The sequence below is a fragment of the Nostoc sp. CALU 546 genome, assembly GCF_048836525.1.
The window spans coordinates 1-83,165 of record NZ_JAWJTF010000031.1; the positions used below are offsets into that span (position 1 = coordinate 1).

72 protein-coding genes, 2 tRNA genes and 2 pseudogenes are annotated in these 83,165 nt (G+C 40.4%); 46 read left to right on the forward strand and 30 right to left on the reverse strand.

Annotated elements, in window-relative coordinates; translation table 11 throughout:
- From RRG12_RS17090 to nifD, 5 genes are all read left to right on the forward strand, one after another.
- Positions 1–411 (forward strand): aminotransferase class V-fold PLP-dependent enzyme (locus tag RRG12_RS17090; protein ID WP_420760104.1); only part of this gene is annotated, 411 nt, incomplete at its 5' end.
- 133 nt (positions 412–544) lie between these two features.
- A complete protein-coding gene (gene nifU / locus RRG12_RS17095; protein WP_069073113.1) occupies positions 545–1,444 on the forward strand; it encodes a Fe-S cluster assembly protein NifU in 900 nt (299 codons plus the stop codon).
- 282 nt (positions 1,445–1,726) lie between these two features.
- Positions 1,727–2,083, forward strand: a complete 357-nt coding sequence (locus RRG12_RS17100; protein ID WP_420760105.1) for a group 1 truncated hemoglobin — start codon at positions 1,727–1,729, stop codon at positions 2,081–2,083.
- 349 nt (positions 2,084–2,432) lie between these two features.
- Positions 2,433–3,317, forward strand: coding sequence for a nitrogenase iron protein (gene nifH / locus RRG12_RS17105; RefSeq protein WP_069073115.1), 885 nt, complete (start codon positions 2,433–2,435; stop codon positions 3,315–3,317).
- Positions 3,318–3,472: 155 nt separating this feature from the next.
- Positions 3,473–4,915, forward strand: a complete 1,443-nt coding sequence (gene nifD, locus RRG12_RS17110; RefSeq protein WP_420760106.1) for a nitrogenase molybdenum-iron protein alpha chain — start codon at positions 3,473–3,475, stop codon at positions 4,913–4,915.
- Positions 4,916–5,152: 237 nt separating this feature from the next.
- Here nifD and RRG12_RS17115 read toward each other — a convergent pair whose 3' ends face one another.
- The 9 genes from RRG12_RS17115 to RRG12_RS17155 form a co-directional block, all read right to left on the reverse strand.
- Positions 5,153–5,680, reverse strand: coding sequence for a HEPN domain-containing protein (locus tag RRG12_RS17115; protein ID WP_420760107.1), 528 nt, complete (start codon positions 5,678–5,680; stop codon positions 5,153–5,155).
- A 3-nt stretch (positions 5,681–5,683) separates the two neighbouring features.
- Positions 5,684–6,916 (reverse strand): DUF262 domain-containing protein, encoded by a 1,233-nt coding sequence (locus RRG12_RS17120; RefSeq protein ID WP_420760108.1) that lies wholly within the window; start codon positions 6,914–6,916, stop codon positions 5,684–5,686.
- A 783-nt stretch (positions 6,917–7,699) separates the two neighbouring features.
- Complete coding sequence (locus tag RRG12_RS17125) at positions 7,700–7,900, reverse strand: hypothetical protein (protein ID WP_289794944.1); 201 nt, start codon at positions 7,898–7,900, stop codon at positions 7,700–7,702.
- The gene (locus tag RRG12_RS17130) at positions 7,887–8,159 is read right to left on the reverse strand and encodes a hypothetical protein (protein WP_420760109.1); all 273 of its coding nucleotides are present in this window, start codon (positions 8,157–8,159) and stop codon (positions 7,887–7,889) included. The genes RRG12_RS17125 and RRG12_RS17130 overlap by 14 nt, the downstream gene beginning before the upstream one ends.
- A gap of 77 nt (positions 8,160–8,236) precedes the next feature.
- Entirely contained in the window at positions 8,237–8,371 is a 135-nt protein-coding gene (locus RRG12_RS17135; RefSeq protein ID WP_420760110.1) for a hypothetical protein, read from the reverse strand.
- 337 nt (positions 8,372–8,708) lie between these two features.
- Entirely contained in the window at positions 8,709–9,131 is a 423-nt protein-coding gene (locus tag RRG12_RS17140; protein WP_289794946.1) for a hypothetical protein, read from the reverse strand.
- Positions 9,132–9,282: 151 nt separating this feature from the next.
- Positions 9,283–10,206, reverse strand: a complete 924-nt coding sequence (gene ppk2 / locus RRG12_RS17145) for a polyphosphate kinase 2 (RefSeq protein ID WP_420760111.1) — start codon at positions 10,204–10,206, stop codon at positions 9,283–9,285.
- A 213-nt stretch (positions 10,207–10,419) separates the two neighbouring features.
- Positions 10,420–14,367 carry a DUF4011 domain-containing protein gene (locus RRG12_RS17150; RefSeq protein ID WP_420760112.1) on the reverse strand — a complete coding sequence of 1,316 codons (3,948 nt, stop codon included), beginning with the start codon at positions 14,365–14,367 and terminating at the stop codon, positions 10,420–10,422.
- Positions 14,368–14,439: 72 nt separating this feature from the next.
- Entirely contained in the window at positions 14,440–15,963 is a 1,524-nt protein-coding gene (locus RRG12_RS17155; protein WP_420760145.1) for a slipin family protein, read from the reverse strand.
- Positions 15,964–16,010: 47 nt separating this feature from the next.
- On the opposite strand from RRG12_RS17155, the gene RRG12_RS17160 reads away from it, so the two are divergent.
- A complete protein-coding gene (locus RRG12_RS17160) occupies positions 16,011–16,163 on the forward strand; it encodes a hypothetical protein (protein ID WP_176727130.1) in 153 nt (50 codons plus the stop codon).
- A gap of 586 nt (positions 16,164–16,749) precedes the next feature.
- On the opposite strand, the gene RRG12_RS17165 is transcribed toward RRG12_RS17160, so the two are convergent.
- The 3 genes from RRG12_RS17165 to RRG12_RS17175 form a co-directional block, all read right to left on the reverse strand.
- Positions 16,750–16,824 (reverse strand) — tRNA-Met (locus RRG12_RS17165).
- A tRNA-Met gene (locus RRG12_RS17170) sits at positions 16,824–16,899 on the reverse strand. The genes RRG12_RS17165 and RRG12_RS17170 overlap by 1 nt, the downstream gene beginning before the upstream one ends.
- Positions 16,900–17,086: 187 nt before the next feature.
- The gene (locus tag RRG12_RS17175; protein WP_289794951.1) at positions 17,087–17,665 is read right to left on the reverse strand and encodes a hypothetical protein; all 579 of its coding nucleotides are present in this window, start codon (positions 17,663–17,665) and stop codon (positions 17,087–17,089) included.
- Positions 17,666–17,834: 169 nt separating this feature from the next.
- Between RRG12_RS17175 and RRG12_RS17180 the strand changes: the two genes are divergently transcribed.
- Both RRG12_RS17180 and RRG12_RS17185 read left to right on the forward strand, forming a co-directional pair.
- Positions 17,835–18,488: a TraX family protein gene (locus tag RRG12_RS17180; protein ID WP_141699827.1), complete on the forward strand. Its 654-nt coding sequence runs from the start codon at positions 17,835–17,837 to the stop codon at positions 18,486–18,488.
- 645 nt (positions 18,489–19,133) lie between these two features.
- On the forward strand, positions 19,134–20,093 hold the full coding sequence (locus RRG12_RS17185; RefSeq protein ID WP_420760113.1) for an orange carotenoid protein N-terminal domain-containing protein: 960 nt from the start codon (positions 19,134–19,136) through the stop codon (positions 20,091–20,093).
- A gap of 530 nt (positions 20,094–20,623) precedes the next feature.
- Here the strand turns inward: RRG12_RS17185 and RRG12_RS17190 are convergent.
- Complete coding sequence (locus tag RRG12_RS17190; protein ID WP_420760114.1) at positions 20,624–22,207, reverse strand: DUF2357 domain-containing protein; 1,584 nt, start codon at positions 22,205–22,207, stop codon at positions 20,624–20,626.
- Positions 22,185–24,419 (reverse strand): tetratricopeptide repeat protein, encoded by a 2,235-nt coding sequence (locus tag RRG12_RS17195; RefSeq protein ID WP_420760115.1) that lies wholly within the window; start codon positions 24,417–24,419, stop codon positions 22,185–22,187. The genes RRG12_RS17190 and RRG12_RS17195 overlap by 23 nt, the downstream gene beginning before the upstream one ends.
- Before the next feature lie 719 nt (positions 24,420–25,138).
- On the opposite strand from RRG12_RS17195, the gene RRG12_RS17200 reads away from it, so the two are divergent.
- On the forward strand, positions 25,139–25,564 hold the full coding sequence (locus RRG12_RS17200; protein ID WP_420760116.1) for a hypothetical protein: 426 nt from the start codon (positions 25,139–25,141) through the stop codon (positions 25,562–25,564).
- Positions 25,565–25,761: 197 nt separating this feature from the next.
- Here the strand turns inward: RRG12_RS17200 and RRG12_RS17205 are convergent, their stop codons facing one another.
- Positions 25,762–26,952, reverse strand: a complete 1,191-nt coding sequence (locus RRG12_RS17205; protein ID WP_420760117.1) for a calcium-binding protein — start codon at positions 26,950–26,952, stop codon at positions 25,762–25,764.
- 488 nt (positions 26,953–27,440) lie between these two features.
- Here RRG12_RS17205 and RRG12_RS17210 point away from each other — a divergent pair, with 488 nt between their 5' ends.
- A complete protein-coding gene (locus RRG12_RS17210; RefSeq protein ID WP_420760118.1) occupies positions 27,441–29,639 on the forward strand; it encodes an ATP-binding protein in 2,199 nt (732 codons plus the stop codon).
- A 123-nt stretch (positions 29,640–29,762) separates the two neighbouring features.
- Positions 29,763–30,410 (forward strand): class I SAM-dependent methyltransferase, encoded by a 648-nt coding sequence (locus RRG12_RS17215; protein WP_069073133.1) that lies wholly within the window; start codon positions 29,763–29,765, stop codon positions 30,408–30,410.
- A gap of 473 nt (positions 30,411–30,883) precedes the next feature.
- Here the strand turns inward: RRG12_RS17215 and RRG12_RS17220 are convergent, their stop codons facing one another.
- Together RRG12_RS17220 and RRG12_RS17225 are read right to left on the reverse strand one after the other, a co-directional pair.
- Complete coding sequence (locus RRG12_RS17220) at positions 30,884–31,681, reverse strand: dienelactone hydrolase family protein (protein WP_420760119.1); 798 nt, start codon at positions 31,679–31,681, stop codon at positions 30,884–30,886.
- 166 nt (positions 31,682–31,847) lie between these two features.
- Positions 31,848–33,191, reverse strand: a pseudogene (locus tag RRG12_RS17225) (site-specific integrase); the annotation flags it as partial.
- A 490-nt stretch (positions 33,192–33,681) separates the two neighbouring features.
- Between RRG12_RS17225 and RRG12_RS17230 the strand changes: the two are divergent.
- The 12 genes and pseudogenes from RRG12_RS17230 to RRG12_RS17285 all read left to right on the forward strand — a co-directional run.
- Positions 33,682–33,849: pseudogene (locus tag RRG12_RS17230) on the forward strand (nitrogenase molybdenum-iron protein alpha chain); the annotation flags it as partial.
- Positions 33,850–34,071: 222 nt separating this feature from the next.
- Positions 34,072–35,607 (forward strand): nitrogenase molybdenum-iron protein subunit beta, encoded by a 1,536-nt coding sequence (gene nifK, locus RRG12_RS17235; RefSeq protein ID WP_420760120.1) that lies wholly within the window; start codon positions 34,072–34,074, stop codon positions 35,605–35,607.
- A gap of 195 nt (positions 35,608–35,802) precedes the next feature.
- The gene (locus RRG12_RS17240) at positions 35,803–36,150 is read left to right on the forward strand and encodes a Mo-dependent nitrogenase C-terminal domain-containing protein (RefSeq protein ID WP_289794961.1); all 348 of its coding nucleotides are present in this window, start codon (positions 35,803–35,805) and stop codon (positions 36,148–36,150) included.
- Positions 36,151–36,260: 110 nt separating this feature from the next.
- Positions 36,261–37,643 (forward strand): nitrogenase iron-molybdenum cofactor biosynthesis protein NifE, encoded by a 1,383-nt coding sequence (gene nifE, locus RRG12_RS17245; protein WP_069069806.1) that lies wholly within the window; start codon positions 36,261–36,263, stop codon positions 37,641–37,643.
- Complete coding sequence (locus tag RRG12_RS17250) at positions 37,643–37,801, forward strand: hypothetical protein (protein WP_420760121.1); 159 nt, start codon at positions 37,643–37,645, stop codon at positions 37,799–37,801. The genes nifE and RRG12_RS17250 overlap by 1 nt, the downstream gene beginning before the upstream one ends.
- On the forward strand, positions 37,801–39,138 hold the full coding sequence (gene nifN, locus RRG12_RS17255; RefSeq protein ID WP_420760122.1) for a nitrogenase iron-molybdenum cofactor biosynthesis protein NifN: 1,338 nt from the start codon (positions 37,801–37,803) through the stop codon (positions 39,136–39,138). The genes RRG12_RS17250 and nifN overlap by 1 nt, the downstream gene beginning before the upstream one ends.
- A 303-nt stretch (positions 39,139–39,441) precedes the next feature.
- Positions 39,442–39,855: a nitrogen fixation protein NifX gene (nifX, locus tag RRG12_RS17260; protein WP_069069804.1), complete on the forward strand. Its 414-nt coding sequence runs from the start codon at positions 39,442–39,444 to the stop codon at positions 39,853–39,855.
- Positions 39,852–40,328, forward strand: coding sequence for a NifX-associated nitrogen fixation protein (locus RRG12_RS17265; RefSeq protein WP_069069803.1), 477 nt, complete (start codon positions 39,852–39,854; stop codon positions 40,326–40,328). The genes nifX and RRG12_RS17265 overlap by 4 nt, the downstream gene beginning before the upstream one ends.
- A gap of 158 nt (positions 40,329–40,486) precedes the next feature.
- Positions 40,487–40,702 (forward strand): CCE_0567 family metalloprotein, encoded by a 216-nt coding sequence (locus RRG12_RS17270; RefSeq protein ID WP_069069812.1) that lies wholly within the window; start codon positions 40,487–40,489, stop codon positions 40,700–40,702.
- Positions 40,699–41,016: a nitrogenase-stabilizing/protective protein NifW gene (gene nifW / locus RRG12_RS17275; RefSeq protein WP_069069802.1), complete on the forward strand. Its 318-nt coding sequence runs from the start codon at positions 40,699–40,701 to the stop codon at positions 41,014–41,016. Before RRG12_RS17270 ends, nifW begins: the two co-directional genes overlap by 4 nt.
- 10 nt (positions 41,017–41,026) lie before the next feature.
- Positions 41,027–41,833 (forward strand): HesA/MoeB/ThiF family protein, encoded by an 807-nt coding sequence (locus RRG12_RS17280; protein ID WP_289794964.1) that lies wholly within the window; start codon positions 41,027–41,029, stop codon positions 41,831–41,833.
- A 162-nt stretch (positions 41,834–41,995) separates the two neighbouring features.
- Positions 41,996–42,367 carry a HesB/IscA family protein gene (locus RRG12_RS17285; RefSeq protein WP_069069800.1) on the forward strand — a complete coding sequence of 124 codons (372 nt, stop codon included), beginning with the start codon at positions 41,996–41,998 and terminating at the stop codon, positions 42,365–42,367.
- A gap of 10 nt (positions 42,368–42,377) precedes the next feature.
- Here RRG12_RS17285 and RRG12_RS17290 read toward each other — a convergent pair whose 3' ends face one another.
- Positions 42,378–42,503: a hypothetical protein gene (locus RRG12_RS17290; protein WP_420760123.1), complete on the reverse strand. Its 126-nt coding sequence runs from the start codon at positions 42,501–42,503 to the stop codon at positions 42,378–42,380.
- Between the two features lie 130 nt (positions 42,504–42,633).
- Between RRG12_RS17290 and RRG12_RS17295 the strand changes: the two genes are divergently transcribed.
- Together RRG12_RS17295 and RRG12_RS17300 are read left to right on the forward strand one after the other, a co-directional pair.
- A complete protein-coding gene (locus RRG12_RS17295) occupies positions 42,634–42,933 on the forward strand; it encodes a 2Fe-2S iron-sulfur cluster-binding protein (protein WP_335195528.1) in 300 nt (99 codons plus the stop codon).
- Positions 42,934–43,036: 103 nt separating this feature from the next.
- Positions 43,037–43,297 carry a FeoA family protein gene (locus RRG12_RS17300; protein WP_420760124.1) on the forward strand — a complete coding sequence of 87 codons (261 nt, stop codon included), beginning with the start codon at positions 43,037–43,039 and terminating at the stop codon, positions 43,295–43,297.
- Positions 43,298–43,347: 50 nt separating this feature from the next.
- On the opposite strand, the gene RRG12_RS17305 is transcribed toward RRG12_RS17300, so the two are convergent.
- Positions 43,348–43,557 carry a TOBE domain-containing protein gene (locus tag RRG12_RS17305; RefSeq protein ID WP_069069797.1) on the reverse strand — a complete coding sequence of 70 codons (210 nt, stop codon included), beginning with the start codon at positions 43,555–43,557 and terminating at the stop codon, positions 43,348–43,350.
- Between the two features lie 428 nt (positions 43,558–43,985).
- Here RRG12_RS17305 and lysS point away from each other — a divergent pair, with 428 nt between their 5' ends.
- From lysS to RRG12_RS17325, 4 genes are all read left to right on the forward strand, one after another.
- Positions 43,986–45,125 carry a homocitrate synthase gene (gene lysS, locus RRG12_RS17310; protein WP_420760125.1) on the forward strand — a complete coding sequence of 380 codons (1,140 nt, stop codon included), beginning with the start codon at positions 43,986–43,988 and terminating at the stop codon, positions 45,123–45,125.
- Between the two features lie 327 nt (positions 45,126–45,452).
- Positions 45,453–45,941 (forward strand): ankyrin repeat domain-containing protein, encoded by a 489-nt coding sequence (locus tag RRG12_RS17315; RefSeq protein ID WP_420760126.1) that lies wholly within the window; start codon positions 45,453–45,455, stop codon positions 45,939–45,941.
- A complete protein-coding gene (locus RRG12_RS17320; protein ID WP_420760127.1) occupies positions 45,904–47,190 on the forward strand; it encodes a SagB/ThcOx family dehydrogenase in 1,287 nt (428 codons plus the stop codon). The genes RRG12_RS17315 and RRG12_RS17320 overlap by 38 nt, the downstream gene beginning before the upstream one ends.
- 18 nt (positions 47,191–47,208) lie before the next feature.
- A complete protein-coding gene (locus RRG12_RS17325; protein WP_069069793.1) occupies positions 47,209–47,583 on the forward strand; it encodes a hypothetical protein in 375 nt (124 codons plus the stop codon).
- Positions 47,584–47,616: 33 nt separating this feature from the next.
- On the opposite strand, the gene RRG12_RS17330 is transcribed toward RRG12_RS17325, so the two are convergent.
- The gene (locus RRG12_RS17330; RefSeq protein WP_420760128.1) at positions 47,617–48,087 is read right to left on the reverse strand and encodes a hydrogenase maturation protease; all 471 of its coding nucleotides are present in this window, start codon (positions 48,085–48,087) and stop codon (positions 47,617–47,619) included.
- Positions 48,088–48,140: 53 nt separating this feature from the next.
- Here RRG12_RS17330 and RRG12_RS17335 point away from each other — a divergent pair, with 53 nt between their 5' ends.
- Entirely contained in the window at positions 48,141–48,542 is a 402-nt protein-coding gene (locus RRG12_RS17335) for a hypothetical protein (protein WP_420760129.1), read from the forward strand.
- 189 nt (positions 48,543–48,731) lie between these two features.
- On the opposite strand, the gene RRG12_RS17340 is transcribed toward RRG12_RS17335, so the two are convergent.
- The 3 genes from RRG12_RS17340 to RRG12_RS17350 form a co-directional block, all read right to left on the reverse strand.
- Positions 48,732–49,967, reverse strand: coding sequence for a DUF445 domain-containing protein (locus tag RRG12_RS17340; protein ID WP_069069791.1), 1,236 nt, complete (start codon positions 49,965–49,967; stop codon positions 48,732–48,734).
- 164 nt (positions 49,968–50,131) lie between these two features.
- Positions 50,132–50,824 carry a bifunctional demethylmenaquinone methyltransferase/2-methoxy-6-polyprenyl-1,4-benzoquinol methylase UbiE gene (ubiE, locus tag RRG12_RS17345; protein WP_420760130.1) on the reverse strand — a complete coding sequence of 231 codons (693 nt, stop codon included), beginning with the start codon at positions 50,822–50,824 and terminating at the stop codon, positions 50,132–50,134.
- A gap of 88 nt (positions 50,825–50,912) precedes the next feature.
- Complete coding sequence (locus RRG12_RS17350; protein ID WP_069069789.1) at positions 50,913–51,857, reverse strand: response regulator; 945 nt, start codon at positions 51,855–51,857, stop codon at positions 50,913–50,915.
- A 342-nt stretch (positions 51,858–52,199) separates the two neighbouring features.
- On the opposite strand from RRG12_RS17350, the gene RRG12_RS17355 reads away from it, so the two are divergent.
- The 12 genes from RRG12_RS17355 to RRG12_RS17410 all read left to right on the forward strand — a co-directional run bounded on the left by RRG12_RS17355 (position 52,200) and on the right by RRG12_RS17410 (position 66,183).
- Positions 52,200–53,288: a RuBisCO accumulation factor 1 gene (locus tag RRG12_RS17355; protein WP_420760131.1), complete on the forward strand. Its 1,089-nt coding sequence runs from the start codon at positions 52,200–52,202 to the stop codon at positions 53,286–53,288.
- Between the two features lie 460 nt (positions 53,289–53,748).
- Entirely contained in the window at positions 53,749–54,522 is a 774-nt protein-coding gene (gene aqpZ, locus RRG12_RS17360; protein ID WP_069069787.1) for an aquaporin Z, read from the forward strand.
- A gap of 718 nt (positions 54,523–55,240) precedes the next feature.
- The gene (locus RRG12_RS17365) at positions 55,241–55,699 is read left to right on the forward strand and encodes a MarR family winged helix-turn-helix transcriptional regulator (RefSeq protein ID WP_289795547.1); all 459 of its coding nucleotides are present in this window, start codon (positions 55,241–55,243) and stop codon (positions 55,697–55,699) included.
- Positions 55,700–55,752: 53 nt separating this feature from the next.
- Positions 55,753–57,090: an SCP2 sterol-binding domain-containing protein gene (locus tag RRG12_RS17370; RefSeq protein WP_420760132.1), complete on the forward strand. Its 1,338-nt coding sequence runs from the start codon at positions 55,753–55,755 to the stop codon at positions 57,088–57,090.
- Between the two features lie 484 nt (positions 57,091–57,574).
- Positions 57,575–60,028, forward strand: a complete 2,454-nt coding sequence (locus RRG12_RS17375; RefSeq protein ID WP_420760133.1) for an ATP-dependent helicase — start codon at positions 57,575–57,577, stop codon at positions 60,026–60,028.
- Between the two features lie 151 nt (positions 60,029–60,179).
- Entirely contained in the window at positions 60,180–60,914 is a 735-nt protein-coding gene (locus tag RRG12_RS17380) for a hypothetical protein (protein ID WP_420760134.1), read from the forward strand.
- 388 nt (positions 60,915–61,302) lie between these two features.
- Positions 61,303–61,500 (forward strand): 50S ribosomal protein L35, encoded by a 198-nt coding sequence (gene rpmI / locus RRG12_RS17385; RefSeq protein ID WP_069069782.1) that lies wholly within the window; start codon positions 61,303–61,305, stop codon positions 61,498–61,500.
- A gap of 20 nt (positions 61,501–61,520) precedes the next feature.
- Positions 61,521–61,877: a 50S ribosomal protein L20 gene (rplT, locus tag RRG12_RS17390; RefSeq protein ID WP_069069781.1), complete on the forward strand. Its 357-nt coding sequence runs from the start codon at positions 61,521–61,523 to the stop codon at positions 61,875–61,877.
- Positions 61,878–61,889: 12 nt separating this feature from the next.
- Complete coding sequence (locus RRG12_RS17395) at positions 61,890–62,705, forward strand: transporter substrate-binding domain-containing protein (protein WP_069069780.1); 816 nt, start codon at positions 61,890–61,892, stop codon at positions 62,703–62,705.
- 111 nt (positions 62,706–62,816) lie between these two features.
- Complete coding sequence (locus RRG12_RS17400) at positions 62,817–63,341, forward strand: tetratricopeptide repeat protein (RefSeq protein ID WP_420760135.1); 525 nt, start codon at positions 62,817–62,819, stop codon at positions 63,339–63,341.
- A 169-nt stretch (positions 63,342–63,510) separates the two neighbouring features.
- Positions 63,511–65,493, forward strand: coding sequence for a primary-amine oxidase (locus tag RRG12_RS17405; protein WP_420760136.1), 1,983 nt, complete (start codon positions 63,511–63,513; stop codon positions 65,491–65,493).
- Between the two features lie 120 nt (positions 65,494–65,613).
- Positions 65,614–66,183, forward strand: a complete 570-nt coding sequence (locus tag RRG12_RS17410; protein ID WP_181928176.1) for a peptidylprolyl isomerase — start codon at positions 65,614–65,616, stop codon at positions 66,181–66,183.
- Between the two features lie 72 nt (positions 66,184–66,255).
- On the opposite strand, the gene mutS is transcribed toward RRG12_RS17410, so the two are convergent.
- Positions 66,256–68,874, reverse strand: coding sequence for a DNA mismatch repair protein MutS (gene mutS, locus RRG12_RS17415; RefSeq protein ID WP_420760146.1), 2,619 nt, complete (start codon positions 68,872–68,874; stop codon positions 66,256–66,258).
- Positions 68,875–69,564: 690 nt separating this feature from the next.
- On the opposite strand from mutS, the gene RRG12_RS17420 reads away from it, so the two are divergent.
- Together RRG12_RS17420 and RRG12_RS17425 are read left to right on the forward strand one after the other, a co-directional pair.
- Complete coding sequence (locus tag RRG12_RS17420) at positions 69,565–70,788, forward strand: sensor histidine kinase (RefSeq protein ID WP_420760137.1); 1,224 nt, start codon at positions 69,565–69,567, stop codon at positions 70,786–70,788.
- Positions 70,789–71,136: 348 nt separating this feature from the next.
- A complete protein-coding gene (locus tag RRG12_RS17425; protein WP_420760138.1) occupies positions 71,137–72,537 on the forward strand; it encodes an ATP-binding protein in 1,401 nt (466 codons plus the stop codon).
- A gap of 45 nt (positions 72,538–72,582) precedes the next feature.
- Here RRG12_RS17425 and RRG12_RS17430 read toward each other — a convergent pair whose 3' ends face one another.
- The 4 genes from RRG12_RS17430 to RRG12_RS17445 all read right to left on the reverse strand — a co-directional run bounded on the left by RRG12_RS17430 (position 72,583) and on the right by RRG12_RS17445 (position 77,610).
- Positions 72,583–73,107 carry a hypothetical protein gene (locus RRG12_RS17430; RefSeq protein ID WP_420760139.1) on the reverse strand — a complete coding sequence of 175 codons (525 nt, stop codon included), beginning with the start codon at positions 73,105–73,107 and terminating at the stop codon, positions 72,583–72,585.
- Positions 73,108–73,115: 8 nt separating this feature from the next.
- A complete protein-coding gene (locus tag RRG12_RS17435; RefSeq protein WP_420760140.1) occupies positions 73,116–74,303 on the reverse strand; it encodes an AAA family ATPase in 1,188 nt (395 codons plus the stop codon).
- Positions 74,304–74,494: 191 nt separating this feature from the next.
- Positions 74,495–76,096: an alkaline phosphatase D family protein gene (locus RRG12_RS17440; protein WP_420760141.1), complete on the reverse strand. Its 1,602-nt coding sequence runs from the start codon at positions 76,094–76,096 to the stop codon at positions 74,495–74,497.
- Positions 76,097–76,428: 332 nt separating this feature from the next.
- The gene (locus RRG12_RS17445) at positions 76,429–77,610 is read right to left on the reverse strand and encodes an aldo/keto reductase (RefSeq protein ID WP_420760142.1); all 1,182 of its coding nucleotides are present in this window, start codon (positions 77,608–77,610) and stop codon (positions 76,429–76,431) included.
- Between the two features lie 809 nt (positions 77,611–78,419).
- On the opposite strand from RRG12_RS17445, the gene RRG12_RS17450 reads away from it, so the two are divergent.
- On the forward strand, positions 78,420–79,190 hold the full coding sequence (locus tag RRG12_RS17450; protein ID WP_069069769.1) for a hypothetical protein: 771 nt from the start codon (positions 78,420–78,422) through the stop codon (positions 79,188–79,190).
- A 105-nt stretch (positions 79,191–79,295) separates the two neighbouring features.
- On the opposite strand, the gene RRG12_RS17455 is transcribed toward RRG12_RS17450, so the two are convergent.
- Positions 79,296–80,150 carry a phosphate/phosphite/phosphonate ABC transporter substrate-binding protein gene (locus RRG12_RS17455; RefSeq protein ID WP_069069768.1) on the reverse strand — a complete coding sequence of 285 codons (855 nt, stop codon included), beginning with the start codon at positions 80,148–80,150 and terminating at the stop codon, positions 79,296–79,298.
- 180 nt (positions 80,151–80,330) lie between these two features.
- Here RRG12_RS17455 and RRG12_RS17460 point away from each other — a divergent pair, with 180 nt between their 5' ends.
- Complete coding sequence (locus tag RRG12_RS17460; RefSeq protein ID WP_420760143.1) at positions 80,331–81,245, forward strand: c-type heme family protein; 915 nt, start codon at positions 80,331–80,333, stop codon at positions 81,243–81,245.
- Positions 81,246–81,325: 80 nt separating this feature from the next.
- Here the strand turns inward: RRG12_RS17460 and RRG12_RS17465 are convergent, their stop codons facing one another.
- On the reverse strand, positions 81,326–82,705 hold the full coding sequence (locus RRG12_RS17465; RefSeq protein WP_420760144.1) for a protein kinase domain-containing protein: 1,380 nt from the start codon (positions 82,703–82,705) through the stop codon (positions 81,326–81,328).
- Positions 82,706–83,165 lie beyond the last annotated feature (460 nt).

Here is an 83,165-nt window from a genome sequence, read left to right on the forward strand (position 1 = left end):
GGGGGGGGGGGGGGGGGGGAACAAACTTTACTTGCTAAAATTCCCGATTGTGTAGTCAACGGTGACGTTACGCAGAGATTGCCAAACACAACCAATATCGGCTTCAAGTACATCGAAGGTGAAGCAATCCTACTGTTATTGAACAAATACGGTATCTGTGCATCATCCGGTTCTGCTTGCACCTCCGGTTCACTAGAACCTTCCCACGTCCTGCGGGCAATGGGCTTACCCTACACAACTTTGCACGGTTCAATTCGCTTCAGTCTTTGTCGCTACACAACCGTTGCCGAAATCGATCAAGTAATAGAGGTAATGCCCGGTATTGTAGAACGTTTACGCGCCCTCTCACCCTTCAAAAATGATGATTCAAGTTGGTTGCAAGGACAAGAACAAGCACTAGCGCATCGCTAGGGACTGGGAAAAAATGGGAAAAGGTTAAAGGGTAAAGGGTAAAGGAATGATTTTTCCCCTTCCCCCTTCCCCATTACCCCTTCCCCAATCCCCCCACTCATAACTCATAACTCAGCACTCAGCACTTAATAATATGTGGGACTACACCGATAAAGTATTAGAACTGTTTTACGATCCCAAAAATCAGGGAGAAATTGAAGAAACGGGCGAAGCTGGAGTTAAGGTTGCAACGGGTGAAATTGGCAGCATTGCTTGCGGCGATGCTCTGAGATTGCACCTGAAAGTGGAAGTAGAATCTGATAAGATTCTAGATGCTCGCTTTCAAACCTTTGGTTGTACTAGTGCGATCGCATCTTCTAGTGCATTAACCGAAATGGTCAAAGGTTTAACCTTAGACGAAGCTTTGAAAGTGTCCAATAAAGACATTGCAGATTACCTGGGTGGTTTGCCAGAAGCAAAGATGCATTGCTCTGTGATGGGACAAGAAGCCCTAGAAGCCGCTATCTACAATTATCGTGGCATTCCTCTAGCTACCCACGATGATGACGATGAAGGTGCATTAGTTTGCAGTTGCTTTGGCATCAGCGAATCTAAGATTCGTCGCGTGATTCTAGAAAATCATCTCACGGATGCCGAGCAAGTAACAAATTATGTAAAAGCTGGTGGCGGATGCGGTTCCTGTCTGGCGAACATTGATGATATTATTAGATCAGTTCAACAGGAATACGCCTCACCTGCTCTCAACAATTACGGCGTACAAGTTGCCACAGAAATTGTTACATCTAAGGAACGAGCGCTAACAAACGTCCAAAAGATTGCTCTAATTCAAAAGGTTCTTGATGAAGAAGTCAGACCCGTACTCATTGCAGACGGGGGAGATGTAGAACTCTATGATGTAGAAGGCGATCGCGTTAAAGTTGTATTGCAAGGTGCTTGCGGTTCCTGTTCAAGTAGTACAGCAACTCTGAAAATTGCGATCGAAGCCAGATTACAAGATCGTGTCAGCAAGAGCCTTGTAGTCGAAGCAGTTTAGGAATTGCTGTAGGACTTAACGTATTCTACAAATACGCCCTAATATGCATTCAGCCAGGAACATAAAGTAGGATTTGAACCATATAATTGTCTCCACATCAATGCTTCATACCAATTCTCTCTTAATTACGAATTACGTTAGCGCAGCGTTAGCGACGCAGGAGCGTCATTACGAATTACGAATTGGTACTCCTACCACTATGACGGCTAACAGCATATAGGCAAAAAGATTAAGCGCCTACTTGCAAATTTCATCATCCAACTCGCTTCAAAGGAACAGGATATGAGTACATTGTACGACAACATTGGTGGACAACCAGCTATTGAACAAGTAGTAGATGAACTCCACAAACGCATTGCTACTGACAGCCTCCTCAGTCCCGTTTTTGCTGGTACAGACATGGCGAAGCAACGCAATCATCTAGTTGCTTTCTTAGCTCAAATATTTGAAGGGCCAAAGCAATACGGCGGTCGTCCAATGGATAAAACCCACGCAGGATTGAATTTACAGCAACCACACTTCGATGCGATCGCCAAGCATCTCGGTGAAGCAATGGCTGTGCGTGGAGTGTCAGCAGATGACACCAAAGCTGCACTAGATCGCGTCACAAAAATGAAGGGCGCTATCTTGAACAAGTAATAGGACTTATGCATTGATTGTTGACAAATAACAACATCAAGTCCTATTGAATCTTGCAAGCTGAAACACATTATGACGTATTTGTAAATTGCGTATTTTTCTTTGTTCTTTGTCAAAACAAATGACAAAGGACAAAGGACAAAAAACCAAAAGAAAAAAATTTTAACGAGGAAGATCGATGAACTTACTGTCAATAATTTTGGCTGTGGAGCGATCGCCCCCAGCAGGCATTTATGCCAACGCTACCAACGATGCTCTACACGCGCTCACTACTGTCGCTCAACTGGCGTGAACGCAACTGACAAACGCAAAGACCCACCAACCAACCAATTGCAGGGAAACACGAACAATGACAGAAGAAAACATAAGACAGATAGCTTTCTACGGTAAAGGCGGTATCGGTAAATCTACCACCTCCCAAAACACCTTGGCAGCTATGGCAGAAATGGGTCAACGCATCCTCATCGTCGGTTGCGACCCTAAAGCTGACTCCACCCGTTTGATGCTGCACAGCAAAGCTCAAACAACCGTTCTTCACCTCGCCGCAGAACGTGGTGCAGTAGAAGATATCGAACTAGAAGAAGTAATGTTAACCGGTTTCCGTAACGTTCGTTGCGTAGAATCTGGTGGTCCAGAACCCGGTGTAGGTTGCGCCGGTCGTGGTATTATCACCGCCATCAACTTCTTAGAAGAAAACGGTGCTTACCAAGACCTAGACTTCGTATCTTACGACGTGTTAGGTGACGTTGTGTGCGGTGGTTTCGCTATGCCAATCCGTGAAGGCAAGGCACAAGAAATCTACATCGTAACATCAGGTGAAATGATGGCGATGTACGCTGCTAACAACATCGCTCGTGGTGTTCTTAAGTATGCTCACACCGGTGGCGTGCGTTTGGGTGGTTTGATTTGTAACAGCCGTAACACTGACCGAGAAATCGAATTGATCGAAACCTTGGCAAAACGGTTGAACACCCAAATGATTCACTACGTACCCCGTGACAACATTGTTCAACACGCTGAATTGCGCCGCATGACCGTTAACGAGTACGCACCAGAAAGCAACCAAGCTAACGAATATCGGACATTGGCTACCAAGATCATCAACAACAAAAACCTGGCTATTCCTACACCCATCGAAATGGAAGAACTAGAAGAATTGTTGATTGAATTCGGTATTCTCGAAAGCGAAGAAAATACTGCTAAGTTGGTTGCTCAGACTGCTACTCAAGCTTAGTCTAAGTAGGCGCTAAGAAATAACGATTTAGCACAAGGAAAAAGGAAGAGTTTCATATCTTCCCTTTTATCCTCTCCCTTGCATCTCCCCCCTAACCCTAGAGGGGACTCCTAGTCCCCCTATGCCCCGATCCTTACGAGTCACAGAGGCTAAATATGACACCTCCAGAAAATCAAAACATCATCGAAGAAAGAAAAGAACTAATTAAAGAAGTTCTAGACGCTTACCCCGATAAAGCTAAGAAAAAACGGGAAAAGCACTTAAGTGTATACGAAGAAGGTAAGTCCGACTGCGGCGTTAAGTCTAACATCAAATCCCTTCCTGGGGTAATGACCGCTCGTGGTTGTGCTTACGCCGGTTCTAAAGGTGTGGTTTGGGGTCCTATTAAGGACATGATCCACATCAGCCACGGGCCTGTAGGTTGCGGTTACTGGTCTTGGTCTGGTCGTCGTAACTACTACATCGGTACCACAGGTATTGATACCTTTGGTACAATGCACTTCACCTCTGACTTCCAAGAAAGAGATATCGTGTTTGGTGGTGACAAGAAACTTGTCAAGCTAATCCAAGAACTTGATGTACTTTTCCCCCTCAACCGTGGTGTTTCCATTCAATCTGAATGCCCCATCGGTCTAATTGGGGATGACATCGAAGCTGTTGCTCGTAAGACATCCAAAGAAATTGGCAAGCCAGTTGTACCCGTTCGTTGCGAAGGCTTCCGTGGTGTTTCCCAATCTTTGGGACACCACATTGCTAACGACATGGTTCGTGACTGGGTTTTCACCAGAGCAGACCAAGCGAAAAAAGACGGTACACTCAAGTTTGAAGGTACTCCTTATGATGTAGCCATCATTGGTGACTACAACATCGGTGGAGATGCTTGGGCTAGCCGCATCCTGTTAGAAGAAATCGGCTTGCGCGTAGTCGCTCAGTGGTCAGGTGATGGCACAATCAACGAAATGTTGATGACCCCCAATGTGAAGATGAACCTCATCCACTGTTACCGGTCGATGAACTACATCAGCCGTCACATGGAAGAAGCTTACGGTATACCCTGGTTGGAATACAACTTCTTCGGCCCCACCAAGATTGCTGAATCTTTACGGGAAATAGCTTCCAAGTTTGACGAAACAATCCAAGCAAACGCTGAGAAAGTTATCGCCAAGTATCAGCCCACAATGGATGCGGTAGTTGCTAAGTACCGCCCCCGTTTGGATGGTAAGACTGTTGCCATCATGGTTGGTGGTCTACGTCCTCGCCACGTTGTCCCAGCTTTCCAAGACTTGGGCATGAAGATGATTGGTACAGGTTATGAGTTCGCTCATAATGACGACTACAAACGTACCACTCACTACATCGAAAACGGCACCATCGTTTATGACGACGTTACCGCTTACGAATTCGAGGAATTTATCAAAGCGCTGAAGCCTGATTTGGTAGCTTCTGGTGTGAAAGAGAAGTACGTCTTCCAAAAGATGGGTCTTCCTTTCCGTCAAATGCACTCTTGGGATTACTCCGAACCTAGCGATCGCACTTCAACATCATATAATGTAAGGTTTTTTAGCGGTGGGAGAAAAAAGAGCCTATTTCTAGTCTAAATGCAAGTTGCAGGGTTATCTAAGAATAATCTGTTTTTATGCTTTAGATAGTATAACTCTTATAGAGTCTGGTTTTTAGATTTTGCTTGCATTTTGCTTTAAGAAAAACTGTAAAATAATAGACTGTTTTCAATAGCGATTTTTTAGATTAAATGGTGCGTAACGCCTAAATTGAGCAGCAGATAACAAACCTCATTCGCTGATTCTTATAACGCTACTTGAATTGGCAACTTTAAGCTATAAACTATTAAATTGCTGATCTAGAAAATCTATAAATAGTGTTGCTTGCTGATAAAGCTTATAAACTTCTTCCGCTGTCTTTTCGATAGTGCAATCTGCAAAGTTTTGATGTACTAACTTATTGCGCTCATTGCCTAGCTCTAGAAATGACTTAATTGCAGAATCTAAATTAGTATCTTTTTTTACATCTTTCAGTCTATTTTCTTTAAATGTCTTACCGAATAAAGAAAAAAATTTGTTAGCATTTCTTCCTTCCCAATCGAAATATGTGTGATATTGTCTTTCGATCGCCTTCTGTTTAACTATTGAAACAATGCATTCATCATTCTGAGTTTTATACTCAATAAATGTTTGAACCATTCTACAAATCTCATGTTCAAAGTAGCTGGCTGCTGAGAGTAGTAAAGTTTTGGTAAAAACAGTATTAAATTGAACCATAAAAGATGGCTCGTTTTTCTCCTCTAGGAATTTGAGAAGGTCTAGATTATCTTGATAAATTCGGTCAACAATACTTTGTCTTATCATAAATCACAATTCTTTACGCAGAATAATTGCCGCTTTTTGTAATCTTTTGTTGACATTTTCCTTACTGGTAGTTTGAGATTGTATGGCTTCTACAAACTCTGTATCACTTTTTAGTTCTTCGAGCTTTTCAGTATCTATCTTTCCTTCAACAAGCTGACGTGTTTCAAAAAAATGTCCACATTGAGCGACAAATACCGCTTCAAAAATAGAAATATTAAACTTATTAGTTGTCTTTCGATAAAATGCTTTTTCTGGCAATTCTGAGCAAGCCTCTAAAAAAGAGTGGAATAGCCTTTCAAGGTAATCTATCTGTTCAGTTCTCAATTTTTTACAGTTCTTAGAAAAGCTATTGAGAAACTTCACCATAGACGACTGATATTCTTGGCGCTCAACTAACATTGCAAATCCTCTTAAGAGAATTTCAATGTCTTTCATATTCAGATCCGGTTCGTCAACTCCAATTATTCGTCGCCAGGCAGGTAGAGTATTGAGCCGATACAACATATTGTAGAAATCAGAATAATATAAGCTTGTCCTAATCTCTTGAGGTTTTAAATTTATACCGCCAGAATTTAGGCGATTAAAAATTTCATATATACAAGAATCATCTTCTTCTGGAAAATTCTGCTTGATTATGATATTTCTTATAGTTCGCAAATCGAATGCGATCTTATATTCATCTAGGGTTGAGTAGTTGATTTTATTTAACTTATTGGGATGATTTGGTAAACTTGAGGGCAATTGCAAGTTGAATTTGGTGAAATAGGCATCATCTCCCAGAATTTCATCTGGAATCTTGCCATTCTCTTCAAAAATTCGCCTCAAAATAGTTCTCTTCTCGTCTTTTGGAAAGCGTTGCTCAATGAAATAGTAGAGAGACATTAAGCGTTGTTGCCCATCTATTACCAAAAATTTGTTTCTTGATTCCTGATAAAGAAATATCTGTGGAATAGGTAAGCCAACTATGATAGATTCAATTAGTTTTGAAGCTCTTTTAATATCCCAGACATAATTACGTTGGAAACCTGGAATATTGATAGCGCCAGATTTTATAAAGTCATACATCGTCTTAATATTAAAATCATTAGGCGATGTAGTTATTTCATACTCATTGATTGAATATGTCTCATCAGGCTGAGAATCGCTATCAAACCATTTGACTGGTTCATTTTTTTCAAACTGCGCTTCGGACAATTCGGTATCCTCATTAGTTTGAGGATTTGATGAGTTAGTCATTCTAAATTACCTAAGATACAAAGTGCCAATTGCTTTACTCCCAATGTTGAAACTATACTAACCGTTAACTTCATCGCAACTAGGTGCTGAACATTAACACATAACCTCTAACCATTGACCTCAGTCAGAAATGAAGCTGGTTAACTACATATTATACATATTTTCCGTATAACAATCCTTACCTAGAGTATTCGTAAATTTCCTTAATAAAATTCGATCAAACAAAGCCTAAGTAAATCAGCAAACTTCTACCTCTGATCTTTTGACTTTGTTGGTTACTCATCACTGGGATCGCCCCAACTTGACAACACGCTACTGTATATTTAAAGATTGTGTGTGAGATGCACGAGAAGTAGAGTGTTGTAGCGATGTCTGCGACGGGCTATTCTGTATCGCTCTCACTCGACAATAAACTAGGCGATCGCATTAAACCGTCCAATCCTCTATTAACAATCCGGGTACTCTGCTGAAATCCCGATGATTGCGCGTTAATAAAACTAATTTACGAGATAGTGCGATGCCGAACAGCCCGTCGTAGACATCGTAGTAAAAGAAGTAGAATGTTGTTGCGATCGCCCTCACTCGGCAATAAACTAGGTGATCGCATTAAACCGTCCAATCCTCAATTAACAATCCGGGTACTTTGCCCAAATCCTGATGATTGCGCGTTAATAAAACTAATTTATGGGATAGTGCGATGCCGAATAGCTCGTTGTAGACATCGCACTAACATTCTCCATCGTCCTACGTAGATAAATTTGCGAACTTGATTGATGATCGCTTCTATGCTTCGGCTTCAACACCTTGTTGTACTGCGGATTCTAAAACTTTTGTATGCTGCTCTTTGTAATGAATAAGATGGGGATATTGCTTCTGAAGTTCAATGTAGTAATCCACCAATTTATCAGGGTTATGTCCATTTTCCTGAGATATTATGTGGCGAATTTTACGTATTTGGTTGATTGCTTCATCATTCTTCGTCATTTTGCGCTCCTATTAACTCTAATGGCGTAACTAGTGTTGGAACGTATAACCCCAGCATAACGTTTAGCCGTCGAATATGCCCAAACTTGTTAGCATTTGCCAAGTGGCGACAATTCCAAGTCAATAGAAAATCACATTTATGATACGAAGCCAGGGCAAGATGTAGTGCATCTCCAAGCGGATCGCTGGGCATCAGGTGTTGCTGAATATACACTTCAACGATTTCAGCAATCGCAGATTCAATCGAGATAAATAACAAGCTACTAATCAGTTCTATTGCCTAGCTTTTTCCAGGAAAGTTACCTCGATTAAGTTCATCCAGCACCGCAAGACTAGTTACAAGCACATAGTTATCACTTGCATTGCTCCACCATTCTCGTGTCCACTGCCGCCGCGCCACCATATCAGTTCAGTACGTGCTTCGTAATAAAAACTGGGAATGGATGTTTCAATGTAAACTTTTGGCTTCATTGCAGTAAGGAGCTACATAAATAAACGGCTTGACTATCTTTGGTAATCCCTGATACTCCAATATTACCGTCTTTAATTTAGCACCTAAGCGACACCGAATTGCCCGTCGTAGACATCGCCTTCACTCGATAACATTTAGAGATTGTGTGTGAGATGGATAAGAAGTAGACTGTTGGTGCGACTACATTCTTCGACAACCAGCTTGCGATGGCGTACCCGCCTTTTCCGGTAGCGATCGCGTGATTAGGGGATGCGATGTCTACGACGGGCTGCGCCTACGCATTAAATCGTTCAATCCTCTATTAACAATCCCGGTACTTTGCCAAAATCCCTTTAATCAACAATGACAATCAATCGCAACCACTATATTGTCTTGATATTGGCGTAAAAGACTTCGGAACTTTTCTAGCCATTCTTCATTGGATTTTCCTTCACGATCATGCCACTTTCCATCAGGCGTAACGATAGCGTATGAAACTAAGTCAGACATTAGGGCAGAGATAGGACGAATATTGTCTTCTGATTGCACAATATCTAGCCCGTATCGAAGTTGAAATTCTTCTGGGTTGAGATTGTAATGCTGCTCCTTACCCCAAATTAAGCCATCATACTGACCACCAATAGCAAATCCGTCACATTTTGCTTGCAAAGATGGATTATCTTCATCGGTTTCAAAATATGGCAGCATCAATTCTTTAGCCTTTTTGCTTGGGTTTGCTTCTGTGCGATCAACAATCACAAGTGTTAGAAAATGGCTCATCTTTCAGTACGTTAAATTGTGGTTATCATTGTTCCAAAAAATACGTTATGAATCATTAGATTTAGCTTCTTGGGTAGTGATTCCCAAAATAGCCGAAACTTTTTCTAGAGTAAAGTCGCTGTACTCCATAGTTTCGACTCAGGAATGTTGTTCAATACACTTGAGGGACAAAGAACTGCTCATTACGTGGGGCGCGAACATAATCCTCAGCCACAGGTCTAGATGGAAGGTCTAAGGGAGGAGGTGTCATGTCTTCGTAAGGAACTTTGCTCAACAAATGATGAATGCAGTTGAGCCGCGCTCGTCTTTTATCATCTGCTTCAATGGTAAACCAGGGAGCTTCGGGAATATTCGTGTAAGCAAACATGGTATCTTTTGCTTTGGAGTATTCTACCCAGCGATCGCGTGATTCCAAATCCATTGGGCTGAGTTTCCAGCGTCTTGCGGGATCGTGACTGCGAGAAAGAAAGCGTTTTTCTTGTTCTTCATCGCTGACGGAGAACCAGTACTTGATTAAAACAATGCCCGATCGCACCAGCATTCGTTCAAATTCTGGGCAAGATTGCATGAATTCTAGATATTCTGCTTCAGTACAAAAGCCCATTACTTTTTCAACTCCGGCTCGGTTGTACCAACTGCGATCGAAAAGGACTATTTCGCCGGCTGTGGGAAGATGTTGGACGTAACGTTGAAAATACCACTGAGTTTTCTCGCGATCGGAGGGTGTTCCCAGAGCGACTACACGACAGCCACGAGGATTGAGTGGATCGGCAATGCGTTTAATTACTCCTCCTTTGCCGGCAGCATCGCGCCCTTCAAAGATGACGACAACCCGATAGCCAGTGTGCTTAATCCAGTATTGCATTTTGACTAGCTCAATCTGGAGTTTCTCTAGTTCCGTTTCAAAAGTCTTTTTGGGAATTTTCTTGGCAAAAGCTTCAGTACTACCATCAAAAATCCGTTTTGATTTTTTAGATTTGTTCTTGTCTTTTGCCTTCATTAGGTTTTCTATTAAGTCTGTAGAGGGTTGAACTAGACCATTATTTTGCTGGTTTTTTACTTCATCAATTGACATTGTAGGGACTCCATGCTATCCAATCGGCATAATTAAAGCTTATCTATCAAGTATATGTTTTATTAATGCAGACTGAGTGTAAACATACACCTTCGCAAGTATTACTACACAAAGATGTAAATTTTTATTTATCCCCGTTATAGTCAATTTCAATTTTTAGTTTAATGGCACAATTGAGCAAAATACATTGAAAAGCGATCGCGGACAAACCTTTTAGCTATTTATTTGTTGTAGTTGTTTAATTTTTTCTATCAACAGACGAACTTGAACAGGTTTGTTACGAAACCAGTCTGTTGACCAAATGCGGTGAATTTTCCAACCAAGCCTTTCAAGTACCTGTTGTCTGAGACGATCGCGATCTCTGGCAGTAGGTGAACTATGGTAAGATGCACCATCACACTCAATACCCAGTAAAAACTCACCAGGGCGATCGCTATTGACTACACCAAGGTCAATCCGGTATCCTGAGCATCCAACTTGGGTGCGGATAGTGTATCCCTGCTGGACTAAAGCATGGTAAACATCTTCTTCAAATGGCGAGTCAAAATCGAGCGTATCTGTGTAAGAGTTACCTTGTAGTCGTTCTCCACCACTTGCTGCGTATTCCAGGTAATCATGTAGTAATTTTACACCTTTGCTTTGGGCGCGTGTTTTGTCGATGTCACCAGCCACAATGGAAGAAACAAGTGTAATTTTACTTTTTGCCCGTGTCACAGCGACGTTGAGCCGTCGTTCTCCACCTTGCCGATTCAAGGGGCCAAAGTTGAGATAAAGCTTACCTTGAGAATCACGAGCATACCCAACGCTGAGTATAATGGCATCTCGCTCATCACCCTGAACGTTTTCTAATGCTTTCAGAAAAAACTGAGGTGAGTTATCAGTGCAAAATGTCTCCAGATTGGGGTGATCTTTCCCCAAAATTTCAATTTGCTCCCGAATCGCGTCGGCTTGGTTTTCGCTAAAGGCAATAATACCAAGGGATTGTTCGGGAAACCGTTGAAAATGCTCCAATGCCAACTGAGCAACTACTTGAGCTTCGCGTCGATTATCTGTGCGTCCACTGCGATCGTAAACGCCATCAGGAACGTGTCGGAACGATACTCCCAAATCTGAATTTTGAACTGGGTTTGGAAATGTAACTAAATTGTCGTCATAAAAATGATGGTTGGAGAAAGCTATCAAACGCTCATCTTGACTGCGGTAATGCCATTTTAGTGTGCGTCCAAACATAAACCTGGAACATTCATCTAAAACGCTTTCATAGCTTGCATCATCCTCATCACCGATATCTTCTTGGCTGTCTCCCGTTGAAAAAAATGATGTGGGAGGAAGCTGTTTATTATCCCCAATCACAATAACTTGATTAGAACGGATAATTGAAGGGACAACATCCTCAGTCCGAAGCTGAGATGCTTCATCAAAGATGAGAACATCGAAATGAACTACATCTGGATTTATATATTGACTAACAGAAAGTGGACTCATCATCCAGCAAGGCTTTAAGGCTTTGACGAGATTCGGTATCCCTTTTTGTGTGTCACTGAGGAGTTTACGAATGGGTAAATGTCGGCTCTTTTTAGTCGCTTCTCTTTTCAAATTTGGCAATTCAGCTAGAGCAAGTGAAGTCTTTTCCCAGTTTTGCCAGCGTCGGACATGAAGCTGCTTTAAACGTTCTCTAGCAGTATCTAGTTGCTTAAAATCGAGTTTAGAAAACTCCTTTATTTGTCGTTCATGTACTTCTGGGTTAAAATTCTTTAACTCAGGTTTTTTGGCAAGGATAGCATCAAGGCATATTTGATAAATTCGCTTTTCTAAAACGGGGAACCATTGCTCTGGTTTGATTTGATTTTCACGTAAAGCATCTAAAAACTTATTATTACCCAGATTTTCGAGTTTCTGATAAGTTTCTTTATAAGTCAGCCATTCTTGAAAATAAGGCAGTTCCGATTGAGCCAAGTTTAAGAATCTTTCTAGTTCGACAAAAGTAATTTGATTGCGAGGTAAGTAAGAATCTGTGATGTCACTTTCATCAAAGTGTGATAGCAGGAAATCTAATCCTTGCCTAATACGGTGATGGGCTGACTCATATTTCTTAACTAATTCAGCCAGTTCGCGCCGTTTAGAAGGAGAATTTAGAATGCACTGGACTGAATCAGTAGAAAACGACGAATACTTTTGTAAGCCAGTCAACCAACTTAAAGCTTGTTCAATTTCTTTTAACTCTGCCTCAGTAGAAACTTCCGGGTTAAATAAAGATCCAAAAACCTGACGAGCGGGGTAATCAATTTGACGCAGCTTATTTTGCAAAGACTCAATAGAATTAGGTTTACTCCTACGAAAAATGTTAAATAATTTTAAAAGCTTGCTTAGTAGGTTTTGGGTTTCTTGTAATCGCTTATTTTTTTCAATTTCTAGAACATCTTTTTTCAGACTAGTAAAAACATCTTGAGCAAGTGCAATATCTACTCCTACCCAATTCTCTGGTAAATTTAATGGAGCTTTTAGTATATGCAGCAGGGCTGGATAGCACTTATCTAGTGACTCTAAACTCAACAAAGGTTGAACTTGTAGAATCCCCTGTAATTCTTGATTAATCTTTTTGACTGACAAAATTGCTTCCTGAAATTCCTCTATTTGCTCTGTAATTTGTAATTCCATCTCATAGGAATAAGAATCTAGAGAACTTTTTGCCCAAATAGTTGTTTTGTCTCCATTAAATAAAGGCAGAAATTGTGCTAGTTGAGTTAATAAATCTTTTGCTTGTTGTAATCTAATATAATTCCATTGTTTGAAGTTGGAAAATATAACATTAATATTGGGAACTGCTTCGCGTTCTTTTTTCAAAAGCTCACCAAATATCTCAAAAGGCGATTTATCTAGAGGTTGTTCTTTAGCATGTAAACTTGTCAAATATAATTTTAGCGAATGACGAGTAGAAATAAGCTGTTCAAAGAAAGCGTGATGATTTTCTGTACTGTAAATTTGTCTAACATATTCAATAGTTTTTGATAAATTATTTACAAGCTCCCGCTTATCTGTTGTTCCACTATGGTGGAGATTAAGACATATATGAGCTAAACCACATTCAACCATGCGCTTATAAACCACACTTAGCGCTGTTTCTTTTTCTGCAACTAATAAAACTGATTTGCCATTGCCAACCAGTTCTGCAATTATATTTACAATAGTTTGACTTTTGCCTGTTCCTGGTGGCCCTTGGACAACAAAGCTAGAACCAGATTTTGCTGCTTCAATCACGACTTGCTGGCTAGAGTCAGCATCAAGAATTTGAAATATTCGCTCAGGTTTAACTTGTGAATCTAGAGCAGATGCCGGTAGGGGTTCTCTATAATTTGACTGATAAGTAGTTAAATCGCCACTAATCGCTTGCAAAATTGGGTGAGCAAAAATTAGAGCTTCATTTTCGATAATGTCCCGAACCATTGCAGCTTTAGCATAAGAGAACAGCGAGAGAAATACATTCTCTTTAATTTCCCATGTCTTCTGTTCTGCTAATAGCTCCTCAATTTCAGCAATAATTTCGTCATAAGTTAGTGTTTGTATAGCTTCTCCCTCTGGAAGCTCAATTCCAAAAGTTTGCTTTAACTTTTGTGTCAGCGTTGGATTTAATACAACATCTTCATCTAATAGAGATATTTTATAGACATCTCGTCTAGGTTCTTTAATTAACTCTACAGGAACTAAAATTAGTGGTGATACCAAAACATCCTCTGGCTTATCCTTGTCTTTGTCATACCAAGTCAACGTTCCAAGCGCCAAGAATAAGCTATTTACCCCTCGTTCTTCAAATGAGCGTCGTGATTCAAGACGCAATTTATTCAGTCGTTTCAGTTGCTCACTGCCTCTTTGACGAGTAATTAATTCAAGAGGATTTTTTTGTGCTGATAATGCCTTGGTATTTCTGGACTGGGTAATATTTTGATGTTCGCTATCAAGTATTTGAAAATAAAGCGATTTCTTATCTTCTGTCAGATTTTGGAAGAGAAAATCTGGTTCTTCTGTGATAATTTCTAATATTCGAGGACTATCTTGCCGAAACTTGATGAGAGGATTTCGTCGTCCTAAGTCAGCCAGCCCAGCTTTCCACTTTTCAATTTTTTGAGCAAGGTTTTGTTGAGAGTCTGAAGCTGACTGTCGCATACTCGCTTTTCTCGTAAATAGACCTAGTGTTATTATACTGGCCTTTTACTGCGTGAGTATTTGCCGCGATCGCTATGGATTCATCCGAATCAAGTCTGTTAAAATACTATCCAAGCTGCCGTTAACTTGAATGCGATCGATCTTCTCTGCAATCCGCTCTAATACTTCGAGTTCCTTCAGACGCAATGCCACGGGGTTATCCTCCATCACTTTGGCAGTGTTTAGCATACTACGAGTAGCAGCAGTTTCTTCTCTACGTCTGACTACGTTTGCTTGAGCGGTTTTTTCTGCCTCGACTACTTTGCTCAAGATAGCCTTAATCTCACCAGGTAAAATAATATCTTTTACACCTACAGAATCTACTTCAATCCCATAGTCTGCGGCTTTTTGGCGAATGTATTCAGAGATGCTTCTATCAATTGCACCTTTATCTTCTAACAAAGCATCTAAGTTGCGTTCACCAACTGCACCACGCAAAGCAAATTGTAATTCTTTGTATAAATAACCAGAAATATCTGATAACCCGTTTTTTGCCCTCAATGGGTCGAGTATGCGAAAGCCAGCCGTCAAATTTAACCGCAGAGGTACTTTATCTTTAGAGAGGATGTCTTGACCGGATACTTCCATATTTTGGAGTCGCAGGTCAATGGTTTCGGTTTGAAAAGAGCGACCAAATAACCACCAAGCATGTACTCCTGGCGATCGCAATCCTTGAAACTCTTGATTAATGTATACTAGTCCCACGTGCTGCGCGGGAACTTGGCAAATATGCAAACAGTTGCGACTGAGCAATTTCGCTTCTGCTGAACCCTCAACCAACTCAGCCACTAAGGAAGGCTGTAACTGAGCATCAGCGCTGATGTCGAGAATTTCCACTGCAACACCTTGCCAAAATAGTTTGCGGCTTGTGGGCGGCAAAATAGAAATCACTTTACCTCGATAGCGCACAATTGCAACTTGCGAAGTCTGTAATTGCACGGTTTGACAGTAGGCAGCAATAAAATCGGGATGTTTTTCAATGAGTACATCTTCCAGGGGAAAATCTGGGTTAGGGATAATTCGGCTGAGAGTTCGGACTGTAACATCTCTATCTACTGACCAAAAAGCATACTCTCCTGGTTTTAGAGGTCGCACAAAATTGTTTTGCAGATATAGTAAACCAATCTCATACTCGGAGATTTGGAACTTTTTCAGTCCATTCAACGCAACTGAGCGCAATTGCTGTACAAAGGAACTAGGTAATTCTAAGCTTTCTTCTAAATTGAATATATGAGACTCTACCTCAATAAAACCACGCCAAAAAGCAATCAATTTATTTGGTGCAACGCTTACCCAATTCTGACCGTAGCGGACTAACGCAACTTGGTTGAATGCAGTTCTGATAATCAATAAATGTTGTTGTAGTTCGGCTTCGTGATTTCGCAACAACAGTTCTAGATTTTCAATCTGAGCTAGTGGCTGATTGAGATCATAAATTTTTACTTGCCAATGCCGACCTAAATATGTATGCGTACCAGGTTGCAAAATTTTCTTAAAGTCACTGCGGTGATATAAGATGCCGATTTCGTTAGGTTTGATATAAAACGTTTGCCACATAGTAATTTGCATAGAGAATTTGCACGATATTTTAGATAAGCTAGGCGATGCTTGCGACTGGCGTAGCGATGTCTACGACGGGCTACGCCAACGCAACTAGCCAAGAATATTTAGTCAAGACATTTATAACCTTCTTTAAACTTAAATACCACCTGCAAGAAAACTTGTCATCTTCTACCATGTCTGGATTAATCAAATAGAATAAAAATGTTAGTTCGTAGTAAGGAATTTAGTCCTCAAAGCTAGGACTAAATTCCTTACTACAAACTGCTTATTATGGGTGATTTGACAGATACCATATTACAGCTTGAATATAGGAATTATTGAAGTTTGCAACCTTGTAGAAAAAGGCTCAAGGATTTGTTTTAGCTATTTGTACTACTATAATACTACAAAATATTTTTTAACTCTGCTAGTGCAAGTGTTTACAGTTCAGGTGTGGGCAAAAGCTTCTCCAAAGCTGGATTAAGATTGCTGTTATTTTTCCCCGACTACTCAATGGCAATCTAGAAAAAAATAACCGCGCTCAAATATGCCGTTCGTTTGCCAATCTAGAATCCCGAAAGAAAACTAGATGTAGGAAAGGAAGGAACATACTCAAGTTAGGGAGAAATGCAGTTGCGCTTACTCCTCAACTGTGGCTACCGAACATCACCCTTACGAGTGATGACCGACAGCAAAACACTTGCACGCAGAGTTGAGAAAATGAGGGGTCTCGAATCTGTTAAGATCCGTACCATATTGGCTACCTTAAAAGGGTAGTGTCTTTTGACCCGGACAGGGTTTTGGGTGAAAGTATAGGAATCGAACCTACAACACATCGATTATGAGTCGATTGCTCTACCAGTGAGCTAACTTCCTGGAGTTTGATACAGGACTCGAACCTGTGACCCATCGATTATGAGTCGATCGCTCTGCCAACTGAGCTAATCAAACGATGGTATAGTTTAAAGCACTCTGCGGTATACGCTTATGCAAAAGCTTGGCGCACCAGTTAGGCATATAGAACCTAAACCATAGCTTTGTAACTTTGTTACTATCCCGCTCCAAATTTAGCATATAGAAATTTTGAGGTGCTACAACTACGCCCATCGTCAATATCGCCTCAATTCCTTGTTGTAGCTCAGTCTGGGAAAGCTAAACCAGTCATGGGGTCACGAATATATAACCCTAGCGTCAGGCTACGCATCGCTTCATCCCAAACGGGTATTAATTGTTCTGCTTGATCTGCCCAATAATCGAATGTAATCAAGCACTGAACATTCGACCCCAAACCAATGCAAGTCCGCGAAAAAGCTTCCCGTGGTTCTTCTTGAACATCAATGAACTTCATCTCTGTCCAGACAATTCTGGCGGTTTGACGCTTGACGGTAATAATTTCTCCCCTCTCAATGATGTTGCGGCTGTCGTCTTCCAAGACTTTCTTCAAGGTGGATTTTAGCGGAAACTGGCTCCAGTCATTGGGTGGCAGACGATTAAAAGATACTTCCAGACAGCAATCATCGTTGGGCGGTTTTTTATCCATGAACTTGAAAGATTTCTCTTGTGGCTCAAAAACCCAATCCTGAGGAACATTGAAGCGAACAGCGCCTCTATCTGCGACAAATATTTTGTAGCCTGATGGAGATTCCCAGCGATGGTCAGGTTTTAGTTCAAGCGTTTCTTTAATCCACTGGAGATTGCTTTTCTTACGCTTTGCCATAGTGTTTTTGTTATCTCTGCTAAAGAGGGTGTCACTAAACAGCCCTTCGTAGACATTGCCCTTTTTGTTAATGTTATCAAATTGCTAGGATTTTGAATAACTCTTATATTAAATAAATAAAGTTTTAGATATTTTATATTAACGAATCTAATAAGGTAATTGTAACGTTGTGATTAAAGTTTCAGCTTTTAACATTAAAATCTTAGCAGTAGTATTCATGGTTATGGATCATGTATGCTATTTGCTAATGCCAGAGTTTCTAATCTTGCACTTTTTTGGGCGATTGAGCTTTCCCCTTTTTGCATGGCTCTTGGCAAAAGGCGAAAAACACACCAAAAATGTTTACCGCTATGGAAGTAGGCTATTAATTACAGCAATTATATCTCAGCCAATCTATAGTTTTATTTTCCAGAGGTTATCATTTAATATTCTTTACACGCTTGTTCTTGGACTTGTGATGTTGCGCTTAGTAAAGCGTTATCCGCAATTATGGCAGCAATCAATAATTATTGGATTGTGTGCAGTAGTTGCCGAGAACTTGGACTTTTCCTATGGAGCTTATGGGATTGGAGTAATTTTCTTGATGTCCCTTACAGACAAACTAAAGCCCAAAATATGGTTGCTCTACTGGTGCATCTTTCACTTTTTTACTTTAGTAATCCTATCTATGATTAATATATCTCAAGGTTGGGCAGTTTTTGCAGGACTCATTGTTTTTCAATTCAATGGTAAACAAGGTTCACGAACTAGATGGTTCTATGTGTTTTACCCGGCTCATTTAATAATCTTAGGAATAATCAATTATTTAATATATTCCAGGTAAGATTTATGATTTATCAGCGATGTCTACGACGGGCTACGCCTACGCTAAGGTTTGATCATAGGCAAATTATAGTGCATTCCATCCTTGCAACAATGCGGCTTATTGAACCACATACAGCCATCTCGGAACTAAATGGCGATCGCAAAAAATTGTAAGTTGTATTTTACTAATAAACAAATCGAGGGCTTACATTAGACAGATTTCACTTGATTTAGCCCAACCTACGGCTAGAGATAAATCTGCCAGTAATTAAAAAAAACTAATTGAAGCAATTACCAAATTCTATTTGTAGTGTCAAAAAACTGAAAACGTAGATATCTGTTTCCATAGATAGATAACATATAGTTAAATATCTTTCTTTAGAAGGATATCTTTTTCAAAAAAATACTTTGATTCAACTATAAATTTGAAATAAATAGTAGATATACATTTCATTCAATGATATTCATCAGATAAATCTTAAAAATCTTAGTCTTTTGTTAATCTTTACCAGCTATGATGCCAGAGTAGTAGATAAAAATGAATCAAATTTAAAAATCTAGGGATAACTATGTCATCCAATAAAAATGCCCTAGATTTACCCTTCTAGCTACAAAATGTAGTTAAAAGCAACTACTAAATAGGTAAATCTTTAAGGTAATAAGCATGACTTATAGTATCGAGTCCGCACGCAATATTTTCTCTAGCACTCAAGTGGCAGATGCAGTTCCAGCCACTACAGCAATGTTTGCTAAACTCAATGTTGACGATCAACTAGCATTTCTCTGGTATGCCTACGCTGAACTAGGTCGTACAATTACTCCAGCTGCTCCCGGAAAAGCAAATCTCCAATTAATGGAAGGTATATTCAACGACATTAAGCAGATGTCTCATGAAGAACAAACCCAGTTAATGAGAGATTTAGCGAGTAATGCTGATACTCCCATCAGCCGTTCTTATGCATACTTTGGCGTCAACGCTAAATTAGGATTCTGGTGGCAGTTAGGAGAGTGGATGAAAGAGGGTATCGTCGCTCCTATGCCTGCTGGCTATCAAATGTCAACTGAAGTTAAAACAGTGCTAGAAGCTGTTCAGAGAATCGATCAGAGTCAGCAGATTACTGTACTACGCAATACTGTAGTAAATATGGGCTTCGATCCGTCTGTGGCTGATAACAAACAGGCAGAAGTCATAAACTTTAAGTTTCCACGTACATCCCTAAGTCCCCAATTTACTATTGAGGGAGTTACAGAACCGACAGTGCTGAAATACATTGAAGCAATGAATGCAGATAACTTTGAAGCTGCTGTTGCTTTATTTGCTAACAATGGTGCCCTGCAACCACCATTCCAAAAACCAATTGTTGGTCGAGAAGCGATCACTGCCTACCTAAGAGATGAGGGACAAGGGTTAGTGATGAAACCAACCAAAGGCGTTTCGGAAACCATAGAAGATGGTTATACACAGCATAAGATTACTGGTACGGTCGAAACTCCTTGGTTTGGAGGTAATGTTGGGATGAACATTGCTTGGCGATTTTTACTCGATCCTCAAGGTCAAATTTACTTTGTGGCTATTGACTTACTTGCTTCTCCCAAAGAACTGCTTAACCTAACTCGCAAGTAAAATTTCTTTGCTTTCTTAAATTGCGCTTCTCTAAGATGATGTTTTAAAAGGGTTTCTTGCTCTCATAGTTAGCAAAGCATTGCATCTTAGTACATAGCTAAAATTTAATTTGGCGTTGTACTTAACCCAGGCATAACTGCGAAATTATAACTTTCGGGGCTTTTAAAACATCCTCTAAGCGCCATGATAATCATCAAATAAAATCTCAATCAATGCTCGGTTCACCTAGAACCGAGCTTCAGTCAAATGTAGGCAAACTAGTGTAAATTGGCTGTTCACTCAAATCAACGTCAACCACATTTCTAAATTCAAAGGCTGGAGTAGAAACAGTGAAATTTTCTAATACATTTGTTGTCTGAAGTTTTTCCGAAGCCAAGTAGAGCATTTTCAGTAGGTATTTACTAGAACTGCCAAATATAATATAATAATCGTTCTGGCTCAATTGCTTTCAGCGCTAGGCGATAACTGAACAATTGACTTCAAGCCGCGTAGAAATCTGTAATTGCAGAAGGTTCAGAAAAGGGATCATCTCAATTTGAATTCAAAGCTTTACTTAAAATGCGATGTAAATGCGTTTTAAGTTTAGCTTCAACTCCTGGATAAGCTGGCAAAGCCTCAATTTGTGCATCTTGGTAAGATATATAAGAACCAGGGTAAAGAATCGCAGCATAATTTACTACTTGCTGACCTTCATTGTCTCGGATTGCGTGGCAATAAGTGTGCATTTTGTCGATATCCTGTTTTTTGGGCTTGCTTTCTCTGTCTATATTTTCTGGCTCCTCACTTTCAAATTTGTATTTGGGGTCAAATATATAGACTAAATGTGAACCATCTGGAAACTGTACTTCTAAAGCTATATCAGGACGCTGTATAAAGCTAGAACTATAGAGTTTGCCACTAGTACTATATGTTCTCTCAGGAATTAGTTTAATTATAGTTTTATGCTGTGGATGATTTAACACAATGACTGGCTTACCGTTGGGAAAAACTCTAACGAAAATTCCAGTTTTATCTTTACCAACTAAACATTGTTCTTCTACGTTGTATCCTGTTTGTTCGGCGACTTCCAACAATATTATAATTACCCATAAAGTTCCCCAAATCTGATAAAGCTTGGGCAAATTTTCTAAAGGTGCATTCAAGTCTGGGCTATCTAAATACACTGCTGGGCTTCTAATAAATTCAAGATATCCTTGCAAAGCAGCATGATAAGCAGGACATTTTAGCAAAACCATTGTGATTTTGTTGGGCAAAGATTTAGGTTGACTGACTTCATTGAGAAAATTAGCCTCTTGCCTAGATTTTTTTAGTTTATCAGATAAAGATGTTACCTCATTTAAAAGCTGATTTGTATCGTTTGCTTCACAAGCATTTTTAATTCGCCTAAGCCTTAAATTAACCAAATCAAAAAACAATTTAACTAATTGATTCTCGTAAACATCTACGGTGTGTTCAACTCTTGTATCAAGGACGCGAATCGGTCTACCATTACTATCCAAATTATGTCCTTTAGAAAAAGCTTGAATAAGATTACTTGTTGAAGGTTTACGAACTTGCTCTTTTTTAACCCAAATCTCGTTAGTTTTAAGAATTTTATGATGTTCGCGGGCAAGCGCAGATAAAATTTTAGTTAATCCTGGTCGATTTCTTGTACCACTAATAACTCGGCGTAAAATAAGTATTTCTTGAGCTAAAGTATGCTCGTTAAGTTGTGGTAATTTTAAACCTGCCAAAGCACCTGTTTTTTGTAAACCTATCGCAACTGAAGTTGGAAGACGAGTATCAAGGTCTTCTAACATTTGAGCAAAAGCTTCTCGGCTAATTTTCTGAGGTAAAACAGTGATAATTTGTTCTTCAATCTCACCCTGGTACTCAAATCGCAGTTGATAATAGCCAGGATTTGAGCGTTGCCAATCAGCTAAAACTCGTTCTTTTCCAGCTACATCCCTTAGATAAAATGAGAGTTTTTTACCTTGTAAGTAAACCTGTGCTTCTCGCCGATTATCTGGATTTACAAGTACTTCTAAGTAAGCTGGTTGCCATTCTAAAGGAGCTTCTATTTTTTTACCTTCAAGATTGAGAAAAACGAGTTTAGAAGTATGATGTAAATCCATGTTGTTCAAATGTTACACGCATTTTGGTAGCTTTAGCAAGGCTCAGATTAAATTTATGTTGTTTAGCAATTTCAATAAATACTTTTAGTGCTTCTCCTATTCTTTCATCAGCACCTTTTAGTTTTGGTAGAATCTTCTGTAATAACTGTTCGTCTAAAGCATCGTTCCAAGAAATTTCTAATACTTCGGACTCTGTTACATAAGCCTTAATTTCGCTAAGAGTACGAAAAGCAAAAGGTGCAACTTCGTGTAGACTATCCCAAATTTGCATTAGAATCTCTCGATACTCTACCTCTTCCAAATACTTTTCTAAATCATCTCGATTAATTTCAAGTTCAATCATTTGCGCTCGGTCATAAATTTTATCAGCAAAGTTATGGGTAGTTTCATCTACATTCACTGTGCCAATAAAGTACAGATTAGGAGGTAATAATACTTTTTTCCCAGGTGCAAGCTCGATTTCAGTCTCTCCCTCACGCATACGTACTTCCATGACTGAGAGAAACTTAGCAAAGTAATACTCTACTCGTGCTAAGTTCATTTCATCTAAAACTAAATGATAAGGTATGGGTGTACGTTTATCAGCTTTGGCTTTTTTATATTCTTCAGCCGCTTGTTCTAAAAAATGACTGAATTCTGTGTGATGATAGTTTTGATCTATGGGATTAAAATATCCCAGCAAGTCTTCATTAGTAGTCCAATTGGGAGCAACAGGAACTAAAATATATTTAGCACCAATAGCTTCAGCGTATGCTTTTGTTAACCAAGTTTTTCCTGTTCCGCTAATTCCAGAAAGAATTACAAATTTTCTTGTTTTAAGTGCCAAGTGATAACGGCGCAGTACACTTTTAGATATTTGTAGTTTCTTAGAGCATATTTTTTGGTAAATTATTGAAAATTCTGGTTCTGAATAGTCTGGATGAATTGTATTGAGAAGACGTTGTGCTTCTTCATAATTTTCCACATCTTTTTCCTTTTCAAATAAATCTACTGCTATGCGTAAATCCTCAATTATTTTTTGGGTAGCATCCCAACTTTGAAAATAGACAATTAGTGGAAGCATCTTACTTCCGAATATTAACCATAGTAAACTAGAAGATTGTACTACAGATTCAAAAATTTGGGATACTATTGCTTTTAGTTTCATCTCAAATTCTAAATACGCACCTCCTCGGTGATAATAGGCTAGAGCATAGTTAGAATTTATCGATATCGCTTGGCTGTAATCTTGAATAGCTTCATTATAATTATCTTGTTTGCAATAAAGATTTCCTCTACTATCATAACCTTCAGCATTTTTCGGTTGGATGAGTAATAATTGGTTCAAGTCTGATATTGCACCGTTGATATCTCCCGATTTAGCTTTTGCTTTTCCTCTATAATTGTAAGCATCTCCTAAGTTAGGAGCTTTCTGTATAGCAATATTAAACGCCACAACAACATCTATATATGCAGCTTTCTCATAAAGTATTAGCCCTTGATTATAAAGATATATAGCTTCATCTAAATCCTCTTTTAATATATATCTCTTAAGCGGTGGAAGAGGATTATCTTCAGTCGCAACTAAGAATAAAAGGAAAACTCTTTCCAGTGTTTGCTTTATATTCTTAACTAATTCTTCTGAAGAAGAAGCTAATACTGTTTTTGGTTTTAGATGTTTGCTAATTTGAATATTTTTCGTAGCACTTTTTAACGAACCTACTACTCTAAGCCAATCGGATAAACGATTTAAGTTACTAATTCTTGTACTAGATTCAGAGCGTAAATATAAATCATCTATTGGATTAAGATGTTGGAGAAGTATTTCTTTAATTTTTTTATTTTGAATATTTTTGATGAATTTTTGTCTGGCATCGCTATATTCATTTATCAAAAGACCAAAGCGAAAATCATCTTTTTCAATACAGATAAAAAACTTAATATACTTAAAATTGTTTGTTGTCTTTTTAGAAATTAAATAATAACCTAGAAGGCTACTATGATAGAACTTTTCTATAGTAGCATTCTGTACATCTAATTTTTCTATAATTTGACCTGGTAGTTGAGCAATCACATGAATATAAATTTGGTGAAGAGGCTTTTCAATATATTCTTGAAACTCTTCTTTATGATCTGAATAAAAATCTTCACTTGAATGATTTTTAAACTTTTCAAGTAGTTCAAAAGTCTGATGTGTAAACGGGCACTCTGGGTGTAGTGTAACTTCTGTCATCTTTGTGGAGACTGTTAACTGAAATAACTATTGTGACAAATTAGACATAAAGTTACCACTAGTTAAAAACGTTAGGGAAGTCTACAATACACCTGCAATTTGTTGGAGTCAGTGTTTTTGGTGTTGCGTAGGCGTAGCCCGTCGTAGACATCGCACTTATACAAGCAACTCGCTTCATGCGATCGCAGTTCTTATTCCCTTTTTATTTTTCTTCTACGTTAACTTCTTCAATCGTCAGCAAAGCTTACAATCTTTGACACACATAATCTACAGACAAAACATCTTCCCAAATCGCCAACTACTATCACAACGATTAAAACTAGTCATCACAGTGCATAAATATAGATAAAGTCAAATTTAGTTAGCAAAACAAGCTTTTACTTACTCAAAATAAGCTTTTGCTTTCTCATTTTGGTGTTTTCCGCAAGTAAAATGAGCTTTTACTTACTCAAAATAAGCTTTTGCTTTCTCATTTTGGTGTTTTCCGCAAGTAAAATAAGCTTTTACTTACTCATTTTGGTGTTTTCCGCAAGCAAAATAAGCTTTTGCTTTCTCAAACCCCAGTTTGCTTTCTCATTTAAGTAGTTCGCGCATTTATGACAACGATCGCACTTGTAGCAAAAACCATTCCAGATTTGCCAGAATTCTCTCAGGCTGATCTATACGCAAATTTTTTAAGGTAAAGAATATTAACCGTACTGGATTACAAGGTGTAGATCGTGGCTCGTAGAAAAAGAACTTCTCTAGTGTTAGAAAGAGCAGTGCGTCGTGCGGCTAGCATAAACTCTATTGATCCGAATTTAGATTTAGGCAATGGACTTACTTTACCTGCCTTTTCTACTCTAATCGAAACGATGCGAACTAGAGAAAATGCATATAACACTGCCCTTTCCAGCTTGGATAAATTGTATCGTGAAATGCTGGAAACAGAAGGTGAGTTGGGAGATATGACAGAACACATGCTAATGGCAGTGGGGACTCGATATGGCAAAAGCAGTGTGGAGTACGGTATGGCGGGAGGAATTCCTAAAAATCAGCGTCGTAAACGACTACGAGGCGAGTCACCAACTCCCAGCACTGAGCAGCCATCATTCGTAGCCAGTGTGGAGGGTAAGAATGGAAAGAAACCAGCAGCGACAAGTTAGAATGTGCGCTATAGCAATCCTAAATGAGTTGTGAAAATTTGCGTTGTCCAGATCCCCGACTTCTTTGAGAAGTCGGGGATCTAATTTTTCATGAATGATTTAGGACTGCTATATTACTCAAAATAAAGGGAACAGAGAATAGGTCGTTGTTCTCTATTCCCTGTTTCCTTTCTCTACGAGTGATTCAGGAATTAAACCTACACTAAATTTACTGAACCTGTATATCCTTTGAGAATTCCCAAAGAACCACCACATGAACTAATTAGCGTATCATTTCCCACCCGGCTGAAGCTGGCATTTAAGCCACTGACATTTAAGCGATCGTTGCAACCAAAGCCATAGATAGCAGCAAAGCCACTGCTTCCTAAAACTACTGTATCTGTGTCTTTCTCTTGACCCAAGTAGACTGTATCATTTCCCCCGCCTGTTACCTCAAGAGATGAACCAAACAGATTTGTATCCGTACTTAAAGGGTTAGGAAGATAAACCGTTTCTCCTCGCAGATTGATTAGATCATTCCCATTTCCCCCATAGATAGTGTCATTACCTGAACCAGCAAAAATTAAGTCATCACCTGAGCCAGACCTAATTGTGCTGTTTGTATCACTTGTAATAATTGTGTTGTTGCCATTACCTGCAAAAATCTTGGCAAAACTTGAATTAGAGATTCCAGCAGCAAAAATAAAATCATTGCCACCGCCGGCTTGAATTGTGGTTTCGCCATAGAAAACAACAGCAATTTGATTATCACCATTTCCAGCTTTTATAGTTTGGTTGTAGGATGACAATCCTGTGTCAATAACATAAGTCAATATTGAAATATCACTGGTGATAATGTCATTTCCTGAGCCTGTATTGATATTGGCATCACCGCTTCCCAGCAAAATCAAGTTGTTACCATTTCCCGCATTAATAGTTCGGTTGGCGAATCCACTTAAAGAGAAAATATCATCGCCTGATCCTGCTGAGGCAACTAATGTTGAAATTGGCTCAAATCCGATAATATTACCATCACCATCGAATAGATAGTTTCCACCGTAATCGTCTAAAAAGTTGTTTCCACTGCCCAAAGAAATTGTGTAATTGCCTGATCCTAAACTGACATAATCATCTCCTGCTCCAGTACGAACGATCGCATCAAGCACATTATTGCAAGACGTTGGACTAGTTTGCAAAACCTGACCACTAAAAATGCTAGTATCAAAATTAAAAATTAAGTCTAGTTCTCTTCCGAGTAAGACAACATCGTTGCCATTTCCCGTCTTCACGACATTGTTGTTACCTTCTACAATAAACCAGTCTGGATCGGCAGTTCCTAAAATTTTCTGATCACTATCTGAAATGACTTTTTCAGTATAATTAATGCCACGAAAAAATTGTGATGTCATAAACATTTCCTTTATAGCTCAATCCAGTTCAGTGAAGACCAAAAATGATGTAGATGAGCTATTATTCTGAAAAAAATAATAGAATCCGGTGAATATCAAAAAACTCCACCTACGAATCATAAATTAGACTTCAAAAATGTCTTTTAAGATATTCAAACCAATAGAGACAGCAATTTTCAGATAATTAAACCATCGGGTAGAGACACATAGTTGTCATTGCTGGCAATTTAATGTAAAAGCTAGGAAGTGAGAATACTTTGAGGCTTGCTCTTGCAATACGGTTCGGTTAAGATCCCTCTGGTTGTAGTGACCATTTTCTGAAGTGGGTAAAAGAGGGTTATGAGCAAGCCTTTTTTAAGGGGGTTGGAGAATATTTTGATATGATCCCTGACCTAGATTGACAAAAAAAATTTAAACAAAGGTTAGTACGCGGACATCTTGGGAACTATAGAAGCAAATCAAATTAGCACAACTTCCAGCTTCCAGCAATGAAGACTCACTATCTAAGCATTGGTAAAGCGTTCCCATTACAGATTGTTCTTGTTATTCCCTTCGTCATCCAAATTTTTGGAGCGGTCAGTTTAGTGGGTTATTTGTCTTTTAAAAATGGACAAAGAGCAGTTAATGATCTGGCAGAACAGTTGATGGATCGCACCAGTGAGGTAGTGGATGAACATTTGAAGTCTCGTCTTTCCATTCCGCAAACCCTTAATCAGATCAATGCAGATACTATCCGCAGGGGATTATTGGATGTGAGCGATCGCAAAACCCTTGGCAAATATTTCTGGGATCAGATGCAGGCCTATGACCTGACTTATATTGGTATTGGACTAGCGACGGGTGAGGGAATGGGAGCCGCTCGTTATGATGGCAAAACGATCACCATTGATGATTGGACTGCCAACCTTCCTAATAACAATACCAACTACGCCACGGATAATCAGGGTAATCGGACTCAAGTTAATAATCGTTTTACTTGGGACAACTTCAACCAAATTTGGTACACCCAACCCATTGCTGCTGGTAAACCGATCTGGACAAAGATTTATACTGCAAATTTTCCAACAGGCCCCTACATTGCCGCCTCTGCTAGTCGTCCCATCTATGATTCGCAAAATCGCTTACTAGGAATGATTGCCTCTGATATTCATCTATTGAAACTCAGCGATTTTTTACGCAATTTGAATATTAGTCAATCTGGGCGGGTGTTCCTTTTAGAGCGGGATGGTACATTAATCGCCAGTTCCGGTACAGAGAAGCCTTTTATCCTCGTCAATCAAGAGATCCGGCGAGTGCGGGCGATTGACAGTTCTGATGCAATCATCCAGAACGTTGCCAAACACCTCCAAAGCTTCAACGGGTTTACCTCCATCATCCAAGACACGGATTTTCAGCTTGAACTGCAAGGAAAACGGCATTTTGTTGATGTTGTACCTTGGCGTGACAAGTATGGCTTAGATTGGCTGGTGGTAGTGAGTTTGCCAGAAAATGCATTCATGGCACAAATTAACGCCAACACCAACACCACGATCGCACTTTGTATTGGGGCATTAGTTCTTGCCTCGGTGATGGGCGTGTTTACCTCCCATTGGATTGTACGCCCAATTTTGCGCCTGAATTGGGCAAGTAAAGCAATGGCATCTGGCAATTTAGCTCAGACAGTGGAAAGTAGCGCCATTCAAGAACTTAATACCCTGTCCAACTCTTTCAACCAGATGGCAAGGCAACTACACGAATCCTTTACAGCCTTAGAGAAAAGCAAAGAAGAACTAGAAGATCGAGTAGAAGAACGCACCACGGAACTCAAAAATGCATTAGGGGAATTGCAGCGCACTCAATTTCAAGTTATTCAAAGTGAAAAAATGTCTAGTCTGGGACAATTAGTTGCTGGAGTCGCACACGAAATTAATAATCCAGTCAACTTTATTCATGGCAACCTTGTCCATGTGCAGGAATATACCCAAGATTTATTAGCATTTGTGCAGTTGTATCAGCAATATAATCCTAACCCTAGTACTGAAATTCAAACGGCTGCTGAAGACATGGAACTGGAGTTTTTGCAAGAAGACTTGCCAAAAATGTTGTCTTCGATGAAAGTCGGTACTGAACGCATTCGCCAGATTGTACTGTCGCTGCGAAACTTCTCTCGCATCGATGAAGCAGAATTCAAAAGCGTCGATATTCATGAAGGCATCGACAGCACCTTGATGATTTTGCAACACCGTCTCAAAGCTAAACCAGAACAACCTGAAATTGAGGTGATTAAAGACTACGGCACTGTACCCCTAGTAGAATGTTATGCCGGAAAACTCAACCAGGTGTTTATGAATATTTTAGTGAATGCCATTGATGCATTAGAAGAAAATAATGCCAAGCGCACCTATCAGGAAATCGAGGATAACCCCAATCGAATTAAGATTCGCACATCTGTGGTTAATTCAACATGGTTAGAAGTTGCGATCGCAGATAACGGAATCGGGATTTCTAAAGAACTTCAGCAACGAATATTCGATCCCTTTTTCACCACCAAACCCATTGGCAAAGGAACCGGAATGGGCATGTCCATCAGCTACCAAATTATCACGGAAAAACACGGCGGTAAACTGGAGTGCATCTCAACTTCGGGAGTTGGAACCGAGTTTATCATTCAGATTCCTCTGCGGCTAAAAGCTCATGGAGTTGTTTAAATTTATACTAATTTAGAATTGTCAAGTTGTTTAAGTAGTAGTACAATACACAAGGCTTGGGCGCTAACACACCCCACAGTTGAACACATAGTTAAATCAGTAGTCCTATTTGTTAAAAAATCTATGAAGATTGATAATTTGATAGAAACTTACGAGCAGATGGCAGTAGATTATGAGGCAATTGTGAGGCGTTATTGGCACATCGAGCGCGAACCCCTAATTGCTTCTTTGCAGCTGAAGCCGGGACAAACCGTCCTGGATGTTGCGCTAGGAACAGGTCTTAATCTTCCGGCCTATCCTGAAGGTGTAAGTGTCGTAGGTGTTGATCTTTCTGAGAAGATGATGGATGAAGCACGTAAAAAGCGTGTATCCGCAGATGTCACTTTTAAGATATCGGATATCTACAATCTTGATTTTCCTGATAATAGCTTTGATGCAGCAGTGTCGGGATTTACTTTCTGTATCCTTGAGCATCCTGTCCGTGCTTTTCAAGAGATTCTACGAGTAACTAAGCCCGGTGCATTTATTGCCATTCTCGATTACTGCAAATCGCAAGATCCAGAGATTCAGAAATGGCAAGAGTTAATAGCTGATGCAGCTTTAAAGGTAGGCTTCCCCACTGGCACGATCATGTGGGATGCATTAATGGATTATGACGAATTGATTTACAACAGTAAACTTTCCATTGAAGTGATTACGGACGATCGCACAGAAAGTCCCAACCCGTTCTCATGTGGTTGTCAACTCCTGCTGAAAAACTCAAAATCTTAAAGCCAATAGTATCGCAGTTTTGGAATTTTATTTTGTAACAGTAGGGTGCGTTATAGCAACGCTTAACGCACCAACATATCTAGTGTGTTACGGCTAATCATGACTTTCTCAAACTCTCAAATCCTTGCTAAGAGAATAAATCATTTATAAATCCTTTTTTAGAGTATTTGAAAATGTCTATCGACCATATAATGTTTATTAAATTTATGAACTCTTATGGCAGCCATAACTGTATAAATGCACTGATTTAGTCTATATTATGAGTAAAATCAGATTCAGTTGTCTTTAGATTTTATTTACGAATTATCTCTAAAATTGTGGTGTATTGACTTGGCGACAAGACACCACAATCTATATCATTTAGTTTTACAGAAACAATCAGAAGATTTTGAGGCTAAAGCTTAATAATTAAAAAGCGATAGCATCCTTAATTTTCTAAATATTCTGAATTATGACTCCTGAATTTTTAGGTTTTACAAGTGATTTTGAAACAGTTCTAGAACATGTTTCCAAGCATCAGGGGCCGCTGCGGGATTGTAACTCGGATTCTGGGTGATGAATGGATACTTATCTTTGAAGAATCCGTGGAAGAATCCGTGTCCTGCATCGTATCGAAATATACGATGATTAATGTTATATTTCTTTAATTCTGCCTCTATCTGTTGATTTTCCTCTTGGGAAATTAATGCATCTCTTGTACCAAAAAATGCATAAATAGTACCTTGAATTTGCGAGGTGCGATTGACGGTTGGAGTTTCTTCACCATAACTGGAACTGGTAATGCCGCCACCGTAAAATGAAGCTGTGGCTTTGATATCGGGTAAAGTTGCAGCCATGTAAGCCACATGACCGCCAAAACAGAAACCAATCACACCGATCGCATCATCTTTGACATTGGGTAAAGTTTTCAAGTATGCGATCGCAGCTTGAATATCGCTTAAAATTTCTTGATACTTAACTTGTTGATAGTATTGTAAACCAAGCTGATAGCCTTCTGGGCTATAGCCAGCATCTTCTTCGCTATAGTCAACCTCAAAACCGGGAGCAATACGTTGATACAGCGCGGGTGCGATCGCTACATAACCTTGTTTAGCAATTAGTTCGGTGATATCTCGAATATTACTGTTGATTCCAAAAATTTCTGGAAAAACTATAACCGCTCCAAAGGTTCCCTTTTGTGCTGGTTGAGCTAAGTAAGCATCGATTTCTAAGTCATTGTTGGGTACTTTGACATAGCAAGTGTTAATTTCGATGTTTGTTGTTTCTACCATCTTTGTTTCAGCTGCTTTTATACCAACTCATCTATTTTGACTGCTTTTGACACAGATATGTAAATTGATGCTTCAAAGTTACCCTACAGAAAATTCTGTATACTGGCAGACATGAGGTGGATGACATTACCTTATCCTTCTCCTAATAAACAGTATTTGGGCAAGTTTAACTTTGTTTATAAACCATTTCCATTCTCAACTTCTCAATCTCTAATCTCAACTTGTCATTCTCCATTCTCAATTTAGCATTCTCCTCTCTAATCAACTCAACTTCATTTCTCTTACTCAAAGCCTGATTAATCGCCAACTTCCGCATATCTAGCGAAAACCAACGCTGATAAGTTTCGGTATGAACTTGCACACTATGCCCCAAATTATCCGCCGCTGCTTTAATTGGGATTCCCAAAATATGCGCCCGAATTGCCCAAGCGTGACGCAAATCATAGGGTTTAAAATCCAAACCTATCTTGCGAAACCACCAACTAACTCGCTGTGTTAACGCCGTTATCTCAGCATGATTTGTGTTATCTTTTTTAGCGATCGCACCCTTTAACATCTCTAAATATTTAGGATTTCTCAAATCAAAGTCATCAATCCATTGTCTATATAAAGGTAAGGCTTCTCTCTCACCAGTCTTACAATCCTTATGAACTTTCCATGTCAAATCAGCATTATCTTGACTCAACCACCAATCAATATCAGGATTAATAAAAAGCTCCCGTGGACGTAAACCAAAAACTGCTAACATTCCATACGTCCAGCGCCACAGTTGCCAGCTATCTTGAAGATTTTGATTAACTTGATTCCCTCTATTATTCAGATAATCTTCAAACTTGAGAATTCCATCAGCTATTTCCACATCTGTAGGGATAGTGCGGGAGTTATTCTCAGGCATTTTGGAATATTTAGATAAATCAATTTCGATATTGAATGTCACACAAAATGCTGCGATCGCTCTAGCTGCATTATACTTAGCCCATTCCTTATCTATTTGCTCAATTGAGCTTATAAGATTTTCAGCGATCGCTAAATCTTTGGGATTCGTAAATCGTTTAGTTCGGGAAAAGTAATAAAAAAAAGTATGTTCGCTTTTAGTAGTTCGTTTATGAGTCTTAAAATACTCTTCTTCAAATTTTTCGAGTAATTCTCCTATAGTCTTAAATTCTTTTTTAATCGCTTCATTTCCTAAATATTTATCATTCCATTCAAAACTTTTACGAGCGATTAACTTCCCTAATTCATAGGCTTCTTCCTCAGCCGTCTTGAGTCCATCCAAGTTAGCGGGAATATTCAAACTGAGATTATATTGTTTTCTCCCAGTACCATTACTATCTTTGTCTCCCGGTTTAATTGGTAACGTCGCCCGTAATTGCAGACTTCCATTCGATTCTCTAATTGTCACCTTTGCCTTCGCAGACTTCAAACGCAGATTAACTTTCTCTAATTCCAATAGTACTTTCGTTCTCATGTGTTCTTTTTGCTGCTGTGCTTGCAGAGATGAGCAAAAAAACGGGCGATTGTTTAATCGCCTTGGCTCAGGACAACATTTAGATGATGCGTAATATCATATCCGCTTGATTGCTTATTAAACCCGAAGAACCCCACCCCGCCAAAGCTACGCCTTGTTTCCCCTCCCCGCTTGCGCTACGGTGTATACACAAGTCTGAAATAGCTGATCAACCAAGGTTTTACCCCACCCTAACCCTCCCCTTGCAAAGGGGAGGGAACTGGATTTTTATGTTTCCCCCCAATGCATCGGGGGGATTAAGGGGGGTAATTCGACTTGTGTGAACAACCGTAGCCGCAAGCGGAGAGGGGATTAAGGGGTGAGGTTCTTTTTTTATGGGTAATTTAGCGGACATGATATGAGTCCTGAACCTGATTATGCATCGCTGTGTTTTTAGCCTATATTTAGGCTAAAAATAAATGTGTTATCAACGAACAATGCTTATCGCTGACACTGTTTACTGCAAACATTAGACAGTTAAAAAGAATTAAACCACCAAAAGGATTACTCCGGCCCTTATCACGGTTATGACGGCTTTGCCATCTTCGCTCGTGATATGGACTTGGCACTCAACAGCCCAACTTGGTCATTAATTGGCGCTCCTTGGAATGAAAAAGCTCAGGCTAAGAAGGCTGAAGCTAAGGCTAAGGCTGCCGTTTAGGGAAATGGGAGAGTGAGATAAGTAAGGATAACCTGGGGCTAAAACCCCAGGGGGGAGTTGGGAATCCAAAATTCAAAATTGAAAGATTAAAAATTTATTTTGATTTTTGCATTTTGAATTTTGAATCATATTCCCACTCCCTTGTAGAGACGCGATTCATCGCGTCTCTATCCCACTCACACCTCAATTAGTAAAGAATTCAGTAAGCTTGGAGATCCAGAAATGCCTCAGAATCCAGAAAAAATTCAAGACCACGTCGAGTTATTCCACCAGCCTGAGTACCAACAGCTATTTGAAAACAAAAAGCAGTTTGAAAACGGTCACGACCCCGAAGAAGTAACACGGGTTGCAGAGTGGACAAAGGGTTGGGATTATCGTGAAAAGAACTTCGCTCGTGAAGCTTTAACCGTTAACCCTGCTAAAGGTTGTCAACCATTGGGAGCAATCTTTGCTGCTGTTGGTTTTGAAGGTACTCTACCTTTCGTTCAAGGTTCTCAAGGTTGCGTTGCTTACTTCCGCACCCACTTAACCCGTCACTACAAAGAGCCATTCTCTGGTGTATCTTCTTCAATGACTGAAGATGCAGCCGTGTTTGGTGGTCTGCAAAACATGATTGACGGCTTGGCGAACTCTTACCAACTCTACAAGCCCAAAATGATCGCTGTCTGCACCACCTGTATGGCAGAAGTAATTGGTGATGACTTACAAGCCTTCATCAACAACTCTAAGCAAGCTGGTTCAGTTCCTCAAGATTTCCCAGTACCTTACGCTCACACCCCTAGCTTTGTCGGTTCCCACATCACTGGTTACGACAACATGATGAAGGGAATTCTTTCTAACTTGACCGCAGGTCATAAGAAAGAAACCAGCAATGGTAAAATCAACTTCATCCCAGGTTTTGACACCTACGTAGGTAACAACCGCGAAATCAAGCGGATTGCTTCCTTGTTCGGCTTTGACTACACAATTCTAGCCGACAACAGCGACTACCTCGATTCACCAAACACAGGTGAATTCGATATGTACCCAGGTGGTACAAAGTTAGAAGATGCAGCAGATTCAATCAATGCGAAAGCTACGATCGCACTGCAAGCACACTCTACACCCAAAACCCGCGAGTACATCGAAAAAGAATGGAAGCAACCAACCTCAGTTTCCCGTCCTTGGGGCATTAAGGGTACTGATGAATTCTTGATGAAACTCAGCGAATTGAGCGGTATCCCCATTCCTGAAGAATTGGAAATCGAACGCGGTCGTGCAGTTGATGCCATGACTGACTCTCACTCATGGATTCACGGCAAGCGCTTCGCTATCTACGGCGAACCAGATTTAGTATACAGCGTAGTTGGCTTTATGCTAGAAATGGGTGCTGAACCTGTGCATGTCTTGGTTCACAACAGCAACGAAGTATTTGAAGCAGAAATGAAAGAATTGCTTGCTTCTAGCCCCTTCGGTCAACATGCAACTGTTTGGCCTGGTAAGGACTTGTGGCACATGCGTTCACTGTTGTTCACCGAACCAGTAGACTTCTTAGTTGGTAACACCTACGGTAAGTACTTGTGGCGCGACACCAAGATTCCCCTCGTGAGAATCGGCTACCCCATCATGGATCGCCACCACCTACACCGCTATGCCACCATTGGTTATCAAGGTGTGATCAACCTCCTCAACTGGACTGTAAACACCCTGTTTGAAGAAATCGATCGCAACACCAACATTCCTTCTAAGACAGATATTTCCTACGACTTGATTCGTTAGAAATTGCGTAGAAACACAACGTGTTAATTAAAGGGTGAAGAAGGGGAATAGGGAATAGGGAATAGGGAATAGGGACTGGAGACTGGAGACTGGGAAAACACCCAATGCCCAATGCCCAATACCTAATCCCCGATGCCCAATCCCCAATCCCCAACTCCCCTTTTTCTTGATAGCATTTACCCAAGGAATTTATAGATGGAAACCATCAATCACACTCACGAACATACTCACACTCATCCTCATCCTAATTACCATCCACCTAATCAGAAAAAACCAGGATGGTTCCACAATATTCTTAATCCGTTGCGTAGTGTAGTGGATGGAATTCAGGTTAAAAATAATCGCATCGCTCATCTAATTTGTCAAACAATTCCTTGTTGTTGTCCCTTTGAGCGACAAATTAAATTATTTGGGAAGACTATTGATATCCCACCACTATGTAAACTCAATCCTTTATATGACGAATTTGTAGGATTGCGTTTTCGCGCTCTATCTTACCTCGCTGATGTATGTGGAGAGGATGTCACAAAATACATTTGTTAGTCATTGGTAGAGACGCGATGAATCGCGTCTGTACAATAGTCATTAGTTGTTAGTTATTCAAAGGACAAATGACAAATGACAAAGGACAATTAACAATTAAGAGAAGAGAGATGAAAAGCACCCAAGGCAAAATCAACGAGCTGCTGACTGAGACAGGATGCGAACATAATCAGCACAAACAAGCAGAAAAGAAAAACAAATCATGCGCTCAACAGGCACAACCTGGCGCGGCTCAAGGGGGCTGTGCCTTTGATGGTGCAATGATTGCTTTAGTGCCGATCGCAGATGCAGCGCATCTAGTCCACGGGCCGATCGCCTGTGCTGGTAATTCCTGGGGCAGTCGTGGTAGTCTGTCGTCTGGCCCGCAACTCTACAAAATGGGCTTTACGACTGACTTGGGTGAAAATGATGTTATCTTTGGTGGCGAAAAGAAGCTCTACAAAGCGATTCTAGAACTCAAAGAGCGCTACCAACCAGCAGCAGTATTCGTTTACGCCACTTGTGTTACAGCCTTAATTGGCGATGATATGGATGCTGTCTGCAAAGCGGCGGCTGAGAAAATTGGTATTCCTGTTATTCCCGTTATTGCCCCAGGATTCATTGGCAGTAAAAATCTGGGCAACCGTTTCGGTGGTGAAGCTTTATTAGAATATGTTGTCGGAACAGCAGAACCGGAACATACAACGCCCTATGATATTAACTTAATCGGCGAATACAACATCGCCGGGGAAATGTGGGGAGTAACACCACTGCTAGAAAAATTAGGCATCCGTATTCTGTCTAAAATTACGGGCGATGCTCGCTACGATGAAATTCGCTACGCCCACCGCGCCAAGCTCAACGTCATGATCTGCTCACGAGCGTTGCTGAATATGGCGAGAAAGATGGAGGAGCGTTACAACATCCCTTACATTGAAGAGTCTTTCTACGGCATCGATGATATGAATCGCTGTCTGCGAAACATCGCCGCTAAATTAGGCGATCCTGATTTACAGGAGCGGACAGAAAAACTAATTGCAGAAGAAACGGCTGCTTTAGATTTGGCATTGGCTCCCTATCGCGCTCGACTCAAAGGTAAGCGGGTTGTGTTGTATACAGGTGGTGTCAAGAGTTGGTCGATTATCTCGGCTGCTAGAGACTTAGGCATTGAAGTTGTTGCTACCAGTACTCGGAAAAGTACTGAGGAAGATAAAGCCAAAATCAAGAAGTTGATTGGCAACGATGGCATCATGCTGGAGAAAGGCAACGCTCAAGAATTGCTACAACTGGTTAAAGACACTCGCGCAGATATGCTGATTGCTGGTGGACGTAACCAATACACAGCTTTGAAAGCTCGAATTCCTTTCCTTGATATCAACCAAGAACGCCACCATCCTTATGCAGGTTATGTAGGAATGATTGAGATGGCGCGGGAATTGTACGAAGCTTTGTATAGCCCGATTTGGGAACAAATACGCAAACCCGCTCCTTGGGAAGAAGAGGAGGAAGTTTAATGGTGGCTGTACCCTCGTTCCCAGACTCAGGCTGGGAACGCACTCCTGAAGGCTCTGCCTTCTTTATAGAGCAGATGAGGCAGAGCCTCACTGTCAGCATTCCCCGGCGGAGCCAGGGAACGAGAAAGTCCGCCCTGTGGAATGAGGAGGAAGTTTAATGGCGATCGTTACCGCTTCTAACAAAGCACTGACAGTTAATCCCCTCAAGCAAAGTCAAGCTTTGGGCGCAACCTTAGCCTTTTTGGGATTGAAAGGGACAATGCCCTTATTCCACGGTTCTCAAGGTTGTACTGCTTTCGCCAAAGTTGTCCTAGTGCGGCATTTCCGGGAAGCGATTCCCCTAGCTACGACGGCGATGACGGAAGTCACTACTATTTTGGGTGGTGAAGAGAATGTGGAGCAAGCAATTCTGACTCTGGTGGAAAAGGCTAACCCAGAAATTATTGGTTTATGTAGTACTGGGTTAACTGAAACCAGAGGCGATGACATTGAGGGTTTTCTGAAGGAAATCCGCGATCGCCATCCAGAATTGAATGATGTAGCGATCGTTTTTGCACCTACCCCAGATTTTAAAGGTGCGTTGCAAGATGGCTTTGCTGTTGCTGTCGAAAGCATAGTTAAGGAAATTCCTCGCGCAGGTGGACTCAGAACTGAACAAGTCACAATTTTGGCGGGTTCTGCTTTCACACCTGGGGATGTACAGGAAATCAAGGAAATGGTAACGTCCTTTGGATTAGTGCCGATCTTTGTACCTGACCTTGGCGCTTCTCTAGATGGTCATTTAGAGGATAATTATAGTGCGGTTACAGTCAGTGGAACTACCTTAAAACAGCTACGAGAAGTCGGTAGTTCTGCCTTTACCCTGGCATTGGGTGAAAGTATGCGGGGGGCTGCCAAGATTCTGGAAGAACGCTTTGGTACACCTTATGAGGTGTTTGGCGAACTGACAGGATTAGAACCAGTAGATGAATTTATCCAAGCATTGGCGATTCTGAGCGGTAACAGCGTACCCGAAAAATACCGCCGCCAACGTCGTCAGTTGCAAGATGCGATGCTGGACACCCACTTTTACTTCGGTGCAAAACGAGTTTCCTTAGCACTGGAACCAGATTTGCTGTGGTCAACAGTGCATTTCCTGCAATCGATGGGTAGTCAAATTCATGCTGTGGTGACAACCACGCGATCGCCTCTCTTAGAAAAACTCCCGGTTAAAAGCATCACCATTGGCGACTTGGAAGACTTTGAGAGTCTAGCGGGTGGTTCTGATTTGCTGATTGGTAACTCGAATGTGGGTGCGATCGCAAAACGCCTCTCGATTCCTCTTTATCGTCTAGGATTGCCCATTTATGACCGCTTAGGTAATGGTCAATTTACCAAAGTTGGCTATCGAGGCACGATGGAGCTTTTATTTGGCATCGGCAACCTGTTTTTAGAGGCAGAAGAAGCGAGAGTTAAGCAGTTCCAAGAGTTCGGAACTGTGAGCGCTGAGTTTTGAATTCACACTTGAAAATTCAAAACAGTTCAGTTAAGAGTTGATCCTCCCTAACCCTCCTTTTTAAGGCGTGTATATACAAGTCGAATTACCCCCCTTAATCCCCCCTTATAAAAGGGGGAAACAATAAATCAAATCTAGTTCCCTCCCCTTTATAAGGGGAGGGTTAGGGTGGGGTAAAACCTTGTTTAATCAGCTATTTCAGATTTGTGTATCGTAGCTTTTCAAGGGGGATCTTCCGAGGCTAAATATCACTAACTGAACCGTATTGCTTCAAAATTCAAAACTTTAGAGAGGAGAATTACAATGAAAATAGCCTTCACGACGAGCGACCGAGTTCATATTAATGCTCACTTCGGATGGGCAAAAATGATTGATGTTTACGAAATTACCGATGAGGGATATCACTTCGTAGAAACCCTCACCTTTGAAGGTGAACTCAAAGAAGATGGTAACGAAGACAAAATCACCCCAAAACTTGAGTCAATAGGCGACTGTACGATTATTTACGTAACAGCAATTGGTGGTAGTGCCGCCGCTCGGTTAATCAAGAAAGGTGTCACCCCAGTGAAGGCGCGATCGGAAGAAGAAGAAATTAGTGAAGTGCTAAATAAGCTAGTGAAAACCCTCAAAGGTAATCCTCCACCTTGGTTGCGTAAAGCTTTGCAGCCCAAAACCACAAACTTTGCTGATGAAATTGAAGACGAAGCAACAGTATGACCGCAAATAACAGTGTGAACGGAACCGCTACAACTGAAGTCTTGAACTCACCTTTTCTTAAGGTATTAATCAAACAAATCCGTGGTCAAGACAGTTATGGAGTTTATCGTACTTGGTCGGATGAGTTGATTCTCAAACCCTTTATTGTCACCAAACAAAAGAAACGGGAAATCTCCGTTGAGGGCGAAGTTGATCCGGTAACTCAAGCCCGGATTATGGCATTTTTTCGGGCTGTAGCGGCTGGGATTGAACAAGAAACAGGTTTAATATCCCAGGTTGTAGTTGATTTGAGCCATGAAGGATTTGGCTGGGCGCTAGTCTTTTCTGGTCGTCTTTTGCTAACCGTGAAAACCCTGCGAGATGCCCATCGCTTTGGCTTTGACTCAGTAGAGAAATTAGCAGAAGAGGGAGAAAACTACGTCAAAAAAGGTCTTGATTTGGCGAAACGTTTTCCTGAAGTTGGAAAAATCTAACAATTTTAGATTTTGGATTTTGGATTTTGGATTCAAGTTTTAATCATTAGCTTCTTCACCATTTGATTAAAACAATATCATCCAATCCAAAATCTAAAATTTAAAATCGTTCGACTGAGCGTAGCCGAAGTCCAAAATCCAATGTGGAGTGGCTGATTGTGCAAGCAGAAGAAACGAGTATTGAGGAACTACAAGCAAAAATCAGACGCCTCAACAGTAAAGCAGGTCAAATGAAAATGGATCTGCATGATTTAGCTGAAGGTCTGCCAACAGATTACAAACAACTAATGGATGTTGCCGCCGCAACTTATGAAATCTATCGCCAGTTAGATGAACTTAAGCAACATCTTAAACAATTGGAGAATGCTAAATGACTGGAACTATTGATGAATTCAAGAAGCTCGTAGATGCAGAAGAATTTTTTCAATTCTTTAATATGTCCTACGACTTAGAAGTTGTAAATGTACATCGTCTACATATTCTGAAAAAGTTTTCTCAACACATGCAGGAAATTGATGATAATTCTCCTGACTTGAGTCAAGAAGAGAGACTAAATCAATATTCTTTGGCTTTGCAAAAAGCTTATCAGCTATTTATCGAATCGACAGCTTATGAACAAAAGCTGTTCAAAGTGTTTAACGACAAGCCGAAAAATGTAGTCACACTGACAGAAATCACTTCTGATTAGGAGGTATAAATTGGTTAACCTAACGCCTACCGAATTAGAACGCTATCGTCGCCAAATGATGCTTCCAAATTTTGGCGAAACAGCACAGAAACGCCTAAAGTCAGCGACAGTTTTGGTTACAGGTGTGGGAGGATTAGGCGGTACAGCGGCGCTTTACTTAGCAGTAGCGGGCGTTGGGCGGCTAATCCTAGTCCGGGGTGGTGACTTGCGGCTAGATGATATGAATCGTCAGGTTCTCATGACTGATGATTGGGTAGGTAAGCCAAGGGTATTCAAAGCTAAAGAAACTCTGGATGCGATTAATCCTGATGTCCAAGTGGAAATTGTTCATGATTACATCACCCCGGAAAATGTAGATTCGTTAGTGCAATCTGCTGATATGGCTCTTGATTGCGCCCACAATTTTACAGAGCGCAATTTGTTAAATGAAGCCTGTGTGCGATCGCGTAAGCCAATGGTGGAAGCCGCAATGAATGGGATGGAGGCTTACCTGACGACGATTATTCCTGGTGTGACTCCTTGTTTATCTTGTCTGTTTCCAGAAAAGCCTGAGTGGGATCAGCGCGGCTTTTCAGTTCTAGGCGCTGTTTCTGGAACCCTAGCTTGTCTAACAGCACTGGAAGCTATCAAGCTGATCACCGGGTTTAGTCAGCCTCTATTATCGCAATTGCTGACAATCGACTTAAATCGAATGGAATTTGCTAAACGCCGTTCTCACCGCGATCGCTCTTGTCCAGTATGCGGCAATAGTGCGCCTTGGAGACATGCACAATCCAATTCGATGGAACCCACTGGTATTACACAACATAGTCATTAGTCATTCAATTTTAGATTTTGAGTCGCACCTTTGGTGCGCTTAGAGCGCAACTTGGATTTGGGATTGAAGGAAAAATCTAAAATCTAAAATCTAAAATCCAAAATTGGCTGACAACCCACACCTGAAATCAGAACAACTAATCGCTACAAATCAGGAGACTTCATGGCAGTTATTTTATCAGAAAAAGCAGAATTCCATCTGCGGGCATTCCTCAAAGGTTCCGCACCCGACGCTAATGGCGCAACGAAAGGTGTCCGCATCTCGGTAAGAGATGGTGGTTGCAGTGGCTATGAATATGCAATTGATATCACCAGCAAACCCCAACCAGATGATCTAGTAAGTCAGCAAGGCAAAGTGCTGGTTTACGTTGATGCCAAAAGTGCGCCCTTATTAGACGGAGTTATCGTTGACTTCGTTGAGGGTGTGATGGAAAGCGGTTTTAAATTCATCAACCCCAATGCAACTGATACCTGCGGTTGTGGCAAGTCCTTCAAAACAGACGATGGTACGCCTACTGGTGTACCTTGCAGCTAACATCATTCCGTTAGCGCCCAGTCTGATTGTAAAGGCTTTCATATAGATGCGGTAAGCGTTCGCGGAGCATCTCTAAGAGTTGCCATGCCGCAGGCTTATCGCCTTGCCTTGAGGTAGCCTCTAGTTCGCTTTGCATTCCTCACCCTCATAGAGAAGCTGACTAAACTTAGCATCTCTGTAAGAACAAAAGAAGCAAAAAGTAGGATAGGTTGCTCAAAAAGTTCAGAAATTAGACCAACTGTATAACGTTTGAGGAGAATCGGAAAATGGCTTCCTACCAAGTTAGATTAATCAACAAAAAAGAAGACCTCGACGCAACAATTGAAGTTGATGAAGAGACTACCATTTTAGAAGCAGCAGAAGAAAATGGTATTGAGTTGCCCTTTTCTTGTCATGCAGGCTCTTGCTCTAGCTGTGTTGGCAAGGTTGTCGAAGGTGAAGTTAATCAAGATGATCAAAACTTTTTAGATGATGATCAGGTTTCTAAAGGATACGCTCTACTTTGTGTAACTTATCCTCGTTCTAATTGCACAATTAAGACTCATCAAGAAGCGTATCTCGTTTAAGTTATTACTTTGGTTGCTGCCTTTAGCATCCAAATAAAAATGAAGGATGAAGGATGAAAATAAACTTCCTTCTTTCCTTCACAATTCATAATTTATAATTAAAATGTTTACCCGTTTTAGTGTGGCTGGCTGTTCATTAGAATTATTGAGAGCAGGAGAGCGAGGAATCGTCACCTTCTGTAAAACTCAGGATGAAAAAATCTTAAGTCAACTTATCTCAATGGGAATAAAACCAGGGACTACTATCACTTTAAAACACAAGTTACCCTCTTTAATTATCACAATTGGAAACACAGATTTAGCACTAGATATAGGAAGTGTTCGTGCTATTTATGTTCGTATTATTGATAATACAATTAATTAATAGTTTGATATTAAAAATAGAGCGGCTTGTCAAGTAAGCCACTCTATTTGTCAATCAACAGCAACTATTACATCTGATGCTTTTATTACGGCATAAGCTTGTTTCCCTTCTGCAAGCCCTAGCTTTTCTGCCGATGATTTTGTGATGATTGACACTAGCTCTACTCCTGGTGCTAGTTCTAAAGTTATCTCAGTATTAACTGAACCATGTACAACTTGTTTGACAGTACCCTTAAGAGAATTACGAGCGCTAATTTCCATGTTTTTACTTACCAAATTTAACTATTTTTACTTTAGTAAAGTAGCAAGCTTTGATTTTAAAACTAGCTTTCTTTAAGATATCTTAATATTTTTGAAATAATTATCATTTATCTAATGGTGATGCCTCTACTTGACGAGTATTACAAAAATGCGTGGTCATTTACTGCAAAGCATAAAATAAAACAATTTAAACAAAACTATATTGATGGATCTTATTATCAATATTAGTATAGCTGTTATTATTATGATCCAGTTCCTAGGAAACAGATTTTAGAAGCGATGGATACAAGCGATCGCTCTCTTATAATTGATACTATAGCCAGTCTCCAATAATCAGCCAAAGTAATTATTTCTCGATTATGCAAATCTGTTAATATAAAAATTAACAAGTAAATATCCTTAGCAAGAATTAACACAAGGATTGCTCGATGTCGCTATCTGAATTTGCAATTGTAGAAAGTACTCTCCGTGAAGGTGAACAATTTATAAAAGCCAATTTTTCCTCAGATGATAAAGTCGAAATTGCTGAGGCGCTTGCTGTATTTGGAGTTGAATATATAGAGTTAACTTCACCAATTGCTTCACCTCAATCTAGACAAGACTGTGAACGATTGGCTGGGTTAGGATTACCTTCCAAAATCTTAACTCACATTCGCTGTCACCTAGAAGATGCTAAAGTCGCTTTAGCCACAGGTGTAGCTGGGATTAATTTAACTATAGGTAGTTCTTCCTTGATGCGTCAGTTCAGTCATGGTAAAAATATTAATCAAATTATTGATTTAGCATCGGAAGTTTTAACTTTTATTCATCAGCAAGCTCCCAATATTGAGTTACGTTTTTCTGCTGAAGATTCGTCACGCACTTCTACAGAAGATTTAATCAAAATTTACTCGGCAATTGAGAAGTTAGGAGTTGTCAAACGTATAGGAATTGCTGATACGGTAGGAATTATTACCCCAATGCAAGTATTTGAATTAGTGAAGACTTTGCGCCAGTTCACCAATTTAGATATTGAGTTTCATGGTCATAATGATACAGAATGTGCAAATGCTAACAGCTATACAGCACTAGAAGCAGGAGCAACTCATATCGATACTTGTGTGCTTGGTATTGGTGAACGCAATGGTATTACCTCACTAGCCGGATTCATCGCTAGGTTATATGCTACAAACCCAGAACAGATTAAATCTAAATATCGCTTAGAAGAACTGGCTTCCTTGCATGAATTAGTTGCGAGAAAAGTTGGAATTTCTATTCCTTTTAATCACTGTATTTTTGGGGAGAGTGCTTTTAGTCATAAAGCTGGCATTCATACTAAAGCTATGCTCAATAGTTCTGAGACTTATGAAGCTATTAACCCGCGGAGTTTTGGTGTAAGGCGCTCAATTTTAATCAATCATAAATTAGCTGGTAAACAAGCGATTAATCACCGAGCTAATGAATTAGGACTTTCCTTTAATTTATCCCAGCTTAAAGATATTACTCATAGGTTGAAAGCTTTAGCTGATAAACAAAGTCTTACCATCGAAGATGTAGACAATATCTTATATTCTTATCATTGCCAGTAAATTTTAAAATATACGCACTTATTGTCCAAGTACAGATCCCCAACTTCTTCAAGAAGTCGGGGATCTAAATCCACCTATATCTGCTATTAATCTATCTGATGGAATAAAACTGTAAAAATTACTGCTTTTCTATTATTTTTCAAGCTTTTTTAAGAATGATGTTTGCTGTTCTTTATAAATGATTCATAATTTAAACTTATAAAATTGATAGCATATATGTAAGTTAAAAGGATTTAAATAACATTTTCGCAAAGATGGTGAGCATTGCTCACCATTCTATTTACCAAGCAAATTTATATTAGTAAGAAAGTTAACTGAGGAGTAGTTATGAATCGAACCAACAGTCAAAAATTGAGTGACGTCACAACCCAATGGCTAATAGCAAAAGGCTATAATTATAGCGATTTAAATCAGCCGGGTGAAAATGGCGATACAGCTTTAATGAAAGCGACAAGAGAAGGAGTTTATACAGTCGTAAAAGAACTAATTGATGCTGGTGCAGATATTAATGCTCGAAATAGCGATCGCAACAATGCTTTATGGTTTGCTTGTTTTGGTAATCACTACGATTTAATTAATTTACTGTTGGCTCATAACATTGATATCAATAACCAAAATGATAACGGTGCAACTGTTTTAATGTACGCAGCATCAGCCGGAAAAACAGAAGTTGTCAAGTTACTTTTACAACATCATCCTAATTTATATTTAAAAAACTTAGACGATTATAAAGCGATAGATTTTGCTAGTAACGTAGAAGTCTTAAGGATAATTAAAAATGCCATCAAGTCAGATATCGGGAAAAGCCTATCATGACGCTACCAAGCATTCTTACTTATCGGTACAACTTGATCCAAATTATGTAGATGCTTCAACACAGCCATCTTCATTTAAAGTTTATCCCAAGTTTTATCGGAGAGTGAAATTAAATCTCAATAATCCTGTTCACTCTTTTATCTCATTAACCAGTGCAATAACACTGGAAAAAGTATATAAAGATGGCCCCTATAAACTGCGGGTGAATCCATCAGCAGGCGCTCTGTATCCTACAGAAGTTTACGTACAGGTTCGTGGGATTGAGGGAATGGTAGATGGTATATACCATATAGAAGTTGAGAATAATTGTCTAACACTTATCTATGAATTAATTGATGATGGGTTAGAGAATTATATTATACCTGGTAAAAGTATCAACGGATTCATCTTTTTAATTAGTTGTGTTTATTATAGGTCTAGCTGGAAATATCAAAATAGAAGCATAAGATATTGCTTATTAGATAGCGGACACCATTTAGGTGCGATCGCAGCTTCAGCTTTTCTCCACAAACGAGATATACAACTAATTTTTGACTTTGATAAACTTACCCTCAATTCCGATTTGGGATTTGAGAATAAAGAGTTTATCACTGCTTGTGTGGTGTCAGGAGAAGTACAAGACAAGAAAATCAGACACTTAAGGCTGAAAATTCCTTTTGTCTGTGGTACTGATTATTTTGAATCCAATCAATTCATTGAAGATGCCTATCAAGCAACTACTCTACAAAAGAGTCGCCAGCAAAAATTAGAGTATCCTCAATTTGATTTTGACAAGGATAAATTTTATCAAACTGTTTGGGATAGACGTTCTATTAGACGTTTCCGGAAAGAGGCTATTTCTCAAGAAGATTATTTATATGTAGTGCAACAACTTGAACAGTCAATACCGACAGAAAACTATGAAGAAATAGAAATTTACTCAGTGGTGCATCGAGTTAATGGAATGACACCTGGGTTATATAAAGGAACAAATCTGATTAAGACAGGTAATTTTAGTGAAAAGACAGGTTACTTATGTATTAATCAGGCTATTGCTAAAGATAGCGCTGTAACTTTATTTTTTGTGTCAGATTATTTAAATTATCAAACTGCTATGCAAATAGCTGGTTTTCTCGGACAGAGACTTTATTTAACTAGTAATTATTTGGGAATTCAGTGTAGTGGAATTGGTGCTTATTATGATGATGAAACCCAAGAATTATTAGAAACAAATAAAGATGTACTTTATGGAATGGTGATTGGAATATAAGCAGGAAGCTAAAGAGAGATGGCTAGAAAGATGTATTACTTAAATGGTGATGACTCACATCCTATGCAACCGACATCTGCGGATATTATACTGCGGCAGCAACTAGAGTATTCTATTAGCAGATACTTTTATGACGCTTGCGATCGCACGATTCAAAATCTTCTATCTGATTGCCGGTGGTATGTGACAACCCATGCTAATGCTCTAACATTGGTAATTGAATGTCCCGATCAGGTTACTAATTGGCGTATTTTACAAAAAATTGTGCCAATGGGGACATTACTCTACGGAATTGTCAGCAGTGCGAAAATCCGTGTTTGTCCCCCAGAAAGTCAAGGTATACCTTTTGAAATGAGGGTAGATGAACTTTCTGTTTATCGGGATTGGGCATAATTAAATTTTGGATTTTGGATTTTGGATTTTGGATTAGTTAATATTCTGTTTGATAAGTGCAGCTACCTCTTCAAAAACCAAATCAGCAGAATGTTTAATAGCAGGACTTAACTCTAGTCCCAAACTAAGATTTGCCGCCTCAATTAAATAAACTGTCACATCTTCGGGAAAGTCATTTTGAAAGATTTTCCGTCCGGCGGCTAAAGCATTATCCCAACGAAAATCGTGCAAGTTATAACTAGGTTCGGGCAAAGCTTCCAGTTCTTTTCCTGGAACTTTAAACACAGCACCAGGTTCAGAACCAGTTGAACTTGCATCAATAATTACTAATTGTTTACTACCTCTAGCTTGAAACATTACTTCCATCCCTGCGGTGCCACAGTCATAAACTCGCACATCAGGGTGAGGGTTTTCAGCTAGATATTTTTGTAAGCGTTGGGCGATGATTACACCTACTGCGTCGTCACTGCGATTGAGATTTCCGCAACCAATAATAGTTAGCATAAGATGATATTTAATTATTTAAACAGTTATGGGAACAGCCGACAGCAGTATTTTTGAACTATCCAGGTTTACTTCCATTCGCGGTGTTGGGTGGGACAGATGACCGTGAAAGTGTGTTGCAGCAAGTAGCACAGGAAATTACAGAAATTCCTGACCAACGGTTGCAGAATAATGTGGCAGCTGCAACATCAATTCTAGCTGGTCTAGTATTAGAGAAAGGGTTCATTCAAAGAGTATTACGGAGAGACAATATGCGCGAATCTGTAATTTATCAAGAGATTGAGGCTGAAGCTAAAGCCAAAGGTAGAGCCGAAGGCTTACAAGAGGGGATTCGGCGGGTTGCGGTGAATCTGCTCAAAAGCCAAATTACTTTAGAGGAAGTGGCAAAATTAACTGGGTTATCAATTGAAGATGTACAGTTGTTGCAAACAGAGATAGAGAGTGAGTCAATGTAATTCGTAATTCGTAATTCGTAATTCGTAATTATTACGCTGCGAATAAATTAGGGTGGCTCTGAATAAAAACGATCGCGATCGCTTCTTATTTACACCTTTTCTCAGAAGGCGATCGCTCAATTTCAGTTGCTTCAAAATATAAGTAATTTCTCACTATAATTTGATAAATTTACAGACAAAAACAGACAATTAAGATTGACTTAATATTAAAAACACTGTCTGCAATAACCCTATAACAAAACCCAGGACACCACCTAAAGTCACAATTGCCTGCAATTCATTTTTGACAATTCCCTCAATCGCATTTTCTAAATCAGCTGGTGAAGTTGATTTCACACGGTCAACTATCACTTCATCTATTGACAAAATTGGAATTACCTGTGCCACAATTGCTTCTAAATCTTTTTCCAAATATTTCTCTAAAATTAGAGCCAATTCTTGACTCATTACTTCTAAAGAAGTATTGACAACTGGTGAAGTACTAAGGCGATTCAGCAGTACTACAGCAATATTTTCCCAATCAACAGAATCAGTTAATCCTTGTAAAAAATCGCTACCACTGTTTTGCAGGTAATGACGGACACTTTCGCGGGTGGTTTTTCTTAGTTGGCGCACCGTACCAATTGGCAAGTTTTGTAATGATAAATTTTGCAAGAATTTCCGAATGCGATCGCGCACCTGCAATTCTTGAGTCAATTCCTGCAAGCGAGTATTGGTAGCCTCCTTTTCATCCAAGCAAAAAGTCCGTAGCCGTGTAAGAGTGTTACGTAAGCCAAACAAATTTGCTACTACCCAATAAGTCCCACTGGTTTTTTCGCGGAATCCTTCATCAATAATTTGAATCGTGCGATCGGTCAAAAAATCAACTATCGCTTGGCGCAGCAGATCCGGTGGTAAAACTACCTCCAACAACCAATCAACAAGCCGCGTGGCTTGTTCTTCACTCAGTTGAAATTCCAGCAATATCTGGTCAAAAATCTGATTTATTTGCGCTTCTAAAAAGTCTTCACGTCGCGCCAAAACCTTGAGTAACCGTGGTAAGGATTCCCCTAGTAAATCCCGCAAAATTCCGGCTACAATTTTGGTACTTTTCTGGTTTTTATCTGTTTTGATTTGTTCAATTGCCAGCCGCAACAACCAGATAATTGCTGCTTGCACGCGTTCTGTCTGCAACAAGCGTCGGGCCAGATTTTGCAACTCTTGTGGTGTCAGCAGTGACCCCATGATTGTATTGGAAATGTTCTTAGCCAGACGTTCCTGGTTGCGGGGAATCAATCCAGGGGTGAAGGGTACTCTTCGTCCAGCAATATAAATTGCTCGGTAAGGACGGAACAACATTTTAATGGCTATATCGTTTGTGAAATAGCCAATAATTCCACCCAGTACCGGGGGAGCCACATAAAACCAAAGATGAAACCAGTCCACAGGATTTTGGATTTTGGATTTTGGATTTTGGATTCTAGATTAGAAATTAGGGATTGGGGATTGGTAATTGGCGGTTATTAGTTATGATTTATTTTTCCACTAACTACTAACGATTTTCCATTAGCCATTACCGATTCCGCAGTCCCCAATCCAAAATCCCAAATCTAAAATTTGCTGACTACCAGCATTCCCATCATACCGTTCACAATGGGGTAGTGTGTGGCAATAGCAAAACCAACTTGATGAGCTAACTCTATTTGCTCTTTGCCGATGGGAAAACGGTCTAAGCTGGGACTGATGTAAGCATATTCTTCTTTTAAGCCTAAATAATTGGCAACTGGCACTACGAAACCGTCCAGATACAACTGCTGAAAAGCACGTAGCTGAGGATTGCTCGGTCGATGAAAGTCTAAAATTGCAGCTTTAGCACCCGGCTTCAAAACGCGGTGTAACTCTTGGAGACTGCGAGGAATATCTTTAACATTCCTTAAACCATAGCCCATTGTTGCGGCATCAAATTGGTTATCTTCAAAGGGTAAATTTAGCACATCGGCTTCTACCCAGGCGACCGCAGGTTGGGGATACTGCTTTTGGGAACGTTCTTTAGCAGTTTCTAGCAGGTTTGGGGAAAAATCTACTCCATACACCTTACCTGTCGCTCCCACGCGCCTCGCCAAACGTAAGGCTAAATCACCGCTACCGCAACACAAATCTAATGCAGTATCGCCCGGTTGAGCTGCACTCCATTTTACTGCCATTTCCTTCCAGATTCGATGCTGTCCCAGACTCAACCAATCGTTCAACTGGTCATAAACTGGAGCAATACGGTTAAAAATGGACTTAATTTCGTTAGTCATTAGTCATTGGTCATTGGGCATGGGGCATTGGGCATTGGGCATTGGGCATTGGTTTTTGACTAATGACTAATGACAATTACACAATGGTTTAATGAGAGCGGCTACTAGTGAGAGCGATCGCTACCAGTTGCGCTGATAAATTAATTAGGGTTAATTCATCTTCCCGCAAAGTGCAGGGTTGCTTCCACTGTAGTGATAATACGCCCAAAAGTTCGTTCCGGTAGCTAATCGGGATCACTAAATGTGCTTGCACACCCGTATTTTGGTAGTGAATAGCATCAACTAATTTAGTGTCTTTAACTACATTTAAGGAAACTTGGATTTGCCCAGTGGCGATCGCTTCTTTTGTTAGCGGGTCTTCAGATAACCAATTTTCTATTGTACCTGTTTCGCTGTAAGTTCCTTGAGTCGCAACCAGAGTATTTCCATCTGTAAGTTGTAAAATACAGCCTTCTGCCCCAAAAGTCTCACTCACAGCCCTAGCAATGGGAGCAAGTGTTTCCTCTAAGCTAGAAGCAGCTTGAGTTACCTGTACCAAAACACTCAGCAGCGCCATTTGAGCATGAGCGCGGCGTAATTCTTCTGTACGTTGCTTGAGCAAGTCGTAAGTTTCTGCTGCTCTTTGCACCACTGCCTTCAGTTCCCCTGGGTCCCAAGGCTTGGTGATATATTTGTAGACTTGCCCCGCATTAATCGCTTCTACCAAGTCTTCAATATCAGTAAATCCAGTGAGAATTATTCTCACCGTATCGGGAAACTGAGGTACAGTCTTACTGAGAAACTCAGTCCCTTTCATCTCTGGCATCCGTTGATCGGAGATAATTACCGCTACCTCCCCTTCTGTTGCCAAAACTTGTAGGGCGTTCACTCCACTATCAGCTTTTAGAACATTAAAGTCGCGTCGAAATGTGCGATAAAGCAGATCGAGATTATCTGGCTCATCGTCAACTACCAGGATTTTCAGCTTTTTTGGTCGTTCGAGAGTCATTACTTGATATTGGACTTTATCAATTTCAACACTGGGATTATCCATAAGATATTTCCTTTAAATATTTACTCTCTTGTTATATTCCATACCAAGTTTAGTTGAGAATAGCCGAAAATTGCCAAGGGTTTATACGGAGTTATTTTGCATATTTTAAAACGCTAATAGTGGGCGCTACAGAGTAAATTTGCTGCGGAATTCTTTCTTTCTGCTTCCTATCTCCCACCTCCTGCCTCAAAACCCGTAGCTTTGTACTTCATGTCAAAGAAAACTGCTGTAAGTTTCCACAGATGAACTTAAGGCAGTCTGTCTGGGGTAGTTCATAGATTAGAATAAGACTTGCTCATGAGGTATTAACCAACCTCTCAAGTTGAAGTTCGCACTCCGATTATGACTGATCTACCACCCAACGCTCAGAATCCCGAAGACAATGCTACTAACGATGTAGCACAAGAGTTACTGCGAAGGCTGAGGCAAAAACAAGGCAACTGGGTGGAATGGGGAACGGCGATCGCCTCGTTGCTAAAAGCCGGTTACAATCCCCAAGACATTTTTGAGGCGACTGGATTTGAGCCAATTCAACAAAATCAGGTGGTTGTTGGTTCTCAAGTTTACAATTCTTTGGAAAAGTTTGGAGTATCGGAAGCAACGCGATCGCACTACGCCACACGTGGAAGTGATGTTTTATACGAACTGCGTTTGCTCACCCAAGAAGAACGCGCCGCCGCCGCCGAACTCATCTTCGTTCACAATGTTGATGCCGATGAGGCACGGGAAATAGCCAAAGCCCTGAAAGAGTTCTCTTATTACCGCAGTTTACCAGAAGGGTTTTCTGCCCATCCTGGGGATGCTGTTGCTCATCAAGTTTGGAAACTGGCACGCCAAAATGCAGATTTACAACAACGATCGCGCCTAATTGCCAAAGGTTTGCGTTTTGCTCACACGCCAGCAGCAAGGCAAAAAATTGAACAACTACTGACTGATTTTACTACTGTTCCCCAACGTCCAGCGCCAATTTTACCCTTTTACCGCCTGGAGTTTGAAGAACAATTACCCCGAATCTTGCCTGTAGTCGGTGAGTTGCCATTGTCACGCCAAGACTTACAAGCTGTGCCTATACTCACAGAAATTGAACCATTTCGTATGGTCAAGTTTTCTGGAGAGCAAGCTTGGGTTCCCTTACCAGGTTGGCAAGTGCTGTTGGCGGCAGAAGATCCAGTTGTGATTTTAGCGAATAGCGATCGCTTCCCCATCCAAACTCAAAGCCAAATAGGGCCAGTCGTAGTAGTGATAGATCGTGCCCAACGAGAATGGGATGCCTCCAGCTACTTTGTTGTTGAAAATGGTGGTGAATTAGATTTTCAGTGGTTTGAAACTGAACCAGAAATTCCTTTATTAGGACAAATTATCATTATTGTGCGTCCTAAGAAAATTCTGGATGAAGAATTAACTAAAGATTCCTGGCAGATTGACGAATAAATTCAATTTTCAATACTGTTCGGTTAAGGAAAGAGACGCGATGAATCGCTGTCTTTACAAGCATTCAGTCCTTTGTCTTGACGGCGATTTATCGCGTCTTTGCGATTTATAATTTTCATCAAAAAACCTTAACCGAACCCTATTGATTCAATTTTTAGACTCCCGCACCCGCAAGGTGTGGGAGTCTTGAAGATTATATTAGCTAGAACAAGAATCTTAATAAATCAATATATCAGGGAAGCAAAATTCTTAAGAAATTAAGTATTTTTTTTGTTATTTTCGCTTTTCCGCTATCTTCATATTTTATCACCCCAATTATTGAATTAAAAACAATTTCCTATTGTTTCGATTTAGTTTGATAACGAAACAAACACGATGCATTTCCTGTTGAAATTAATAACTCAAGCATTGCCCAACATAGCGATCGCTCGTTTGTAGCTGAACAAGGAGTTTTCCGAAAATGTCTCTCACTAAACGTTGCTTGGCTGAATTTATTGGTACATTCTGGCTTGTTTTAGGTGGTTGTGGTAGCGCTGTTCTAGCCGCAGCCTATACAGCGGATGCTGCAAAAATCAGTGAAAATACTTCTTTTCCATTGGGTATTGGATTAGTCGGTGTATCTTTGGCGTTTGGGCTTACCGTCCTCACCGGAGCTTATGCTCTTGGTCATATTTCTGGTGGGCATTTCAATCCAGCTGTTTCTTTTGGATTGTGGGCAGGTAGGCGCTTTCCGGCCTCTGACTTACTACCTTACATCGTCTCTCAAGTAATCGGTGCAGTTGTTGCTGCGGGCATTATCTACCTGATTGCTAGCGGCAAAACTGGATTTACCCTAAGTGGCTCCAACCCATTGGCTACCAACGGTTACGGTACTCATTCTCCAGGTGGTTACACGCTATTTTCTTGCCTTATTACAGAAGTTGTAATGACTTTCATGTTTCTGCTAATTATTCTGGGTGTGACTGATAGCCGCGCTCCTAAAGGATTTGCACCATTAGCAATTGGTTTTGGACTCACCTTGATTCACTTAATTAGCATTCCTGTAACCAACACCTCGGTTAATCCCGCCCGTAGTACGGGAGTTGCTATATTTGCAGGTGTAAAACTTTTTTCGCAAGTCTGGCTGTTCTGGATAGCTCCGATTTTGGGGGCGATTTTAGCCGGATGGTTGTATGTAGCTGTTTTTAGTGAATCAACTGTGGATGAACGGCAAACTATCAAAGAACTAGTGTAAAAGTCATTTTCTGTACAATTTGCCCCGGTATTTCTAGCTTTTATCGGCAGTTCATCAATGTTCAGTTGAAGTTGCGTAGGTGCAATCCACATTATATTGGTGTCAACTTAACGCGAAACAACTCGTCCGTCGGAAATTGAAATTCCCGCCTCATAGATAAAGTCATCTGAAGATGACTAAATATCGCCAAAAATCTCCAGTCTACTTCAGCAGACTTAAGCTATTAGCTTGAAAATTTATTCCCTGGCGGGTGACCAAGCCCCGTTGGGGCGGGAGTAGGGAGTAGGGAGTAGGGAGTAGGGGAAAAACTAGCCCCAACAACCAGCTTCGTTACAAGCCCCGTCTTTCAAGACGATAGCAAAGGCCTGTGGTTTCAAGCCCCGACCAATGCCGTCTTCCCTACTCTCTACTCCCTATTCCCTACTCCCTGTTTATTGACATTTCGTTTTGAGATTCCTTAATAATCCTCCGACTTAGAGAGCAAATGAACCAAGCAAAGTTTGTTTTGTCGGGGGATTATTAATTTTATTTCTAGCAGAAACGCTTAGATCGCCGTCTTAGTACAGCTTTGCGTAAATTCATAGGAAATTGAGGGTTGAAATTTAAACGCAAAGGGGCGCAAAGGTAAGCGCAGAGGTACACAGAGGATTCGCTACGAATTAATGAAATGTTGTACTTAGTGCTTGACAGGATAATTAAGTGTATATACACTTAATTTATGCAAGACCAAACTACTCAATTAGCTCTACTTAAAAAAGTTGCAGCTACCTGTACCTGTTTTAATCTCCGCAAAGCATCTCGCACAGTTACACAACTTTTTGATGAGATTTTGCAACCAAGTGGGGTTTTGGCTAACCAGTTTACCTTGCTGACTGCAATCAACTTAGCTGGCTCAGTAACAATCACGCGCCTAGCTCAAGAATTAGTTATGGATCGAACCACTCTGACACGTAACCTCAAACCACTAGAAAAGCAGGGATTGCTCCAGATTCAGCCAGGACAGGATCAACGGATGCGGGTGATCAGTTTAACTGATAAAGGACAAGCCGCTTTGTCCGAGGCTTTACCTTTATGGGAGGTAGCCCAAACTCGTGTATTAGAACAATTAGGGCAAGAACGATGGAGTACTTTGTTATCAGGTTTGTCTGATACTGTATCCTTGCTGCATAAAGGCTAATTTTTTTTTCCAAAAAGGTGTATATACACATATTTCTGAATTAGGAAACCTCTATGTCTAAATTTGACGATCATCCAACTGTCAGACAGTATCGCGAGCAAAGGACTATCGATGATTCCACGATCGCTTCTCCTTTAGATGCTGATTGGCTACGTAGTCTGTGCTTGGAGCTAGGAGCGGATGATGTTGGCTTTGTAGAGATTGATCGCCCAGAGATTGCTGCTCAACGCCAGGATATTCTTGTAGCTTTTCCACCGACGAAGACACTAGTTAGTTTTGTGTGTCGCATGAATCGGGAGAATGTTCGTAGTTCAGAGCGATCGCTAGCTAACGTAGAATTTCACACTACAGGCGATGAAGTCAACCAAATTGCTCATGAGATTGTTGCTACCCTTGAACAAAAAGGAATTCGAGCTTTAAATCCAGCAATGGGTTTTCCAATGGAAATGGATCGCTTTCCAGGGAAAATTTGGGTTGTTTCCCACAAACCTGTAGCTGTAGCCGCAGGTTTAGGTCACATGGGGATTCACCGCAACGTTATTCATCCCAAATTTGGCAACTTTATTTTACTTGGGACGATTTTGATCGAAGCTGAAGTAACTAAATATAACAAACCAATTGACTATAACCCCTGCCTGGAGTGCAAATTATGTGTAGTAGCTTGTCCAGTAGGAGCTATTGGTGGTGATGGACATTTCAACTTCTCAGCTTGTTACACTCACAATTATCGAGAGTTTTTGGGAGGATTCACCGATTGGGTAGAAGATATTGCCGAAAGTAAAAGTGCCCATGACTACCGTCAAAAAGTGAATGATTCGGAATCAGCATCAATGTGGCAGAGTCTTGCTTTCAAATCAAACTATAAAGCAGCTTATTGTGTAGCTGCTTGTCCAGCTGGGGAAGATGTAATTGGTCAATTTTTGAGGAATAAGAAAGGCTTTGTTAAAGAAGTAGTCCGACCCTTACAAGATAAAGAAGAAACTATTTATGTTGTTCCAGGTTCCGATGCCCAAGACTACGTAGCGAGAAGATTTCCACACAAAAAAGTTAAGCAAGTTAGCAACAGCCTTCGCCCTAATTCTATTCAAGGGTTTCTTTCCGGGTTGCCTCTGGTATTTCAAAGGAATCAATCAGTAGGACTGGATGCTATTTACCACTTCACATTCACTGGGAAGGAACAATGTCAGGCGACAGTCATAATTAAAGATAAGACAATTCAGGTGGAAAATAGTCATATTGGAACAGCCAATATTCACATTTCTGCCGACAGCTACACCTGGCTTCAGTTTCTAGCCAAGGAACAGAATATTGTTTGGGCGCTAATCAGGAGGAAGATCCGCGTTCGAGGATCGTTACGTTTACTTCAGGCTTTTGGAAAATGTTTTCCCTGATGAATTACTGTAATCGAATATTTACAAAATTTTTTTCAGGGTTTGTAGTAAGCACTTTAGAGGTTGTTTGAAAAGTCCTCTTCTTGGTAGCAAAACGTTCTAGATCCCCCTAAATCCACGCCACGTGCTTCAAGTCGGGGAACCCGCCCAACGCAGTGGCTCCCCTTAAAAAGGGGGACTTTGATTCCGGTTCCCCCCTTTTTAAGGGGAGCCAGCGCGGTCTTGGGGTCTCCCCAAGTGGAGCGACTGGCGTGGGTTAGGGGGGATCTAGAAGTGCCTAAAATCACAGCTAAATACTTTTCAAACAACCTCTTAGTAGTTAAAAAATAATGCCTGAACTTCTAACTACGAAATAACTTACTAATCCAATAAAACTAGACAGACTACTATCAACAATTTAGTAATTTGAGATTAATAATCACCTAAAATTATTTATGTATGTGATTTTTGAATTAAATCCAAAATCTCAAATCTCAAATTTTATATGTCCGACTCTAAATTTACTATTCCTGTTGTTCAAGAATTACTTGACTCAGAATTGTCTGAGCGATCGCCAGTTCCTTCTTTAAAAGAGAAAATTCTCGCAATCCGCAACAGTTTACGCCCTGGACAACAGCAAATGGCTGACTGGCAATCTGGCCCTTTGGCTATCTCCGCCGTTCCTGGTGCAGGAAAATCTACGGGTATGGCTGCGGCAGCTGCGATCGCGATCGCCCGTCAATATGAACGTTCATCCTCGCGCCGTCAATTGGTAGTCGTTACTTTTACTCGCTCTGCTGCTGCCAATATTAAAGCCAAAATTCGTAAATTCTTACGAGATGATTTATCTCTACCTCAGATGGGCTTTTTTGTCTATACCTTACATGGTCTAGCATTGAACATTGCCAGCCGCCATTCTGATTTGTCGGGTTTGCAGTTAGAAAATGTCACATTAATTACACCAACCCAAAGTCACCGTTTTATCAGAACTGCTGTAGAACAATGGATTGGAAATAATCAAGATAGATATTTGCGGTTATTAGAAGGTTATCAATTTGATGGAGAAGAGACAGAAAGGTTACGTCGCCAATCGGTGCTGCGAACAGAAGTCTTGCCAGAATTAGCTAATACAGTAATTCATGAAGCCAAAAGTTCTGGAATATCGCCAGAATTGTTGCGGGAGTGGAGTAAACAAACCACAGACGAATATGCAATTTTGAGTGTAGCGGCGGGATTGTATGAGCAATATCAAAACTTAATGCGATCGCGTGACTTCATTGATTACGACGATATGATTTTAGCCGCACTGCGCGTTTTAGAAAATGACAGCGCCCGTCGCATTGAGCAAAATCAAGTATTCGCCGTTTTTGAAGACGAAGCCCAAGATTCTAGCCCGCTTCAGACGCAGTTATTAGAAATTTTGGCGAGTGATGCGGATAATTCTTCACTCCTAACAGACGCGATTCATCGCGTCTCTACTGGTGACTCTTGTACAGACGCGATTCATCGCGTCTCTCCTAACTCCCCACTCAACTTAGTTCGAGTTGGCGACCCTAACCAGGCGATTAACTCTACCTTTACTCCAGCCGATCCGATTTATTTTCGACAATTTTGCGAAGAGTGCGATCGCATCGAACGATTGGCAACGATGGATCAAGCTGGTCGCAGTACTAGAATTATCATTGAAGCTGCTAACTTTGCCCTCACATGGATTAATAATCAGTGGTTAGCAAAAACCAATAATGGACAACAGATTCCTGACAATCGACAAGTCCCATTTCGCTTGCAGACAATTCGCCCTGTTAATGCTGGTGATCCGCAAACTAACGCCAACCCCGCACCAGTAGGACGAGGTTTAGAACTTTATACACCGCGTGATATTCATCAGACCGTTGAATTGTTATCTCAAAGGGTGATTGAGTTATTTGGCGAAGACCCAACAAAAAATAGTGCAGCGATTTTAGTCAGAGAAAATCGCCAAGGACGCTGGCTAGGAGAGGCTTTAGCACCTGTGTGCAAAGAGCATAATATTACACTTTACGATGTGGGAGAACGCGATCGCCGTTCCCATGTCCCCCAAGAAATTTTGGCATTACTGCAATTTTGCGATCGCCCCCACTCCCCCGATTATCTCAAAGCCGCCCTAGAAGCTTTAGTACAGCGCCAATTAATTCCTACCCAAGACCTCAACGCCCTTGCTAGTCTACCAGAAGAATTTTTGTATCCTAGTCCACTAGCAGCACCCCAATCAGAAACAGTACAAAAAGCTGCTCGTTTGTGTCGCAATTTACTTCGCGCCCGCTTAGAACTGCCTCTTTATCAGCTAATTTCCTTTCTCGCCTTGACCTTAAATTACGACCAAGCAGAATTGGCAACTGCTGACAAACTCGCAGAACGGGTTAACCAGCAGATAGCTGGCAATAGTTCAATGAGTGGGATGCTTTCAGCCTTAAGTGAAATCGTCAGTTCTGAACGGTTTGAACCAGTGGAAACCGAAGATTCAGAAGAACGTTACACTCGTCGCGGTCAACTGACAATTATTACCATGCACAAAGCCAAAGGGCTGGATTGGGACTATGTGTTTCTTCCCTTTCTCCACGAAAACTTGATTCCTGGTAGATTTTGGGTTCCTCCCCAAAGTCAATTTTTAGGCGACTTTACCTTATCAGAAGTAGCCCGCGCTCAAATTCGCGCTACTCTCCACGAAGAATCTACCATACCGGATGTTAGTCAGGCATGGGAGGTGGCAAAGAATTTGAAAACATCTGAAGAATATCGTTTACTCTATGTTGCGATGACACGAGCGAAACTTCTGTTGTGGATGTCTGCGGCACAGAAAGCGCCCTTTACTTGGAGTAAACCAGATAATTTACAAGAACAAGCGCCTTGTCCGGTGTTTCCGGCATTAAAACGCCAGTTTCCTGAATGTGTGATGAATTTAGCGGCAATGATCAAATAGGGATTGGGCATGGGGCATGGGGCATTGGGCATTGGGCATGGGGCATTGGGCATTGGGAAGAAATCTTTGGTGTTCCCCTTGTCCCCACTTGTTACAAAGAAACTGAATTGAGAGTGCAACGTCAAACAAACTGTTCAATTTAAAAAAATATATGAAATCAATCATCAAAGTATCTGCTGTACTCAAAAGCACCTTTCAGTCACCCAGAGGAGTTTTATTGACGCTGGCGTTGACAAGCTTGCTCTCTTGTGGGTTTGGGCTTGCTGAAAACAACTTCGCTGGGGCTATTCCTCGCCCAGACAGTACTCAATTGTCCCAAAGACCCCAATCGCAAGGAAATAAGTTACCGAAGGCGATCGCTAATAAAATTTTACAGGATGCGTCCAAGCGTTCCGGCATACCTAAACGGCAATTACGGATTACTCAAGTCACATCGAAAACCTTTGGTAATCCTTGTGAGTTCAATTTTGGAGAAATTTGTACTAGGGAATATAACCCCGTTGAAGGCTGGGAAGTAGTTGTCAGAGTCCGCAAAGATTCGTGGACTTACCGTGTAGATAAATCTGGAAAGCAAATCGTTTTAGATCCGCAAGTGAGTGCTTTACAGATATTGCCGAAAGCGATCGCAGATGCAGTTTTAAGCGATGCCTCAAAGCGTTCTGGGGTGGGAATTGCTGATTTAAAAATCACTCAAGCTACATCAAAAACTTTTGGAAACCCTTGCCAATTCAACTTTGGCGAAGTTTGCACCCAGCAGTACGACCCCGTTGAAGGCTGGGAAGTGATTGTCAAGGTTAAAGAGCAATCTTGGACTTACCATGTGAATAAATCCGGTTCGCAAATTGTTTTAGATCCTAAAGTTAGCGCCACTGGAAAAAGTTATTGAAGAAGAATGCAGAATTCAGAATTCAGAATTCTGAATTCTGAATCAAGACGTTTGCGCTAGCAGTCGGGTATTCAGACTCGCCAGGGAATTGTTGTAACATCAAATCTACGATTTGGTGAGATTTTAAACCCGATTATTCAGGCGATCGCGGACTTACTCTAAGCGTACTCCTACGGAGAAGCAAGCTACGCGCTAGCGTCTCCAAAGGAGAAGAGAGGCTTTATGCTACGGTATCCACCATTTGTACAAAATTCTGACTCCTGAATTCTAACTCCTGAATTCTGACTCCTGAATAGCGATCGCGATTGATTAAATCCTTTACTTAATTGCAGTTATAGCAATTTTAATAGTATATAATAATGGATCGTGTCGAATCAAAGCTAGACCCATGCCTAAACTAAAGACTCGTAAAGCTGCGGCAAAGCGATTCCGTGCCACCGGCACCGGTAAAATCGTCCGTCGTAAAGCGTTCAAAAGCCACCTTTTAGAACACAAATCTTCTGACAAAAAGCGTGGTATGCGCCAAAGTGCGCTTGTACATGAACGTGATGAACTTAACGTTCGCTTGATGCTCCCATATTTGTAAGTATTTTAGGAAATTAAGATATGACTCGGGTAAAACGCGGTAATGTAGCTCGGAAGCGCCGCAATAAAATTCTCAAACTAGCTAAAGGTTTTCGCGGTTCCCATTCAACTCTGTTTAGAACTGCCAACCAACAAGTGATGAAGGCGCTACGGAGTGCCTACCGCGATCGCAAAAAGAAAAAGCGCGATTTTCGTCGCCTCTGGATCACCCGCATCAACGCTGCTTCCAGGCAACACGGCTTGAGCTACAGCCAGTTGATCGGTAACTTGAAAAAAGCTGATATCCAACTAAATCGCAAGATGTTGGCGCAATTGGCAGTCCTCGATCCAGCTAGCTTCGGCAAAGTTGCTGAACTAGCAAACCAAGCTAAAGGATAAAGGTGGTAAGGGATGTATAACAGATGTAACAGATGGCAAGTAATTACTCGGTTACATCTGGTATTATCCGCCACTATTTTTTTGATTTTTTGCTTTTCCATAGTGGGGACGGGATTAACTGCATCTGCTGCCGAAATGTCAGAAATTCAGCAGCGGGGATATTTAAATATTGCCGTGAAAGATAACTTGCGTCCCTTGGGATTTAAAGATGCCAACGGAGATTTGCAAGGCTTAGAAATTGACTTGGCAAAGCGTTTGGCAACTGACTTGGTTGGTAAAGCCGAGGCTATCAGATTAAAACCTGTAGCGAATCGCGATCGCCTATCTGTAGTCTTAGACAAGAAAGTTGATTTTGCGATCGCTAGAGTCACCGCAACCGAATCTCGCAGCCGCATAGTTAGTTTCAGTGTTCCCTACTATTTGGATGGCACTGTATTAGTTACAAAAGATGCCTCTGTACAGAAATTGAGTGATTTGGCAAAACAAAAAATTGCCGTACTCAACAACTCCAGCACTATTGCTCAAGTGCGGTACTATGTGCCAAATGCCGAGTTAGTAGGAGTGAATTCATATCAAGAAGCGCGAGAGCAAATAGAAAATAATGCCGCCGCCGCCTTTGCCGCAGATGCTAGCGTTCTAAGCGGTTGGGTGCAACAATATCCTCAATATCGGCTACTGCCAACTAAGCTATCAACTGAACCATTGTCTGTAGTAATGCCCAAGGGATTGCAGTACGATGAGTTTAGACGAAATGTGAATCAAGCGATCGCTCGTTATTTAGAAGAAGGTTGGCTCCAGCAACGCTCTCAATATTGGGGTTTACCGTAAATTTGTCATTGGTCATTAGTCATTGGTCATTGGTCATTGGTCATTAGCGAATAACAAAGGACAAATGACAAATGACAAATAACAAACTTTATAATATTTGTATTTGCAGCAATGGATAACAGTCTAGCCGTTGTTTATCTCTCAATTTTGGTGGTTATACTCACAATTGCAGCCGTGAGTGTTTTTCGCCAGATTTTCAAAACTCGCAAGATTGAAGGCGCTTTTGCAAGGTTGCGAAAGAAGTTAGAGAAAGAAAAGGGTACGACTCAAGAATATTATGAGTTAGCCAGTATTTATTCAGAAAAAAAAATGTATTCTCAAGCGACCGCGCTATTTCAAAAAGCTCTCAAAGCTGCTGAAGAAGAGGAAGAAGAAGATATTGCCCCCATTTACAACGGGCTGGGCTATATTTATTTTACCCAAGAGCAATATGACTTAGCAATTCGTCAGTATAAAGAAGCTCTCAAAGCTAAACCTGACTACGTAACAGGATTGAATAATCTCGGTCACGCCTACGAAAAGAAAAAATTAACTACTCAGGCGTTACAAAGTTACGAAGAAGCACTCAAATTAGCTCCAAATAACCCTATTGCTAAACGTCGTGCTGAGTCTTTACGCCGTTTGGTTTCTGCGTAAATTGGATATTGGGAATTGGGGATTGGGAATTGAATTTTAGAAAAACTCTTCCCCAGTCCCCAGTCCCCAACGATTAACAAATTAATTTAGCTTTAGCCTCTTAATTTATCGGTTTTCAATCTTAGGCTTGGAAATAGATAACTATAAGTCTTTTGTAAAAATGTAAAAGATGATTAAGCGGCTAAAGCGTTTTTTATGGCTATCTATTGCGATCATTTCCATCATTTCTATCTCAATCGGATTAATAGAAACATTGACGGCTCAACAGCCTTCTATTTCCCATCCTCTCACTTCGCTAACTGAGTCAGAAATTAATACAGCTGTTTCGGTCATCCAAAGAGAAAAAACTTTGAGCGAAATGGCAGCTTTTCCACTTATTGCTTTACAAGAACCAGATAAAGAAGAAGTTCTAAATTTTACACCTGGTAAAGTTTTCCAGAGAAAAGCTTTTTTGGTAGTCTATGAGCGATCGCAAAACAAAACTTATGAGGGTGTCGTTGACCTGACAAGCAAAACCTTAAGTTCTTGGAAAGAAATACCCTCTGTTCAACCTGCGATCGTCGCTTCAGAATATCAATTGGCAACTGAAGCTTTTAAATCCGATCCCCGATGGCAAACAGCGATGCAAAAACGGGGAATTACAGACTTCAACCAAGTCAAAATTAGTTGTTGGGCCCCCGGAATCCTGAGTAAACAGGAAGAAGCAGCAGGAAACCGTCTTTGTCGGGGCTTATTTTACTACAAGGGCGAACACTGGAATTCTTACGGCAGTCCAATTGAAGGAATTCTGGCAACCGTTAATTTGAACACAGGTAAAATTTCTAGTTTCGTGGATAGAGGGATAGTTCCTTTTTCTCAAGAGAACTGGAACTATGATGTAAAATCCTTGGGTAAATTACTTTCACCACTTAAAGCATTAAAAATTCTCCAACCAAATGGTGCAAGTTTCCAGATCAAAGACAATGAAATTAGCTGGCAAGGTTGGAAATTTCGTTATGTAATGCATCCCCGCAGTGGATTGGTGTTGTACCAAGTGACACACAGCGATGGGGAAAATATCAGACCAGTGCTGTACCGCGCTAGCCTATCAGAGACGGTAGTGCCTTACGGTGATCCAAATCCCACTTGGTCATTCAGAAATGCCTTTGATGTTGGGGAATACAATTTTGGTTCCCTAGCAACCACGATGCAGTTAGGTAAAGAAATTCCGGAAAATGGTCTTTTGCTGGATGCTGTGTTTGCTAATGGCGACGGAGAACCTTATGTGATGCCAGGAGCGATCGGCATATACGAGCGAAATAACGGTATGCTCTGGAAGCACTATGACTATGGTACGCAGCGTAATGATGTCCGTCGCAGTCGAGAATTGATCATGACGATGAATGCGGCCATTGATAACTATGATTACAGCATCAATTGGATCTTTCACCAGGATGGGACTTTGGAAGTCCAAAATGAGTTAACGGGTATCGTATTGGCGCAGGGAACGGCTTCCCAAAAGCAATCTGACGATGATTCATCTGGTCGGCTACTTGCAAAGAATATCTTCGGAGTAAATCACCAACACTTTTTTAACTATCGCCTAGATTTCGATGTCGATGGTCAGGCTAATTCTGTGATGGAAATGAATGTGAAAGCTTTGCCGATGGATGAGAAAAATCCTTTAGGAAATGCGATCGCAGTTACAGAAACTCCGCTAGCCAAAGAAACGGCTGCTGTGCGCGATTTGGATATGAAAAGCAGTCGAGAGTGGATGATTGTTAGCGCAGACAAAAAGAATGTTCTGGATGCTGCACCAGGATATATGCTGATGCCTGAAGGAAACTCGATATTTTTCCCTGTGGAAGGCTCAAGCATCCGTCAACGGGCAGAATTTGCGACTCATCACCTCTGGGTGACAAAATATAATCCTACTGAACTTTATGCTGGGGGAGATTATCCCAACCAAACTCAACCAGGACAGGGTTTACCAAAATATATTGCAGACGATGAAGCCTTGATGGGTGAAGATATCGTACTGTGGTACACAATGGGCGTAACTCATATTCCGCGATCGGAAGATTGGCCGGTGATGCCCGTTCACCGAGTTGGCTTTAAGCTAGTCCCTAGAGGATTCTTTAGCCGGAATCCAGCGATAAATTTGCCTGAATAAAATATTTGTTGGCTCAAGTTTCCTGACTTCAGATTTTTTGTTATGTCTAAAGGCGGTAACTTGAATGCTGATAAACTTATATAGTTCAAATACTGGCACTTGTTAAAAGTAGGATATCTAATGAACTTTCCAGAAATTAATATTCCCGGTGATGGCAAGCTGCACGCTCGTTTAATTACTTCCTTGGGTGAAATTGTAGTTCGTTTGGAGGAAGAACGAACTCCTAATACCGTCAAAAACTTTGTCGGTCTAGCAACCGGAACAATCGACTGGAAAGACCCTAAAACTGGTGAATCTGGCAAGGGAACTCCAGCTTACGATGGGGTTCGTTTTCACCGCGTCATCCCTGATTTTATGATTCAGTGTGGCGATCCTCTAAGTCGTTATCTAGATACAGCCAGCCGATGGGGTACTGGTGGCCCAGGATATCAATTTGAGGATGAGTTTCATCCTGAATTGAGACATACTGGTGCAGGTATCCTGTCGATGGCTAATGCCGGACGCGGTACTAATGGTTCGCAATGGTTCATTACAGAAGCACCAACGCCTCACCTTGACAACAAACACAGTGTTTTTGGTGAAGTTGTCGAAGGTTTAGATGTAGTCAGCAAGATCGCTAATGTGCGTACAACTAGAGATCGTCCGAATCAAGAGGTTGTGTTACAAAAAGTAGAAATTTTTCGGCAGTAATTAACACCTCAGTTTGTAGTAAGCACTTTAGTGCTTAGAAAATAAGGACTAAAGTCCTTACTACGAACTTGCTTAACCATCAAGATTTTGTAGTCCCATCGCAATCTTGCTGTGTTTTTCAATTTGCCCCATAACTTGTTTTGCGCGTTGAATAACTACGGCTGGTAAACCCGCCAATCTTCCCGCTTCAATTCCATAAGACTTATCAGCACCTCCTGGTTGAACTTGGTGCAAAAAGATAATTTGGTCGGGTAATTCTTTCACCGTCACCTGATAGTTAGCCACATTCGGTATAATACTTGCCAGTTCATTTAACTCATGGTAATGGGTGGCAAAAATTGTGCGTGACCGAATATCAACTGCTATATATTCCGCCACCGCCCAAGCTATGGAAAGACCATCAAATGTTGCTGTACCGCGACCAATTTCATCTAATAATACTAACGATCTAGATGTGGCATGGTTGAGAATATTTGCCGTTTCATTCATTTCCACCATGAAGGTAGATTGACCAGTTGCAAGGTCATCTACTGCACCGACACGAGTGAAAATGCGATCGCATATTCCCAATCTAGCAAACCTCGCTGGTACAAAACTACCAATCTGCGCCATTAACTGAATCAATCCCACCTGACGCAAATAACAACTTTTGCCACTTGCGTTTGGCCCGGTGAGGATGATTAAGTCAGGGAATTGGGAGTGGGGAGTGGGGAGTGGGGGAATTTCTTCTTCACTACTGCCTACTCCCGATTCCCTACTCCCCAATTGCGTCGAATTCGGCACAAAGAAACCCGCAGGTAAAGACTGTTCCACCACCGGATGACGGCCGTCAACAATATTTATCTCTCGTCCTGACAACATTTCTGGACGACAGTAACCTTGATGCACCGCCAACTCAGCCAAACCACACAACACATCCGCCGCCGCCACTGCACGAGATAAATTGCGAATTACTTCCGCCTCTTGTGCTACCTCTTCCCGCAACGCCGTAAAAATCTCATATTCCAACTGATTTAAATCATCTCGCGCCGTCAAAATCCGGGCTTCTCGTTCCTTCAAATCTGGGGTGATGTAACGTTCCTCATTGGTCAGGGTTTGCTTGCGGATATAATTAGCGGGTACTTGGTCAGCTTTACTGCGGGAAATACTGATATAATAACCAAAAGTTTTGTTAAATCCTACCTTCAGTGTGGAAATTCCCGTCTTAGCTCTTTCATCAACTTCCAAGTTGGCAATCCACTGCTGGTCTGCTTCTACAGTCGCCTTTCTTTCATCCAACAGGGGATTTACACTAGGGCGAATTAATCCGCCTTCTTTAATTAGTATGGGTGGTGACTCTACAAGATGTGCGTGTAATTTTTGTGCCAATTCTTCCAACACACTTGGGACTTTCTGCAAAGCTTTCAGGAAAGGAGAACGCGTTTCAACTACTAAATTGGATAATTCTGGTAAGCGTGAGAGGGAATCTGCCAAAGCTACTAAATCTCTAGCATTAGCTGTACCAGAACCCGCCCTTCCGGTGAGGCGTTCCAAATCATAAATTTGGCGTAATAACTGCCGCAAATCTTGACGCAGGGGCGTATTTTCCATCAATTCTTGGATGGTATCTTGCCGCGACCGAATACCTTTAATATCAAGTAGCGGTTGCAATAACCACCGCCGCAAAGCCCGCCCACCCATCGCTGTACTCGTTTTATCTAACGCCCAAAGTAGGGAACCGTGAAAAGTGCCATCCCGGACGGTTTGGGTAATTTCCAAGTTACGGCGGGTTTGATTGTCAACAATTAAGTAGTCGGTGACGGTGTAGCTGCGGAGTCTTTGAAGGGTGACAGGGTTTTCTTTTTGAGTATCTTCCAAGTATTCTAAAAGCCCACCAGCGGCACGAACAGCGAGGGGAAGATGATCACAACCGAGTCCTTCGAGCGATCGCACCTTAAATTTCTGCAATAATCTAGGTCTAGCTTCGCCTTGAGAAAATGGAAGTTGCGATCGTAAACTATAACAAAATGATGGTGGTAAACACTGGGGGAGATGGGGCGAACTTTCTCCCGGACGCAGCAAACTACCCAAATCGGGCGCATTTGTCGGAACCAGCACCTCTGATGGTTGCAAACGCATTAATTCCTGTGTCAAATGTTCTAAATCACTACCTTGAGTAGTAAGAAATTCCCCTGTAGAGATGTCTGCATAGGCTAAACCCCAATGATTTGCGGCAATTACCACTGCTGCTAAGTAATTATTGCGACTGGATTTGAGCATTCCTTCTTCTAGCAAAGTGCCGGGTGTCAGAATGCGCGTTACTTCTCGCCGCACCAATCTCCCAGCAGCTTCAGAAGCATCTTCCACTTGGTCGCAAATTACCACCGCGTAGCCTTTTTCTACCAGCATCGTCGCGTAGCGTTCCCAAGCATGATGCGGAACACCAGACATCGCCACCCGTCCCTGTTCCCCAGCTTGCTTGCTAGTGAGGACTAATTCCAATTCTTGCGCGAGTTTTACAGCATCTTGGAAATAGCATTCAAAGAAATCTCCTACCCGATACAGCAATACGGCGTGAGGATATTTATCCTTCGTCTCGACATAATGCAAGTACATTTGACTTAGCTTACTGCGATCCACCTGTTGATGGTCAGAAATAAAAGTACTTGCATCGGGCTTGGTAGATGGAGTTTCGGAGTGAGAGGCGGTCATAGATGCTATCGAGTTACGCACAGAAATTCCACAATATCCGATGATAACGTGATGTGAAAGTTGAATTGCGATCGCTCAAGGATATTTTACCTTTATCTTAAAAATGGCGCTGAGACATTTGCCTAACATTGCTAGGACTAATAGCAATTCTATATGAAGCTGTATATTATTTATTTTCACCCCTCCCAACCTCTCCTGACTTTTCACGTTATGTGGAAAAGCCACGAAAAACATAACCCCCTTCCCTACGTTCGCGCAGCGTCTCGTTGGCGAAGTCTCTCGTAGAGAAGAGAGGGAAGGGGGAAAATTTCAAAGTCTCTCTGAGAGAGATTTAGAGAGAGGTTTTCCAGATACCGTAAAAAGTCAGCTTTTTATGAGTGTTCATAAAGAATTGATATAAGATTTATGCACACTTTACAAATTAACAAACTAAGCTTTTTGGCAATTTTGCATAATTTTTAATTGGTAACACTTACCCAGTCTAGAAAAGCATGGAATGCCTCAAAAGTACAAGAGATTCAACTCAACAGTATGTTGGCTTCTGCTTTCTAGACAAAAAGCAATTATAGAGTGAAAAGAGGCAGCGCATGAATGCACAAAATAATTGTGACACAAAAAATGATAAAACGTAGATATAGCAACATTTTATAGACCATTTATCAGTTTTTACGTCTATTTTGGCTCAATACCATGTTTAGTTCTCCAATTGTTCTATCTTTGATTATCATCCTGATTACTCTTGGCGCTTGGATAATGGGACTATCAATTGTCAAGACTCAAAAAATTCTCCAATTATTCAAGACAGAACCAGAGAAACTGAGTTGGAGAATCATGTTTTTATTAATGATTTTTTTTCTTGGTGGTTATTTGTTATGCATCTATTTAACAATTGAGAGGCTGATTGAATGGATACCATTGCTCACTGGCATGGTTTTCTTTTTCGGATCATTATTCGTATTTTTCAGTGTTACTATCTACTACCTTACACTGCAACGCTTGTTTCTAATACAGGAAAAATACCGCACAGCAAAAGAAAATGCAGAGTCAGCTTTATTTAAATTACAAGAAACTCAGCAAGCTCAAATGCAATTAATTCAACGCGAAACTATGTTAGCTTTGGGAACAATGGTTGCTGGAGTTGCCCACGAAATTAATAATCCAGTGAGTTTTATTCATGGGAATTTACAATATCTACATCAGTATAGCCATGACTTACTAAACCTTCTAGCAACTTATGCTTCTGTGTATCCAAATCCAGATGTCAAAATAGTCAAGGCTCTTGCTAACAGCGACCTGAACTTTATCCAGAGTGACTTGCCAAAGCTACTGAACTCGATGCAGGTTGGCACTACTCGTATTGGGGAGATTGTAGAATTGCTCTCAAATTTCTCACGTTTGAATGAAGCTGACTATAAAAAAGCTGATATTCATCAAGGGATTGATAGTACACTAGTCATTTTGCAGCATCGGCTTAATGCTTCTGCTAGTAATAGCAAACCTATTTCAGTGATTAAAGAGTACGGAAATATTCCTAAGATTTTTTGTAATCCTCGCTCTTTAAATCAAGTATTTCTAAATTTAATTAATAATGCAATTGATGCATTGATTAAAAAAGCAGCTACTCTCAGTCAAACTACAGATGAAATACCAACTATTCTGATTCGTACATTTCATTCTCAGGAAAATCAAATCACTATCTCAATTGTTGATAATGGTTGTGGCATGAGTGAAGAGATTTGCCGGAGTATTTTCAAACCTTTTTTTACTACTAAGCCCGTTGGTCAAGGAACTGGTTTAGGTTTGTCTATTAGCTATCAAATTATCGTTGAGCAACATGGTGGCTCTATCAAATGTACTTCCATTGTAAACCAGGAAACTAAAATCGATATTAGACTTCCAATTAAACAAGTATAAAATAGCAATTATCGTAATAATTTCCATTGTACAAAATAAAATATCCTGTGGGATATTTTTTTCTAAGCTTGTGCCTTAATGTTTATCCTCTGTAACCTCCTTCAACTGTGCATAAACTTCCTTTCAAGCTGATAAATAAAGCTTTTTAGCAATTTTTGCATAATTCTTAATTGGTATCACTTCTCCAGTCTAGAAAACTATGAGATGCCCTAATACCAATATTTTTATAGCACAACTGTGATTTTAAGCAGTAATCAGGGAAATATAAGTTTGGTTGACTTTGTAATTATTGCAATGCTTATTCGGGGTGTTAGCAGAAAGGTTATTTAAAGGTTAAGGGTTGAAAATATGTTGGCTATACATAGCATGACAAATGCTAATAATCTGAACTTGCGATTAGAGTCTACTTTGCAAGAATTACCACTCTGGTCTGTTTACTTCGATGCAAATAGTCCAGCAAATGATTTGAATAAACTTTTTAAGCAAGAGCCTTTACTACCAGGAATTATCCTGGTGAAAAATCATAACTATGTAGGGATGATTTCCCGGCAAAGATTTTTTGAACACATGAGCCGTCCCTATAGTTTCCCACTATTTTCTAAACGACCTGTGATCAATTTGATTAACTTTCTTCAGGCAGATGTGTGTGTAATTTCTGAAGACACGCTCATTGTAGAAGCAAATAAAGTAGCCTTGCAACGAGAACCTCAATTTGTATATGAGCCAATTTTGATAGAAACTCAGTTAGGTACCTATAAACTATTAGATTTTCATCAGTTACTTTTAGCCCACTCCCAAATTCATATTTTAACACTAGCTCAATTAGAGCAAGTAGAAGAACAATCTAAAATTGCTAAAAAAGGTTTTCGTAACCTTAAGAATAACTATACCCGATTAATTCAAAATGAAAAAATGGCTGCTTTGGGACAACTCGTTGCTGGCATTGCACATGAAATAAATAACCCTGTCAATTTTATTGCTGGCAACCTTGTTTATGCAATCAACTACACTCAAGATTTACTGGAATTAGTTAGCCTATACCAATACCATTATCCTACACCAGTAGCAGAAATTAAAGCTGCGATCGCAGAAATCGAACTAGATTTTTTAACTACTGATTTCCTCAACCTTCTTAATTCTATGAAATTTGGTACTGAGCGTATCCAAGAGATAGTACTTTCTTTACGTAACTTCTCTCGTCTCGATGAATCTGAGAAAAAAATAGTTGATATTCATGAAGGTATTGATAGCACTCTAATAATATTACAAAGCCGTTTAATAAATCAGCAAACAGGTCAAAAAATTACTGTTGATAAACAATATGGAAATATCCCCCCAGTAGAATGCTACGCTGGATTAATAAATCAAGTATTTATGAATATTTTAGCAAATGCAATTGATGCTATATTTGAGAGCGATGATGAGTCAAAATTGAGTTTTGAATCAACTTCTTCAACTCTCAAATTACCCTTAATTCGTATTCAGACTGAAGTCATAGATAACCAGCAAGTAGTTATTCGCATTGCCGATAACGGTATGGGAATTCCCAAGGATATACAAAAGCGATTATTTGACCCCTTTTTCACTACAAAACCCGTCGGGAAGGGTACTGGATTGGGGCTATCTATCAGCTATCAAATTGTTGTAGAAAAACATTGTGGTCAACTGCAATGTATATCTACTGCAAAAGAAGGAACTGAGTTTATTATCACAATTCCTGTCCAAATTAATTCATCACAAGTTAGTTGAAAAAGCTCTATTTTGATTGGGTAAATAGAGATGAATAAGGATATTTTACCCTTTTGTTCGGCTGCTACGACGTGTAGGTGGCTGTGGTGGAGGTGGTTCTTGAGATTTTAGCTTGTCATCGTCAGTCAAAAACTCCACATGGAAACCTTTTTGGTGGTAGTGCCAACCCAAGATTACAATACTGGCATCACCCATAGAAGTTTTTTCTACAGCTTGATTGGGAAATTTAGCGGCTAACTGTTTCAATTCTTCCTCTTCCCAAAGAACAATTTGCTCACGAAACTTAGCCCAAGGTGTTGTTTCATCAGCGGCATAAGTTATGATTTCGGCAAATTTTTGAGCCGCTATACGTTTACTTTCTGAATTTGCTGTTTTAGCCTGTGCAATGTGATTACCTGTTTCTATAACAGCAGCTAAAGGAAGTACCAGCGTGGTTCCTTTGGCAATTTCTGCTTCAATTTTCTGATTTACACACTCAAAATCCCAATCATTATTACCAGCAGTTTCTCTACCTGGAACTTCTAACCAAACACATAAAAGTGATGTATCTATGAGTAGCACCTTTCTCATATTAGTAACTATTCATTACGAGAAAGGCTTCTTTCAATCGCACCTTTAGTTGTCATATCACCCAAAGAATATGATGCGAATAACTTAGAAAAGTTATCAATATCTTCTAAAAGTGTAAGTTTGCTTTCTCCCGTTTCAGAATCGCGGTGTGCGACAACCACAAAAGGAACTATCTCTGGACCTAAAGCATCCAGTAAAGCTGGATTATGGGTAGTCAGTAAAATATCAATTTTTCTTTTGCTGCCAATTTCCCTTAGTATTCTGACTAGCAATTCCGCACGCGAAGGATGAAGGCCATTATCTATTTCTTCAATTACTAGCTGACTACCTTCTGGGCGTGTAAGTAATGCTGTGAGAATCGCTAGAAAACGTAAAGTTCCATCTGACATACTTCTAGCATCAATCTCTGTAATATGACCTGGTTTCCATTCTTCTTGACAGTAAAGCATGGCATCAGTACCAAATCTGCCAACCTTTTCTGCCCATACTTTCTGAATATCTCCTTCCGGCAAATCTTTGATATATCTAGACAGAGTTGCTTCTATCTCAGCTTTATTTTTTTCAGATAATGTTGCTAACACTCCTGCCATATTGGATGCATCACTTTCATATATCTCAGAAACTTTCACATAATCACGCATTTTAGATGGAATAGGATTTAAAATAAAAATATTTTCAATAGATTTTAAGATTTGATTAAGTATTATTTCTACTTGATCTTCTCCATCATCTAAAAAAGAAAAATTAATAACATCTAATTTTTTCTGTAATAAATTATATTCATAAATATGCTTATGTAAAAAATAACTATTAACATTTTTTTGCTCATATTCTGTGTCTTCTCTAGCAAGTGTAGAATTTTCCAAAATATGAGGAAAAGGTTTTGTCCCTACTGTAATACTATGAATATAATCACTACTATCGTTCTCAAACTGAACCACTACTTTTAGTGTAAATTTTGTTTCAGTTTGATATGCTGCCCACTCGATACCACCTCTAATGGATGGTAGTCTTTTGTCTCCTGCTAAAGCTACTTCAACCTTTTCACCTTGTACTATTCTCTTCAAAAATTCCAAAGCCTCGACTACATTAGATTTCCCACTTGCATTTGTACCAATCAGAACAGTCAATGGGTCAAGTGGAAGCTCGGCGTAACGGAAACTTTTCCAGTTTTCTAAAATGAGTTGCTTAAGCATGATCAACTCCAAAACTCTACCTACTTAAATTTAGCTCCTATCAATGGCGTTGGCAAAGCCCGCGGCAGGCATCGCACAAAGTTTTTTCATACTTCAATATCTCACTAAAAAACAGCAAAGCCAGCAGACAGAGTAAAAAATTGCGTCATTACTCTATCCAACTGGCTATATTTTGCTGTGATTTTGGCGATTTATTTTTCTGGTGGCAAATCTAGGCTGTAAACAATTTCGCCTGCCAAGTTACGCAATGTTACCGTCATCACCTTTGTATTTGCATTAATCTTGACTCCTCCAAAAAATTGCAAACCTTCACTTGGAGGTCGATTTGCTTTCGTACCTGGAGGAAGGCTTTGAAATACTAATTGTGGGCCAAAAGTATTTTCCAATTGGTTGGGGCCAAATGTGCCAGAGTTAAGGGGCCCAGCGACGAACTCCCAAAAAGGCTTGAAGTCGGTAAACTGTGCTTTGGCGGGGTTGTAATAGTGGGCTGCTGCGTAATGTACATCAGCAGTTAACCAAACAACATTCTGGATATTTTTGTTTTTGATAAATCGTAATAAATCGGCAAGTTCTAATTCTCTTCCTAAAGCCGGGCCGTCTCCATTTGCCCAAGCTTCAAAATCAGTGCTACCGTCTCGAATTATCAAACCCAAAGGCATATCACTAGCAATCACTTTCCATGTTGCTTTTGATGACAGCAATTGCCTTTTCAACCATTGCAATTGTTTTCTGCTCAAAAACTCTGTTTCTTCACTTGGTGCTGGCTGACGATTGGGAGTATTTGGGCCCCGGTAGGTGCGCTCATCCAGCATGAAAATGTCTAATAATGGGCCATAGTTGAAAGAGCGATAAATTCTTGCTTGCTCTGGATTATTGGTTGGATACCCAATAGGTAAATATTCCAAAAATGCTTGTCTTCCTCTTTGGGCTAGCAAGTTAACATCCTTAACTGTGTAGCGATTATCGTTTAAAAGAAATTCACCAGGATACCAGTTATTTGTGGTTTCGTGGTCGTCCCACTGTGCCAATATGGGAACTTCAGCGTTGAAACGCTTGATGTTTTCATCCAGCAAATTGTAGATATAGTTTCCACGAAATTCAGTGAGAGTTTCTGCTACTTTTGATTTTTCTGGTGTAGTGATATTTCTCCAAATAGTGCCGTCGTCTAGGATAACTTCTGATTGAATTGGGCCATCGGCATAAATATTATCGCCAGAATGGATAAAAAAGTCGGGATTAAGTTGGCGCATAGTTTCATAAATTTTCATCCCACCAAAATCAGGATTAATCCCCCATCCTTGACCGGCAGTGTCGCCACCCCAAACAAAGAATATATCTCGTCCATATTTGGGGGGAGTTCGGAAAGTGCCATAAAAGGGAGCGCTGTAAGTACCTTGATAATCTAAATCTTGGAAAATCACCCGATAAAATAATTTTTGGTCTGGGGGTAGATTCTTCAGATAAAGTCGTGCTGTAAAGTCGCTATTTTTTAAAGCGTTAGGCCCCACAACTCGCTGCACGTTGCGAAAAGACTCGCTGTTAGAATATTCTACGATCATTTTTGCGGGGCGATCGCTCCTACTCCAAATTACGATGCTATCGTTAGATATATCTCCGCTAGCTACGCCATAAGGTATGGCAGGACGCATTTTATCAGAGGTAATAATTGCAGGCGCTTGGGCAAAAACTGGTGATTTTGATACAAGATTTGTGGAAATAATTCCACCGGCTGTGATAGCCGAACGTAGCAAAAACTGACGACGGTTTAACTTTAATGGGTGATGAGATTCCATACTAAATAATAGCAAGCTTAAACTAAGGTATTACAGGATAAGTGTTTACCATATTTTGTTATGGTAATAAGTAAAGATTGAGTTATCTAAGGGTTAATAAAACAATTTAACCTTAGAAAATATTTATCAAACTTTGCTTAGTCTGGTTGATTCTCAACTGCGTAATTTATAAGCTTTGCGAATAAGACAAACACATCTAGAGTTAGATGTGTTTGTCTTGCATAATTGATGTAAATCCACCTACAATCTCAATTTAATTGATAGGTACTCTAATGAGCTATCAAGTTAGGGATAGAATTGCATAAAAACATTCAAAGTCCCTAACTTCACATTTACTGCTGAGATAAACGCTGCACTTCTTCACCCACTAACATCTGATGGGCTTGTGCCAAAACTTTTGGTATTTTATCAGCGTGGGGACTGCGAGCAAGAGATTGGCGCAAGTCTAATTCTTCTAGTCCTTCAGCTTTATTGCCAGGAAACCAGTGATTGCCGTTGCCAAGCAGGTTGTAGCGCATTTTAGCATAATCTACCAGGTCGTAAGCGATCGCAAGATTCCGTAGCCACAAAATCACCCGAATATTTATCTCACCAGGGGTTTCCTTAAAGGTTGGTAGATTTGTCTCCCAGGATTTTACCCAATCTTCTCCCAAAGTAGCGATCGCTTCTGACTCCAACCTTGCTAAAATTGATGGCAAAATTGACGATGCCTGATCTATTAATTCTAAAGTCTTCAGATGTTCATCAAAATCTTGTGGTTTGGCTGCTCCCAAACTTAGAGTATGCACCTCTTGATGACTCAAACAAAACAAATCATTAAACACCATTGGACTCAAAGGAGCGCAAAGATTTACTAATTTTTGTGGAGGTTCATACAACAAACCTCCTTTATTCGATGGGCTAATGATAAATACCCCCATATCGTGGCGTTTAGCTGCTTCAATTGCCGCCCAATTCCATTGATTTATGTAGTACCAGTGCAGGTTAACGTAATCAAATAGATTGGTATTAATTGTCTCCACAATTAACTCTGTTGAGCCATGTGTAGAAAAACCAATAAATCTAACTTTTCCCTCAGCTTGCAACTGCTGTGCTACTTCTAAACAGCCACCGGGACGAATGCTATAATCTAACGACTCCGCATGATTGATGCCGTGTAACCCTAAAAGGTCAACATAATCTAGCTGGAGATTTTTCAATGATTGTTCAAACGTCTGGCGAAATTCTTTCGCATCTGCCGTTGGACTGATTTTAGTCTGAACAATCAACTTTTCACGGGAAAATTGAGGTAGAACCCTTCCCAATTGCATTTCGGAAGTGCCATAACCACGAGCAGTTTCAATATGATTAATCCCAACCTCGACAGCCCTTCTAATAGTCGCTTCGAGATTCGCCTGGTTATCGGCAGGAATTTCATCATTGGGAACATCCTGCCATTTAAACTGATATCTCATGCCACCGCAGGAAAACACTGGCATCTGTAATTCTGTACGTCCAAATCGTCTATATAACATCAGTGGATTGTGGATTGCTTATCAACTTCAAATCTAAAAACGACAGTCATTCGAGCTTTTAGTGGCACAATAATTACCTCTGTTTAATCTGTGACCAAGCAAGATTCATCGCATCATTAAATCGGTCAAGTCTTTTATTTATTTGACTGTGATCAGTATTCCAGTTCCACAGAGTCATTATCTCATCCTATAACAATTCCTGAATTTACTTGCGTGGGCAGTGAACAAAGAATACGTCAACCTCCTTTGTTCAACAATCACAACCAAGTTCTTAGCTAGAATTTACACAATTGACATTCCCACGACTGCCCAAATATAGCGCAAGCCTCATTTAGAAAGAAAGCCGTGGGATTCTTGAATCAAAGGGATTCTAGTAAACTTACCTTCCTCACCCATCGTAAAGTTTAGTTGCAAAAAGAATCCCTCCTATCTATAAAGTGATATTTTAATTATTGAAGCTACTAAATAAGCTTCCCTGGCAGATATAACAGCTGCGTATGGAATGTAATAAGAGGTAAAAGACGCTGTTTAACTTACATCTGTCTCGTCAAAAAACAGCAACACCCAACGCGAAAACTGCTATTTCCTCAAATATGGAAGATTAGGGGGCGCTGTGACTGGTTTTCATAACTTGTTTACACAAGCAATGAAAGTTAGTACATCCCTGGCTATGATAAACAATGAGAGGAGATGGTTCAGCGAGTAGAGGTTTGGGTGTTGTTGTGTTTAAAGAGAAGTCTGAAATAGTGACTACTCTTGGTGTAAGATTATACTAAGTTTAATAAGAGAAACAGTTTAAATAGCGCCTTATGTCAATTATTGCGCTCAGAGCGTGGTATCTACAGGATTATGAGCCGATTCCAGAACTGGAAAAACGTCCGCCAGACATTCGCTTAAGCAAAAAAAGTCTGCTGAAATCAGCATTGCGAGCAGACTTTTTGGAAGAAAGTGACGAAGTTAAAAAATCAACTTGGTTTGGGCGCTATCTGGAAGGGGAAAATATTGAATTTTATGTAGAAGGTAGTGGTGGTTATTGCGTCTCTAATATTGACTTAATTAGTCATGAAATTTATTTTACCAAGCAAGCGGTGTTGGCTCAGTTAGAACCAACGATTTTTTTATCCTGTCAAACTGAGTATGCCGAAGCGACAAATGTTCTTAGAGAAGAACTGCGAGAAAGTTTGGACAGTTTAAACTTGCGATCGCGCCTTCCGTTAACATTGGTAGAATCATCTCGTCCCAGCGGTGCTACTTTCCGAATTAACCGCACGATCATGCGAAAAATCCGTAAAAGTTTATTATTTGTCGCTGACACCACCCCCATTGCTAGTATTGATGGGAAAGAAACCCCCCAATTAATTCCCAGTCCGAATGTCTGTATTGAAATTGGCTATGCCATCCAAAGTAAGCGTTCTGAACAGATTCTACTAGCACAAATGCAACGTCCAGACTTTGAAGGGCAATTTCCCTTCGACTTACCCACACAGCAGATTTTGCAATTCCAAGACACCACAGAACTGAATAAAATCCTGACAGGAACAATTGAAAGCCAGCTAGCACGATTTAAATTATTTTTTTGAGCAAGGTGATAGGTATTGGGCATGGGGCATTGGGCATGGGGCATTGGATTATGCTAGATGATCATTTTCATTTATTGACAAATGACCAATGACAAATGACAAATCTTAAAATAAACGCACAGGTTTTTTTTCTAGTAGAGAAGTAATCGAGCTTACCCGATCAACCACAGAAATCATGTATCTGTAATCTGGTACTTGCCCATTGGGTACATAGCCCACTTCTTGAGCTAAATCTGAAGGCGCATCACTCATTACTTTGCGAATAAACTCTTGACGGTTCCGCTCTACATTTGGCCCAATCAAGACCACACCTAATGGTACATAGTGAGGGTCTTTAAATAGTATGCGAAATTCGGTTGGGGCCAACTGCGAAGCATGGAGACTCAATTCCGCCTCCGAGACAGCACAGGCGATCGCTTTTCCTTGGGCGACCAACTCCAGCGCAGCTTTGGGTGTGGGTGCAAACAGGATGTCAGCTAGTGTTGTACCATAAAGATTGTAAAGTGGAAAATAATATCCTGTAGCTGAACCTAACTGCCCTAAAGCCACTATTTGACCTTGTAACTGCTTCAACTCGGTGATCGGACTCTCTTTGCGAACAACGAAAATTGAGCGCAGATTATTAATACCGATTAAAGGAAATAGAGGAAGATATTGATACCGTGCGATCGCAATAGCCGCTAAACCCGGTGGCGCAAATACCAATGACCAAGCACGAGCTGCAAGGCGCTCAACTGCTTTATTTTCATTAAAAACAGGCTCTAGCTGAATATATGACTTTGTTTTTTCACCTAAGTAATTATTAAACCTAGCATATTGGTTAATTATCTGTTCACCACCACCATAATTGATAACACCAACAGTTAAAGCACCCTCAAATTTCTTGGGTGATTGGCAGGCAGTAAATGTTAAGCCTAGCAGATTAAACAGAAAGAAACGACGGGGAAATCGCAAAGACATCACTAATTATGGTAAGAAAATAAATTGGCTTTCAGGACTAATTTAGATAAGTTTGAATACTGCCTAAATAGCTTATATTACGGCAAAAAATTAATATTTATTTAAATATTGTTAAGTTGTTTTTTAACAGGTATAAATAAATATTATACAAACTCAGATACCACCTTCGTTGGTTAGGTTATGTTGAACAAAATTACGTTAAGAAACTTGAAAATAGGTGCTAAATTTAACTTACTTTTAATATTAGTTTTCATAGTCAGTATTTTAGGAAGTGGCGTTGCCTTATCCAGTGTACTTCAAGGGAGAGCGCAAAATGAAGTGGTTTCTCAAGCGCAGATTCTCATCCAAATGGTAAACGCAGTTAGAAACTATACACAAAATCGCATAGACCCATTATTATCGCCTAGACTAGAAACTAATCCAACCTTCATTCCTGAAACCGTTCCAACTTTTTCTTCTAAAGAGGTTTTTGAAAATTTTCGGAAAAAGCCGGAATATAAAAACTTTTTTCATAAAGATGCAACACTTAATCCCACTAACTTAGCGGATAAAGCTGATAGTTTTGAAGCTCAACTTGTAGAGCGTTTTCGTAACGAACCCAACACTCTAGAAATTACTGGCTTTCGTAACTTGTCAGAAAATGAAGTATTTTACATTGCTCGGCCACTAAAGATTACACAGCAGCAATGTCTGCGATGTCATTCTACACCAGATCAGGCTCCCAAGAGTCAGTTGGCAACTTATGGCTCAGAAAATGGTTTTGGCTGGCAACTCAATCAGATTGTCTCTGCTCAAATCATCTCTGTTCCCTCTGAAGAAATTTTTGCCAATGCCAAACGGACTTGGATATTGATAATGGGACTTTTAATTACGATCTTTGCGATCGTAGTTTTCTTAATTAACTTCTTAATCAAAAAATATGTAATTCAGCGCATCAGAAGAATAGAGAAAATAGCCCAAAAGGTTAGCATTGGTGATATGAGCGCTGATTTTGAAGAAACCTCTAATGATGAAATTGGTGGGTTAGCAGAGGCATTTAATCGGATGAAAGCTAGCTTAAAAATAGCTATGGAGATGTTGAATAACCAGAGCTAATAATTCGTAATACTTCGGCTACGCTCAGTACAAGTTCGTAATTCGTAATTCACTGAGAGAAAAACGCAATATTTAAAAAATCAAGAGATTAAGCGTTGCTGAAATTGTAAAGCTTTTTGAGATTCGGGAATTTGTGATGCTAAAATTTTTACAAATTCTGTACGAGAAATTTGTCCAGAAGATTTAACAGCTTTTTGCACTAAGAACTTAGCTATTGGGCCAATTAAATCAGCCAACTCCCGCTCACACTGATGCACAAAGCTGTCACTGATTAATTGAGGTTCTTGGCTTGGTAAAATATTTGACTTAATTTCAGATTTAACAGTAAATTCTTGTAGTAGAGTAGGTTTCTCTAGAAGGAAAGTTGTTTTCTTCTTAAAATCAATTTGTTGATTTCCTCTGAGATGAAGACCCAATTGATTAATTAATTCTTCAAGGTTAGGCGCTGATGCCGCAACTTGTCGTAGTAATCTTGAGGCAACAGGGCCAACAAATTCTAAAAGAATTTTTTCTAGGCGGTTGTAGTTTTCCGCAGACAAGATAGAAGCAGACTGATACCCAATTGAGTTTTCTTGAGAAAGTGAAGCTTGAGGCGGCTGTGTAAAAAATGCTGGTTGAGGTAATGGCGTTTCTACTTTCGTATCGAGATGTTTAAGTGCCTGTAGAACTTCAGCCGCAGACTGATAGCGCTGTTTGAAGTGGTGTAGCACCATCTTAGATAGCACAGATGCCAATTCAGAACTGACGTTAGCTTGATGCTGCCAAGAAATTTCTCCTGTATCTGGATCTTCCTCAAAGTTTATAGGATGTAACCCCGTCAGCGATTGAATAGCAATAATTCCCAAGGAATAAATATCACTGTTGGGGCGGGGCTTACCTTGCCCTTGTTCTGTAGACATATATCCTGGGGTGCCAATGATAATAGTAGCCCCCGTGCGCCCTGGACTTGTAAGCAGTTGAGTTTGGACTTGTTTTACTGCGCCAAAGTCAATCAGCACTAACTTGCCGTCTTGTTGCCGTCTGATTATATTATCCGGCTTGATATCTCGATGGATAACATTGTGGCTGTGAATAAATTGCAGAATACCCAAAACCTGTTGGAGGAGTTGAATTACTCGATCTTGCGTCCAATGTTGATTGGGGAACAGTTCTGCTTTCAGAGTTTGCCCTTCAATGAACTCTTGCACCAAGAAAAACTCTTGGTTATCTTCAAAATAGGCTAAAAGCCGAGGAATCTGGTCATGGTTGCCCAGTTGTTCTAGTGTTTCTGCCTCATTGCTAAATAGCCGTCTGGCAGTTTCAAGAAATTCAGGGCTACGAGTGACGGGCTTAAGGTGTTTGACAACGCATTTCGGGAAACCTGGCCGATGAGTATCTTGGGCTATGTAGGTTTGACCAAATCCACCTCCACCTAAAACCTGGAGGACTTGGTAACGTCCGTCTAATAATTGTCCTAACATTGTGTCACAAGCCTTAATTCCTCAAATTCATCTTGGCACAACTACCAGCTTTAGTAAGGTTTGTGGAGAGGGAAAGTAGGTAGGTAGTGCTGAGATTTCAAGTTTTTTAAGAATTTAGGACTTACGCATTGACACCAAAGACAAAGCATTTAGAGCTTGAAAAAGCACGTCTGTCGTAGGGGTAAAGCACATTGCTCATAGGTGTCAACTTAAGCGAGAAATAGCTTCGATGCGGGCTTCATAACCCGCCAGAGAATGAATTCTCTGGCTCATAGCTAAAGTCTACTGAAGTAGACTGAATATTTTTGGGGATATCTAGTCATCTTCAGATGACTTTAGCTATGAGACAGGGATTTACAATCCCTGGCGGACGTGCGGTTTCGCGTTAAGTTGACACCAATGAGCAGTGCTTTACCCCTACAGAAAACTCTATATGTATCAAGATTTTCATGAAATTGTA

Bases quoted from the DNA above. Each gene is read 5' to 3' on its own strand.
- RRG12_RS17285 (WP_069069800.1), top strand. From the start codon at position 41,996: ATGGCAGTTATTTTATCAGAAAAAGCAGAATTCCATCTGCGGGCATTC.
- RRG12_RS17215 (WP_069073133.1), top strand. From the start codon at position 29,763: ATGAAGATTGATAATTTGATAGAAACTTACGAGCAGATGGCAGTAGAT.
- nifX (WP_069069804.1), top strand. From the start codon at position 39,442: ATGAAAATAGCCTTCACGACGAGCGACCGAGTTCATATTAATGCTCAC.
- RRG12_RS17210 (WP_420760118.1), top strand. From the start codon at position 27,441: ATGAAGACTCACTATCTAAGCATTGGTAAAGCGTTCCCATTACAGATT.
- RRG12_RS17100 (WP_420760105.1), top strand. From the start codon at position 1,727: ATGAGTACATTGTACGACAACATTGGTGGACAACCAGCTATTGAACAA.
- RRG12_RS17140 (WP_289794946.1), bottom strand. From the start codon at position 9,131: ATGAGCCATTTTCTAACACTTGTGATTGTTGATCGCACAGAAGCAAAC.
- lysS (WP_420760125.1), top strand. From the start codon at position 43,986: ATGTCGCTATCTGAATTTGCAATTGTAGAAAGTACTCTCCGTGAAGGT.
- RRG12_RS17370 (WP_420760132.1), top strand. From the start codon at position 55,753: ATGTCTAAATTTGACGATCATCCAACTGTCAGACAGTATCGCGAGCAA.
- mutS (WP_420760146.1), bottom strand. From the start codon at position 68,874: ATGACCGCCTCTCACTCCGAAACTCCATCTACCAAGCCCGATGCAAGT.
- RRG12_RS17330 (WP_420760128.1), bottom strand. From the start codon at position 48,087: ATGCTAACTATTATTGGTTGCGGAAATCTCAATCGCAGTGACGACGCA.
- RRG12_RS17155 (WP_420760145.1), bottom strand. From the start codon at position 15,963: ATGTGGCAAACGTTTTATATCAAACCTAACGAAATCGGCATCTTATAT.
- RRG12_RS17190 (WP_420760114.1), bottom strand. From the start codon at position 22,207: ATGGATTTACATCATACTTCTAAACTCGTTTTTCTCAATCTTGAAGGT.
- RRG12_RS17120 (WP_420760108.1), bottom strand. From the start codon at position 6,916: ATGACTAACTCATCAAATCCTCAAACTAATGAGGATACCGAATTGTCC.
- RRG12_RS17320 (WP_420760127.1), top strand. From the start codon at position 45,904: ATGCCATCAAGTCAGATATCGGGAAAAGCCTATCATGACGCTACCAAG.
- RRG12_RS17295 (WP_335195528.1), top strand. From the start codon at position 42,634: ATGGCTTCCTACCAAGTTAGATTAATCAACAAAAAAGAAGACCTCGAC.
- nifN (WP_420760122.1), top strand. From the start codon at position 37,801: ATGGCGATCGTTACCGCTTCTAACAAAGCACTGACAGTTAATCCCCTC.
- RRG12_RS17445 (WP_420760142.1), bottom strand. From the start codon at position 77,610: ATGTTATATAGACGATTTGGACGTACAGAATTACAGATGCCAGTGTTT.
- RRG12_RS17410 (WP_181928176.1), top strand. From the start codon at position 65,614: ATGAACTTTCCAGAAATTAATATTCCCGGTGATGGCAAGCTGCACGCT.
- nifU (WP_069073113.1), top strand. From the start codon at position 545: ATGTGGGACTACACCGATAAAGTATTAGAACTGTTTTACGATCCCAAA.
- nifD (WP_420760106.1), top strand. From the start codon at position 3,473: ATGACACCTCCAGAAAATCAAAACATCATCGAAGAAAGAAAAGAACTA.
- nifH (WP_069073115.1), top strand. From the start codon at position 2,433: ATGACAGAAGAAAACATAAGACAGATAGCTTTCTACGGTAAAGGCGGT.
- RRG12_RS17185 (WP_420760113.1), top strand. From the start codon at position 19,134: ATGACTTATAGTATCGAGTCCGCACGCAATATTTTCTCTAGCACTCAA.
- RRG12_RS17400 (WP_420760135.1), top strand. From the start codon at position 62,817: ATGGATAACAGTCTAGCCGTTGTTTATCTCTCAATTTTGGTGGTTATA.
- rplT (WP_069069781.1), top strand. From the start codon at position 61,521: ATGACTCGGGTAAAACGCGGTAATGTAGCTCGGAAGCGCCGCAATAAA.
- RRG12_RS17250 (WP_420760121.1), top strand. From the start codon at position 37,643: ATGGTGGCTGTACCCTCGTTCCCAGACTCAGGCTGGGAACGCACTCCT.
- RRG12_RS17290 (WP_420760123.1), bottom strand. From the start codon at position 42,503: ATGCAAAGCGAACTAGAGGCTACCTCAAGGCAAGGCGATAAGCCTGCG.
- RRG12_RS17375 (WP_420760133.1), top strand. From the start codon at position 57,575: ATGTCCGACTCTAAATTTACTATTCCTGTTGTTCAAGAATTACTTGAC.
- RRG12_RS17265 (WP_069069803.1), top strand. From the start codon at position 39,852: ATGACCGCAAATAACAGTGTGAACGGAACCGCTACAACTGAAGTCTTG.
- RRG12_RS17435 (WP_420760140.1), bottom strand. From the start codon at position 74,303: ATGCTTAAGCAACTCATTTTAGAAAACTGGAAAAGTTTCCGTTACGCC.
- ubiE (WP_420760130.1), bottom strand. From the start codon at position 50,824: ATGACTAACGAAATTAAGTCCATTTTTAACCGTATTGCTCCAGTTTAT.
- aqpZ (WP_069069787.1), top strand. From the start codon at position 53,749: ATGTCTCTCACTAAACGTTGCTTGGCTGAATTTATTGGTACATTCTGG.
- RRG12_RS17455 (WP_069069768.1), bottom strand. From the start codon at position 80,150: ATGTCTTTGCGATTTCCCCGTCGTTTCTTTCTGTTTAATCTGCTAGGC.
- RRG12_RS17405 (WP_420760136.1), top strand. From the start codon at position 63,511: ATGATTAAGCGGCTAAAGCGTTTTTTATGGCTATCTATTGCGATCATT.
- RRG12_RS17315 (WP_420760126.1), top strand. From the start codon at position 45,453: ATGAATCGAACCAACAGTCAAAAATTGAGTGACGTCACAACCCAATGG.
- RRG12_RS17465 (WP_420760144.1), bottom strand. From the start codon at position 82,705: ATGTTAGGACAATTATTAGACGGACGTTACCAAGTCCTCCAGGTTTTA.
- rpmI (WP_069069782.1), top strand. From the start codon at position 61,303: ATGCCTAAACTAAAGACTCGTAAAGCTGCGGCAAAGCGATTCCGTGCC.
- RRG12_RS17460 (WP_420760143.1), top strand. From the start codon at position 80,331: ATGTTGAACAAAATTACGTTAAGAAACTTGAAAATAGGTGCTAAATTT.
- RRG12_RS17365 (WP_289795547.1), top strand. From the start codon at position 55,241: ATGCAAGACCAAACTACTCAATTAGCTCTACTTAAAAAAGTTGCAGCT.
- RRG12_RS17420 (WP_420760137.1), top strand. From the start codon at position 69,565: ATGTTTAGTTCTCCAATTGTTCTATCTTTGATTATCATCCTGATTACT.
- RRG12_RS17160 (WP_176727130.1), top strand. From the start codon at position 16,011: ATGCTTGCGACTGGCGTAGCGATGTCTACGACGGGCTACGCCAACGCA.
- RRG12_RS17380 (WP_420760134.1), top strand. From the start codon at position 60,180: ATGAAATCAATCATCAAAGTATCTGCTGTACTCAAAAGCACCTTTCAG.
- RRG12_RS17220 (WP_420760119.1), bottom strand. From the start codon at position 31,681: ATGGTAGAAACAACAAACATCGAAATTAACACTTGCTATGTCAAAGTA.
- RRG12_RS17350 (WP_069069789.1), bottom strand. From the start codon at position 51,857: ATGGATAATCCCAGTGTTGAAATTGATAAAGTCCAATATCAAGTAATG.
- nifE (WP_069069806.1), top strand. From the start codon at position 36,261: ATGAAAAGCACCCAAGGCAAAATCAACGAGCTGCTGACTGAGACAGGA.
- RRG12_RS17395 (WP_069069780.1), top strand. From the start codon at position 61,890: ATGTATAACAGATGTAACAGATGGCAAGTAATTACTCGGTTACATCTG.
- RRG12_RS17450 (WP_069069769.1), top strand. From the start codon at position 78,420: ATGTCAATTATTGCGCTCAGAGCGTGGTATCTACAGGATTATGAGCCG.
- nifK (WP_420760120.1), top strand. From the start codon at position 34,072: ATGCCTCAGAATCCAGAAAAAATTCAAGACCACGTCGAGTTATTCCAC.
- RRG12_RS17125 (WP_289794944.1), bottom strand. From the start codon at position 7,900: ATGACGAAGAATGATGAAGCAATCAACCAAATACGTAAAATTCGCCAC.
- RRG12_RS17300 (WP_420760124.1), top strand. From the start codon at position 43,037: ATGTTTACCCGTTTTAGTGTGGCTGGCTGTTCATTAGAATTATTGAGA.
- RRG12_RS17430 (WP_420760139.1), bottom strand. From the start codon at position 73,107: ATGAGAAAGGTGCTACTCATAGATACATCACTTTTATGTGTTTGGTTA.
- RRG12_RS17440 (WP_420760141.1), bottom strand. From the start codon at position 76,096: ATGGAATCTCATCACCCATTAAAGTTAAACCGTCGTCAGTTTTTGCTA.
- RRG12_RS17205 (WP_420760117.1), bottom strand. From the start codon at position 26,952: ATGACATCACAATTTTTTCGTGGCATTAATTATACTGAAAAAGTCATT.
- RRG12_RS17325 (WP_069069793.1), top strand. From the start codon at position 47,209: ATGGCTAGAAAGATGTATTACTTAAATGGTGATGACTCACATCCTATG.
- ppk2 (WP_420760111.1), bottom strand. From the start codon at position 10,206: ATGTCAATTGATGAAGTAAAAAACCAGCAAAATAATGGTCTAGTTCAA.
- RRG12_RS17305 (WP_069069797.1), bottom strand. From the start codon at position 43,557: ATGGAAATTAGCGCTCGTAATTCTCTTAAGGGTACTGTCAAACAAGTT.
- RRG12_RS17355 (WP_420760131.1), top strand. From the start codon at position 52,200: ATGACTGATCTACCACCCAACGCTCAGAATCCCGAAGACAATGCTACT.
- RRG12_RS17115 (WP_420760107.1), bottom strand. From the start codon at position 5,680: ATGATAAGACAAAGTATTGTTGACCGAATTTATCAAGATAATCTAGAC.
- RRG12_RS17425 (WP_420760138.1), top strand. From the start codon at position 71,137: ATGTTGGCTATACATAGCATGACAAATGCTAATAATCTGAACTTGCGA.
- RRG12_RS17175 (WP_289794951.1), bottom strand. From the start codon at position 17,665: ATGGCAAAGCGTAAGAAAAGCAATCTCCAGTGGATTAAAGAAACGCTT.
- nifW (WP_069069802.1), top strand. From the start codon at position 40,699: ATGACTGGAACTATTGATGAATTCAAGAAGCTCGTAGATGCAGAAGAA.
- RRG12_RS17240 (WP_289794961.1), top strand. From the start codon at position 35,803: ATGGAAACCATCAATCACACTCACGAACATACTCACACTCATCCTCAT.
- RRG12_RS17150 (WP_420760112.1), bottom strand. From the start codon at position 14,367: ATGCGACAGTCAGCTTCAGACTCTCAACAAAACCTTGCTCAAAAAATT.
- RRG12_RS17135 (WP_420760110.1), bottom strand. From the start codon at position 8,371: ATGAAGCCAAAAGTTTACATTGAAACATCCATTCCCAGTTTTTATTAC.
- RRG12_RS17195 (WP_420760115.1), bottom strand. From the start codon at position 24,419: ATGACAGAAGTTACACTACACCCAGAGTGCCCGTTTACACATCAGACT.